Annotated in this window: 110 protein-coding genes and 1 pseudogene (2 of these 111 running past the window's edge); 52 read left to right on the top strand and 59 right to left on the bottom strand. The window is 58.8% G+C overall.

What is annotated here, in order from left to right:
• On the bottom strand, positions 1–851 hold the 5' portion of the coding sequence (locus KW403_RS06995) for an NAD(P)H-quinone oxidoreductase (RefSeq protein WP_223022002.1). The gene continues 160 nt to the left of window position 1, outside the view; 851 of the gene's 1,011 nt are visible here — the first part of the coding sequence; it begins with the start codon at positions 849–851; its stop codon lies beyond the left edge, outside the window.
• A gap of 155 nt (positions 852–1,006) precedes the next feature.
• On the opposite strand from KW403_RS06995, the gene KW403_RS07000 reads away from it, so the two are divergent.
• Together KW403_RS07000 and KW403_RS07005 are read left to right on the top strand one after the other, a co-directional pair.
• Positions 1,007–1,201 carry a DUF1192 domain-containing protein gene (locus KW403_RS07000; protein ID WP_223022471.1) on the top strand — a complete coding sequence of 65 codons (195 nt, stop codon included), beginning with the start codon at positions 1,007–1,009 and terminating at the stop codon, positions 1,199–1,201.
• 202 nt (positions 1,202–1,403) lie between these two features.
• On the top strand, positions 1,404–2,666 hold the full coding sequence (locus KW403_RS07005; protein WP_223022003.1) for an MFS transporter: 1,263 nt from the start codon (positions 1,404–1,406) through the stop codon (positions 2,664–2,666).
• Between the two features lie 326 nt (positions 2,667–2,992).
• Here KW403_RS07005 and KW403_RS07010 read toward each other — a convergent pair whose 3' ends face one another.
• On the bottom strand, positions 2,993–3,172 hold the full coding sequence (locus tag KW403_RS07010; protein WP_007008288.1) for a YdcH family protein: 180 nt from the start codon (positions 3,170–3,172) through the stop codon (positions 2,993–2,995).
• 256 nt (positions 3,173–3,428) lie between these two features.
• Here KW403_RS07010 and KW403_RS07015 point away from each other — a divergent pair, with 256 nt between their 5' ends.
• The 3 genes from KW403_RS07015 to KW403_RS07025 all read left to right on the top strand — a co-directional run bounded on the left by KW403_RS07015 (position 3,429) and on the right by KW403_RS07025 (position 5,299).
• Complete coding sequence (locus KW403_RS07015) at positions 3,429–3,638, top strand: YdcH family protein (RefSeq protein ID WP_223022472.1); 210 nt, start codon at positions 3,429–3,431, stop codon at positions 3,636–3,638.
• 90 nt (positions 3,639–3,728) lie between these two features.
• Positions 3,729–4,220: a 5-(carboxyamino)imidazole ribonucleotide mutase gene (gene purE, locus KW403_RS07020; RefSeq protein ID WP_223022004.1), complete on the top strand. Its 492-nt coding sequence runs from the start codon at positions 3,729–3,731 to the stop codon at positions 4,218–4,220.
• A 2-nt stretch (positions 4,221–4,222) separates the two neighbouring features.
• Positions 4,223–5,299, top strand: coding sequence for a 5-(carboxyamino)imidazole ribonucleotide synthase (locus KW403_RS07025; protein WP_223022005.1), 1,077 nt, complete (start codon positions 4,223–4,225; stop codon positions 5,297–5,299).
• Here KW403_RS07025 and KW403_RS07030 read toward each other — a convergent pair.
• The gene (locus tag KW403_RS07030; RefSeq protein ID WP_223022006.1) at positions 5,286–5,696 is read right to left on the bottom strand and encodes a lysozyme inhibitor LprI family protein; all 411 of its coding nucleotides are present in this window, start codon (positions 5,694–5,696) and stop codon (positions 5,286–5,288) included. The two genes, KW403_RS07025 and KW403_RS07030, sit on opposite strands and share 14 nt — an antisense overlap.
• A 196-nt stretch (positions 5,697–5,892) precedes the next feature.
• Between KW403_RS07030 and ykgO the strand changes: the two genes are divergently transcribed.
• Both ykgO and KW403_RS07040 read left to right on the top strand, forming a co-directional pair.
• Positions 5,893–6,018 (top strand): type B 50S ribosomal protein L36, encoded by a 126-nt coding sequence (gene ykgO / locus KW403_RS07035; RefSeq protein ID WP_007008283.1) that lies wholly within the window; start codon positions 5,893–5,895, stop codon positions 6,016–6,018.
• Positions 6,019–6,088: 70 nt separating this feature from the next.
• Positions 6,089–6,682, top strand: a complete 594-nt coding sequence (locus KW403_RS07040) for a tetratricopeptide repeat protein (RefSeq protein ID WP_223022007.1) — start codon at positions 6,089–6,091, stop codon at positions 6,680–6,682.
• Between the two features lie 78 nt (positions 6,683–6,760).
• Here KW403_RS07040 and pyk read toward each other — a convergent pair whose 3' ends face one another.
• Positions 6,761–8,197, bottom strand: a complete 1,437-nt coding sequence (gene pyk, locus KW403_RS07045) for a pyruvate kinase (RefSeq protein ID WP_223022008.1) — start codon at positions 8,195–8,197, stop codon at positions 6,761–6,763.
• Complete coding sequence (locus tag KW403_RS07050) at positions 8,194–8,676, bottom strand: DUF1036 domain-containing protein (RefSeq protein ID WP_246637914.1); 483 nt, start codon at positions 8,674–8,676, stop codon at positions 8,194–8,196. The genes pyk and KW403_RS07050 overlap by 4 nt, the downstream gene beginning before the upstream one ends.
• 194 nt (positions 8,677–8,870) lie before the next feature.
• Here KW403_RS07050 and KW403_RS07055 point away from each other — a divergent pair, with 194 nt between their 5' ends.
• The 3 genes from KW403_RS07055 to KW403_RS07065 all read left to right on the top strand — a co-directional run bounded on the left by KW403_RS07055 (position 8,871) and on the right by KW403_RS07065 (position 10,386).
• Positions 8,871–9,668, top strand: a complete 798-nt coding sequence (locus KW403_RS07055; RefSeq protein ID WP_223022010.1) for an N-formylglutamate amidohydrolase — start codon at positions 8,871–8,873, stop codon at positions 9,666–9,668.
• Positions 9,669–9,677: 9 nt separating this feature from the next.
• Positions 9,678–9,986: a DUF1244 domain-containing protein gene (locus KW403_RS07060; protein WP_223022011.1), complete on the top strand. Its 309-nt coding sequence runs from the start codon at positions 9,678–9,680 to the stop codon at positions 9,984–9,986.
• A gap of 136 nt (positions 9,987–10,122) precedes the next feature.
• Entirely contained in the window at positions 10,123–10,386 is a 264-nt protein-coding gene (locus tag KW403_RS07065; protein ID WP_007008278.1) for a DUF2312 domain-containing protein, read from the top strand.
• 67 nt (positions 10,387–10,453) lie between these two features.
• On the opposite strand, the gene KW403_RS07070 is transcribed toward KW403_RS07065, so the two are convergent.
• A complete protein-coding gene (locus KW403_RS07070) occupies positions 10,454–11,383 on the bottom strand; it encodes an AraC family transcriptional regulator (protein WP_223022012.1) in 930 nt (309 codons plus the stop codon).
• Between the two features lie 93 nt (positions 11,384–11,476).
• Between KW403_RS07070 and KW403_RS07075 the strand changes: the two genes are divergently transcribed.
• Positions 11,477–12,226: an SDR family oxidoreductase gene (locus tag KW403_RS07075; protein WP_223022013.1), complete on the top strand. Its 750-nt coding sequence runs from the start codon at positions 11,477–11,479 to the stop codon at positions 12,224–12,226.
• Positions 12,227–12,316: 90 nt separating this feature from the next.
• Here the strand turns inward: KW403_RS07075 and amaB are convergent, their stop codons facing one another.
• From amaB to KW403_RS07090, 3 genes are all read right to left on the bottom strand, one after another.
• The gene (amaB, locus tag KW403_RS07080) at positions 12,317–13,831 is read right to left on the bottom strand and encodes an L-piperidine-6-carboxylate dehydrogenase (protein ID WP_223022014.1); all 1,515 of its coding nucleotides are present in this window, start codon (positions 13,829–13,831) and stop codon (positions 12,317–12,319) included.
• 183 nt (positions 13,832–14,014) lie between these two features.
• A complete protein-coding gene (locus tag KW403_RS07085) occupies positions 14,015–14,908 on the bottom strand; it encodes a LysR substrate-binding domain-containing protein (RefSeq protein ID WP_223022015.1) in 894 nt (297 codons plus the stop codon).
• Between the two features lie 114 nt (positions 14,909–15,022).
• Positions 15,023–16,054 carry a sugar-binding transcriptional regulator gene (locus tag KW403_RS07090; RefSeq protein ID WP_223022016.1) on the bottom strand — a complete coding sequence of 344 codons (1,032 nt, stop codon included), beginning with the start codon at positions 16,052–16,054 and terminating at the stop codon, positions 15,023–15,025.
• 154 nt (positions 16,055–16,208) lie between these two features.
• Between KW403_RS07090 and KW403_RS07095 the strand changes: the two genes are divergently transcribed.
• Positions 16,209–16,946, top strand: coding sequence for a hypothetical protein (locus KW403_RS07095; protein WP_223022017.1), 738 nt, complete (start codon positions 16,209–16,211; stop codon positions 16,944–16,946).
• Positions 16,947–16,954: 8 nt separating this feature from the next.
• Here the strand turns inward: KW403_RS07095 and ptsP are convergent, their stop codons facing one another.
• The 5 genes from ptsP to KW403_RS07120 form a co-directional block, all read right to left on the bottom strand.
• Positions 16,955–18,943: a phosphoenolpyruvate--protein phosphotransferase gene (gene ptsP, locus KW403_RS07100; protein ID WP_223022018.1), complete on the bottom strand. Its 1,989-nt coding sequence runs from the start codon at positions 18,941–18,943 to the stop codon at positions 16,955–16,957.
• A 37-nt stretch (positions 18,944–18,980) separates the two neighbouring features.
• Positions 18,981–19,364, bottom strand: coding sequence for a PTS glucitol/sorbitol transporter subunit IIA (locus tag KW403_RS07105; RefSeq protein WP_223022019.1), 384 nt, complete (start codon positions 19,362–19,364; stop codon positions 18,981–18,983).
• 176 nt (positions 19,365–19,540) lie between these two features.
• Positions 19,541–20,551, bottom strand: a complete 1,011-nt coding sequence (gene srlE, locus KW403_RS07110; protein ID WP_223022020.1) for a PTS glucitol/sorbitol transporter subunit IIB — start codon at positions 20,549–20,551, stop codon at positions 19,541–19,543.
• A gap of 14 nt (positions 20,552–20,565) precedes the next feature.
• Complete coding sequence (gene srlA / locus KW403_RS07115) at positions 20,566–21,306, bottom strand: PTS glucitol/sorbitol transporter subunit IIC (RefSeq protein WP_378596956.1); 741 nt, start codon at positions 21,304–21,306, stop codon at positions 20,566–20,568.
• 82 nt (positions 21,307–21,388) lie between these two features.
• A complete protein-coding gene (locus tag KW403_RS07120) occupies positions 21,389–21,826 on the bottom strand; it encodes a transcriptional regulator GutM (protein ID WP_223022022.1) in 438 nt (145 codons plus the stop codon).
• A 180-nt stretch (positions 21,827–22,006) separates the two neighbouring features.
• On the opposite strand from KW403_RS07120, the gene KW403_RS07125 reads away from it, so the two are divergent.
• Positions 22,007–22,654, top strand: a complete 648-nt coding sequence (locus tag KW403_RS07125; protein WP_223022023.1) for a hypothetical protein — start codon at positions 22,007–22,009, stop codon at positions 22,652–22,654.
• A 57-nt stretch (positions 22,655–22,711) separates the two neighbouring features.
• Positions 22,712–23,398: an HAD family hydrolase gene (locus KW403_RS07130; protein WP_223022024.1), complete on the top strand. Its 687-nt coding sequence runs from the start codon at positions 22,712–22,714 to the stop codon at positions 23,396–23,398.
• Positions 23,399–23,670: 272 nt separating this feature from the next.
• Here KW403_RS07130 and KW403_RS07135 read toward each other — a convergent pair whose 3' ends face one another.
• The 4 genes from KW403_RS07135 to KW403_RS07150 all read right to left on the bottom strand — a co-directional run bounded on the left by KW403_RS07135 (position 23,671) and on the right by KW403_RS07150 (position 28,458).
• A complete protein-coding gene (locus tag KW403_RS07135) occupies positions 23,671–24,975 on the bottom strand; it encodes a pyruvate dehydrogenase complex dihydrolipoamide acetyltransferase (RefSeq protein ID WP_223022025.1) in 1,305 nt (434 codons plus the stop codon).
• A gap of 1 nt (position 24,976) precedes the next feature.
• Positions 24,977–25,987 carry an alpha-ketoacid dehydrogenase subunit beta gene (locus tag KW403_RS07140; protein ID WP_223022026.1) on the bottom strand — a complete coding sequence of 337 codons (1,011 nt, stop codon included), beginning with the start codon at positions 25,985–25,987 and terminating at the stop codon, positions 24,977–24,979.
• Entirely contained in the window at positions 25,987–27,021 is a 1,035-nt protein-coding gene (locus KW403_RS07145) for a thiamine pyrophosphate-dependent dehydrogenase E1 component subunit alpha (RefSeq protein ID WP_246637915.1), read from the bottom strand. The genes KW403_RS07140 and KW403_RS07145 overlap by 1 nt, the downstream gene beginning before the upstream one ends.
• A 120-nt stretch (positions 27,022–27,141) precedes the next feature.
• A complete protein-coding gene (locus tag KW403_RS07150; RefSeq protein WP_223022027.1) occupies positions 27,142–28,458 on the bottom strand; it encodes an NAD(P)H-dependent oxidoreductase in 1,317 nt (438 codons plus the stop codon).
• A 336-nt stretch (positions 28,459–28,794) separates the two neighbouring features.
• On the opposite strand from KW403_RS07150, the gene KW403_RS07155 reads away from it, so the two are divergent.
• Positions 28,795–29,040, top strand: a complete 246-nt coding sequence (locus KW403_RS07155; RefSeq protein ID WP_223022028.1) for a hypothetical protein — start codon at positions 28,795–28,797, stop codon at positions 29,038–29,040.
• Between the two features lie 99 nt (positions 29,041–29,139).
• On the opposite strand, the gene KW403_RS07160 is transcribed toward KW403_RS07155, so the two are convergent.
• On the bottom strand, positions 29,140–30,015 hold the full coding sequence (locus KW403_RS07160) for a lytic transglycosylase domain-containing protein (RefSeq protein WP_223022029.1): 876 nt from the start codon (positions 30,013–30,015) through the stop codon (positions 29,140–29,142).
• Positions 30,016–30,217: 202 nt separating this feature from the next.
• Here KW403_RS07160 and KW403_RS07165 point away from each other — a divergent pair, with 202 nt between their 5' ends.
• The gene (locus KW403_RS07165) at positions 30,218–31,159 is read left to right on the top strand and encodes a DUF3137 domain-containing protein (RefSeq protein WP_223022030.1); all 942 of its coding nucleotides are present in this window, start codon (positions 30,218–30,220) and stop codon (positions 31,157–31,159) included.
• Between the two features lie 23 nt (positions 31,160–31,182).
• On the opposite strand, the gene KW403_RS07170 is transcribed toward KW403_RS07165, so the two are convergent.
• Complete coding sequence (locus tag KW403_RS07170; protein ID WP_485020654.1) at positions 31,183–32,523, bottom strand: sodium:solute symporter family transporter; 1,341 nt, start codon at positions 32,521–32,523, stop codon at positions 31,183–31,185.
• Positions 32,524–32,706: 183 nt separating this feature from the next.
• Between KW403_RS07170 and KW403_RS07175 the strand changes: the two genes are divergently transcribed.
• From KW403_RS07175 to KW403_RS07185, 3 genes are all read left to right on the top strand, one after another.
• The gene (locus KW403_RS07175; RefSeq protein WP_223022032.1) at positions 32,707–33,282 is read left to right on the top strand and encodes a LemA family protein; all 576 of its coding nucleotides are present in this window, start codon (positions 32,707–32,709) and stop codon (positions 33,280–33,282) included.
• A complete protein-coding gene (locus KW403_RS07180; protein ID WP_223022033.1) occupies positions 33,279–34,304 on the top strand; it encodes a hypothetical protein in 1,026 nt (341 codons plus the stop codon). Before KW403_RS07175 ends, KW403_RS07180 begins: the two co-directional genes overlap by 4 nt.
• A 214-nt stretch (positions 34,305–34,518) precedes the next feature.
• Complete coding sequence (locus KW403_RS07185; protein ID WP_223022034.1) at positions 34,519–36,336, top strand: serine aminopeptidase domain-containing protein; 1,818 nt, start codon at positions 34,519–34,521, stop codon at positions 36,334–36,336.
• 28 nt (positions 36,337–36,364) lie between these two features.
• On the opposite strand, the gene KW403_RS07190 is transcribed toward KW403_RS07185, so the two are convergent.
• The 4 genes from KW403_RS07190 to KW403_RS07205 all read right to left on the bottom strand — a co-directional run bounded on the left by KW403_RS07190 (position 36,365) and on the right by KW403_RS07205 (position 41,475).
• Positions 36,365–37,393 (bottom strand): hypothetical protein, encoded by a 1,029-nt coding sequence (locus KW403_RS07190; RefSeq protein WP_223022035.1) that lies wholly within the window; start codon positions 37,391–37,393, stop codon positions 36,365–36,367.
• On the bottom strand, positions 37,390–39,348 hold the full coding sequence (locus tag KW403_RS07195) for a vWA domain-containing protein (protein ID WP_223022036.1): 1,959 nt from the start codon (positions 39,346–39,348) through the stop codon (positions 37,390–37,392). Before KW403_RS07195 ends, KW403_RS07190 begins: the two co-directional genes overlap by 4 nt.
• Before the next feature lie 29 nt (positions 39,349–39,377).
• On the bottom strand, positions 39,378–40,703 hold the full coding sequence (locus KW403_RS07200; protein ID WP_223022037.1) for a hypothetical protein: 1,326 nt from the start codon (positions 40,701–40,703) through the stop codon (positions 39,378–39,380).
• A 382-nt stretch (positions 40,704–41,085) separates the two neighbouring features.
• Complete coding sequence (locus tag KW403_RS07205) at positions 41,086–41,475, bottom strand: RidA family protein (protein ID WP_223022038.1); 390 nt, start codon at positions 41,473–41,475, stop codon at positions 41,086–41,088.
• Positions 41,476–41,558: 83 nt separating this feature from the next.
• Between KW403_RS07205 and KW403_RS07210 the strand changes: the two genes are divergently transcribed.
• The 8 genes from KW403_RS07210 (at position 41,559) to KW403_RS07245 (ending at position 49,597) form a co-directional block, all read left to right on the top strand.
• Positions 41,559–42,389 (top strand): ABC transporter ATP-binding protein, encoded by an 831-nt coding sequence (locus KW403_RS07210; RefSeq protein WP_223022039.1) that lies wholly within the window; start codon positions 41,559–41,561, stop codon positions 42,387–42,389.
• The gene (locus KW403_RS07215) at positions 42,386–43,114 is read left to right on the top strand and encodes an ABC transporter ATP-binding protein (RefSeq protein WP_223022040.1); all 729 of its coding nucleotides are present in this window, start codon (positions 42,386–42,388) and stop codon (positions 43,112–43,114) included. Before KW403_RS07210 ends, KW403_RS07215 begins: the two co-directional genes overlap by 4 nt.
• On the top strand, positions 43,114–44,022 hold the full coding sequence (locus KW403_RS07220; protein WP_246637916.1) for a branched-chain amino acid ABC transporter permease: 909 nt from the start codon (positions 43,114–43,116) through the stop codon (positions 44,020–44,022). The genes KW403_RS07215 and KW403_RS07220 overlap by 1 nt, the downstream gene beginning before the upstream one ends.
• Positions 44,019–44,963 carry a branched-chain amino acid ABC transporter permease gene (locus KW403_RS07225; protein WP_223022041.1) on the top strand — a complete coding sequence of 315 codons (945 nt, stop codon included), beginning with the start codon at positions 44,019–44,021 and terminating at the stop codon, positions 44,961–44,963. Before KW403_RS07220 ends, KW403_RS07225 begins: the two co-directional genes overlap by 4 nt.
• A 4-nt stretch (positions 44,964–44,967) precedes the next feature.
• Entirely contained in the window at positions 44,968–46,272 is a 1,305-nt protein-coding gene (locus tag KW403_RS07230) for an NAD(P)/FAD-dependent oxidoreductase (RefSeq protein ID WP_223022042.1), read from the top strand.
• 28 nt (positions 46,273–46,300) lie between these two features.
• The gene (locus KW403_RS07235; RefSeq protein WP_223022043.1) at positions 46,301–47,563 is read left to right on the top strand and encodes an ABC transporter substrate-binding protein; all 1,263 of its coding nucleotides are present in this window, start codon (positions 46,301–46,303) and stop codon (positions 47,561–47,563) included.
• A 75-nt stretch (positions 47,564–47,638) separates the two neighbouring features.
• Positions 47,639–48,808, top strand: a complete 1,170-nt coding sequence (locus KW403_RS07240) for a pyridoxal phosphate-dependent aminotransferase (protein ID WP_223022044.1) — start codon at positions 47,639–47,641, stop codon at positions 48,806–48,808.
• Between the two features lie 81 nt (positions 48,809–48,889).
• Entirely contained in the window at positions 48,890–49,597 is a 708-nt protein-coding gene (locus KW403_RS07245) for a GntR family transcriptional regulator (protein WP_223022045.1), read from the top strand.
• Positions 49,598–49,606: 9 nt separating this feature from the next.
• On the opposite strand, the gene KW403_RS07250 is transcribed toward KW403_RS07245, so the two are convergent.
• From KW403_RS07250 to KW403_RS07315, 14 genes are all read right to left on the bottom strand, one after another.
• Positions 49,607–50,044 carry an SRPBCC family protein gene (locus KW403_RS07250; RefSeq protein WP_223022046.1) on the bottom strand — a complete coding sequence of 146 codons (438 nt, stop codon included), beginning with the start codon at positions 50,042–50,044 and terminating at the stop codon, positions 49,607–49,609.
• The gene (locus KW403_RS07255) at positions 50,041–51,195 is read right to left on the bottom strand and encodes an aminotransferase class V-fold PLP-dependent enzyme (protein ID WP_223022047.1); all 1,155 of its coding nucleotides are present in this window, start codon (positions 51,193–51,195) and stop codon (positions 50,041–50,043) included. Before KW403_RS07255 ends, KW403_RS07250 begins: the two co-directional genes overlap by 4 nt.
• A gap of 11 nt (positions 51,196–51,206) precedes the next feature.
• Positions 51,207–52,499 (bottom strand): TRAP transporter large permease, encoded by a 1,293-nt coding sequence (locus tag KW403_RS07260; RefSeq protein ID WP_223022048.1) that lies wholly within the window; start codon positions 52,497–52,499, stop codon positions 51,207–51,209.
• Positions 52,496–52,936: a TRAP transporter small permease gene (locus tag KW403_RS07265; RefSeq protein WP_223022049.1), complete on the bottom strand. Its 441-nt coding sequence runs from the start codon at positions 52,934–52,936 to the stop codon at positions 52,496–52,498. Before KW403_RS07265 ends, KW403_RS07260 begins: the two co-directional genes overlap by 4 nt.
• A gap of 44 nt (positions 52,937–52,980) precedes the next feature.
• Complete coding sequence (locus tag KW403_RS07270; RefSeq protein ID WP_223022050.1) at positions 52,981–53,982, bottom strand: TRAP transporter substrate-binding protein; 1,002 nt, start codon at positions 53,980–53,982, stop codon at positions 52,981–52,983.
• Positions 53,983–54,487: 505 nt separating this feature from the next.
• The gene (locus KW403_RS07275; RefSeq protein WP_223022051.1) at positions 54,488–55,261 is read right to left on the bottom strand and encodes an SDR family NAD(P)-dependent oxidoreductase; all 774 of its coding nucleotides are present in this window, start codon (positions 55,259–55,261) and stop codon (positions 54,488–54,490) included.
• Positions 55,258–56,745 carry an FGGY-family carbohydrate kinase gene (locus KW403_RS07280; protein WP_223022052.1) on the bottom strand — a complete coding sequence of 496 codons (1,488 nt, stop codon included), beginning with the start codon at positions 56,743–56,745 and terminating at the stop codon, positions 55,258–55,260. The genes KW403_RS07275 and KW403_RS07280 overlap by 4 nt, the downstream gene beginning before the upstream one ends.
• Positions 56,746–56,867: 122 nt before the next feature.
• A complete protein-coding gene (locus KW403_RS07285; protein WP_223022053.1) occupies positions 56,868–57,206 on the bottom strand; it encodes a carboxymuconolactone decarboxylase family protein in 339 nt (112 codons plus the stop codon).
• Positions 57,199–58,455, bottom strand: coding sequence for an alpha/beta fold hydrolase (locus KW403_RS07290; RefSeq protein ID WP_223022054.1), 1,257 nt, complete (start codon positions 58,453–58,455; stop codon positions 57,199–57,201). Before KW403_RS07290 ends, KW403_RS07285 begins: the two co-directional genes overlap by 8 nt.
• Complete coding sequence (locus KW403_RS07295; RefSeq protein WP_223022055.1) at positions 58,452–59,441, bottom strand: alpha-ketoacid dehydrogenase subunit beta; 990 nt, start codon at positions 59,439–59,441, stop codon at positions 58,452–58,454. The genes KW403_RS07290 and KW403_RS07295 overlap by 4 nt, the downstream gene beginning before the upstream one ends.
• Before the next feature lie 4 nt (positions 59,442–59,445).
• Entirely contained in the window at positions 59,446–60,501 is a 1,056-nt protein-coding gene (locus tag KW403_RS07300; RefSeq protein ID WP_246637917.1) for a thiamine pyrophosphate-dependent dehydrogenase E1 component subunit alpha, read from the bottom strand.
• 10 nt (positions 60,502–60,511) lie between these two features.
• A complete protein-coding gene (locus KW403_RS07305; RefSeq protein WP_223022056.1) occupies positions 60,512–61,507 on the bottom strand; it encodes an ABC transporter permease in 996 nt (331 codons plus the stop codon).
• Entirely contained in the window at positions 61,504–63,030 is a 1,527-nt protein-coding gene (locus KW403_RS07310; RefSeq protein WP_223022057.1) for a sugar ABC transporter ATP-binding protein, read from the bottom strand. The genes KW403_RS07305 and KW403_RS07310 overlap by 4 nt, the downstream gene beginning before the upstream one ends.
• Positions 63,031–63,111: 81 nt before the next feature.
• Complete coding sequence (locus tag KW403_RS07315) at positions 63,112–64,068, bottom strand: sugar ABC transporter substrate-binding protein (RefSeq protein ID WP_223022058.1); 957 nt, start codon at positions 64,066–64,068, stop codon at positions 63,112–63,114.
• Positions 64,069–64,224: 156 nt separating this feature from the next.
• On the opposite strand from KW403_RS07315, the gene KW403_RS07320 reads away from it, so the two are divergent.
• Positions 64,225–65,211 carry a sugar-binding transcriptional regulator gene (locus tag KW403_RS07320; RefSeq protein WP_223022059.1) on the top strand — a complete coding sequence of 329 codons (987 nt, stop codon included), beginning with the start codon at positions 64,225–64,227 and terminating at the stop codon, positions 65,209–65,211.
• A gap of 48 nt (positions 65,212–65,259) precedes the next feature.
• On the opposite strand, the gene KW403_RS07325 is transcribed toward KW403_RS07320, so the two are convergent.
• From KW403_RS07325 to otnK, 3 genes are read right to left on the bottom strand one after another with little or no spacing between them, the layout of a single operon-like run.
• Positions 65,260–66,030, bottom strand: a complete 771-nt coding sequence (locus KW403_RS07325; RefSeq protein WP_223022060.1) for a hydroxypyruvate isomerase family protein — start codon at positions 66,028–66,030, stop codon at positions 65,260–65,262.
• Entirely contained in the window at positions 66,027–66,677 is a 651-nt protein-coding gene (gene otnC / locus KW403_RS07330) for a 3-oxo-tetronate 4-phosphate decarboxylase (protein WP_223022061.1), read from the bottom strand. The genes KW403_RS07325 and otnC overlap by 4 nt, the downstream gene beginning before the upstream one ends.
• A complete protein-coding gene (gene otnK, locus KW403_RS07335) occupies positions 66,674–67,945 on the bottom strand; it encodes a 3-oxo-tetronate kinase (protein ID WP_223022062.1) in 1,272 nt (423 codons plus the stop codon). The genes otnC and otnK overlap by 4 nt, the downstream gene beginning before the upstream one ends.
• A 158-nt stretch (positions 67,946–68,103) precedes the next feature.
• On the opposite strand from otnK, the gene KW403_RS07340 reads away from it, so the two are divergent.
• Together KW403_RS07340 and KW403_RS07345 are read left to right on the top strand one after the other, a co-directional pair.
• Entirely contained in the window at positions 68,104–69,897 is a 1,794-nt protein-coding gene (locus tag KW403_RS07340; protein WP_378597029.1) for a glycoside hydrolase family 140 protein, read from the top strand.
• A gap of 5 nt (positions 69,898–69,902) precedes the next feature.
• The gene (locus KW403_RS07345) at positions 69,903–70,850 is read left to right on the top strand and encodes an amidohydrolase family protein (protein ID WP_246637956.1); all 948 of its coding nucleotides are present in this window, start codon (positions 69,903–69,905) and stop codon (positions 70,848–70,850) included.
• Here the strand turns inward: KW403_RS07345 and KW403_RS07350 are convergent.
• The 6 genes from KW403_RS07350 to KW403_RS07375 form a co-directional block, all read right to left on the bottom strand.
• The gene (locus KW403_RS07350) at positions 70,836–71,540 is read right to left on the bottom strand and encodes a GntR family transcriptional regulator (protein ID WP_223022064.1); all 705 of its coding nucleotides are present in this window, start codon (positions 71,538–71,540) and stop codon (positions 70,836–70,838) included. The two genes, KW403_RS07345 and KW403_RS07350, sit on opposite strands and share 15 nt — an antisense overlap.
• Positions 71,541–71,613: 73 nt before the next feature.
• Positions 71,614–72,789: an ABC transporter ATP-binding protein gene (locus KW403_RS07355; RefSeq protein WP_223022065.1), complete on the bottom strand. Its 1,176-nt coding sequence runs from the start codon at positions 72,787–72,789 to the stop codon at positions 71,614–71,616.
• A gap of 19 nt (positions 72,790–72,808) precedes the next feature.
• Entirely contained in the window at positions 72,809–73,642 is an 834-nt protein-coding gene (locus KW403_RS07360; protein WP_223022066.1) for a carbohydrate ABC transporter permease, read from the bottom strand.
• Positions 73,639–74,574 (bottom strand): carbohydrate ABC transporter permease, encoded by a 936-nt coding sequence (locus KW403_RS07365; RefSeq protein ID WP_223022067.1) that lies wholly within the window; start codon positions 74,572–74,574, stop codon positions 73,639–73,641. Before KW403_RS07365 ends, KW403_RS07360 begins: the two co-directional genes overlap by 4 nt.
• A 58-nt stretch (positions 74,575–74,632) precedes the next feature.
• Positions 74,633–75,952, bottom strand: coding sequence for an ABC transporter substrate-binding protein (locus tag KW403_RS07370; RefSeq protein ID WP_223022068.1), 1,320 nt, complete (start codon positions 75,950–75,952; stop codon positions 74,633–74,635).
• 43 nt (positions 75,953–75,995) lie between these two features.
• Complete coding sequence (locus KW403_RS07375) at positions 75,996–76,991, bottom strand: PdxA family dehydrogenase (RefSeq protein ID WP_223022069.1); 996 nt, start codon at positions 76,989–76,991, stop codon at positions 75,996–75,998.
• 89 nt (positions 76,992–77,080) lie between these two features.
• Between KW403_RS07375 and KW403_RS07380 the strand changes: the two genes are divergently transcribed.
• Positions 77,081–77,959, top strand: coding sequence for an NAD(P)-dependent oxidoreductase (locus tag KW403_RS07380; protein ID WP_223022070.1), 879 nt, complete (start codon positions 77,081–77,083; stop codon positions 77,957–77,959).
• 154 nt (positions 77,960–78,113) lie between these two features.
• Here KW403_RS07380 and KW403_RS07385 read toward each other — a convergent pair whose 3' ends face one another.
• From KW403_RS07385 to KW403_RS07395, 3 genes are all read right to left on the bottom strand, one after another.
• A complete protein-coding gene (locus KW403_RS07385) occupies positions 78,114–78,935 on the bottom strand; it encodes an alpha/beta hydrolase (RefSeq protein ID WP_246637918.1) in 822 nt (273 codons plus the stop codon).
• A 445-nt stretch (positions 78,936–79,380) separates the two neighbouring features.
• On the bottom strand, positions 79,381–80,493 hold the full coding sequence (locus tag KW403_RS07390; RefSeq protein ID WP_223022072.1) for a transporter substrate-binding domain-containing protein: 1,113 nt from the start codon (positions 80,491–80,493) through the stop codon (positions 79,381–79,383).
• Positions 80,494–80,531: 38 nt separating this feature from the next.
• Positions 80,532–81,623, bottom strand: a complete 1,092-nt coding sequence (locus tag KW403_RS07395; protein WP_223022073.1) for a calcium:cation antiporter — start codon at positions 81,621–81,623, stop codon at positions 80,532–80,534.
• Positions 81,624–82,007: 384 nt separating this feature from the next.
• Here KW403_RS07395 and KW403_RS07400 point away from each other — a divergent pair, with 384 nt between their 5' ends.
• From KW403_RS07400 to KW403_RS07440, 9 genes are all read left to right on the top strand, one after another.
• Entirely contained in the window at positions 82,008–83,576 is a 1,569-nt protein-coding gene (locus KW403_RS07400; protein WP_223022074.1) for a TolC family protein, read from the top strand.
• Positions 83,577–83,625: 49 nt separating this feature from the next.
• A complete protein-coding gene (locus KW403_RS07405) occupies positions 83,626–85,083 on the top strand; it encodes a metal-dependent hydrolase family protein (RefSeq protein ID WP_223022075.1) in 1,458 nt (485 codons plus the stop codon).
• A 7-nt stretch (positions 85,084–85,090) separates the two neighbouring features.
• Entirely contained in the window at positions 85,091–85,900 is an 810-nt protein-coding gene (locus KW403_RS07410; protein WP_246637919.1) for a hypothetical protein, read from the top strand.
• Positions 85,901–85,911: 11 nt separating this feature from the next.
• A complete protein-coding gene (locus KW403_RS07415; RefSeq protein WP_246637920.1) occupies positions 85,912–86,280 on the top strand; it encodes a YtcA family lipoprotein in 369 nt (122 codons plus the stop codon).
• A gap of 4 nt (positions 86,281–86,284) precedes the next feature.
• Positions 86,285–87,334: a multidrug transporter subunit MdtN gene (mdtN, locus tag KW403_RS07420; RefSeq protein WP_223022076.1), complete on the top strand. Its 1,050-nt coding sequence runs from the start codon at positions 86,285–86,287 to the stop codon at positions 87,332–87,334.
• Between the two features lie 115 nt (positions 87,335–87,449).
• Positions 87,450–89,066 carry an FUSC family protein gene (locus KW403_RS07425; protein WP_223022077.1) on the top strand — a complete coding sequence of 539 codons (1,617 nt, stop codon included), beginning with the start codon at positions 87,450–87,452 and terminating at the stop codon, positions 89,064–89,066.
• A 129-nt stretch (positions 89,067–89,195) separates the two neighbouring features.
• Positions 89,196–90,311, top strand: coding sequence for a linear amide C-N hydrolase (locus KW403_RS07430; protein ID WP_223022078.1), 1,116 nt, complete (start codon positions 89,196–89,198; stop codon positions 90,309–90,311).
• 78 nt (positions 90,312–90,389) lie between these two features.
• The gene (gene gad / locus KW403_RS07435; RefSeq protein ID WP_223022079.1) at positions 90,390–91,769 is read left to right on the top strand and encodes a glutamate decarboxylase; all 1,380 of its coding nucleotides are present in this window, start codon (positions 90,390–90,392) and stop codon (positions 91,767–91,769) included.
• A 225-nt stretch (positions 91,770–91,994) separates the two neighbouring features.
• Positions 91,995–92,633: a hypothetical protein gene (locus KW403_RS07440; RefSeq protein ID WP_246637921.1), complete on the top strand. Its 639-nt coding sequence runs from the start codon at positions 91,995–91,997 to the stop codon at positions 92,631–92,633.
• 100 nt (positions 92,634–92,733) lie between these two features.
• Here the strand turns inward: KW403_RS07440 and KW403_RS07445 are convergent, their stop codons facing one another.
• The 3 genes from KW403_RS07445 to KW403_RS07455 all read right to left on the bottom strand — a co-directional run bounded on the left by KW403_RS07445 (position 92,734) and on the right by KW403_RS07455 (position 96,008).
• The gene (locus KW403_RS07445) at positions 92,734–93,555 is read right to left on the bottom strand and encodes an LssY C-terminal domain-containing protein (RefSeq protein ID WP_223022081.1); all 822 of its coding nucleotides are present in this window, start codon (positions 93,553–93,555) and stop codon (positions 92,734–92,736) included.
• Between the two features lie 259 nt (positions 93,556–93,814).
• Positions 93,815–94,978, bottom strand: coding sequence for a mandelate racemase/muconate lactonizing enzyme family protein (locus tag KW403_RS07450; protein ID WP_223022082.1), 1,164 nt, complete (start codon positions 94,976–94,978; stop codon positions 93,815–93,817).
• A 109-nt stretch (positions 94,979–95,087) separates the two neighbouring features.
• Positions 95,088–96,008, bottom strand: a complete 921-nt coding sequence (locus KW403_RS07455; protein WP_223022083.1) for a LysR family transcriptional regulator — start codon at positions 96,006–96,008, stop codon at positions 95,088–95,090.
• A gap of 188 nt (positions 96,009–96,196) precedes the next feature.
• On the opposite strand from KW403_RS07455, the gene KW403_RS07460 reads away from it, so the two are divergent.
• From KW403_RS07460 to KW403_RS07510, 11 genes are all read left to right on the top strand, one after another.
• Entirely contained in the window at positions 96,197–97,423 is a 1,227-nt protein-coding gene (locus KW403_RS07460; RefSeq protein WP_223022084.1) for an aminotransferase class V-fold PLP-dependent enzyme, read from the top strand.
• Positions 97,424–97,470: 47 nt separating this feature from the next.
• Positions 97,471–98,571 carry an ABC transporter substrate-binding protein gene (locus tag KW403_RS07465; protein WP_223022085.1) on the top strand — a complete coding sequence of 367 codons (1,101 nt, stop codon included), beginning with the start codon at positions 97,471–97,473 and terminating at the stop codon, positions 98,569–98,571.
• A 63-nt stretch (positions 98,572–98,634) separates the two neighbouring features.
• Positions 98,635–99,561 (top strand): ABC transporter permease, encoded by a 927-nt coding sequence (locus KW403_RS07470; RefSeq protein WP_223022086.1) that lies wholly within the window; start codon positions 98,635–98,637, stop codon positions 99,559–99,561.
• A gap of 2 nt (positions 99,562–99,563) precedes the next feature.
• Positions 99,564–100,379 carry an ABC transporter permease gene (locus KW403_RS07475; RefSeq protein ID WP_246637922.1) on the top strand — a complete coding sequence of 272 codons (816 nt, stop codon included), beginning with the start codon at positions 99,564–99,566 and terminating at the stop codon, positions 100,377–100,379.
• Positions 100,372–101,463, top strand: coding sequence for an ABC transporter ATP-binding protein (locus KW403_RS07480; protein WP_223022088.1), 1,092 nt, complete (start codon positions 100,372–100,374; stop codon positions 101,461–101,463). The genes KW403_RS07475 and KW403_RS07480 overlap by 8 nt, the downstream gene beginning before the upstream one ends.
• Positions 101,464–101,500: 37 nt before the next feature.
• Entirely contained in the window at positions 101,501–102,475 is a 975-nt protein-coding gene (locus KW403_RS07485) for an ornithine cyclodeaminase family protein (protein WP_223022089.1), read from the top strand.
• 72 nt (positions 102,476–102,547) lie between these two features.
• Positions 102,548–103,468, top strand: a complete 921-nt coding sequence (locus KW403_RS07490; protein ID WP_223022090.1) for a LysR substrate-binding domain-containing protein — start codon at positions 102,548–102,550, stop codon at positions 103,466–103,468.
• 167 nt (positions 103,469–103,635) lie between these two features.
• Positions 103,636–104,898 (top strand): ABC transporter substrate-binding protein, encoded by a 1,263-nt coding sequence (locus KW403_RS07495; RefSeq protein ID WP_223022091.1) that lies wholly within the window; start codon positions 103,636–103,638, stop codon positions 104,896–104,898.
• An 18-nt stretch (positions 104,899–104,916) separates the two neighbouring features.
• Positions 104,917–105,876, top strand: a complete 960-nt coding sequence (locus KW403_RS07500) for a carbohydrate ABC transporter permease (protein WP_246637923.1) — start codon at positions 104,917–104,919, stop codon at positions 105,874–105,876.
• A 2-nt stretch (positions 105,877–105,878) separates the two neighbouring features.
• Entirely contained in the window at positions 105,879–106,715 is an 837-nt protein-coding gene (locus tag KW403_RS07505) for a carbohydrate ABC transporter permease (RefSeq protein WP_223022092.1), read from the top strand.
• A 24-nt stretch (positions 106,716–106,739) separates the two neighbouring features.
• A complete protein-coding gene (locus KW403_RS07510) occupies positions 106,740–107,855 on the top strand; it encodes an ABC transporter ATP-binding protein (protein WP_223022093.1) in 1,116 nt (371 codons plus the stop codon).
• A 192-nt stretch (positions 107,856–108,047) separates the two neighbouring features.
• On the opposite strand, the pseudogene KW403_RS07515 reads toward KW403_RS07510, so the two are convergent.
• Positions 108,048–108,188 (bottom strand): annotated as a pseudogene (locus tag KW403_RS07515) (transposase); the annotation flags it as partial.
• A 441-nt stretch (positions 108,189–108,629) separates the two neighbouring features.
• On the opposite strand from KW403_RS07515, the gene KW403_RS07520 reads away from it, so the two are divergent.
• The gene (locus KW403_RS07520; RefSeq protein WP_223022094.1) at positions 108,630–109,655 is read left to right on the top strand and encodes a LacI family DNA-binding transcriptional regulator; all 1,026 of its coding nucleotides are present in this window, start codon (positions 108,630–108,632) and stop codon (positions 109,653–109,655) included.
• Here the strand turns inward: KW403_RS07520 and KW403_RS07525 are convergent.
• From KW403_RS07525 to KW403_RS07545, 5 genes are all read right to left on the bottom strand, one after another.
• Positions 109,652–111,034, bottom strand: coding sequence for an FAD-dependent oxidoreductase (locus KW403_RS07525; RefSeq protein ID WP_223022095.1), 1,383 nt, complete (start codon positions 111,032–111,034; stop codon positions 109,652–109,654). The two genes, KW403_RS07520 and KW403_RS07525, sit on opposite strands and share 4 nt — an antisense overlap.
• 29 nt (positions 111,035–111,063) lie before the next feature.
• Complete coding sequence (locus tag KW403_RS07530) at positions 111,064–112,299, bottom strand: LVIVD repeat-containing protein (protein ID WP_223022479.1); 1,236 nt, start codon at positions 112,297–112,299, stop codon at positions 111,064–111,066.
• Positions 112,300–112,402: 103 nt separating this feature from the next.
• A complete protein-coding gene (locus tag KW403_RS07535; protein WP_223022096.1) occupies positions 112,403–113,398 on the bottom strand; it encodes a sugar ABC transporter substrate-binding protein in 996 nt (331 codons plus the stop codon).
• A gap of 181 nt (positions 113,399–113,579) precedes the next feature.
• Positions 113,580–114,626, bottom strand: a complete 1,047-nt coding sequence (locus KW403_RS07540) for an ABC transporter permease (RefSeq protein WP_223022097.1) — start codon at positions 114,624–114,626, stop codon at positions 113,580–113,582.
• Positions 114,627–114,660: 34 nt separating this feature from the next.
• Positions 114,661–115,343 carry the 3' end of a sugar ABC transporter ATP-binding protein gene (locus KW403_RS07545; RefSeq protein ID WP_223022098.1) on the bottom strand. 838 nt of this gene lie beyond the right edge of the window, so the window shows 683 of its 1,521 coding nt (coding positions 839–1,521); its start codon lies off the right edge, out of view; the stop codon is at positions 114,661–114,663.

A 115,343-nucleotide genomic window follows, 5' to 3' on the forward strand; every position in this document is an offset into this window, starting at 1 on the left:
CGCGCCTTGAATGCCACAGACCGGGGTCTGAGTGTGGATCCCGTATGGGTGAGCCGCTTGCGCATGATCAACGAGAAATCCACCGTGGCGCGGGGTCCTTTTAAGAAGGCGATCTGCACGATGCGTCCATCCATAGCGGCCGCCTCGTAATTGCGTTCGATGTAATCACCGCCGATCATATCGAGAATGACATCGGCCCCATGACCGTCCGTCTCTTCCTTCACGGCCTCAACGAAATCCTCATCGCAATAATTGACCGAGCGCACCGCGCCCAGCAAGGTACAGGCAGCGCACTTTTTGGCAGAGCCCGCTGTTGCAATCACCTTCGACCCCAGAGCTTTAGCCAGTTGGATCGCAGTCGTGCCTATCCCTGAGGAACCGCCATGAACCAGCAGTGTCTCTCCCTCCTTGAGGCCGCCACGCTGATATACGTTGTGCCACACTGTGAAGAAGGTTTCAGGGATCGCGGCCGCTTCAAGAAAGGTGAGATCGCGTGGAATCGGCAGAGCATTCGTCTCATGAGTCAAGCAATATTCGGCATAGCCGCCGCCTGGTGTGAGAGCGGCGACGCGGTCGCCAACCTGCCAGCGCTTTACGTTTTCACCCACGGCTGCCACCTCGCCGGCAACCTCCAGACCGGGTAGATCAGAAGCGCCGGGCGGCGCCGGATACAAGCCCTTCCTCTGAAAAACATCAGGTCGATTGATGCCGGCGGCGCGTACCCTGATCAGGATTTCCCCATCGCCCGGCTTCGGCACCACCCGCTGCTCTGGCTTCAAAACACTTGGTTCACCCGGTTCGCTGATGGCGATCACCGTCATCTTTTCTGGAAGTGCTGTGTTGTTCATCATGCCCCTGTTGATTTGAAGAACGTCTGACAACACAATCGGCTAGCGATGCATTTGGATCAAGGTCAATCCCGGCCACTGCCAACCTGGCACGACCGAGAGGCTGCAAGGCTCACGGGCATCCAAGGACAGCTATCCAGATGACGGAAGGATGAATGATGGCCATTTTCGACGAGGAAGAGAGGAAGCCGATAGCCAGCCACCAGATTGGGCAAGATCTATCCCTACTATCGGTGGACGAGCTCAAGTACCGGATCACGCAATTGCAGGAAGAAATATTGCGGATCGAACGAGAGGTCGAAAGCAAGGGCGCAACCAAAACTGCGGCCGAGGCATTGTTTCATCGCAGCTGACCCGTTTCAAACTGCGCAATCATGGCCTTGAGCGGCGGTTTTGCGATGCAATTGACGGACTTATTCGCACATACTGTCAATCGCATGTCTCGAAGACGCCATCAAAGAGTCTGCGGCCTTGCTCGCGCCATGTTTCAATGGCGACGGCATCAGTCGACAGACGCCGGCCTGTTCGAACCCATATTCTCCTCGGAACCCTTTCATGCTGTCACCTCTCGGCTCCATAATTGCTCTTCTTCTTGGCACTGCCTTCCTATTGACGGGGTCGGGTCTTCACGGGCTTCTCCTACCGCTACGCGGGCAGATGGAAGGGTTTCCCACGGCCTCTCTGGGCGCTTTGGGTGCTGCCTGGGCGGTAGGCTTCGTGGCGGGTTGCTTCATAGCACCCCGCATCGTGCGCCGAGCCGGCCATGTCCGCGCCTTTGGCGCTTTTGCGGCTGCGGGCGCGATTATCGCATTGCTGACCGGCATGTGGGTGGATCCAACCGGTTGGGTGGTCCTTCGCATATTCACCGGCTTCACCATGGCGGGCGCGTTCATGGTGATCGAGAGCTGGTTGAACGAAAAGTCGACGAATGAAAATCGCGGCACCGTTTTCGGCATCTACATGATGCTGACCTATGGATCGCTGACCGCGGGTCAGATGACGGTTGCCTTCGGCAACGTTTCCAACACGATCCTTTTTATGACCACAGGCATATTGTTCTGCATGGCGCTCATTCCGACAGCGGTATCGAAGGCTGTGAGCCCGGAGCCGCTGGCGCAGGTTTCGCTTGATTTGAAAGGACTTTACCACAACTCGCCGGTCTCTTTTCTTGGCTGTGTGCTCGTCGGGATTGCAAACGGCGCCTGGGGCACACTTGGAGCTGTCTATGGGGGTCTCATAGGCATTTCGACATTGCAGATCGCCACAATGATGAGCATTGCCGTTCTTGCGGGGGCGGCACTGCAGCTTCCTGCAGGACGCCTCTCTGATCGAATCGATCGTCGCCTCGTCATAGCGGGCGCGTCTTTCGGCTCGGGCCTGTTAGGGCTGCTCATTTTTCTGAGCGCCCCGCGCGACGGCACCTATGTGATCGCGATGACCGCCATCTATGGCGCTTTCGCCTATACGCTTTATTCGATCATCGTGGCGCATGCCAACGACCACGCGACCCCGGAGGATTTTGTTAAAGTCGCAAGCGGACTGCTCTTCCTTTATGGCTTCGGCACCATGCTTGGACCATTGATCGGAGGCGTGCTTATGGAAATCATGCGGCCGGAAAGCCTCTTCCTCATTACCGCGCTCGCGCATTTCAGCCTTGGCGCCTACGCCCTGCTTCGAATCTCGCAGCGCGCACCGGTTCCCGTGGACGAGCGCGAGGCCTTCAAAACGCTGCCGTCCGAACGCGCCGTCACGCCTCAGGCAGCCGTTCTTGATCCGCGCAGTGACACGGACGAAAATTTGGCTGAGACTGTCGAATAAGCTTCACAAAACAAGTCTATCAAACTCACGGTCGCTGTTTCCGCGCGATACCAAAAACAAGGCCCCCGCACCGAAAAAATTCGAGGCGGAGGCCGACGGTCCTGCGCGGACCACATGTCAAAAGGGAATCCGTCAGTCACGAGCACATCAATAGTGTTCCGGCTGACATTCATAGCAGAAGACGAAATCTCTCTAATCGATTTCGCTTCGCAAAGTGCCCTTGCAACAAGGGCCGGAACGGGGTTCCGGCTTTCAGTCAACAGGACGTTCCCTCAATGCGCGTGATTGTTTCACATGCATCCAAAAGAAAGCATGTGGGCAACGACCTAGTGACGGGTAACCGCCGATTTGAGCTTTTCCATCTCGTCCTTGATGGCCAACTTGCGTCGCTTGAGTTGAGCCACATCGAGTTCGTCGACCGATGGATGGAGCTTCGCATCGTCGATTTCACGCTCCAGTTCACCGTGTTTGCGCTTCAACTCTGCAAGATGGGATTCAAGAGACATGATTGGGCTCTCCTTTGCTTCCTCGAGAACTCACCGGCCCCAATGCCCGCCCGCAGGAACCGGCGATCTAGACAGTGTGCCACCACAAATGTGGCTTGTCGAACACCTGCTGGTAGCATTTCCTGAAACACTGAAATGTGGTATAAGCGCCGCCGCTGCCGGGATGAACTCGACGGCATCGCCGGGTTGCTCATTCAACAGTGGATATCTCACTTGTGTTTGCAGCCAAACTTTCGCGCATGTGGGTCAACTGACTGTGGTGACATCTGAACAGGAACAGGCGGAGATTCGTCTTGAATTCGCCCGCCTCAAGCAGGATCACGCGGATTTCGATGCCGCAATCAACGCGATGATCGCTACAGGCAGCGATCCACTTCGCATCCAGCGCATGAAGAAAAAGAAACTGGCTCTGAAAGACAGACTCCAAGAACTGGAAGACAATATTATCCCGGACATCATCGCCTGAACCTCCTGTTTTGGAGAACTTGCCGCCTGGCGAGCTTGCGGTGACGGTCGGTTTTGACTACAGCCTCATTTTTGATTGCGAGGGGATCTGATGGCTGAGCGGTCCGCCCGTGTGGCGATTATCATGGGAAGCCAATCCGACTGGGCAACGATGCGGCATGCCGCTGACACGCTCGACCAACTGGGAGTCGAGTATGAGGCGCGAATTGTCTCTGCACACCGCACACCGGAGCGCCTTTACGACTTCGCCAGAAACGCCCGCAACGAGGGTTTCCAGACGATCATCGCAGGTGCCGGCGGCGCTGCTCACCTGCCAGGCATGACGGCAGCACTGACACCGCTTCCCGTTTTTGGCGTACCGGTCGAATCCAAAGCGCTCTCTGGACAGGATTCACTTCTCTCCATCGTGCAGATGCCGGCTGGCATTCCAGTTGGTACACTCGCCATCGGCCGTGCTGGCGCCATCAACGCAGCACTCTTGTCCGCGGCTGTGTTGGCGCTCCACGACGCGAATCTGTCAGAACGGCTCGATGCCTGGCGCCTAGAACAAACGGCAGGCGTTGCCGATTATCCGGTCGATTGAGCATGAATACCCCTCTCCCTCAAGGCGCGACGATCGGCATTCTCGGCGGCGGTCAACTTGGGCGCATGCTGGCAATGGCGGCAGCTAAGCTGGGCTATCGCACCGTGGTGCTGGACCCGGCCGCCGACAGCCCGGCAGCGCAGGTTGCCAATACCTTCATTCACGCCGCTTATGATGACACCGCCGCTCTCAAGGCGCTTCTCCGGCAGAGCGATGTAATTACCTACGAGTTTGAGAATGTACCCGTAGCGACGGCCTTGTCCCTTTCCGAGGAAGCTTCGGTCTTTCCCCCGCCGGAAGCACTTGAGGCCGCACAAGACAGGCTGGCGGAGAAAATCTTCTTGAACGCGGCTGGAATATCCACAGCCCCATTCGTCTCTGTGGACAATGATGCCGACCTTGCGCGAGGACTGGAGCGTTTTTCAGGTGGTGTGCTCAAGACTCGCCGTATGGGCTATGACGGCAAGGGCCAACGTGTCTTTCGCAATGTCGACCCAACCACACACCAAGGTGTCTTCTCGGATATGGGGAGCGTGCCGCTCATTCTGGAAGCTTTGGTTCCGTTTCGGCGGGAAATCTCGGTTATCGCTGCACGATCAATTGATGGAAGCATCGCCATTTACGACCCTGCTGAGAACGAACATAGGGACGGCATACTGCACCGTTCGATCGTCCCCGCACGCGTCGGTCCCGGCACTCTCAGCGCGGCAAAACAGGCTGCAACTGAAATCCTGGGGTCACTTCACTATGTGGGTGTGCTTGGCGTGGAGTTCTTTGTGCTCGATAGCGGCAAGGTGCTCGTCAACGAAATCGCTCCCCGCGTCCACAACTCCGGGCACTGGACCGAAGCGGCCTGCACGGTGTCCCAGTTCGAACAGCACATTCGCGCTGTGGCTGGCCTCCCGCTGGGCGACACACGCCGCCACTCAGACTGCCTGATGGAAAACCTGATCGGCGATGAGGTTCTGCGCGCATCCGAACTGCTCGAAGAACCTGATCTGATGCTCCATCTCTACGGCAAAACCGAAAGCAGGCCTGGCCGCAAGATGGGCCACTTCACCCGCCTTACAAACAACTGAGATCGCCTTCTTCGCATTCAGCGAGCGCTGCCAGCTCCTCTGTACGCTTCTCGGTGAGTTTCTGAAGACATTGAGCGCGCATCATAGGTTCGATGGAGCCACCACGCACAGCCAGCGTCTCAAGATCGCAGTGTGCATCACGAAAGCCGATCCATGCCCGCTGCGCGTCGCGCAACAAGGTGCGTGCATCTTCATTGCCTGAATAGCGCGTCCTGACGGCATCATACTGCGCATTAAGAGCTGTATCGGCAGCCTCATAATCTCGGGCTGCGCATTGTGTCATGTCGATCTGAGTCTGGGCATCGTCACAATTCAGTTCCTCGGCCTGCGCTGCGAAATCGAAAGGGGCAAGCATCAACAGGATGGCGACCGAACAAAAATAGTTGCGAAAAAACATATCAAACTCCTCTGATCTGCATGTTCGATGCAGAACCGACATTGTCTGCCGTCTGAATCACGTGATTCATCCTGCAGCGGCCCGGTGAAAGGTTGACACAGACAAGCATCCTCGTCTATGAGCCCATCGACTTGTGGCGCGCCATGGATGCGCGCCTTCTCATTTCGGGCCGCAAGGCCAACCACGGACAAGAACGATGAAGATCAAAAACTCGCTCAAGGCGCTGAAGACCCGTCACCGGGAAAACCGCATGGTCCGTCGCAAGGGCCGCATCTACATCATCAACAAGTCCAACCCGCGCTTCAAGGCACGGCAGGGCTGATCCGCCAGTTTTGGCGGACTTCACGCGAAATTCAGTTTCTCTTTGACCATGCCGCGCCTATGATTGCGGCATGGCACGATTCATGATCGCATTCTTCGCTGCTGTTCTCATGGGCCTGCCAACGACGCAGGCAGCGGAAGGTAGCAAGACCCTTTCCGGCATCGAAACCCTGGTGCCCGACCGACAGGCGCGCCTCGACGCGCTCTTCCTTGATCTCAAGAAAGAAACCAACGAACGTGCAGCACGTCGCATTGCGCTGCGGATTGGCGAAACCTGGGCCAACTCAGGTAGCGATACGGCGAATCTGCTGATCGGCTGGGCGAACGATGCGATGAAGGCGGAGAAGTTTTCCGTCGCGCTCGATTTTCTCGACCAAGTGGTCATGCTCTTTCCCGACTATGCCGAGGGCTGGAACCGACGGGCCACGGTTCATTTCATGATGAACGACTACTCCCGTTCGATGGCTGACATATCCCGAACGCTCGAACTGGAGCCACGCCATTTCGGTGCGCTGGCAGGTATGGCCCGTATCCTGCAGGCCACAGGTCGGCAGGAACAGGCTCTCACAGCCTATGAGCAGGTTTTGAACATCTATCCGATGCTGCGCAGTGCGCAGAACGCTGTCGCCGAGATATCTGACGAGCTGGCCGGTCAGGGCATCTAAACAGGCTCAGGGAAAATGCCTGTTTGCCTTTGAACGCCGGCGGAAACGCCCGCCGGCGTAGCAACCTTCAAGAGTGGTTCAGATTCCGCCGAGACCGTCGGAACCGATATAGGCAATGCGCAGCATATTGGTAGCACCGGGCGTACCGAGGGGTACACCGGCCGTGACGATCACGCGATTGCCTGGCTTGGCAAAGCCCTCTTCATACGCAATGCGGCAGGCTCGGTTGACCATGTCATCGAGGTCAGCCGCATCCTCCGTAACGACACAATGCGTTCCCCAAACAAGTGACAGCCGCCGCGCAGTCTCCACCACCGGCGACAACGCAATGATCGGCACCTGCGGCCGCTCACGGGCTGCGCGCAACCCGGTGGTGCCTGAGGAGGTGTAGGAGATGATCGCCGACAGGTTGAGCGTTTCGGCAATTTGACGCGCGGCCATGGAAATTGCATCCGCGCCGGTTGGCTCCGGCTCGGTCCGCTGACCATAAATGATGGTCGGGTAGGTCGGATCCTGCTCCACCTTGGTGGCGATCGAGTTCATTGTCGCGACCGCCTCGACCGGATAGTCGCCGGCTGCGGACTCCGCCGACAGCATAACCGCGTCCGCCCCCTCGAAAACGGCGGTCGCTACGTCAGATACTTCCGCACGGGTCGGCACAGGAGCGGAAATCATCGATTCCAGCATCTGTGTGGCGACCACAACCGGCTTGCCGGCACGCCGGCACGCACGGGTGATCTGCTTCTGGATGCCGGGGACAGCCTCGAGCGGCATTTCCACACCGAGATCCCCACGCGCCACCATCAATGCGTCGGAAAGCTCGATAATCTCGGCAAGACGCTTAACCGCCTGCGGCTTCTCGATCTTGGCGAGAAGCGCTGCCCGACCGCGCGCCACCTTGCGCACCTCGGCCATATCCTCGGGCCTCTGGATGAAGGAAAGCGCGATCCAATCGACATCGGAAGAGAGCACCGCATCAAGATCCTTGCGATCCTTGTCGGTGAGAGCGCCCATGGGAAGATCCGTGTCCGGCAGGCTGACACCCTTGCGGTCGGAGATCTTGTTGCCGGCCACCACCTCACAGGTGATCGCCTTGCCGTCACTCTTCACGGCCTTGAGCTGCAATCGCCCGTCATCTATGAGCAGGCGGTGTCCCGGCTCGACCGATTTCAGAATCTCGGGATGCGGCAAATGAACCCGCCTGTCATTGCCCGGCTCGGGATTATCGTCGAGCGTGAAGGTTTGCCCGACAGTGAGGTCAACACTCTTTTCGGCAAACGTGCCCACTCGGAGCTTAGGTCCCTGCAGATCGGCGAGAATGCCGATAGGGTGGCCAACTTTTTTCTCAACCGCTCGAATGCGGCTTACCAAGGTTCGCATCAGATCGTGGCTGGCGTGGCTCATGTTGATGCGGAACACATCGGCCCCAGCCTCAAACAGGCGCTGGATGCTCTCTTCTTCTGAAGACGCGGGCCCGAGCGTGGCGAGAATCTTTACCTTGCGATTGCGCCTCATTGGGAGGCATCCGAATTCGTCAGCGTGCTGCTGTCAGCCGGTCCGTCAGTCAAATCCACCATCCAGTTTTCCTGCTCGCGCGTGTCATATTCCTGGAATCCGGCACGCTGGAAGCCCCGCGCAAAACAATCATTGGTACCGGCAATCTTGAACTCAGTCAGTGCAACACACATCTGCACCTTACCCTCCCACCGGCCGCCGCTGGCGGCGTCCTCTGCATAGAGGTAGTAATAGCGCGATTCCAGCGGCCCCTCGATCAGGGTCTTGCAGCTCGATTTCTCGATCCGCCACCAGCCTTCGCTCACCCAGCCCGAAGCCGTGCGATAGCCAATGGCAACACCAACGAGATTCTGTGTGGAGTTACAGACGCGGAAATCTGCAAACGCCGTTGTGGGCGCAAACACGACGCCTCCCAGTCCGGTCGCTACAGCCAGCAGAAAAGCCCGCCGGCGTTTCGCGTGCGACGCCCGTCGAAGCATTTTTGAGAACCTTGAATCCGACCTGAGCATATTTTCCTTTTCGGCAATGTCCGGCCCCCTGTCAACGCGCCATTGCCTACCAGCGCGTGTTTTCCATCACAGCCTTGCAGAACGGTGCGCAACATGAAAGGACGAGATTACGCTGTGATAGGCGCACATTTATGACCCCACCAGTTTTCCCCGGAACCTGCTCGATGAACGCCCTCCGTTTTACATCACCGTTCGAATTGATTCCCGGTGATCCCGCCACGGGGGTCGTCCTGATTGCAGATCACGCAAAGCGCGCGCTGCCTGAAGCATATGGTGCGCTGGGTCTGCCGGCGTCAGAATTTGAACGACACATCGCCTACGACATCGGCGTGGAGATGGTCACTCGCACCCTCTCTGCAAAGCTCGGGGTGCCCGCGGTCCTGGGCGGTTTCTCAAGATTGCTCATCGATCCCAATCGCGGCATCAATGACCCGACTCTGATCCGGCAGATCTACGACGGCACGATCATTCCTGGAAATTACCCCCTGAGCCCAGAAGAACGGCAAAACCGGATCGATCAATTTTATCGCCCTTTTCATGACGCCGTCGCCGCGGCCGTGGACGGAGTCGAAAAAGCAATTGGCGGAGCGCCGTTGATCATCGCAATCCACTCATTCACGCCGTCTCTGCTCGGTCGAAAACGTCCCTGGGAGGTCGGTATCCTTTGGGACATCGACAATCGCGCGGCCAGCCCTCTGATCGAAACACTCAGAGCCGATGGTGAACTGACCGTGGGCGACAACGAGCCATATGACGGCGCCTATCCCGGCGACACCATGCATCAGCACGCCACCACGCGGGGATTCCCCTATGCACTTGTCGAGATTCGCCAGGATTTAATTGCCGGCCAAGACGGCGCGATCGGCTGGGCAGAAAGGTTGAGCCTCATGGTTGAAGCAATCAATGCGCGGCCCGATATCCATCAGGTGAAGCACTTTGGGTCCCGAACAGAGCACATGTGAGGAAATGCCATGACACCGCTGAGTGAAGAAAAGAAGCGCGACCTGGAAGCAGCCGCGTTTCGCCGCCTGATCGATCATCTGCGCTCTCGGACCGATGTCCAAAACATCGATATGATGAACCTGGCCGGCTTTTGCCGCAATTGCCTGTCGAACTGGTACAGGGACGCTGCCGAAGCTGAAGGGATCGCGCTTTCCAAGGAGGAATCACGTGAGATCGTCTACGGCATGCCCTATGAGGAATGGCGCGAGAAATATCAGACCGAGGCAAATGCGGAACAGAAGGCGGCTTTCGAGACCAATCGTCCGGAAGAGATCTGACCAATCCTCCATCTGGCGGGAACAGCCTCATTGAGCGCAGCAAATCCCTTGACCGATGGGGCTCTCTGGGGCATCGAACCTGCCACGCCTCAACGCCCGACTCGCGGGCTTTCAAAACAATCGACCGGAGTTTTGCATGGCCGACGACATCACGACCGAGACCGCCGACACAGTGGCCGCTGGCCAGCTTCGCGCTTTCATAGAGCGCGTGGAACGACTTGAAGAAGACAAGAAGACCATTTCGGAAGACATCAAGGAAGTCTATGCCGAAATGAAAGCCAACGGCTTCGACACCAAGGCCGTGCGTTCCATCGTACGATTGCGCAAGAAGGACCAGGCCGAACGCCAGGAAGAAGAAGCCATGATCGACCTCTACAAGGCCGCACTTGGCATGGAATAACGCATGGATTGGTTGGGCGCTGATTTGAAGGCGCCCGGCACTTCGGTCCACGCCCCGGTGCACGATTCTACATTTTCACGAGAGCTGGGTTTCTCTCGCCATCTTCCTTGCGGGAATACCTTGCGGGGGAAACTCCAGTGGACCGGGAAAATGCGGTGCTGAATGCGCTGGTCGAGCCATAGCCGACCTTTGTCGCGATTTCTGAAATGCTGTGCGCCTTCGAATTCAGCATGCTCCTCGCGAGCGTCATTCTCCAGCGTTGCAAATATTCCATCGGCGGCATTCCGACCACCCGATTGAATCGCGTGAAAAAGCTCGAACGGGACAAGCCCGCCGTCCGCGCGAGCTCTGCCACGGACCATGCCCGGGCTGGCTTCGCGTGGATAGCGCGCAAGGGACCGGCCAGCCGTTCGTCACCCAGGCCCCTCAAAAGCCCCGGCATATCTCCCGCATCCGTTGCCGAACGCAGCGCTTCGATGAGCAGCACCTGGAGGAGATGCTCGAGAACAACATCTTTGGCCGGACGCTCAGCGCGCGCCTCTTCTCTCACCAACCGCGCCAGTTCGCCTAGTCGTGCTTCACCACGAACCACTGCGATATCCGGCAACAGCGACACAAGCAACTCGGCATCGGGCGCACCGAAGCTGCAATATCCGACAAGTGCTTGAACATTGACCGGTGCCTCTTCCGGACCGACCCGCGCCGTCCCGTCCAACCGGATCCGTGGACTGCTTTTCTGCCCGGCGGGAAGTGCCGGCTGAATGCTGGACATGGAAAACCCGGGCGCCGCTGGCACCAGAACGAAATCCCCCCGGCGAAGATCCACCGGCGGCTTCCCATCCACTTCGAGGCATGCCTGTCCGTCCAGCATGAGGCAATAGTAGGCCTTCTCCACCTCCTCACGCCGTATCCGCCAGGCACCGGAGGCTTTCACCAGCTTGGAGAACGGAGCACGGGGACGCAGAAGGGAAATCGCCTGTGAGAGAGGGTCTGCCATTTGGATCTTTGATAAAGAAATACGGATGACTGATTATAGAAAATATTGAGCGCGCGGTCGATATCAGGAGTTCCAGAAACAGGAGAAGCCAATATGAAGACCTTGATGATCACTGGGTGCTCTTCCGGGTTCGGACAGGAGACCGCGCGCCATTTCATCTCGCAGGGTTGGTCTGTTGTCGCCACAATGAGAAAACCGGAACAAGGCGCACTCCCCGCCTCTGTACGGCTCCGCATCCTGCCGCTGGACGTGACAGATCCTGTCTCGATCCGTCGCGCCGTTGAAGACGCAGGCCCAATCGATGCGCTCGTCAACAATGCGGGGATCGGATGGATGGGCCCTCTGGAAGGCATCCCTGAAGACATGATCCGGGAAATATTCGACACCAACACGTTTGGAACAATGGAGATGACCCGCGCAGTGCTGCCGCAGTTTCGCCAACGCAAAGCGGGCGTGATCGTGAATGTTTCCTCCAGCACGACCCTCAAGGCCCTACCACTTCTCCCGGTCTACACAGCAAGCAAGGCGGCAGTGAACGCCTTCACCGAATGCCTTGCACTGGAGGTTGAACCATTCGGCATTCGCGCCCGGCTCGTTCTGCCCGGCCGCGCGCCAGCAACGCGTTTCGGTGCGAATGCAAGGATCCTGATGAGTGCCTCAGGAAGCACTCCCGATGCCTATGAGATGATCACGAAGAGGGTCTTTGACGGCATGAAGGCAGCCGCGGACGAACCGGTCACAGAACCGGCGGATGTTGTCGCTGCGATCTGGAGGGCTGTGACCGAACCCAACTGCCCGCTACGGCAGGCTGCAGGCGCGGACGCCTTGGCTCTGGCTGCCTGAAATATGATCTGAAATGAGCTGCGGCGTGACATCCTTCAAACACAAAAAGGGCGGCCCGAAGCCGCCCTTTCGCATCTCTGGTTCAGACGCCTATTCGATGTCGAAGGAGACGCCCTGTGCGAGCGGCAGCTCCTTTGAGTAGTTCACCGTGTTCGTCGCACGGCGCATATAAGCTTTCCATGCGTCAGAGCCCGATTCGCGGCCACCACCCGTTTCCTTTTCACCACCGAACGCACCGCCGATCTCGGCGCCGGAGGTACCAATGTTCACATTGGCAATGCCGCAATCGGAACCACGTGCGCTGAGAAATTCCTCGGCTTCGCGCATATCGGTCGTGAACACGCAGGAAGAAAGGCCTGCGCCCACGGCGTTGTGAAGTTCAAGCGCCTCGTCGAAATCGCTGTACTTCATCACGTAGAGTATCGGGGCAAAGGTCTCTTCGAGGACGACACCCGCCTGCTCCGGCATTTCGACCAGAGCCGGGTGTGCGTAAAAGGCATCCGCATCGCCACTATCGAAGCGAGTGCCACCCACCACTTTGCCGCCAAGCTTTTTCGCCTCTTGAAGCGCTTTCTGCATGTTGTCGAAGGCACCCTTGTCGATCAGGGGACCAACCAAAGCATCGGTCGTAAGCGGACTGCCGACGGACACCGATTCATAGGCCTTGCGCAGGCGCGGCAGAAGCGCGTCATAGACGGATTCGTGTACAAAGAGCCGGCGCAGCGTCGTGCAGCGTTGACCAGCAGTGCCCATGGCGCCAAAGGCGATGGCGCGCAGCGCCATATCCAGGTCAGCCGAAGGACAGACGATGCCGGCATTGTTGCCGCCAAGTTCCAGCACCGCACGAGCGAACCGCTTTGCCAGGCGCGGCCCGACTTCGCGGCCCATCCGCGTGGAACCGGTGGCCGAGACCAGCGGCACCTTCGGATGATCAACCATGGCTTCACCCACGGCGCGATCACCAATGAGGACGGTGAGAAGATCCGCGGGCGCATCCCCCCCAAAGCGCTTGACCGCACGGTTGAAGATCGCCTCGCAGGCGAGCGCCGTCAGCGGCGTCTTTTCAGAGGGCTTCCACACGACACTATCGCCACATACAAGTGCCAGAGCGGCATTCCACGACCAGACAGCGACCGGGAAATTGAAAGCGGAAATAACACCAACCACACCCAGCGGATGCCAAGTTTCCATCATGCGGTGGCCGGGGCGCTCGGTGGCAATGGTCAAGCCATAGAGCTGCCGCGACAAGCCAACAGCAAAGTCGCAAATGTCGATCATCTCCTGGACCTCGCCAAGGCCCTCCGAGCGGATCTTACCCACCTCGATCGACACCAGACGCCCAAGATCATCCTTCGAGGCGCGCAGCTCCTCGCCGAGTAGCCTCACAAGTTCGCCGCGGCGCGGCCCGGGGACATTGCGCCAGGTTTTGAAAGCTTCATACGCACGCTCGATGGCAGCGCCGGCATCGTTTGCCGAGATAGAAGGGACCGCAGCAATTTCCTCACCGGTGACCGGCGTGCGTACCGACAGGTCGCCACCGCTAAAAGCCTTTTCGTCAACGCCGAGGCGTTTCAGAAGCTCGCTTGTTTCATTCTTGACGTTCATGGGTGCTTCGCTCCCTGGATAATCTTTTCTCGAGACGCGGGCGAATGCCGCGCGGCCGAACCGGCCCCTGCCGGGAATGTAGGGAGGGCCGCGCAGGATTGGAAATGGAAAATCGGACTGTATTCATGATGTAGGATCATGCAAACCGGCCTGAACGGTGGCAAAACGACACAATCTATGACGCTAAACCTGCGCGAGAATCCATGAAACGAACGCGTCCGCAGTGGGATTCTCAACACCGAGCGGCCGCACGATGAAGTAGCTGTTCTGCGTCTTGAGAGCCGTATTTCCCACCTGAACCAGAACGCCGGAACGCAGTTCCTCTTCGATCAGGTATGCAGGCACAAGCCCGGCCCCAAGTCCGGCAACGGCGCCGGCGATCACCATGGTGAACTGATCGAATTGCTTGCCGGGAAGTGCAGGGACGTCTTCCAACCCGGCCTCATGCATCCAGTCTCCCCAAGCTCCCGGCCTGCTCTGGAGATGAAGCAACGGCGCTTCGAGAAGATCTTCCGGGCCCCGCACCCCGTTGGTTTCTATAAATTGCGGTGATGCAACCGCAATCATCTCCTCATCGCAGAATTTGGTGAGCTGCGCATCCGGCCAGTTATCGCGCCCGAAATGAATGGCAACGTCGAAGCGTTCGTGCGCCATATCGAAAGGATTGATGCGTGCTGTAAGATTGATCCCGATTCCCGGATGCGCCTTTTCAAATCCCGGCAATCGCGGAATAAGCCATCGGCTGGCGAAAGTCGGCAGGCTCGCCACATTGAGTGCCGCCCCCGACATCCCGGCTGCAATGGCTCGATGAAGAGTCTGGGTAATGCGGCTGAGATCGTCTTCCAGTGCATCGGCGAGATTCTTGCCGGCTGGCGTCAGAACCACACGCCGTCCGACGCGTCGGAACAGACTGAACCCGAGCGCCGTTTCCATGTCGCGAATATGGCGGCTGACGGCGCTCTGCGTCAGATTGAGTTCCTCGGCAGCCAAGGTGAAGCTCTGATGTCGCGCGGCTGATGCGAAACTGCGCAGAACGGAGAAGGACGGCAGAAAGCGCCGCGCAAACCTGTCCACCATCGTCGAATAAAGCTCCCCTATGCGACCCGCCGCAGACCTGAATGCCTTTGAACCTTATAGCCTCGCAGAGAGCGAATTCACACATCCGGCACGAAATTCATCGGCGAGCGCCGATCAGGCGTGAGCGAGGATGCTGCGAGCACTCTCTTCGTCCGTAATGAACACTGTCGGCTCAACCAGTTTCATCGCTCCGACGAGCGCCTCGATCTTGTCATCGCCACCAGAGGTCAGGATTCGCATCGGCGCCCGGCGCAGTCGGTCGACATCGACAGACATCACACGATCGTTGATCGGGTGATCCACCAATTGTCCCTCAATGTCATAGAAATGGTAAAGTATGTCTCCGACCGCGCCCTTCTCCTCCAAGGCTGCCCGAACGGCCTCGGTGAGGTAACCGCCTCGATAAAACGTGGTTGCCGAAGCCAGGCCGCCAATGGAAACGATGACCGCATCAAGCGTATCAGCCAAGGCCAGGATCTCATGCAAACCGCACCGCTCTATAAGCGCCGTTTTCGTTTCGACGCTGTCGACGACTGCAGGTGCGGGAATGAGATAACCATCCCCTTGGAAGGCTCGTGCAAAACGCCAGGCAAATTCGGCCGGATTGAAACGTCGCGCGACACCAACGCCGCCCAGCAGCGAGATCACTCTGAAATCCGCCAGTGGCCGAGCGCGAATGAACGGCAAGGAGCCGAACAGCGTTCGACCCCAGCCGACACCAACCGACATGCCAGCCGCCATCACATCCGAGACAAAGCTTCCTGTTGCGGCACTGATGGCGGGAATCGGGTCTGCATCGGGGTCTGAGAGCGGCGCGACAACAGCACGCTCCAGACCAAAGCGCGTTTCAAGCGCCCTCTCTATACGCGTTATCTCTGCAAGATCACCTTCGATGGTGATCTTCACCTCGTTGCGGGCGCGCGCATCGGCAAGCATGCGCACCACGCTGACCCGTCCTATGCCGAGGATTTCCGCGATTTCGTTTTGGGTCTTCTGCTCAACGAAATACATCCATGCGGCGCGCACACGCAGTCGATCCGTCTTGCTGGTGACGCCTCCCCTGCCTGGTACGATCGCAAGCTCTCCAGAACTGGTCGTACCGGCAGGCTGCCCAGCGGACTGTTTGTGCGCCTTCGCCTTGCTCATATAGTCTTCCTGCGTTGTCCCCGGGACGGATACAAGCATCTCGCTTGATTTCCGGGAAGACCAAAACAATGATGTCGCCATCGGGTCAATGCCCGTTAGCGGAAAACTGATTGCTCGAGGATACTACTTTATGCTCCGGGACGCCTCGCATGAGATGGCTATTCAATTAAAGGACCGCATGCGGGACATTCGTGATTTCCTGCGTTCGCACCGGCACGAGCGGCAGGCAACAACCGCTGCGGGCAGGCATTTTGGCGACATGGAGAGTGTTCTCGGGCGCGCTGCCAGCATGATAGATGATACACTCAACCTGGCCGAAACAGCATCTCGATCCGTACTTTCCGCTACGCAGAAACACGAACTGGTCCTATGGCCGCTCAGCGATTATTTCGGCGATCAAGAGTCAGGTGAACGCGCTTTCAGGCGCCACATGTACCGCGCAGCAAGAACTCTGGCGAGAACCTTGGAGGCCGACGCCGAACCACCGGTGATTCGCGAAGCCGGCTTCACTGCAGCCCATGAAGCGCTACGCCGTCGGCAAGGCTCCATGGTGCTGGCTCTGAAGAATGCTGCCGAACCTGAAAAGAAGCATGCACTGATCGCCGGAATGCTCGCACATCTCATTCAGGAGATCTGCCACAGCGCATTGAGCGATCAGGCAGCGCCGCCTTCCAGACAGGCTTCGAAAGCATGCATACTTGTCTTTGCACCGGGGCTCCTCACCTCGGCGCTGATGGCTTTCGGTGAGAGTCTCCCGGTTTCGGACTTATTCGACATCGCCACGCTGGCCATTTCAGCACGCCAGGATCGGATGGCCCACAGCCTCGGGGCAGACCAACCGATCTCCGACTTGGCAGCGATCTTCGAAGCCCTGCTCATCCACCTCCCATAGAGGTGCGATCAGGCCGCTTTTTCAAGAAGCTCCGAAAGCTGCTTCTTGGTTGCCTGAATGGAAGCCGGGCTCATGCTGAGTTCCGTCAATCCCATGCGGATAAACTCGGGAATGAGATCGGAGCGCGCGGCCGCCTCGCCACACATGCCGATCTCGATACCCGCGTCCACCGCAGCCTTCGCGGCCTGCTCGACAGCAGCCATCACGGCCGGATGAGCGGCATCGTTGAGGTTGGCTACCGAGGGATTGAGGCGATCCGCGGCCATCACATACTGGGTGAGGTCGTTGGTGCCGATCGAGAAGAACGAAACTTCCTTTGCCAGAGCTGCGGCCCCAAAGACAGCAGCGGGCGTTTCGATCATGACGCCGAGCGGGAAGTCGCCATAAGCAACACCATCGGCCTTCAGCTCGGCTGCGCATTCTTCGATGAGGGCGCGCGTGCGGCGCACTTCCTCAACATCCGACACCATCGGCAGCATCACTCGCAGATTCCCGTGAACGGCGGCACGGAGAAGCGCCCGCAGCTGCACCTTGAAGATATCCGGTCTATCCAGACACATGCGGATGCCGCGCCAGCCAAGGAAGGGGTTCTCTTCTTCCGGAAACTCCACGCCGGAGATCGGCTTGTCACCGCCGATATCAAGCGTACGCACGATCACCGGATGATCCGGAAAGGCGCGGGCGAGTTCCGCATAGGTTTCCGCCTGCATGTCCTCGGAAGGCAGATGCATGTGACGCATGAAGAGAAGCTCGGTGCGGAACAGGCCAACACCCATTGCACCAGCCTCCTGGGCGGCTTCGATCTCTTCGAGCGAACCAAGATTGGCCGCAACCTGAATAACCGTACCGTCCGCCCGCCGCGGTACCACATCCTTGTAAGCCTTGAGAGCTTCCCTTTCACGTGCGGCAGCACCGATCATCTCGCCATAACGCGCACGAGTGTCCGCATCCGGATCGACAACAACCTGTCCCGTGTGGCCGTCGATTGCCGCCTCCTTGGCTTCACGCAACTGGTTCACCGCCTCACCAAGACCGAGCACCGCCGGAATACCATGGGTACGGGCTATGATCGCCACATGCGAGGTGGCGCCGCCATGGCCGCACACCACACCACCAAGGCGCTTGAGTGGCGCACGTGCCAGATCCCACGCACCGATGTCCTCAGCGACCAGAATTGCACCCTCGGGAATGTCGTCAAGGCGGGCGTCTTCCTGCCCGAGCAACGCCAGACATATTTGTCGCGCAATGGAATCCATGTCTTCCGCACGGGCCGCCATATAGGCATCGTCCAGCTTCCGAAACTCATCTGCCAGATTTGACGAAGCGGCGATAACGGCGGAAACCGCGTCGAGGCCGCCATCTATGGCGGAAAGCGTCTCATCGCGCAGCGCATCATCGGAGGCTATATCACGCAGGGCTGCGACAATTCCGCGGTCACTTTCCTGCATGCCATCGGAGGCGAGCGACCGATCGAGCTTTTCCTGAAGCCGTTCCACGGCATCTTCAAAGCGTTTCTTCTCCGGGCCTATTTCCTCGGCTGAGAGCGTTTTGTTGGCAGGCACGATCTGTTGCGGAAAATGTGCAAAGACCGGACCAAGTCCAAGGCCGGCGCTGGCAGCAACACCATGCAGCCCAGCCTCATCCGCCGGGGCTTCGACATCGGTCGTCGCTTTCCGAGGAGCAGCGTCGTTCTGAGGCTCAGACTGTTGCGCCGTGCTCTCACCGGCACCCTCTTCAATTCCTGAAAGCGGGTTCTCCAGATAGGCAATGAGGGCATCGACGGCTTCTATGGCATCCGCACCCTCGGCACGAATGGAAACTTCATCGTTCTCCTTCACGCCAAGCAGCATCAGCTTGACCGAACTCTTGGCACTGACTGCCTTCTCTCCCTTGACGATCTCCACTTCACTCTCGAACCCCTTGGCAAGGCGCACAAAGCGGGTGGCGGGGCGGGCGTGCAGGCCATCCTGCACTCGGACGATGGTCGAGCGTTCCATACCGGTCTCGTGTCTTTTCTTCGATTTCGTAACGGCGTCAGGCGCCGATGGTGATCACAGCATCCGCCTGCAATGCCGCGATGAGCTTGTCCGGCTCTACAACAGATGCGCAAATCTCGCCAGGGCGCTCCACGGCAGTGGCACCGTTGAAATTCACCACAACGTGCCCGATCTCGCGCACCTTGTTCCAGGCAGCATCGCCCATGGCGGTGATTTCGGCGGAGACGCTCTCACCGACGCTGACACGCGTGCCGGGCACCGGCGCGTCGGTGGATGGTCCATCCTGAACCGCATGAAGAACAGAAACCTCGGCAAGTTCCTCCGGTGCACCATCAGCGAACAGAATCAGGACACCACCTTCCGCAAGATCCGCAACTTCCGGACCGACTGCGGTTATGCGCGTTTTGAGAAACACCGACATTCAAGAAAACTCCATGCAACCTAGAGCATCGGGCCGAAAAGTGGAATCCGGTTTTCGGATTGTTCCGATACTCGTTCAATTTGTTTAGTTCGTCCTTTGTGCGCCCAGATGGACGTAAGGCGATCTAGTATTCTGGAAGCGGCAGCCACCTGAAGGGTGGCTGCCGGCTCCGATGGTTATAGCACCACGAGACTCACAGCCCAGGCGAGTGCCACGGAAACAGGTCCCATGATTTGACGGCTGATCAACACAGCCGGGACGCCGATCTCGATCGTCTTGGGCTTTGCTTCACCGAGCGCGAGGCCCACTGGCACGAAGTCACAGCCCACCTGCGTGTTGTAAGCAAACAGCGCCGGCAACGCCATTGCGGGCGAAATCGTGCCATTGGCGATCTGCGGACCGATGATCGCCACGCCGATCACCTGCGCAATGACCGCACCCGGCCCGAGAATGGGCGAAAGGAACGGGAGACCGCAGATGGCCGAGATAATGAGCAGGCCGATAATGTTGTTAGCCAGCGGCCCCATAGGCTGGGCGAGTACATCGCCGATGCCCGTGTAGAGGATCAGACCGATCAGCATGGTTACGAAGGCCATGAAGGGCAACACGTTGCGGACCACCTGGTCGATGGTGCGACGGCCGGCATTGAAGAAGATGCCAACAACGCGGCCCATGACACGGCCGACACTGCTGATCAATCCTACGAGGCCACCTTCGCTGGTCGGCGCAGGTGCTGCGGCAGAGGCCGTCGCCTCTTCGCCCGCTTCCGCTCCGCTTCCGGCGCCACCGGCAACGGTTGCGGCAGCACTTCCGTCAGCCATCTCAATGTTCTCCGGCTTCACACCGGACACATAGATGTCTTCGGTGATGAACTGGGCGAGCGGACCTGCCTGCCCAACCGGGGTGAGGTTGACGGTTGGAATGCGTTTGCGCGGATAGACACCGCAGCGCGCGGTGCCACCACAGTCAACCACGACCACGGCCATCTCGCTCTCGATCGGCGGGCTCTTGAAGCCATCAACCACTTCGGCGCCGGTCATGTCCGCGATGCGCTGTGCAACCGGATGGATGCCACCACCGGTGACGGAGACCACCTTGTTGCGCTGAGCCGTCGGCTCGATCACGAGCGGGCCGCCCCAGCCGGAGGAGCCTTTCGAGATCTTTACTGCTTTGTATGTTTTAGCCATATCCTGCCCCTCCCCTAGAGCTCAACGCCCTGGCGGCGTGCCATGATGGCGGTGATCTTCTCGGTCAGCATGCCCTTGAGCAGAATGACGACGAGGCCGACCAGCGCGTACCAGATGGCCACGGTGATGTGGTAACCACCGGGAACAACGCCCTGGCTCTCAAGCTCGAGAAGCGCGACGAGGATGCCGCCCCAAACGAAATATTCGCCCGGATTGATATGTGGGAACAGGCCAAGCGGCGGATGCACATAGGACACTGCAGCATCATAGAATGCCGGCTTGTGCTTTTCTTCCAGGAATGAACCGAACGTGTAAGCCATTGGATTGGTGAGGAAGAACACGGCCAGCACCGGCAAGACGGTGTAGCGTGTCAAAGCGATGCGACCGGCACTCTGGGCCAGGCCATGGACGCGTTTCTCGCCGACCAGTTCGGTGATTGCGTAGAACGCAGTCATCAGAACGACCAGAGTCGGGATGATCCCCGTGACGAAGCCAGCGAAAACCTCGCCGCCCTTCTGGAAGATGCCGATGAAGTATTTGCCGGCGGCTGTCAGCCAACCAAGCTGCTCTTCCTGTGCGACCGAATCCAGCTTCTGCCGGAATTCCTCGACCGAAATGTCGCTGCCAGCTTGCGCCAGCACGACGAGATCATTGGCTGCCGCTTTGGCGGCAAGCTTGCCGGTGAGTGCGGCATCACCAGCCACAGCACCAGCCAAGTGAAGCCCCTGCATGGCCGTATCGGCATGCTGAGCCATTAGTGAAATGACAGACATAGTCCTCCCTCTCTCTTCTGCTCACCCCGGTGATTGAGCCCCGGTGAGCGTGCAGTCCCGTATGTCATGCGTTCGCTGCGGCCAGGGATTCCCGAAGTGGCGGTTCATCGCCCGCGCACGTACGGTCTATCTGTGCCACCGCTTGGGTAATCGCCGCAGTGAGCCCCGGCTTGTCTTCACCGAATAGCGCTGGCTCGGCCCGCAGCTGATCGAGGGACATGCCCTCGAACTCCTGATGTCGCTTGAACTTCGCGAAAACGGAGCGCCCGCTCATCGTCAGAATGCGACGAACGGAAAGATCTGGCGCGATTACCACGATGGCAATAGCGCCACGCTTCAGAAAGCGCCCATGAAAGGCGCCGGTTCCGACAAACCCGTCGGTGTATTTCTGCGTAATACCTTTGAAGACTTCAGAGTAGTGCCGCATCTGCAGCCACACGCCGTAGGACTGCAATGCCCATACGACCGCGAGGAGCAAAAGCCCCCATTGCCATATTGCCATCAGGCCATTCCTCCCGAAACGCTCATCCCAAGCGTACGCACTGCAAACACCGTAATCCGGAAACTAAGAACATTTGTTTTTTAAAATGTCAAATTGTATATTCCCTCCCACCTGAATGCGCAGCTTATTTGATTGGAACCCGCCTGCCGCATGCTATTGTCCAGGCTAAGGAGTTCACCGTTGGATCTGGATTTCAAGAACGAACTTGCCGTCATGCCCGATCTGCGTCACCGGCTGCGCCAGTTGCGCTGGTTTCGAACGACCTTCCGCGGCAATGCCAAAGCCGTAACGCAACACTACGGTATCGAGTTTGAGGTGAACGAGGAGAAGCTCACCCGCGTCTTTCTCGACTGGGTGGAGATGGTCGACGCTCACAAAACCTATGCCCAGCTCGATCGGGCCGATTTCATCATTTATTCGGCGGGCCTCGCTCTAAAGGAGTTGATTCGTCACGCACCTGTAACCGTCGTGGACGGAAGCGCCGTGTCGTGCGATGCCGACAACGCCGAGATCGTGGCATTCTGGCCGGAGGGCTTTCTCTATACAAACTATTGCGTCTGCGCGATCGCCGCCATTTTCGAGCAGGAGTTCACTGAGGCACCCGATCTTGATCACTGCGCCGACGATCTGCGGACATGGTGGTCTTATCGCGAAAACACGCGCGAGATGCCTGCCACGGCAGTCGCCTTTCTCGACCGCTTCCTCGGTGCGGAGCCCAACTGGGTCGCCCCCGACCTCGTGGAAGGGAGACTTGCCATGCGCTCCGCCATCGAGGCCGGACGGAAAACGATAGACGCGCCCTCCATCGTCCCTGGCCCGGTCCGCTAGATACTGGCGCCGGCTTTCCCCTCTCCACACCAGCTCTACGTCAATTCCGGAGTTCCCATGAGCAAGCCCCTGATCATATTCGATTGCGACGGTGTCCTCGTCGATAGCGAACCACTGGCCGCAATCGCCTACGAACGCGTCTACAACAAACACGGTCTGGCACTTGGCCGCGAAACGGTGACCCAGTGCATTGGAATGAAACAGGCCGATATCATCGTCCGCATCGAAGAACTGACCGGTCTCGCTTTCCCGCCGCACGCAGCAGACGACATCTGGCCCGAAACCAGAGCGCTCCTCGAAACGGAACTGGAACCGACGCGCGGCATTCTGCCGTTCCTGCGCAATCTGGAAACCGCGCGCTGCGTTGCTTCGTCATCGTCAATGGAGCGTATTGCGCTCAGCCTCGAGGTGACCGGCCTTGCCGAGTTCTTCGCCGACAATGTGTTCAGCACATCGATGGTCAGGAACGGCAAGCCGGCACCCGACATCTTTCTTTTTGCGGCGGAGAAACTGGGCAGCGAGCCTGCCTCTTCGGTAGTGATTGAGGATTCGCCCTTCGGGGTTCAGGGTGCGGTCGCCGCCGGCATGACCGCGATCGGTTTCACCGGCGGAAGCCACACATTCGACGGTCACGCGGAGAAGCTCAGATCGGCCGGTGCTCACGCCATTTGCTCCTGCTGGAGCGAGGTGGAGCCCGAACTGGTGAAACGCGGATTCATCCACGAGTCGGTTGGCGAATTTTAAGTGAGAAAGCCCGATCAAAAGAAAAGGCGCTGCCCGTGATGATCCAGGCAGCGCCAAGTTACGCGGTCAAAGTTTGAGATCGCAACAGGTAGCCTCAAACCCTTTTGCTCAAGACCACCCGCTCTGGCGTATTGTCTTTCAGATTTCCAGCATCGACCGATCCGGGAAATCTGAATTGCCCCACTCCCCAAAAGCGTGCGCCATCTTCGAAGACAACGTTGCGCTCCCCTGCTTTCCCGGCAACGAGCCCCTCAGCCAGCCGGGAATGCCTATTACACCAGCATCGTCAGCGGGTTCTCGATGACCTTCTTGAAGGCAGCGAGGAGTTCGGCGCCGAGCGCACCATCCACCGCGCGGTGATCGGTCGACAGCGTCACCGACATCACCGTTGCCACCTTCACCTCGCCATCCTTCACCACGGCCCGCTGCTCGCCAGCGCCCACCGCAAGGATCGTCGCATGCGGCGGGTTGATGACGGCGGCAAAGTCCTTGATGCCGAACATGCCGAGATTGGAGACGGCCGTGTTGCCGCCCTGATACTCTTCCGCCTTCAGCTTGCGCGAACGCGCCCGTGCGGCAAGATCCTTCATCTCGTTGGAGATGGCAGACAGCGTCTTCTCGTCGGCGCGGCGGATGATCGGCGTGATCAGGCCGCCGGGGATCGACACGGCAACGCCCACATCGGCGTTTTTGTGCTTCACCATGGCGCTCTCGGTCCAGGAGACATTCGCCTCCGGCACCATGGCAAGCGCTTTGGCGTGGGCCTTGATGACCATGTCGTTGACCGAAAGCTTGTAAGCCGGCTTCTCGCCATCCTCACCCTTCACCATCGGCGCGGCTTCGTTCAACTGCTTGCGCAACGCCAGAAGCGCGTCGATCTCGCAGTCGAGCGTCAGGTAGAAATGCGGGACGGTGGATTTCGCCTCGACCAGACGGCGCGCGATGGTCTTGCGCATGCTGTCATGCGGGATCAGCTCGTAGGAGCCTTCCTCGAACAGTTTCATGACCTGATCGTCGGACATGGCCGGGGCGGCGGGCGCTGCAGCAGGTGCTGCATCGGCGGCTTTCGCGCCACCATCCTGTCCAGCCGCTTCCACATCCGCCTTGACGATCCGCCCCTTCGGACCGGAGCCCGAAATGGCCGAAAGATCGAGCCCGGCTTCCTTCGCCAGACGGCGGGCAAGCGGGGAGGCGCGAACGCCTGCGGAAGAGGCAGTGTCTTCGGCTGCGGGCGCGACAGGCGCGGCAGCCTCGACGGGAGCCGGCGCTTCAGCCTTTGCAGGTTCCTCGGCCACGGCTTCTGCCGGTGCGGCAGCCGGCGCATCGGCCACAGCCTCGCCTTCGTCATAAATCCAGGCAACAACCTCACCAACAGCGATGTCGATGCCTTCTTTACCGGTGATGTTGCGAACGATGCCGGCGGCAGGAGAATCGATCTCCATGGCCGCCTTGTCGGTCTCGATCTCGAACAGGAGATCGCCCTTCTTCACGGTCGCACCTTCCTCCACATGCCAGGAGGAAATGCGGCCGGTTGCCATGTCCATGTCGACCTTGGGCAGGATGACTTCAACGGCCATGTCAGCGTGCTCCCGTGACGAGATCGCGGGCGGCCTTCACGATGCCGTCGACCTGCGGGACCGTCGCCTTCTCCAGTTCGGGATTGTAAGGGATCGGCGTCTCCGCGCCGCCCAGACGAACAACCGGTGCATCGAGATAGTCGAAGGCCTCGCTCTCAGCGATCATCGCGGAGATTTCCGCACCGACGCCGAGCGTCTTCACGCCCTCATAGACGCACATCAGGCGGGAGGTCTTGCACACGCTCTCGATGATCGTCTGGCGATCCATCGGGCGGATCGTGCGCAGGTCGATCACCTCGACGTCAATGCCCTCTTCGGCGAGCTGCTTTGCGGCATCCAGCGCCTTGTGCACCATGATCGATGTAGCGACAATCGTGAGATCGGCGCCCTCGCGCCGGACCTCGGCCTTGCCGATCGGCACGGTGTAATAGCCTTCCGGCACCTCGCCCTTCATTTTATAGAGGAGCTTGTGCTCGTAGATCATCACCGGATCGGGATCCTCAATGGCCGCAAGCAGCATGCCCTTCACATCATGCGGGGTTGCCGGCTGGATGACCTTCAGGCCGGGAACATGACCAAGCCACGCCTCAAGGCTCTGGCTGTGCTGCGCGGCTGCACCCGTGCCGGAACCGGCCGGAAAGCGCATGACGACCGGCACCGAAACGGCACCGCCCAGCATGTAGCGCATCTTTGCCGCCTGGTTGACGATCTGCTCCATGGCGAGCGTTGCGAAATCGGAGAACTGGAATTCGAAGATAGGCCGCATGCCGGTGACAGCGGCACCCACCGCAACACCTGCGCCGCCGAGTTCCGAGATCGGCGTGTCCATCACGCGGTCGGTTCCGAAGCGTTCCACCAGATCACCGGTGACCTGGAACGCGCCGCCATAAACGCCAATGTCTTCACCCATCAGGAACACACGTTCATCGCGCTCCATGGCAATCGCCATGGCTTCCTGGATGGCCTGCGCGTAGCTCAGTTCACGCGTTGCTGTCTCGACTTGCGCGTCCATCAGGCCTGCTCCGTGTAGACGTATTTCTCAAGATTGGCGACTTCAGGCATCGGGCTTTCCTTGGCAAACTCAATGCCGGCCTCGATCTCCTTGCGAACCGATTCGCGGATGTCCTCGATACCTTTCTGGTCAATGACACCGAATTCCATCAGCTGCGACTCGAAAGCCTCGATCGGATCGCGCTCGGTCATCCACTCCTCGATCTCTTCCTTGGTGCGATAGCGGTTGCGATCGCTCTTGGAATGGCCACGATAACGGTAGGTCTTGCACTCGATGAGCGTCGGTCCCTCGCCATTGCGCGCGCGCTCGGTCGCCTCGTGCATGGCTTCGGCCACATCCGAGACGACGTTGCCGTCGACGATCACACCAGGCATCGCATAGGCGGAAGCACGGTCTGCGATGTTGGGAACCGCCGTTGCGCGGGCGACGGAAGTCGACATGCCGTAGCCATTGTTCTCGCACACGAAGACCACCGGGAGCTTCCAGATGGCCGCCATGTTGAGCGCCTCATGAAACGCGCCTTCGTTGTTTGCACCGTCTCCGAAGAAGCAGACCACAACATTGCCGGTCTTCATCTTCTTGGCGGTGAGCGCAGCACCCACGGCAATCGGCAGGCCACCGCCGACAATGCCGTTCGCACCGAGATTGCCCGTCGACACATCAGCGATGTGCATGGAGCCGCCACGACCACGGCAATAGCCCGTGGTCTTGCCGAAGAACTCGGCAAACATGCGCGAGACATCCGCACCCTTGGCAATGCAGTGACCATGGCCACGGTGCGTGGAGGTGATCTGGTCTTCATCGGAAAGACCGAGGCAGATACCAACGGCACTGGCTTCCTGCCCGATCGACAGATGCATCGTGCCGTGGATCAGGCCGCGCATATAGCTTTCTTCCGCGCCTTCCTCGAACTGGCGGATCAGATACATTTTGCGCAGCGCATCGCGCAACTTTTCCTGATCATAATGCCTGTAAATGAAAGGCTGGTTGGCGCCATCATTTTTCGCGGCACCCTTCTTGGCAGTGGCCGACATATTCTTGCTCCTATCTAGAGCATCGGACCGAAAAAGTGGACGTAGGCTTTCGGTTGTTCCGACGCTCCTTCAGTAAAACGGATCGTCCTTTTGAGCGTCCCAAGGGACGCAGGGCGTGATCTAGCCGTAAACGAGCTTGTCCTGGCGCGCCCGCAGCTCGGCAATCTTGGAGCCGGCCGGCGGCGCAGCGTTCTCAGACGTGATGAGCTCACCCTTCTTGATGGGCTTGGTGACCGTGCCGCCCTGAAGCAGACCGCAGGGAATCGCCTTGGAGGCGCGAGCTTCCGGAACCGTCATGACCCACGCGCGGTAGCAATATTCTCCGATCGCATCGAGCGTGTCGCCCGGCTGCATGTCCTTCTTGGCCACGGCGCAGACTTCAGCGACCGGTTTGTCCAGAGGCACCATGTCAGCCTTGCCGTACAGGACAACGCGGGCGCAGGTGAGCGGCACCTCGAGCGAGGTCAGGTGATAGGGGCGGTGAAAAGTGAAGTAAGGCCCCTTGCCCATCTTCAGATCTTCCATGCGCTCCGAAATACGCGGATGCGACATGTCGGCAACGACGAAAACGCCGGGCGCGACACCCTTGCCGATGGAGTAGTCCACCACACCGACACGCGAGAGAACGCCACCATCCTTTTCCGGCACCAGCACGGAAGAAAGTTGATCGAGCGTCGCCTTGGGGCCATGCATTCCCGGCTTGTCCGGCACGAGACCGGTGGCGTTGGCGATAGCCGCCATTTCCACCATGGTCTTCGAACCGTCAACGAATTCGACCAACATGCGCACATTCATATTGCGGCGCGCAGCTTCCTCGGCGTAGTCGTCGGGGATAGCATCGATGTTGAGCGGATTGTTCTTGCCCTTGCCGGCAGCGACGATGGGATGCCCCATGGCTGACACGAACTCGATCAGTTCCATACAGGATGACGGTTCATCACCGGCGCCAAGCGAATAGGTCACACCCAGACGATCTGCCTCGCTCTTCAGATAGGCACCGATCGTGACGTCCGCCTCGACATTCATCATGACAAGATGCTTGCCGTGCTCCATGGCCTTGAGACCGATCTCGGCTCCAACCGCAGGCACACCCGTCGCGTCGATAACGACGTCGATCAGGTCATTTTCCAGCAGAAGATCGGCGTCATTGGTCACAGCGACCTTTCCGCCTTCCATCGCCGACGTCATGGCAGACTGGCTGTCCACCTCCTTCGCGTGGCCTTCTTCCTGATAAGCGATATCCACGGCACGGCTTGCCGCAGGCAGATTCAGCTCCGAGATGGCTCCGATTTCGATACCCGGCATGTGAGCCACGCGGGTGACGATATCGGTGCCCATTTCGCCAGAGCCCACAAGACCGATACGAATCGGCTTGCCGGACTTGGCCCGATCCTCGAGATCCCGGGCAAGACCGGTAAGCGCAACATTGGCAGACATTTCTGACCACTCTCCCAGATGGACGTTTCCTCGACCCGAGGCTTATTGAACATATGTTTTGGTGTCAATACGAATGTCCATTCATTCGGTGTTCTACAACAGCGCCATCGCATTTGATGACCGCTGCCGTGGATCTCGAGCGCGCACATCCACGCAAACCCAGAACGTAACATTCCAAGATTTGTGAACGCTCTGTTTCAAAATTGCGATCTGACAAAACGAACAACCACTCCCTAGATGAGGAACCAGCAGGGGATGACCCCATGCTGAAAGTAAAACATGTTTCCCTAACGGGAATTTGGATGGCTTGTTGAAAGCTATTAGGAGTATTTAAAAATGAAAACTGTTCTTTCCGCCCTCGTTATTTCTTCTTTCATCGCAGCTCCCGCATTTGCAATTGAGCCAATCAAGGGGAGCATCAATTTTGATGGTCCTTCCCAGGAATCTCTCAGCAAGACCCCGGTTGGCTCAGTTCTTAAGCACCAATTTACTTCGAACGGAAATGATTACGTCGAGATCTATGTGGTTGGCGCGGATGGTCATCCGGAACTCGTGAGCCGCACAGCTTCGAACAACAGCTAATACTCACCAAAACAATTTTAAAAAAGGCCCGGCAATAATCCGGGCCTTTTTTCTATTCCGCCTGTACCTAAGCCACCCTTCGGATTGCTTTTCAATAATCTATTTGTTCCGCAATACCACGCACGGCAGGCCCCCACTGCGGAACCGACTACAGACCTTGATTGCTTCGGCGCGGCTGTCCGCACCAATACGTACGGCATAAATGCCACGTGACCCTCGCGAGGATCGCACTCTCGTGATGACCGGCTCATAACCTCTGAGAACCGTCGCATGACGGCGCAGCACCATCTGCCACAACCTGATCGCCACATCACGGCGAAAATGTCCTGCAACCTGCACACCCCAAGGCTGTGTATGAGCGCTGTTCATGGCAATGACGGCTCGCGCCGAGACAGGTAGCTCGCGGCAAGCCGCCTCAAAAGACTTTTCAGGGTGAAGAGGTTCGACGTCGATGACAACCTCACGATTGGAAAAGGTATCAGCCGGGGCGCCCAATATCGCCATAACGTAGTTTTCGGTTTCCAGCGGCAAGAACCCGCCTTTCTCAAGCCAGCGGGACACACGCCCTTCACCGGCATTGTATGCCGCAGCTGCGAGGCCGAGATTTCCAAACTTTTTCTCCAACTCAGCCAGATACATGGCCGAGGCAGGAATAGCCTTCTCGATGTCGAACGCATCATCCAGACCGCGCAGAGCTGCCGTGCCCGGCATGAACTGCGCCACGCCTTCAGCCCCCTTCGGACTAACAGCATTGGGGTTGAAACGGCTCTCCTTCCAGAGAAGCCGCGCCAGGAACGCAGGATCCAGCAAATTTTCTCGGGCATTGACCTCCACCAGTTGACAGATCGAGGCGACCAGTCTGGCCTTATCGGTTTCACCTGATGCTTCTTCAGCATTCACAAAAGAAACCCGCAGCAGAAACAGCCCGAGAAAGGCGCAAAACGCGAACTGTCTGCAAGGATGCGGATATCGCATCGGCCACCCCTTCTGTTCGGAAAAACCTATTCCGCGCGATGCCGTCAGACAAGCTCGCGGAAACCAGCAGGTCTGCGGCTCTACCATTTGGGAGAGGCGGGGGATTCTCGACTGGGAAACTGTCTGGGAAGCCGCTGTCATCTGCCAGCCGGCGTCTGAAACTCTGTGACGAAGCCGGGACCCCATGAACATCTCCTCACCGATGACCGCCACCGATCAGGATTTCAACAGCTATTACGTGTCTGAAATCGAGCCCGCGCTTGCACGCGCGAACCGGCGTCGGACTATCCGAATGCGGATAGTGGTTGGCCTTGCCGCTCTCGGCACAATCGGATTCTGTGCAATCGCTGCCCTTGCGTTGGTGGGCATGACCAACCATCCGGGCGCGTTGGCCGCCTTTGCCCTGGGGTTCGGCGGCTTGCTGGGGGCGGGAGTTCTATATCAGGGCCTTACCAACGAGTATAAGCGGGTTTTGACAGGAGGCGTCTGCTCCTATCTGGGTTTTGACTACAAACTTGGTGGCTTCGATTTTCCGCTGGCTCGCTTCCATCCGCTTCTCCCACGCTTTACAGGCGCCAAATTGGAAGACCGTATACGCGGCCGCGTAGGAGACGTGGATTTCGAGCTGTGCGAGGGCAAGCTCTCCAGGAAGGACGCCAAATGGCGCACCATCATGCTTGCCTACAGCTTCTCGAAACCGTTCAAGGGCGAGACCTGCGTGGTCGCGGATACCGACTGGATCGGTAACGCAATCGAGCGTTTGCGTCAGGCGGGGGAGCGGGTGCGACTTGAAAGCTCGCAATTCGAGGAGCGCTTTGAGGTCTTCTCCACCGATCAACTCGAAGCCCGGTATTTGCTCACGCCACGTTTCATGGAGCAGATTCTTGAGCTCACCCAACGTTTCAACAACAAGCGCGGTGTGGCATTGGCCTTTCACGAGAGCCAATTACTGATAGCCATACGGATTGGTTCGATGGCCCGCCGTTTCGAGATCGGAAATGTGTTCGGCGAAGTCAGGGATGGTAAAGAGCGAGCCTACAAAATCCTGACCGAGCTCAATTTAGTGACTGACATAGTCAGCGTTCTGGGTTTGGCCGGTTCCAGACCAGCAGAGGCTATTCAGGGCAAGGGCGTGGCCGGTTGACCGCGCATTACGCAAAGCCTCTTTTATCGGCTATCGGCGCTGAATGAACTCTCGAGATCTGCCGGTGGCCGACTGTCTTTGCGGAGCGGCCATATCCAGGCAACACCATATGCCACAAGCGCAACTCCAAAACCTAGAAAAGCAGTATAATTCAAATCGATGCCGACTAGGACAAAACTGACCACCACGCCAAGATTCAATGATAGAGTTGCCGATGCAGAGCGCAGATTCCGCAAAAGCAATGCGGCAAGAACAGCAGGCAGGAACACGACGAGTGAGCTGAAAGCTGCGATAATGGAGTTGAGGAGAGGCCCAAGCGCGTACGCGACAACAGTAAGCAGGACAAACAACATCAGCACCATCAACTGGAGCTGCCTCAACGTATAGCGTGTCCGCTCCAGACTGGTAAGCAACGGCATGACGAATGTGTCCATCGTCGACATAAGAACCGCTATGAGCATGACATCGGCTAACCAGGCCCAATGAGCCGGCATGGTTTCACGCAGCACTGTGAGAACCTCTTCACCGGCATGGCCTTTGAGGCCCAACCAGACGATACCCAGGTAGCAGAACAGGCACAGCGGCGCGGCAAGCAGAAATGCTCTCCGCGCGACCTCCGGGGCTCTGGCCGTGGCCATTCTTTGCCAATTGTCGATCGCAAGGACGGCACTGACTGGAATGAAAAGCCAAACACCCACAAGCAGCGGAAATTTATAGGGACCCAGGTCGAAGGGGTTTTCGATGTGAGGTGCACCGCCGGCATTTGTGAGCGTGAGCACTCCTACCCCTAGGAGGATGATGGCAGCCTGAAAGACATCCGTTTCCGTTGCGACACGATACCCGCCAATGGCGGTATAAATCCCAGTGAAAGCGCTCGCCAGAAGCAGCGCGCCCAAGCTCGAAACGGGCATAATCGCCGATAAAATGGCGGCCAGCGCCAAAAGCTGCACCGCCGTGCGCAACAGGAAGACGAAAGCGATCGGAATCCACACTGCTAGCGGATGACGAACCCGGTGCGTTGCGACGATCAAATCGACAAGCCCGTGAACGCCAAAATGCTGCGATTGGCGGTGAACGAGTGGAGCAATGGCGCCACAGATTGCGAGTCCGAGTGCATACGCAAACGCAAGGGATACGCCGAGTATCGGGCTTGCGTCCGAGAATAACAGCAGCGCTACAAACGTGCCTGCACCGATGTTTCCACACACGATTCCGGCGATGGTCGCAAGCAACCCGGTGCGTCCAGAATTAAAGATGAAGTCATCTCGTGTCGCGTTGCGTGCGCGCATGAGCGCATAGACGAGAGGCGCAAACAGGACAAAGACAATCGGGACAAGTTCAAGAACGTCTAAAGGCAAATGCATCTGAGAAGGGTATCACTCATCACTACGAGCTAGCCGATTGTACTGCAGCTTAAACATGGTTCCCACCCACTCCTGACAGTTTTGCAAGCTCCCTCATTTGGGGGACGCGGTCGCGCCCGCGCGGGGCTAGGTCCAGACTGCAGAATACCAGGCACCGTGGCTGGAAAGGCATTCGGAACAGGCATGATCACAACCATTCTTATAATAGCAGCGGCTATACTCTTGTTCATTTACCTGCAGAACCGTCTGGCAGCAGCGAAGAACGCAGTGGCCAATGGCTACTCAGGCATCGATGTTCAGCTCAAGCGCCGTCACGACCTCATTCCTGCTCTGGTTGACGCGGTGCGGGGCGCGATCTCGCAGGAAAATCGTGTATTCGATGCACTGCTGGAAGCCCGACAAACCGCGATGCATGCGCGTTTGAGCGACATCGAAACCGTCCAAAAAGCTGAAAACGGCTTGTCCGCCGCGCTCCATGCCTTCCTTGCATATTCGGAAGACACGCCGGAGATCAGCTCAACGGAAAATGTGCGGGAACTGCAGAGGCAACTAGAGGAGACAGAAGACCAGATCAGCGCGTCAAGGCGGCTCTACAATGCAAATGTCGAGCGCTACAACACGCTTCTCGACGCCATTCCATCGAATTGGGTCGGACGCGCAATGGGGCTTGATCACGCAAAGCCTTTTTCTCTCACCCCTGCGGAAACTGAAGCCGTGCGTACGATGCCGGAGATCAGTCTGCCCGGTACCCGTCAATGAGCGCACGACGACATTGGGATCCGTTCGAAGGAGATATTTCGGTCTCGACGCCGGATACTGCGAGCACCCGGCAGGGCATAGCGCTTCCAATTTGGTTGAAGCGTCTCCCCCTGCCGCTTGCGCTTGTGGGTTTGGTCTGGACAATGGCTGCGGGCGTCATGGCCAACAGCTTTCCCTTTGTGCCCATCGCCGCCACCACGCTGGCCTTCGGCTCGATCTTTCTGGTGGAGATCCTCGAAAATGCGGACGGCCGCCGGCTCGTGCGTCGTGTGAACATCGCAAGGAAAAAGGGTTGGTCCTATACGGGAAAGTTTCTCGAATGGCAGATGGCCCGAACCCCTGTTCGCGACTCCGAGGGCAATTACGAACGCCGTTCGCAACGGGTAAAGCCGCCGCGGCTGGAGAAGATCGAGGCGCGCATACCCGAACTGACCAAGGTGCAGGCAGGATCCTTCATGGGAGTGCGGCTCGATGGTGAGTTCTGGGGCGAGAGCGAACAGGATCATCTGCCTTTGTGGGTCGCGGTGGGCGCCATGCAGATGGAGGCCGGGCTCGGCACGCCCGAAATGCGAAGGGATGCGAAGGGCGGCAGAGGCGGCTTCGGTCAGTTCTTCTCGCTGTTGGGGGCTTACCGGATTGATCGGAACACCGGGATTCGTGCGGTGATCCGCCCGGAGAACATTGTCAACAAAGGACCGCTGGATCGCGACATCAAGACGGAATCCATCCAGTTCAACGAGAGATTTCATATCTCGGGCCGACCGCTATCATCCGGCAATGGCCACGACATTGCACAGGATGTCTTGCGCATTCTCACACCGGCAACCCAGGCTGCAATGCTTGATCTGGGCGTTCGTTTTCACAATGTGGGTTTCATCGTGGACGATGATGTGCTGTTTTTCATGGCACAGGATACCCTGGTTGGAGAGAATGCCTCTGAAGGTGGCATCGACCGCCTGTTGCCTGGCATGTTGGAAGAATTTGAAGCAGCCAAGCTTTCAATCAAGCGCTATGTTGAATGACCACCAGACTGCGGCAAGCGGTCCCTTCGATGAAGCAGAAGATCCAACTGCACCTTCGTGGTTCGCTTCACTCCCCAGCGGACCTTTTCTATAGTCCTCCCCAAATGACAAAAAGACTGACAGCGCCATTCAGGTAAAGTTCACACGAACACGGGTAAACAACCTTGGAGTTGTTTCAGGTGTTGCAGACGCTGAGTGGCTTGGGGGATGACACATGAATGCCGCCTTCCTGGTTGGAGAAGACAACCAGCCATTGCTATTGCGCAAGTGGACGGTCGACCCGGGGCATAGGCCAACGGGCGGCGTCAAAGCCGTTTTTCTCGGCCATAGCCAGCCCACGCATTCAGACATGCTCTCTGATCTGGGATCAGCCTTCCAGAGACTGGGGTGGAACGCATATTCAGGGGATGTGCGCGGCCATGGCAAGTCCACCAGCCGCCTCAACCCGCTGGGCCACCTTGACTACAAAGACGGGTGGCAGCGCGCTGTCGCCGACATGCGGCTCTTCTACCAAACGAGCTTCGCCGATATCCCATGGGAGCATCGCCTCGTCGTCGTCCCCAACATCACCGCCCTTCTGACACTCGAAGTGCTCAAAACCTGGCCGGACCTTGCTCGCCACATCGTTTTGATATCTCCGCCACCGAACCAGCGTGCCATCGCCATGTTCGGCAAAACCTTCTCCCAGACACGTTGCAAACTCGGTTCTGCGGATACGCCGGACGAGCAGTCACTACATCATCTCTACGCATTCCTTGGCTCACACCTCAAGGAGCGCCGACACCCCGCAGATGTAATGAGCGCGGATCGCGCCGTGATCGATTCCGTGATCAGCGACCCTTTGGGTTGGCCGACGCCCACGCCTGCGTATTGGTACAACATTTTTTCGGGCATGTTGTCGGCCTGGAAGTGGCCAAAAGGCGCGTCTGTTGTTCCTGGCACACGTGGGCTGATCTTGTTTGGTGGCGAAGATGCCATGTTGCGAGACGGTGGCTTTCTGCCACCTGTTGAACGCTTCCTCGAACGGGTGGGCTTTGACGATATCGCCTCAGCGCGCATCGAAGGAGCTCGTTCGGCCCTTTTTCTGGAAGAAAAACGCTTCGGGATTGCGGAACGCATCATCCGATGGGTCGGCGAGGAGTGGCACCCGGAAGAGGGGAGCGACGAGATCGGTGTCGCAGAACTCACTTCCGAATTGCTTGCCATGACCGGGAGCCTGGGATCAGCCTCAGACATGAACCCCGGCGAGCTCGTTGAACTTTGCTACAATGCAATAGACGATGAAAGCCGCTGGAATGAGATCATCTATCGCATGATTTACGAGGCCGAACGTTCCGGCGACTTGGCCGAGGCTGCCTTGCACAAGCGCATACTCTCGTTGATGCCGCACTGGGAGCGTTCATTCAATCTCAACCGCCAGGTCATGATGAATGCCACGCTCGGCGTGCTGCTCCAATCGGTCATTGAACGGCTTCAGATCGGTGTCGCAATACTCGACAGCGAAGGAGGCTTGCTTCATTCCAATCGAACCTATTTCGAGGCACTGTCCCGATTGTTTCCCCGCAACAGGCTGTCGGACACTGATCAACGCAGCCTGAATCCGCTCACCCGGGAGCTATTGACCGGTGAGCTGATCGATAGAGCCAGCCGAAAGGGCAACCGCGAGACGCTTATCGTTCACGATGATGTCCCGGTTGGTTTCCGCTTTCATCCGGACGCCCTGAAGCAAACGAGTCTCCAGCGGCAGGGGCCCGCTTCCGTTCTGGTGCTTCGCACAAGCGAAGAGCGAAAACTCGCTGCGGATTCGCGCCTTGCGCTGGTCGAGCTTGCCTATGGTTTGACGGGCAAGGAAGCCGAAATCGTGCTTCTGATCGCCGGTGGAAAATCCCCCGAAGAAGCCGCCGAAACCCTTGGCATCCTGGTAAGCACCGTGCGTGGACATTTGAAAAAGGCATTTTCGAAAATGAACGTCCACACCCAGTCGGAGCTGACCTCTCGGATATTGTCCGGACCGGTCGGCTGGCTTGGTTAGAGCCGGTTAACAGGCGGCAGCTCGACATTCACCGGTTGGGGTTGGCCAGATGCGACATGATCCGAAGCGCATCGTTCAGTGAGATCCCCATTTCATCACAGGCGCCGGGCGCATTGGTGGCGCATGCCGCCAGCGGCCATTCATAGGAGTATTCGGGCAGACCCAGACGATGCAGCGCCTCGTGCGGGGTGAGGCCCGAGGCAGCCCCCTTGCAACCAAACGCCGCAGCGCATGCCCACAGTTCATCCTGCTCTCGCGTGAAAGCGGCGATCTCCGCATTGGTGAATTTCTCGCCGGACAGTCCGCTCTCTTCATCGCTGCCGACCTCTTCCTCGGTGAACGACATAGCCCCACCGCCGTCGGTAGCCTCTTCCTCGGTGAATGACATGCCCCCGTCCTCCACATCTACCGAGAGATCCTGTCTCGACCCCTCCTCTTTGGATTCGGCCTCTGGATTTCCGTATTCCTCCTGATAGGCTTCACGGGCACCTTGTGCAGTATTGTGACCCGTCAGGACAAGCGCGTCATCCTGCGAAACCGCCAAACCCTCGCACCCGAGGCCCGCCGCGCACGCCAGAGCATCGTGTTCCGCCACAGAAGCCTCGTCAAACTCCACTGCCTTTGTGCCGCTTTCGGAACTCTCCACCCGCTCGAACAGGCTGTCTTTACCCTGGGGCTCATCGCTGGCGCTATCAGCCCCCCCTTCGCCTGTCTCATTCGAAGGTTCCGGCTCCAGAGCCTCCGGGTCTCCGTATTGCTCTATATAAGCCTCACGTGCGCCTTCGGCGTCATTGTGCCCCGTCAGGACAAGCGCGTCATCTTGCGAAACAGCCAATCCCTCGCACCCGAGGCCCGCCGCACAGGCCAGAGCGTCGTGTTCCGCCACAGAAGCCTCGTCGAACTCCATTTTGCCGCTTTCGGAACGCTCCACCCGCTCGAACAGGCTGCCTTCCCCTTCAGCAGACGGAGCACCCCCCTGCGCCTGGACCGGAGACATCGCCACCGCCCAGCAGGTGAGCATCATGCATGCGTGAACGAGGGCATGACGGAGCCTCATGATTTTGGAACCTCTATGGCGAACCGATCAAACTCAAAATGGCTCTCCCCGGGCACGGCCTTGTGCCCATGGCCACCCAGCACACTGGCTGCTCCCGACAAACGAAGCATGGTGATGGATTCGGTGGTGTAGCCCAGCGATTCCCCAGTGGCAGGGTCGCGCATCTCCAGAGAAGCAGTGATTTCCCGGCCGCGACGTTTCAGGAGCAACCGCGCCCCATCCTGCCCCAGAGCTTCCACGATGGCGTCCCCGCGCGCCCGTCCCTCCGCATCGCAAACACCGTCGACCCAGGGGCCACCAAAGAGGTTGGTGTCGAAAGACGTTTTCTCGGGGTCTTCCTCAGTTCCCGAAATCCGGAAAAGCGAAAGGTTCAGCAGAATGCCGCAGCCCTTTGGGTCCAGCCACATATGTGCGCCTACCTGATCATGGGCGGCGTTGAACAGCGACAACGTGACCCCCTCACGCATGGTCTGCACATTCAGCTTGAAATCGAGAACAAGATCGAAATCACCCTCAGGCAAAGGATGGTCCAGAACGAAACGGTTGGTTGCCTCGGCCTTCTGGAAATGCGGCGCCTCTCCAATTGCAGCGACGAAAAGGGAGCCAGGAGGCGTGAACGCCGTGAGCTCCGGAATGGGGTTTTCCACCCGCCATTCCGCCTTCAGCGCCGGGCCATCAAACGTTTCTTCAAATACGGTTTCGACCGATGGCTGCGGCACAGGTGCCGGCGCGGGTGCGGCAGTCTCGGATTCCCGAACAGCCTCCTTGACCGCCGCGACGAAGCTCTGGGCGTCATTTGCGGGATAGTAGGTCCCGTTGCCTTTCTCGGCGATGCACTGCAGCGCCGAATGTTCTTCCTCATTCAGGTCGAAGCCCACCACATGAACCCGCGTATCGATTCCAGATTCTGCCAGCCGGGCAGCCGCAGCACAGGGATCGCCCCCACAGGTTTCCAACCCGTCCGAAATCAAAAGAACACTTGAGGACCGGCCGGATTTCGGCATCACGGATGCCGCCTGCTCCAATGCGTTGGCGATCGGGGTTTTCCCGAGCGGTGAAATTCCTTCTATGGCGGGAATGAGCCGGCCCGCCGCATAATTGGCGACTGGATAGAGAACCTCCGTATCCGAACAATCCCCTTCACGCCGATGGCCATAGGCCATGAGCCCGACATTTGCCGACGGATCGAGATCGCCCACTATGCCAGCCAAGGCCTGGCGGGCTGTCGTGATCTTGGCAACGCCTTCCATCTGACCCCACATCGAACCCGACGCATCGAGAATGAGCAGGAGGTTGCGTCCATCGGGATTGATGCCATTCCCGGGCAGGTCGCCTTCTTCCATTCCGGGGACGATGACCGCTTCCTGGCCCTCCTCAGCGTCGGCGGCCGTAGGGTTCCCGCATGCGAAAGCGCACGGAATGGGGAAGCCTGCATTCTGGAGCGTGACCTCTCTTCCTGTATCGCGCCTGAGGTCTATCCCGAGACCGGAAGCCATATCGGCCAGCGACCAGTCATTATTTTCCGAGTAAATGTCGGAAATCTGCCAGACATTGTCGGGCTGTACCGGAACCAGCGCGTACAGGAATTTCTGGCGCTGCCCGAAATTAACGAGTTCGACCCACACCTGGGCCGCCCCGCGCAGGATAGGTGCATCGGCGTCTGCAAAGACCTCGATACTGGAAATATCGTAGTCCTGAGCATTGTATATCGGGTCGAAGCCAAGGCGGCCCTGCAGCCCGTCGACCGCCAGCACATCCACCACATAAGGTGCCGCCGCCCGTGCATCGTTGAGCAGCGGACCTTGCATGCTGTCAAGATGCGTCTTGTGTGCGGTGATGAATTGCTCGACAAGAGCAACCGCTGCATTGACGTCCTGAGCGTGGGTATTTCCCCCAAGGACAACCGCCAGGGTGGTGGTCAGTCCGCAGAGAGCGATTCTTGATTGTCGAAACATGGCCGGAATTCCCATCATGATGGCCGCGGTCAATTGACTGGCGCCGATATCGAGAAGCTGTCGAATTGTGCGACCGATTCCCCGTTTCGGGCGCGCTGAAGCTGACCCAACATGAATGCCGGGCTACCGGCGCTGGTTGTGCGGGCGACCTCGCGTGTCTTGAAACTCACGGGTCCGCCCGGATTGTCACCGAATGCCGGCAGATCGATTTCGGCTGTCGCGAAATAGTGCAGCCCCCGCCGGGAAAGGGTCAGGGAGAAACCGCTCTCGTTGAGACGCTGCAGTATGGCGTCGCCGATGTCCCGGTTGCCGGCACTGCAGTAGTCGGAGAGAATGGGGCCCTTGTCGAAAAGATTATCGTAAAACTCACTAGTCAGGGGTTCCTCGACCCCCGCGACATGCTGCCGATTGACGATTCTCAAGGTCAGGTAGGGACCGCACCCACTCGTATAGACGTGGAGAGTACCTGCAAGGAAGCTGGTGGAATCTTCATAAAGACCCAACCAGACGCCCTCCCTCCCCGTCTTGGCTTCGAGAAGGCCTTTCAAGGACATATCAAAGTCCCCTTCCGGCACCTTGCCCAGCCGGAAGATGTTTTCGCTCTTCGCGTTGCGGAAACTGTCGTCGCCACCCGTGGCGATCTGATAGACGACCCCATTTTCCAACACGAACTTGTCGGGGGCTTCCCCGATGACACTCCAGTGTGGCCCCAGCGTTTTTCCGTCGAACTCATCCTGAAACGGGAGGTCCAGCGTTGTGTCGGGACCTGGAGAAGCGCCTGCTCCGCTGGCGTTTTCATCCGCCGCCGCAAGAGCTTTCTGTTGTTCTTCGCTCGGAGACTGCTTGCCCGAGGGTGCGCGCGCGGCGCTCCCGCCACCCTTGCCAAGAGACCAACCGTCCCCCCAGATCCGAACGATCAGCGGATGACCGCTCGTGCTTGCAAGCGCAAACGAAACCAATCGGACTTTGCCACCAGACTCGACCGCTGCCTCCACAACGGTTCCCTCTGCTGACTGATCCGTCGCCATCCGCAGTTCATAGTTCTCGACAGTGCCGTCCTGCGTCCCGACCAGAGGACGAAGTCCTTCGCTTCCCGTCGCAATCTCCTCAATGAGTCCCGGTGCCAGAAAAGCGCGGAAGGATGTCATGACTTGCTTTCCCACCTCGAGCCCCGCGCCTTGCTGCTCAAGCATGGAATTGATGGTGTAGAGAGACAGAACCACACTTCTGGCGGCAATTTCGTCTGAGGCTTTGCCTTGCGCACTCGCCCCCACCATCGACACCACAACAAGCACCACGCTCGTCACCAGTGAGAAAATCAGGCAGGTCGCCCTGCGTACAAACTGCCGGATCATCTAGCGTCTTCTCCATCCATCGCATCCGTCGGTAACTGGCAGATACATTGCCTCGCCGCGGCTGCCGTCCCTCATTTGGGGGAGGTTTCTTCGACGGATGGTTTTCAAGAGACCTTGAGAGGAATCAGGCTGATGGCCCTGCCACGTTCCCACGATTTCACCGCTGGATGAAGAACGCGACTTCGTTTGCCGAAGAGGAAAGATGGATTTCTTACACAGGCACCGAAGGCGCGTGCGTGTCGCGAGGCGATACAGTGCTCGAATACAGGCAAACACGCCTCGGCAGGGTCGGTCGCCGGACATCCTGCCCCGCCTGTGACGGGCGCAAGCAGTCGCGAAGACTTTGCCGACCGCGCTCTTTCTCGAGACGGGCGGCAAAAACTCACTGTTTCAGGGCAGTCACTTCCAATTCCACCTTCATCACTTCCTCGGCAAAACCGCAAATGATGGTTGTATTGGTGGGGCGTGGATCAGAGAACGTTTTTCCGAGCACTTTCGAGACTGGCACCACATCCTCGCGATTGGCCAGATAAACCCGGACACGAACAATGTCCGAGATGGACGCACCGGCTTTTTCAAGCGTCGCTTCGATGGTGCGCAATGCCTGCCTGGCCTGCTCAGCCGCAACATCGGAGATCGAGCCATCCTCGAAATTGAAGCCCGCCGTGCCGGAAACAAATATCCAGTTTCCCTCGATCACCGCACGGGAATAGCCGGCCAGTTCCTCGAAGCGGGAGCCGGAGTTGATCGTCCACCTTTTCGTGTCGCTCATAAATTTTAACCTCGAAATGTCTTGACGTGATCACGTGATCACAAATAGGCTCCTAGGTCAAGAAGCAACAAAAAGGGGAACCCATGAGCGAAAGCCTACCCCCAGGGGATAGCGCGACCGGACCGTCGATCCGTTCTGAGGGCGCACGACGTGGCCGGCTGGAAGCGGCCGGCGTGGTGAAGACATTCGGCGCGAACCGCGCGGTCGACGGTGTTAGCTTCACCGCCGAGGCCGGTCGCATCACCGGTCTCATCGGACCGAACGGAGCAGGCAAGACAACGCTGTTCAACGCCATTGCCGGCGAATATGCGCTGGATGGCGGCTCCGTACAGCTTGATGGCACAGAGATTGGCTCGCTTCCGCCCTACCGCGTGTTCTCGCACGGGCTCGCCCGCACCTTTCAGATCCCGCGTCCCTTTGCCGGCATGACGGTGCTGGAAAACGTGATGTTCGTGCCCGAGCGCCAGGCCGGCGAGCGTTTCTGGAACAGCTGGATTCGCCCCGGCACCGTGGCACGCGAGGAACGGCAGAACCGGGAGCGTGCCCGCGAAATCATTGAATTCTGCGGTCTCTCCCCTGTGGAGCGGCAATTGGCGGGCTCCATCTCCGGTGGACAGCAAAAGCTGGTGGAGCTTGCACGCGCTCTGATGGCGGACCCGAAAGTGCTCCTGCTCGACGAGCCGGGCGCGGGCGTGAACCCCGCTTTGCTCGACACAATCGTCGACCGCATCGTCGAACTGAACAAGCGCGGTCTCACCTTCCTCATCATCGAGCACAATATGGATTTCATCATGTCGCTCTGCGACCACATCGTGGTCATGGCCACGGGCCGGGTGATCGCCGAAGGCACACCGAAAGAAGTGATCGCGCAGCCGCAGGTGATCGAGGCCTATCTCGGCGGAGCCGTGGCATGAGCGCGCTCCTCGACGTCAGGGACGTGGTCGCTGGCTACAAGCCGGACCTGCCGATCATTCACGGGCTTTCGCTCACCGTCGCGCCGCAGGAAATGGTCACCATCATCGGGCCGAACGGTGCTGGCAAGTCCACCCTCATCAAGGCGCTGGCTGGTGTGTTGACGGTCTCGTCCGGCACGGTGCGACTCGATGGCCGCGACATCACCAACCTGCCGACCCACCGCATGGCGGAGGCCTCCATGGCCTATGTGCCGCAGGTGGCCAATGTCTTCACCACGCTCACCATCAACGAAAATCTGCTGGTCGGCGCTTCCGCCCTGTCAAAGGCGGAGGCCAAGACCCGCATCGAACGCGGCTATGAAGCCTTCCCGGATCTGAAGCGCTATCGCGACAAGAAGGCCGGTGTGCTCTCCGGTGGCCAGCGGCAGATGCTGGCAGTCGCCCGTGCGCTTCTTACAGGACCTCGCCTTTTGATGCTCGATGAGCCAAGCGCTGGCCTTTCGCCGCTCATGGTGAGCGAGGTTTTTGAGCGGCTGAAAGCGCTGGTCGAAGACGGCGTGGCGATCCTGATGGTCGAGCAGAATGCCAAGGCGGCGCTCGCCATCTCCCACCGCACCTATGTCTTCGCCGAGGGGCGCAATCGTATCGACGGACCATCCGCCGCACTGGCCGAGGATCCCGAAGTGACTTCCATCTATCTGGGCGCCGGGGGGCGCAAACGCTGATGCTGCAAGCCATTGCCGACGGCATATTGAGCGGGTCCATCATCGCGCTTGGCGCGATCGGGCTCACCTTGACCATGGGGATATTGCGCTTTGCCAATTTCGCCCATGCCGAACTCGTCACCTGGGGCGCTTACATGGCGCTGGGCGTTCTCTCGCTCACCGGGGCCTTCATGGGGCCGCTTGCGCCCTTCTCCTTCGGTGTGCCGCTTCTCATGGCAACGCTGGTCGCCATGGTGGCAACGGCGCTTCTGGCGCTCGCCATCGACTGGCTGGTCTACCACCCCCTGCGTGGCCGGGCCAACCATCTGACGCTGGTATTCGGCTCCTTCGGCGTGTCGCTTCTGGTGCGCATGGTTATCCTGCTGCTTTTTGGCGGCGCGGCGCAGTATTATTCCAACACGCTGCAGATCGCCATGAAGGTCGCGCCGGGTCTGCGCATCATGCCCGACCAGATCTTCACTCTTGGCCTGACGGCGGTGATCGTCGTGGCGCTGCATCTCTTCCTGCAGAAGACACGGCTTGGCCTCTCGATGCGCGCGCTTGCCGAAAACCCGGAGCTTGCCCGCGTCAATGGCATCGACACGCGTCATGTGGTGCGCTGGACCTGGATCATCGGCGCCTCCCTCGCATCCATTGCCGGCGTGCTTTACGGCCTCACCGTGCAGCTTCGGCCCGAGATCGGCTTCCATCTTCTTTTGCCGCTCTTTGCTGCGGCGATCCTTGGCGGTGTCGGCAATGTCTTCGGCGCGGTAATCGGCGGGCTGATCGTCGGCCTTGCCGAATCCATATCCGTCCTCTTCATTCCCGCAGGATACAAGCTGGCCGTGCCCTTCATGATCCTGCTTCTCGTTCTCTACATCAGGCCCACCGGCATCTTCGCCGGCACGGTCGGGGGAGGCAAATCATGACCGGCTTTGCTGCCTATCTCGTCTTCTTCCTCATTGTTGCGCTCACCTATTCCATCGTGGTGATGGGGCTCAACATCCAGTGGGGCTATACGGGCCTGTTCAACGCCGGCGTGGTGGGCTTCTTCGCCATCGGCGCCTACGGCACGGCAATCCTCGTCGGCCCAGATCGCGCCCATCTCATTGGCGGGTTCGGCCTGCCGTTCCCGATTGCCGTTCTTGGCGGCATGGCGCTCTGCGCGCTCGCGGCGCTGATCGTCGGGCTCGCCACGCTGCGCTTGCGCGAGGAGTATCTCGCCATCGCCACTTTCGGCATCGCCATCTCGATCCAGCTCGTCGCGCTCAACTTCGAGAGCCTGACGGGCGGGGCGCAAGGGCTCGTCGGCCTGCCGCGTCCACTCTTTGGCCTGTTCGATAGCCCCGCAAGCTACAACCTTTTCTATCTGGGAGTCGTCGCCGTTATGGCCGGTCTCGTATACTGGGCACTGGAAACGGCGGTGCGCTCGCCCTGGGGCCGGCTTCTCAAAGCCGTGCGCGAGGATGAAACGGCTGCCCGCTCTCTGGGACGCAACCCTGCACGAGTGCGGCTGGAAGTCTTCGTGCTTGGCTGCGTTCTGATGGGCCTTGCCGGAGGTCTCTATGTCGGCTTCATTGGCTATGTCAGCCCGCTCGATTTCCTGCCAATCCTCACCTTCCAGATCTGGGCCATGCTCATCGTGGGCGGCAGCGGCAACAATCGCGGCGCGATTGTCGGCGCGGTGGGCGTGTGGGCGCTGTGGGCCATGAGCGGGCTCGCCATCAGCCGTCTGCTGCCCGTCGCCTATCAATCGCAGGGCGGGGCAATCCAGGTGATCCTGATCGGCCTCCTGATCGTGCTGACGCTGATCTTCCGCCCACGCGGGCTGATCGGCGAAGCCGAATCCGTGTCGAAACACGCGGACTAAGCCGATGAGAATCGCTCACCCCGACACTTTGTGGCGCAACACAGCCGGACCCAAGCCGGTTTTCCCGGCTGCCACAGGTGCGCGCAGGGCAGATGTTGCCGTGATCGGCGGTGGCATTGCCGGCCTGACAACGGCAATGCGGCTTGCAGAGCGCGGGGTGAGCACCGTTCTCCTCGAAGCCGAGCAAATCGGCTTCGGTGCCAGCGGGCGCAATGCGGGTTTCGTGGTGCCCAATTTCTCCAAGGCCGACCCCGAAACGGTGGTTCGACGCCTCGGTGATGAGAAAGGCAGGGCCCTGCTGGATCTCGTCGGCAAGGGTGGCGAGCGCGTCTTCTCCCTGGCAAACGCCATGGGGCTTGGCAAACAGGCAGAGCAGACCGGCTGGCTGCAACCGGCGCATTCAGAAGCAGCAGCAAAAGATTTGCAAAAGCGGGTTGCCGCCTGGCAGGCGCTTGGCCGCCCTGTCACATGGCTGAACGCCGAAGAAACAGCCGCCCGCACCGGCATGTCGATCTACCACGGCGCGTTGCATGACGCGTCCGGCGGCGTGATCAATCCGTTGGCCTATGTTCATGGTCTCGCCCATCTGGCCAGCACCGCCGGCGCAACCATCGTGGAAACGGCACCAGTGACCGGCATAACCGAGCGCGATGGTGGATGGGTTGTGCAAACACCCCATCTGGAGATCGCTGCCCGGCGGGTGGTCTTGTGTACCAATGCCTCGGAGAAAGGCATCGCCCCGCGCCTCGGACATGCCGTCCTCCCGCTCACCGTGTTCCAGATGGCGACCGAGCCCTTGCCGGATGATGCCGTCCGACGCTTTTCACCGAACCGCGAACCCGTTTCAGACACCCGTGCCAATATCTTCACCTACAGGCTCGATGCCGCCAACCGGCTGATCTCGGGAGGCATGGCGCTCAGCCCCTTTACCGGCGAGCGCCGCATGGGTGAGAAGATCCTCGACCGCCTGGTGAGCGAATTGGGGCTCGACCATCGACCCCTGCTCGCCCATGCCTGGCGGGGCACGGCAGCGGTCACCACCGATTTTCTGCCGCATCTCTACCGGCTTGGACCAGGTTTCATCGGAGCGATCGGCTGCAATGGCCGCGGTGTCGCCTTCACCACCATGCTGGGAGATGTGCTCGCTGACACCGCCACCGGCAAGGATCTCGACACTCTGCCCGTGCCACTCGCTCCGGCGCGCCCACTACCCTTCCGCCGCCTCGCCGGCCTTGCCCCGCGCTTTTATCTCGCGAAGGGCATTTTGAACGACCGACGGACGACGAAAAGCGGCCCAAAGATCAAGTGACAACCAAAATGAAGAAAGGGGAACTGACATGAAATCAATAATCGCTTCCGGCCTGATGGGGGCCGGGCTAATCCTCGCGGGAGCAGGAACGGCACAGGCGCAGGATTGCAAGATCGCCGTCGGCTCGGTGCTCTCCATCACCGGTTCCATGGCGGCCATCGGTTCGGCCATCGGCGATGCCGGCAAGCTCGCCATCGACCATTTCAACGAGGCCGGCGGTGTGAATGGCTGCGAGGTCAACTACATCCTTCGCGATGACCAGGGCTCGCCCAATGTCGGTGTCGATGCCGCCAAGACCCTCGTCGAGATCGAGAAGGTGCCGGTGCTGCTGGGCGCCATCCAGTCCGGCGTCTCGCTGCCGATCCTCACCTCTGTCACGGTGCCGGCCAAGGTCACCCAAATTTCCTGCTGCTCCAGCGCGCCAAGCTTTACCGAACTCGCCAAGGAAGGCGGGACAGAAGGCTATTGGTTCCGCACCCTGCCGACCGATCGCCCGCAGGCGGCCGTGCTTGCCACCATCGCTGCCGATAAGGGCTACAAGAAGATCGCCGTCATTCACGTCAATTCGGACTATGGCGTCAGCCTAGCCTCCCGTTTCAGAGACGATGCCGAGAAGCTGGGCATCGAGATAACTGGCGTCACGCCCTACAATCAGGAACAGGCCTCCTATCGCGCCGAGGTGAATGCTGCACTTCAGGCCGAGCCCGATGCTCTTTTTCTCGTCGCCTTCCCGGCAGACGGTGCCACCGTTGCCCGTGAATGGATTTCATTTGGCGGCAGCCAGAACCTGATCTTGAGCAATGCGCTTCGCGCGGATGAATTCGTGGAGTCGGTCGGTGCCCAGTATCTGGAAAACGCCTATGGCATCGACAACGCACAGGTCGAGGGTGACTCGGTGGAGGCCTTCGATGCAAGTTGGAAAGAAGCGAAGGGCTCCGATCCCAACGGCCCCGGTCTCCATGTCATGTACGACGCAGCCGCTGTCGCTCTGCTTGCGATGGAACAGGCGGGTGAAGCCAATGGAACTGCCATTCGCGACAACATCCGCAAGGTGACCGGCGGCGAGGGCGAGGCGATTTATCCCGGCGTAGAGGGCTTCAAGAAGGCCAAGGCCCTGATCGCTGAAGGCAAGCCCATTCGCTATGTCGGCGCGACCGGCCCCATCACCTTCGATGAAAATGGCGATGTGACAGGCCCGTACCTCATCTACGGCGTCAAGGATGGCGAGCTGGCAACACTCGACCGTTGGGACAAGGCCCGCGTCGAGGCCGCTCTCGAAAAACTGCAATAGCAGGCAAGGGCTGGCCGCTCCTGAAACTCGGCCAGCCCCTTTGTTTCAAAGCCCCAATCACAGGACAGAAATTCCATGCCGAGTTTCGCGAAACGCATCACCCACACGTCCAAGAAGAGCTACGGCATGGTTGCCAAGGCAGCCGCGCTCCCCACCGAGGGGCGGGACATCATTCATCTCGAACTCGGCCAGCCCATTCACGATACGCCGCATCACATCAAGGAAGCCGCCATTCAGGCGCTTAAGGATGGGCATGTTCACTACAGTGATTTGCAGGGCATCCTGCCGCTGCGCGAAGCCATGGCGGAGAAGGTCCGGAGCTACAATGGCATCGATGTCTCACCGTCTGAGATTGTCGTTACCAACGGACTGACCCAGGCCTCCTTCGCGGCCTTCTTGGCGCTGCTCGACCACGATCAGGAATGCATTCTTCTCGAACCCTATTACCCGCAGCATGTCGGCAAGATCGAAATGGCGGGCGGCAAGCCGGTGATGGCCCCGCTCGACCGGGAAAACGGTTTTGCCATAAGGCGCGACCTGATCGAGAAGCACATCACGCCGAAGACGCGCATGATCGCCATCGTCAACCCATGCAACCCGACCGGCCGTGTCTACACGCGCGAGGAGTTGCAAGTGGTGGCCGACCTTGCCATCGAGCATGATCTCTGGGTGATTGCCGATGAAGTCTATGAGCAGATCATTTTCGACAATGCAGAACATGTCAGCATCGCTTCGCTGCCGGGCATGAAGGAGCGGACCGTCACCATGTTCGCCTTCACGAAGGCCTATGCAATGGATGGATGGCGGCTCGGCTATATCGCCGCCGATGAAAGCATGATCCCCGCACTGATGAAAATCACCACCACGGAGGTGACCCACGTCAACACGTTTGTTCAGTATGCAGCGATAGCCGCGCTTCAGGGGCCGGCCTCCGCGCTTCAGGACATGGTCGATGACGACTGTCAAAAGCGCGATATGGTGGTCAGTCGCCTGAACCAGATGCCCGGCGTGACATGCGCCCGTCCCGAGGGCACGATCTATGCCTTTCCCGACATCAGCGCGACAGGTCTCACCGCACAGGCCGCCGCCGATGCCATTCTGGAAAAGGTCGACGTGGTCGTCGAGGCAGGCAGTTTTTATGGCGCTGCTGGCGAGCACCATCTGCGCGTGTGCTTTGGCTCACAAAGCCACGCCCGTCTCGAAGAAGCCATGGATCGCCTTGGCCGGTTCTTCAACGATCTGTAGAGCCAAACGTGTCGCAGATATGGACCCTCGCTCACTGTGCGGGTATCAAGGGGTCGTGCGGCACAATACGAGGAAACGGCGATGAGCGAATTGCAACTGGGGGAAGGCCTGCAGCCTGTCTCCACTCGGATCACCATCGGTGACGGGGTCTACCATCAGTTGCGCAATGCGTTGATCGTCGGCCGGTTTGATCCCGGCCAGGTCATGACGATCAAGGCCCTCGCCGCGACTTTCGGGACAAGCCCCATGCCGGTGCGTGAAGCTCTGCGGCGGCTCGGTGCGGAAAACGCGCTGGAGATCGCGGCCAATGGCTCTGCCCATGTGCCGCCGGTTTCCGCCCAAAGGCTGGATGACATCTGCCAGGCGCGGGTGGCGCTGGAAGGGCTGGCGACAGAGCAGGCCGCCCATCGAATTACCGATGTAGAAGTTTCCAATCTGGAACAGCTTGTCGAGGCGCATGAGTCCATTCACGACGCCGGCGAAGTCTATGAAATGCTTCTCAAGAACCGTGATTTCCATTTCGCCATCTATGCCGCGTCGCGCTCCGATGTGCTGATGCAGCTGATCGATTCCTTATGGCTGCGTTACGGGCCCTATATGCGGATGCTGTCCTCCTATATCGCGCCGAGGCTCGGCACCGGCCTGCACGAGCCGTTCTCGAAACATCATCACGCCATTGTTGCAGCGCTCAAGGAGCGCAATGCGCAAGAAGCCCGCACCCACATGATCGCCGACATCACCGGCACGCAGTCCCTCTTGCGCAAATTGTGCGAGGGCGAAGCGGCATAAACCTGCGGATCAGCCGAAATGCTGTTCGCACTGGCTCTTGATGAGCAGGATCTCCGCTTCATGGGCCCGGCAAAGCCTCTCCCATCGCGCCTCGTCCATTCCAGCTGAACGCCACGCATCAAGCGTCAGATAGCAGGTGCCTTCTTCAAGGCCGCAGACCTCTGATGAGATGATGCGCGCCGAGATGCGCGGCTGGCGCTGTTTGAGATCCCCCAGCCGGTAATCCACGATCAGCCTCTTTTCATCGGCATCGATCTCGAAGAAGCCGGTGCCGCCGTCAAACAGCGATGTGCCGCTATAGACCCCTTCCACTTCGCTCGGCTTGGTATCCATGCAGCCAAGCGACCAGCGCCCCAGAAGCAGCGGGTCTTTCATGAAGGCGAAGGCTTGTTCTGCCGGCACCTCGATCAGGGCCGTGACGGAATGGCCAAGGGCAGCGCTTTTCATCGCCCAAGCCCTTCCGTATCGCGCAAATGCCGGAACAGCGCGTCGATCCCTTCCGGTGTTGTGACGATACCCGGCGAAAGCCGCATGATCGGCCCGCGGCAATCGGTGAAGACGCCGATCGTGCGCAGCCGGTCGATCAGCCCAGCGCCATCGATAGTCTCCGGCAGGCGAACCATCAGGCTGCCGCCGCGCCTGTCATCCTCGCGCGGGGTCACCAGATCGAGCCCCAGCTTGTCGGTTTCCGCAATTATCATTGCGCCAAGTTTGCGGTTCTGGGCAAGCAGTGCCGTCTGGTCCTGCCCTGCATGCCATTCCAACGCGGGCACGGACCCTGCGCAGGCGAGAACCGATGGCGTGCCATGGTCGAAGCGCCGCGCATCGCTCGCATACTGAAACGCATCAAGATCCCAGGAGAAAATGTTTTCCTGGCTGAACCAGCCGCGCAGCTCCGGACTGCACGCGGCAATCAGTTCTGGCTGCATGTGTAATATGCCCGCTCCTGGCGTGCCGCACAGCCATTTGAGCGTGGTGGAAACGGTGAAATCCGCGTACGTCTCCTTCACGGAGTAAGGAACAAGCCCCGCACCCTGCGTGATGTCGACGCCCACCAGACTGCCCATCTTGCGCCCATGGGCGATGAGCCGCGCGACATCGCTGCGATGGGAAGAGGTGGAGGTGACGAAGGTCAAAAGCGCAACGCCGACGCTCTCGTCCCATGCTTCGAGCATGTCCTCGTCGCGCACCCAGCTTTCGCCCACGCGCAACGGCACGGTCTTCAGCGTGAAGCCAAGGCGCGGCGCAAGCCCGGCAAGGAGGAAATGCAGGCTTGGGAAACAGTCGCCGGCCACCAGCAGCGTTTTGCCCTTCAGGCGCTTCTCCGGCAGGCTGCCGACAACGCTGTAAAGCGCGGTGGTCACATTCTCCGCCGATGTCAGCGTGCCGGGTTCGGCATCGATCAGGTCGCGCCACAGATCGATGAAGCGGGCGCGCAGGGTGAGCGCCTGCATCCACTGCCCGTCATCCAGAGCCGCCCAGAGGTGTGAGAAATCGGCAAAGGCTTTTGCCATCGCCTCTCTCTTGCCCGGATACATGCCGATGGAGTGATAGAGCAGATAGCCCGACCCATCCGTGGGAAGCGGTGTCGCAGTCATGAAACCATCCTTCAAAAGCCGAGAATGCGCGGCAGCCACAGGCTGAGCCCGGGAAAGGCCACGATGATCGTCAGCGCAATGAGATTGACAAGGAGAAAGGGAGCCGTGGCCCGCAGCAGTGCCGCAAAGCCGCAATTGGCAATGCGTTCGGCTGCAAAGAGGCACACGCCAAGCGGCGGCGTTAAAAGCCCGATATTGAGATTGAGGATCGCGACGACGCCGAAATGCAACGGGTCGATGCCCGCGTGGACGGCCGCCGCCGAAAGCAGCGGCCCGAACAGGATGATCACGGTGGTCGGATCGATGAACATGCCAAGCACGAGCAGGATGAGGTTGAACACCAGCATCGTGCCGATCAGGCCGAGATCCCAGGTCGAGATCATCTCACCCACCATGCGCGGAACATTCTCCATGCCCATCACCCAGGAAAAGGCAGCACCGCAGCCAACAATGATGAGAAGCTGACCGGAAAAGAGCGCTGAGCGGTTGAACACAGCAGCCAGCGAAGAGAATGTCACGCTGCGATAGAGCACCAGCGAGACCACCAGAGCATAGACTGCCGCCACGCCGCCGGCTTCCGTGGGCGTCATGATGCCGCCAAGCATGCCGGCAAGGATGATCACCGGGATCATCAGCGGCACGATGGCATGGCCCGTGGCCGAGGCGACGGCCGCCGGCTTCCGATCCATCTCGATGCGCTGAAAATTGTTGAGCCTCGCCTGAATGGCAACAAGGATCATCTGCGCCAGGCCGATCAGCAGGCCGGGAATGAGCGTGGCCGCCATGAGCGCACCAATGGACACGCCCGTCATCGACCCATAGATCACCGCCACCAGCGAGGGAGGCACCATGGGGCCGATTATCGACGATGAGGCGGTAACGGCCGCTGCATAGGCGCTGGAATAGCCCTGTTTCACCATGGCGGGAATGAAGACGCGCCCCAGCGAGGCAATATCGCCTAGCGCCACGCCGGTGATGCCGGCAAACAGGATCGATGCACCGATATTCACCTGCGCCAGCCCGCCGCGCATCCAGCCAAACAGCACATTGGCGAAATGGATCAGCCGGTCGGTGATCTTGCCCTCATTGACGAGTTCACCGGCAAGGATGAACAGCGGAATCGCCATCAGCACGAAGGAATCCATGCCCTGATAAAGCCGCTCCGGCACGATGGGCAAAAAAGCCCATTGGCCGGTAAAGGCCATCCACGCGATCACCGCCGCGATCATGCCCCAGGCAATGGGAAGCCCTGCAATGATCAACCCTAGAAAGGTGACAAGAAGAACGGAGAGAGAGGCGCTCATGAAGGGCTGAGGCGCTCCTTGAGGCGCAGAAAAGCAAAGAGTGCCGCAAAGACGAAACTCACCGGCACCGCCAGATAGGGATAGGAAAGCGGCAGGCGCAGCCCTTCGCTGGTCTGGCCGGCGGCAAACATCAGCATGTCCACGCCATACCAGATGAGCACCAGAAAAGCGGTGAGCGAAACAAGATCGAGTACCGCCTCGAGCACCAGATTGAGGCGCGGCGCGACACTTGCCAACAACCCCGGCACGAAGTCGATGCGGACATGGCTTGCCTCGCGCACACCCACGGCAGCGGCCAGTAGCGCCATCCAGATCATGGCGTAACGCGCCACTTCCTCGGTAAAGATCGGAACCGAACCGATGCCGTAGCGCGCCACCACCTGGAAGGTGACAAGCAGCGTCAGGCCGGCAAGGCAGAGCGCGGCGACGACGCGCAACGCCGTCTCCACACCCCTGACCAGTCTTGAGGCGAGCCCCAATCTCACTGGCTTGCGGCAGCCTTGACGGCAGCTTCCGCAGCGTTGATCAGGTCTGGATTGTCAACATTCTCTTCGAGCCATGCCCGTGCCGGCGGCTGCATGACACCCTTGAAGGCCGCACTTGCCTCATCGTCGAGTTCGATGATCTCCACACCCTGCTCCCTGGCAAAGGCGATGGCATTGGCCTCGATCTCACGCGACTTCTGGCGATTGAAGGCAATGGCCTTTTCCGCCGCATCGGTGATCACCTTCTGCTTGTCCTCAGAAAGACCGGAGAAGAAGGCATCGTTCATGCCGAGCGGCCCAAAAGCATAAGTGTGTGCGGTCAGCGCGAGATGGGACTGGACCTCATAGAGCTTGACGAGATTGAATACCGAAACGGAATTGTCCTGCCCATCGACAACGCCGGTTTTGAGCGAGGTGTAAAGCTCGCCAAAAGCAATGGGGGCCGCCGATCCGCCGAGCGCTTCCACCGGAATGGTGGCAAGCGGGCCGAGCACCCGCATTTTCAGCCCCTTCATGTCATCGGGGCCATTGATCGCGCGGCTTGCGCTGAAATGCTTGAAACCGCCCGATTCCCACCAGCCGAGCACGCGCACGCCGGTTTTCTCGCGGATGGATTCGGCAAGGTCATCGCCAAAGGGCCCATCGAACACGGCCCACGCCGTCTCCTCATCGGGAAACAGGTAAGGCATGTTGAGGATCTGAACATCGCTGTGAACCGTCGCGAAATTGCCGTCTGCCGCATCGCTCATCTGGATGACTCCGCGCCGCATCTGGGCAAGCCGCTCATTGGGCGCGCCCAGTGCACCGGCATAGACCAGGTCGACCGTCATGTCGGAATTGGCTTCCACCTCGGTCTTGAAGGTCTCGTACATGCCGTTAACGAAATCGAACCCGGGCAGATCCTGCGGCAGCGAAAGGCCGACCTTGATCTCCTGAGCCTGCGCGCTGCCAAGCGCGGAAAAGCCGACGAGCGCTAAAGTTGCGATGAGCTTTTTCAAAATTTTCTCCCTGATTGTCGCGATCAGCGTTGATCTCAACGAGTGCAGAGTTTCGATGGATTCATCATAGGCGGATGACCAACGGGCCCGTAAGCCGGCTTTTTGTCAACGTGACCATGACGAGCGCACTTCACTACATCTCGGCGAAGAGTTCCCTACATTCGATGATCATATGATCACAGAACAAACTATCGATCAACAATGTCTTTCAAACTTGAAATACTGCGGTTCGCCTGACGCACCAACACTGCACGTCCCACCCTCAGGGCTTGCGCACCCGGCGGCAAGTCGTTGGAACCGATGTATGAGAGACTTTCCTCGAGTGAGCATCCAAGCAGCTCCGTGGGAGCGAGCCCCGGGCTTCAATGCATTCGCCTCTATTGGCGCCAATGGGAGCTAGCTTAAACAGGGCACTTCAGAACGGATCATCGTCCGCCAATGCGAACGGTTGGCACCGCTGCGGGGCGCCAGACGCGGCCCTGCCAGCGCTGCCTACTCTATGAAATCACGAGAAAACGATACCGCCATCCACATTGAGCGTTTGTCCGGTAACGAAACCCGCATCGTCGGACGCAAAGAACGCAACAGGACCGACCACATCTTCGGGGGCGCCTATGCGGGCCATCGCCGTTTTGGATTTCCAGGCGTCACGCACAAGCGGATCATCCAGATTCACTCGTCCCATATCGGTCAGGATGATCCCCGGACATACGCAGTTGACCGTGATCCCCAACGGCCCGACCTCCTGAGCGAGAACCCGAGAGAAGCCCATTACGGCAGCCTTGGACGCAGAGTAGTGCGCCTGCTCCGGTGCACCATGCTTTCCGCCAATAGAAGCAATGTTCACGATACGCCCATAGCCGCGTTTCTTCATCGAGGGCAGAAGCGCCTGGATCACCATGAACGCGCCCTTCGCATTCACATCCATCACCGCATCCCAGGTCTCCTCGGGAAGGCCGTCGACCTCACCGGCAATGAGGATGCCGGCATTGTTGACGATGACATCGATCTTGCCGAACGCCTCCAGCGCCTTCTGGGCCATGGTCTCGACATCGGCCTTGCTGCTGACATCCGCATAGAGCGGCTCCGCGCGTTGACCCAGAGCCCGAATGTCTATTGCCACCCCCTCGAGATCGTTTTTTTGCCGCTCAATATCATTGAGCACGACATCATACCCACGCTTCGCTAATCCCGTTGCGATCGCCGCTCCGATGCCACGGCTTGCTCCTGTTACGAGAGCCGTTCTGCCCGCTGAGCCGGAATGTTCATGTGTCCTCATGACATAACCTCCTTCAAGGCCGGATAAAGCGCGGCGTATTTTTCGTAAATATCATCGTATCTCGCGACACTTTCGGCACGGGGCTCAATCAATCGGCCCGCATGCACCATCGCTTCAATGCCCTCATCGATGGTAGCGAAGTGCCCGGCCCCCACGCCGGCAAGCACCGCCGAGCCGGTCGACGGCGCATCTGGTGAAGCCGGCACCCGCACCGGAATGCCGGCCGTATCCGCGTGGATTTGCAGCCAAAGATCCGAACCGGTGGCTCCGCCTCCCACGGTCATCTCCTCCCCGACATACCCGGCCGACCGGAAAGCATCGAGAATGGCGCGGGTACCGAAGCCAATACCCTCCATGATGGCGCGGAAGATGTGATGAACCTCATGGCCGAGGGTCAGTCCAACAATCGCACCACGTGAAAGCGGATCGGTGTGTGGCGTGCGGTTGCCCTGAAAATGATCCTGAACAATGAGCCCGTCACAACCCGGCTCCAGCGCAGAGGCTCTTCGGTTTAGGTCATCGAAATCGAGTGGGGCACCCTTGAGGCGCGAGAGCCAATTGATAATGGAGCCGGTGGAAGTCTGACCGCCTTCCACTATCCAACGGCCGGGATACACAATGTCGGCGTAGCTGCCCCACACGCCGGGCGCATGTATGGGGCTTTCCGTCACCCCGAATTGGAGATGGGAGGAACCCGTGATCATGGCCAGTTGCCCGGGCTTGTGTACCCCCAGACCGATCATGCCGATGAGCGCGTCCGCGCCACCCTGAACCACTTTCACATTGCCTGACAGACCCAGCTCGTTCGCTGCAGCCGAGGTGAGCGTACCGATCACCTCGCCCGGCGCAACCACCCTCTCAGGCCATTTTTGTTCAAGCTCCGAAAGGTCCAATGCGGCGAGCAGGCTTGAAGCCCATCCTCCCGAGCGCGACCGGTAGTGCCAGCGCAGTCCGGCATTGTCGAGGCTCGCCGCCCATGTGCCTGTAAGGCGATAGGTGAGAAAGTCCTGATACTCGCAAATCCTGTGGGCCTTCGCGAAGGTCTGCGGTTCGTTTCGCTTCAACCACAGGGCCTTCGGGATCATCCACTCTGCGGAGACCGGACCCTGCCCAGCCCCGTTCAACAGCAGGGCTTCATCGCCCGTGGCCAACACCTCCTGAGCCTCCTGATGCGCCCGCACATCCATCCACATGATGGCGGGGCGCAAGGCGCGGCCATTTTCGTCGAGAGCGACAACGGTACAGCATGTCGTGGCATAGCAAATGGCCTCGATGCCACTTGAGTCTACCTCTGCCTCGCGGATCGCCTCGCGCGCGGCACGAACGAAATTTGCCCACCAATCTTCCGGATTTTGCTCCACGCGCCCGGGCTTGAAATCAGTCTGATAAGGAACTGCGCTGGTTCCAAGGCAGTTTCCCTTCATGTCATAGACACGCGCTCGTATGCTCTCGGTCCCGCCGTCAGCCGTCAGGAAATAAGCCACGGATTCCTCCTCCCATCTGACCCGCCTCAACGATCCATAGGCTCGGCAAGGCGGCTAAATTTCTTTGGTTCGAAAATTCCAAAAGCAATCTTTACTTCTGTCGAACTGCCTCCGGTGCTGTTCTATAGCTCCCGAAACGCCTCCATCGCCTTGCCGGCATACATGACGGCGGGCCCACCACCCATTTCCACCGCCACCTCCAGTGCCTCGACAAGAGCCGCCTCTTCCGCGCCATGCCGCTTCGCAGCATCCACATGGTAGAGGATGCAATCCTCGCAGCCACTGGCCACGGCAATGGCTGTCGCCAGCAATTCGCGGTCGGAAGCGGAGAAATGACCTTGCCGTGTCGCCACAGCCGAAATCGCAGCGAATCCTTTCATCAGGTCCGGTGCCGATTTCGCAAAGCCCCCCATCCGCGCTTTTGCAGCCTTCAACTTCGAACGGACATCTACCTCAGTCATCGGGCACCCCCTTTTTGATGATCGCCGCCGCCTCGGCTGGTGCATCCCAGTGGGGCATGTGACCAGCGCCTGGAAAAACATGGAGTGCGATGGCTGGCGAGACATCGAGCGTATCGCGCCAGTTCAGAATTCGATCCTCCGTACCCACAAGGATACGCACCGGAATTTGATTGGCGAGCGATGCAAGGGCGCTGCGCACATTGACCAACTGTCTACCCTCGCGGCAAATATCGTCCGCCAAGCGTAGCAAACGGCCACGCGAGAGGGCGGCGTGGATCTGCGTTACCAGCGCCGGAGAGAATGCATCGGCGCGGCTTGAGAGTCTTCTCAGTAGATGCCCCACCGCGCCCACACTGTCGGCTTGGGCCATCCCGGCAATGAACTCCGCATCGATATGCAATCCGAGACCGGCCGGCGCGATGAGAGTAAGCGAGGAGACACCGCCCCGACGGTCGGCCGCAGCAATGGCCGCCGCCGCCCCGAGTGAATGGCCGACCAATGCGACCGGTCGAGACGGGTTCAGCTCACCGCACAATGCGTCGACAAGATCATCGAACGTCTGTGCGTCCGCGTCCGTTTCTCCATGAGACGGAAGATCAATCGCCCGCACTGAAAGCTGCGCGCGCCCAAGCGCCCTGCCCAGCTGATCGAAGGTCTGACGATCTCCCGCAAAACCGTGAACGAGGAGCACGGGCGAGCCAGTCTCCGAACCCCAGCTTTCCGCTGCAAGTGCGGAGACGACCGAGCCGGAGATAGAACGCTCGACGTCAGAGAGCTCCACACGTCCCCTGCGACCTGTCCCAGGAACAGCTTCAATGCTGATCCCAGCACGGCTCGCCGCACGGCGGGCCAAGGGAGTGGCGCGCACGCGCCCCTCCTGGCCGGACGAAATCATTGGAGGCTTGGCATGCTTCTGTGCATCCGTAACCTCTTCAATGCCGGCATCTTCCGGCTCATCGCTGGCCGTAGACTGATTCTCCTGCCCACCCGAAACCCAATCCTCGCCTCCCATGAGGTCGATCTCGGCAATCGGATCCCCCACCTGAACCAGATTACCCTGCGTGACCAGTGTGCGAACCAACCGGCCGGACCCGAGCGCGGGATATTCGACAGCAGTCTTGTCGGTTTCAAACTCCACCAGAGGCGTCCCGCGCTCGAAGGATTGCCCTTCGGGCACCAGCCATTCAGAGACGGTACCTTCTTCCATTGTCTCGCCCAGGCGAGGCATGGTGAGCGTCACCGTGCTCATGCCGCACTCCTCAAACCCACAAGCTTCTCACCGGCCGACTGGATAAAGGCCACCGTGGGCACGGAGTTCTTCTCGAGTTCGACGGAAACCGAAATCGGAATGTCTTCACCACAGACGCGGATCACGGGCTCGGCCAGAAAGTCGAAGCACTCCTCGTGGATACGAGCCGAGAGCTCCGCGCCGACACCTGCGGTCATCACGCCTTCGGAGACGACCATCACCCGGCCCACGCGCTCAACATGTTCCCGCACGGTATCGAAATCCAGCGGATTCAGAGAGCGGAGATCGATCACCGTCGCTTCCACGCCCTTTCCCGCCATCGCCTCCGCGGCTGCAAGCGCATGGTGCAGTTGGCGGGAATAGGTCACGATCACCAGATCATCTCCCGTGCGGTGGACCCGGGCCTTTCCCCATTCCGGCGCCGGGGCGGCCAGATCCACATCTTCCTTCATCGTGTAGAGCGCCTTGTGCTCGATGAAGACGACCGGGTCAGGCTGCTTCAGCGACTGCCGCAGAAGATGATAGGCATCGGAAACTGTGGCTGGCATGACAAGCCGAAGACCGGGCGTGTGCATCACATAGGCTTCGAGGGACTGTGAGTGCTGGGCGCCAGCCGAACGGCCTGTTCCCCCCTGGGTCCGTAGCACCATGGGCACACCCACCTGACCACCGAACATATAGCGGATTTTCGCTGCCTGGTTTCCGAGCTGATCCATCGTCATCCCGATGAAATCCACATACATGAGCTCGGCCACGGGCCTCAAGCCAGACATGGCGGCACCCACTGCAGCGCCAACGATGGCCGGTTCGGAAATCGGCGTGTCGATCATGCGGTCAGCACCGAACTCCTCGTACAGGCCTTTGGTAACACCGTAGGCGCCACCGTAGCGGCCGACCTCTTCACCGATCACCATCACGGTATCGTCCTCGGCCATACCATCGCGCAGAGCCTGTTTGAGCGCGTCTCTATAGGTCATCTCTGCCATAGTCTCAGTCCCCTGCCAGAATGCGGTCGATGCGGGCTGCCACGGATTCCGGCTCCGGCTCACCAGGCGCATAAACGTCGCGGAACATCGTCTGAAGTGCCGGCTCACGCGCGGCGACCGTGAAGTCGATGGTCGCGTCCATTTCCTGCGCGATCTCGGCGTCGAGAGCCTCGAGGTCAGCCTCGCTACTCTCTCCGCTTTCAACCAGAGCTTTGCGGGCAAACCCAACCGGGTCTTTCGCGCGTCCCTCTTCCTCATCCTCAGGCGTACGGTAGGGGCTCTTGTCCATGCGGGCATGACCAAAGAAACGGTAGCATTCGACCGCAAGAAACCCGGGGGTGCCACCGCGAGCGCCATCGAGAATTCGGCCCGCTGCCGCACGCACGTCGCGCACATCCAGACCGTCCACGGTCTCTGAATTCAGCCCGAACGCCAGCCCGCGCTCATGAAGCGCGCGGCCTTTTGTTGCCTGCTCGATGCGTGTCCCCATACCGTATTGGTTGTTGATGCACACGAAGATCACGGGCAGATCCCACAGTGCAGCCATGTTCATGCTCTCATAGAGGATGCCCTGCTGCATCGCGCCATCACCGAAGAACGCGATGGAGACCGCGCCCTTGCCCTCGCGTTTCGATGCAAGTCCGGCACCGACAACAGCAGGGATGCCACCGCCCACAATGGCGTTGGCGCCGAGGTGGCCAAGCCCCATGTCGGCAATGTGCATGGAGCCGCCTTTACCGTGACAATAGCCCTCTTCCTTGCCGCCGATCTCCGCCATCATGCGTTTGGGATCCGCACCGCGGGCAAGGAATAATCCATGTCCGCGGTGGTGAGTGGTGAATGTGTCTCCATCCCTCATCAGGGAGGCGACGCCCACCGCCGCCGACTCTTCGCCAATGGACAAATGCAGCATGGAGCCCGCCGATTGCCCGCGAACAAAGAGCTCGCCAACCCGCTCCTCGAATGTGCGCACCCGGCGCATCTGCCGGTAGAGCGCAAGAAGCTCGGTGTTCGAGCGCGGCACTTTTTCCGCAACTGCCGTGTCGATGGGTGCAGTCATATTGCCTTCCTTACAGGAGATTGAGTTTGGTGGTGCGCGATACGATGGCGACCGCGACGAGAATGATCACACCCTTCACGATGTTCTGGATGTAAGTGTCCATTCCAATGAGGTTCAGGCCATTGTTGATCACGCCGATGAAGAGTGCACCGCAGAGTGTTCCGAGCACCGTCGCAGTGCCGGGTCGAAACATGGTCATGCCGATGAATACGGTGGCGAGCCCATCGAGCAGATAGCGTTCGCCTGCATTGGGTTGCCCGGATCCCAGCCTCGCGGCCAGCAGAGCGCCGGCGATAACAGCGAAGACGGAGACCAGCACCAGTGCCGCCATCCGGTAGAGCGTGATATGCACACCCGAAAGCTCCGCCGCCTTCTGGTTCCCGCCAACGGCGTAGACATAGCGGCCGAACACCGTCCGCTCCATCACGAACCAGGCAATCGCCACAGCGATGATCATGAAATAAGCCAGATTGGGAATTCCAAAAATCCGCCCCTGACCGAGCATGAGATAGGCATCAGGCAGACCGCCATATATCGCGCGGCCTCCGGTCATCAGAAAGTTGACACCGAAGAGGATGGATCCCACAGCCAGAGTGGCGATAAGCGATGGAATGCCGATTTTCGTGACCAGCAGGCCGTTGACGAGACCAACCCCGATGCCCGCTGCCAATCCCGCGCCAAGAGCGACCGCAAGTGGATACCCCATGGTCAGAAGCAGCGGCACTAAGATGCCCGAAAGGCCCACCGTATAGCCCACTGAAAGATCGATTTCCCTGGCCGCGAAGCCAAATGTCAGTCCGGAACCGACGATCGTCAGAATCGCGATCTGCTGGAAAATGTTCGTCAGATTGAAAGGCGTCAGAAAGCGATCAACGAAGAGCGAGAACCCGAGGAACATGAGGATGAGAACCCCGAGCGTCGAATAACGCTGGATGAAGTCTGAGCGGACAGATTTGCTTTCGGCGGCAGCGGGGGCTTTGCCGAGGGAGCCGGCTTGGGGTGTCATGCGGCATCTCCAGTGATGGCTTGGATGAAACGGCTTTCGGAGAATTCGGAGGCCGGTATGTCATCGCCTGGCCTGCCATGAACAAAGGGGACCGCGCGATGGCACAGTTGCGCTATCTCACCGAGATCCGACGAGGCGATAAGGATTGCCGCCCCCCGCTCTGCGAGCCGGCTTAAATGAGCGTAGATTTCCATCTTCGCCCCGATATCGACGCCTTCGGTCGGTTCAACGAAGATCAGGACGCTGTATTTGTCGTCGGCACCATAGAGCCATTTGCCTATGGAGACTTTCTGCTTGTTTCCGCCTGAAAGATTGCGGATCAGCTGACGCTGGCTCGGTGTCTTGACGTTCAAAAGGTCGATGATGCGGGCCGCTTCTTGGCTTTCCCTGCGGCGGCTCAACACACCACCCCGCGCAGCAAACTGCGAATGAACCATTGTCAGGTTCTCGACAACGCTCCCCTCGCCCGCGAGCGCGTTCTCCATGCGCTGGTCCGGAACCAGCGCTACGCCGGCTCTTTGCATGGCGCGGATTCCCCCAGCACGAACCTCGCTGCCGTTAACGGAAATCGTCCCGCGCAATTTGCCGTGGCGCGTGTAGAGCGAGCGCGCAAAGCCGAAATGTCCGGCCCCCGTCAGCCCGATCAACCCGACAATTTCGCCCCGCCGCAACACGAAGCGGTCCACTTCCACTGCTCCGGTCTTCCAGCCTTCAACGGACAACACCACCGGTCCTGTCACCGCCGGCGATGGCCGATCATTGCGCGTGCGCGTTTCGGGCATATCCAAACAGGCGTCCTGTTCCCGCCTCAACATGAGATTTGTGAGATCGGCTTCTGTGGCGTTCCCCTTGTCCAGTGTGCCGACATGCCTGCCGTCGCGCAAAACGGTGATCCGGTCGCAAAGCGTCACGACCTCGCTCAGGAAATGGGAGATCAACACCACACCCACGCCCTTCTGAGGCAGTGAACGAATGATGTCCCAAAGCCGCTTTTTCTCCCGCGCTTCCAAAGTCGCTGTGGGCTCATCGAGTATGAGAAGCCGAATATCCCCCCTCAGTGCGCGCACGATCTCGATGACTTTCTGATCAGCCATTGCAAGGTCTTTGACCGGCCGGTGAAGATCCATATCCAAACCCGGAAACCATGTGGACATGTGCCGTTCGGCTTCGCTTCGCAGAGTGCGCCGGCGCACGATACCGAGAGGACGGCGCGGTTCTGCCCCGAGCATGATGTTTTCCGCACCGGTCAGCGAGGGTACGAGGCTCCCCTCTTGGCTTACATGCGCAATGCCATGGCCAAGCGCGACCCGCGGACTGGAAAGAACCACCGCGCTGTCATTCACGGTGATGGTCCCGCGCGTGGGCTGGAGTGAGCCACCTAGAATATTGACGAATGTGCTTTTCCCGGCACCGTTCTCGCCGACAAGGCCGTGCACTTCGTTATAGCGGAATGTCACATCGACGCGATCCAGTGCTCGCGTGCCCGGAAACTCCATAAGGATATCGGCAAGATGCACCGACATGCACGGTCTCCTGTGGAGATTGGTTAAGTGGGGAATACGGGACGGGCCGCAAAGCGCGCCCCGTCCGAAAGGTCGTCAGGACTACATGAAGTCCTTGCAGTTTTGCTTCGTCACGAGAGGGGCGTCCATGTAGACGATGTCGCTCGGAATCACCTCGTCGCGCGACTTGCCGTCCACCACGATCGACTTGATCCACTCGCCAACTTGCGCCCCCATGCCCTCGAAAGGCTGGCTCACAGTTGCAATCATCATGCTGTCCGGCTTGCAGACCTCCGCGACCGCCTGCGGATGACCGTCAATGCCAATGACTTTCACATCGGTCAGCCCGGCAGCTTTCATGACGTTGATGGTGGCCTGTGCCGGTTCATCCCAGGGCGCCCAGACTGCATCAATCTCATCGCCGAAGCGTGCCACATAGTCCTGCATCGAAGAGGTCGTGTCTTCAAAGAAGGCCGTGTAATCGATGTTGTGCTCTGCCAACACTTTCACATCGCCGTATTCCTGAAGAACCTTCTCCATCACATCACCGCGTTTGCGGGTCCCATGGTGCTCGGCCATGCGGAAGAAGACGAGATTGCCCTCGCCGCCAATCTGATCGAGAAGGTACGGAGAGACATCGGCGGACATCGCCCAGTTGTTGGTGGTGACATCCACCTGAATGCCCTCCACGAAGCCGCTGTCGACCGAGAAGACAGGAACCCCTGCCTCAATGGCCACGTCAATTGCAGCCTTGGATGCGCGGAGATCGGACATGGTGATGATGATGGCGTCCACACCACGCGAAACAGCATCCTGAAGATTTGACGCGGTGGCCTCGCCCGAGCCCTGGCTATCGAGGAAACTGACATTCCAGGAGTTTCCGCTCTCACCCAGCCATTCCTCGAACCCGGCTTTCACCCGCTGCTCGGACTGCGCCGCAGCATTTGAGTGAACCCACGCAATTTCGAGCGCGTCCTGCGTAAAACCGACAGCAGTTGTGGCTGCGAGAACGGCGCCTGCGGCCACACAGCGCGCCAGGCTCTTTGCAAACTTGTTCATGATTTCCTCCCTGAACTGAAGATGCCCACGGCCCTCCCGACGGCATCCACAGGCCAAACGTGACGCCGCTTGATACATTTGTCAAGCATCAATACATTTGTAATTCAATGCCGATAATCGATTGTCAGTGCAAGCGCCACCGTTTAGGAGATCATCATGATCGAGAGTGACGACCACGAACTGATGAGCCGTGCGGCATGGATCTACTATGTCGGGGGGCTCAACCAGGAAGAGACCGCAAATCGCCTGGGCACCACCCGAGCGCGCGTGAACAAATTGCTGCAGAGCGCCAAGGACGCCGGCATCGTATCGATCTCGATCGATTCACGGAGCAACGGTCTTCTGGAGGTGGAGGACGAGCTGCGCCAACGCTTCAATCTCGAACGTTGCATCTGCTCCCCGGCTCTGGGTCTCGGTAGAGAAGTTCAATTACCCGGTACTCTTTCCGAATATCCACGCCGCGCGGTTGGATCGCTGGCGGCAACGCTGGTCAGAGAATTGATCACACGCAAGGGTGACGCGGTGATCGGCACGGGCTGGGGTCGGACCCTCGACCACATTACACGCAACATGGCCGGCGTCAGCGCACCTGGCGCGCGCTTTGTCAGTCTTATGGGCTCGCTCACCGCCAACAGTGCGTTCAACCCTTTCGAGGTGGTTCAGGCTCTTGCGAGAGCAACCGGGGCCGAGGGCTATTTCCTGCCGGTACCGTTCATTGCCAATAGTCCGGATGACCGCGACATACTGTTGTCGCAGACCACCGTACGGTCGGTTCTCGAAATGGCGAGGCAACCGGACATGGCGATCATCTCCGTGGGAGAACTCACGGAGCATTCATTGCTCCGTCGTTCAGGCATGATCTCGCAACTCGAGCTGGACGAGCTTCACGAGGCTGGCGCGATCGGCGACACAAATGGCATTTTCTTTGATGCCCACGGAGCGCCTGTCCAGCATGTGCTCAATCAGCGGACGCTGGCCGTGGATTTCAAAGCATTGCGTACCACTCATACGGTGTTGCTCTCGGGTGGCATCGAGAAAGCGCAAGCCACCTGCGCCCTGCTCGAAAGCGGTATCGTCAAAACGCTTGTGGTGGATGGTGACACGGCGCGTGCAATTCACAGGATCGCCGGGGGCAAGAGTTAGGTCGCGGCTTCGCTCCGGTTTTTGCCTGAAGCATAGGCGGACGGGCGGCTATAGCTCTCGTTTTATGTCAGCGAGCCAACCGAGTGTGCTCTCTGTATCGTCGACGGGTTTGTATTCAGCCCCAAGAGGGGCTGCATAGCCAAGTTCGGCAATCAGATTGAAGAGATGTGTGTAACGCACCTCCCCGTGATCCGGTGGTCCGCGATCGGGAACGGAGGCAAACTGTATGTGGCCGATGCGAGGAAGCAGGCGCCTGATGCGATTGGACAGATCGCCCTCCACCAGCTGCACGTGATAGCAGTCGAACATCAGTTTCAGGTTCGCGGAACCAACCATGTCGATGATCCTCAGCGCCTGGTCGGTCGTGCGCAGAAAATATCCAGGCGCATCATAGCTGTTGAGCGGCTCAATCAGGATGGTGATCCCGTGAGACTTTGCCTCCGCGCAGGCATATCGCAGGTTCTCAACAAACACGTCTTCTGCCGCGCCACCGGATGCAAAACCCGCCATCACATGCACATTGGCCGCGTTGACGGCTATGGCATAGGCGAGTGCCTCATCAATGGCGGCGCGCGCCTCGGCACAGCGTCCAGGAAGAGCGGCCAAGCCGTTGTCGCCGTCTTCCACATTCCCGCGTCGGGTATTGAGACCAAGCATCGGAAGACCGGTTTCCTGCAGCGCATCTCGCACTTCAACATCCGGTACATCATAAGGCCAGTGACATTCGACGGCATCGAAGCCGGCTGTTTTTGCCGCATGGATCGCAGATGGCAATGATCGATCGGCCCAGAGAAAGCCGAGGTTTGCAGAAAACTTCATCGATCCCACTCGATGTCGAATTTGGTCACCAGAGCGCTCACCTGATCGTCGGTCAAACAACGGGGTCCCAAGCCGCGTGTCATCATGGCGAGACGGGCAGTATCCTCAAGCTCCTCTATGGCGTTGCAGGCAGCTTCCACGTCCTTGCCGGCCACGACCGGCCCGTGATTGGCCAGCATCACCGCCGATCGCTTTCCCGCCAGACCACGCACCGCTTCACCCATAGCCGGATCACCCGGCAGGAAAAAGGGAAGCAGTTTCACCTTTCCAAGTTTCATGATCCCGTAGGGTGTCAGCGGCGGAAGAAAATTATCTGCGTCGATATCAGGCATCATTGAAAGCGCCACGGAATGACAGGAGTGCAGATGCACGACCGCGCCCGCGGTGGAGCGTGTTTGATAAAACGCATTGTGAAGCGGCATTTCCTTCGTCGGCACCTTGCCCGATATCTGCGCGCCATTGGCGTCAAACCGGCTGAGTGTGGCAGGGTCGAGGCGGCCGAAACTGGTCCCCGTAGGGCTGACCAGCAGGCCACCGTCATCCGTTCGGGCGGAAATATTGCCCGTGCTACCCCCGGTCAGCCCGCGATCGAACATCGATTTCGCAAGAAGGCAAATCTGCTCCCGCAACTGGTTTTCCGTATTCATTTCCCCTCCAGAACTGTTTGGGCATCGGTGAAGAACCCTTCGGCACCGAAATTGCCCGACTTCAAGGCCAATGCGATGGGGTATCTTGCCGACCGGCAGTAGGTCCATGGGACGCCCGGCGCGATTTCCGCTCCGACATCCAGTTGCGATGCGCCCAGAGCCTGGGTAACCGCCCCCGATGTCTCCCCGCCCGCAACGATAAAGCGCCGTGCGCCGGCCTCACGCGCGGCAACGGCACAAGACGCCAGTGTTTCCTCAATCAGGGCTCCGGCCCGGACCGCGCCCATTTTTGATTGCACATGTTTGACTTCGGCCGGTTCGGCCGTGGCGTAAATGATGGGTGCCTTGTTCAACTCCTGTTCCGCCAGCCATCGAAATACCGCGTCCGGCCCATTCGCCGCTACCTCAAGAGGATCAATTCGATACGAAGGCGCGCCCTGGCGAATGTATCGCTCGACCTGTCGGTTCGTCATGTCCGAGCAGCTTCCCGAGAGCACCACCGTCGCGCGGGCCAGAGGTGGCGCACTGGGCGGTGCGGCATCCCCGGAGATCAGACCTTCCGAACGATAAAGCGCGGGCAACGCCATCGCCAGGGCGGATCCGCCGGTCACCAACGGCATGTCACGGCAGGCTCCTGCAATTCGTTCAAGATCCGCGTTGTCGATCGCATCCATCACCACATGAGCGATGTTTTGTGTCGCCAGTGCTTCCAGCGCCTTTCGAATTGCTTGCTCCCCCTGGGCAACCGTGATGCGGTCGACAAGCCCCACCGCGCCCTGCACCTGGGGTTTCAGGAGACGCATGAGGTTGCTGTCTCGCATGGGTGTCAAGGGATGGTCCCGCATGGGGCTCTCCGCCAGCGGCTGCTGCCCGACAAAGAGGTTTCCCATGTAAACGGATCGTCCATTCTCGGGAAAGGCCGGGCAGTACACCGTCTGTTCGATGCCGAGGTCGGACATCAACGCTTCCGCGGCCGGCCCGATATTACCTCCAGCGGTGCTGTCGAAGGTGGAACAGTATTTAAGGAAATACCGTTGGGCGCCTGCCGCTTTCAACCACCTGAGAGCCGCCCGCGTCTGCTCGATAGCCTCGGGGAGCGGAGCCGCCCGAGATTTCAACGCAATTACCTCAAGCGGAGCCGTATCCCTGGGTGGCTCGGACGGCACTCCAATCCTGAGCGAGACACGCATGCCGCTGCGGCCCAGCAAGCCCGCCAGGTCTGTTGCACCGGTAAAATCATCGGCAATGCATCCCAAAATGGCTGCCATACCTACACCCCCTCGCGCTTTCACGTGCCTGCCACTCTGGAGCGAGAGTATGCACCCACAAGCAAGCCGCCTTTGATCACTTCAAGAAAGCCCGTACGTTGACAGAGGTCAAGTCTATAATTAGTAATTACAGAAATCGTATTACATGAGGCCTTTTTGTGACTGCATCCATCGACCTTTCTTCGACCCCGAGGATCCCTGTTTGGGAACCCCATGAGCTGGTGTTCCAGATGGCGTCTCCACCCGCTGATCCCTATCGCGATGCAGAAGTGTGGGTTGACCTGACAGGGCCGGGGTTCTCGCGCAGGGTCTATGGCTTCTGGAATGGTGGCGTCGAATTCGTCGTCCGCCTGTGCGCCCCGCGGCCGGGCACCTGGTCATGGCGAGCAGGGTCCTCGACCGGAGACAGGGCAATTGAGGGTCTGAAAGGCACATTCATCGCCAATGGCCAAAGCGCCGAGGCCCTGGCCGAGAACCCCAACCGGCGCGGCATGATCCGCGCCACAACGGACAAAAGGGGCCTGGAATATGCCGATGGCACGCCCTTTTTCATGATCGCCGACACCTGGTGGGCTGTTCCAAGCTTTCGATTTCCGCTGCCGAAGGACAACACGCCGCGAGATCTCGGACCCGGCGCTTCGATCGTGGATTACATCCGTTTTCGCAAGGAGCAGGGGTTCAACGCCGTCGGACTGATTGCTGCCCAGCCATGCTGGAACGAGGATGGCAAACCCCACAACCTCTTTGATGCGGATGGCGATTGCGTGCGGCACACTTGGCCCACCCCGGAAGGGTTCGCCAAGTCCATGCACGACGACAATGGAGAGCGGCCATTTCTGTTTCCCGGTAAAGTCCCTGGGTTCGAGGATGTGGTGCCCGATTATGACCGGGTGAACCCGGAATACTTCAAGACCCTCGACAAGAAGATGGATATCCTGTTCGAGATGGGAATCGTGCCCTTCATCGAGGTGGCGCGCCGCGACACGGGTCCCATGTGGAAGAAGCATCACGACTTTCCAGAAAGCTATGCCCGCTTCATCCACTATGTGTTCTGCCGCTATCAGGCGCACAATGCGATCTTCAGCCCGATCCACTACGACCTGTACGAGAACACCATTCCCAGCCGTGAATACAACGCGCCTTGCAATCTGGTGATTGACCGGTGGGGCAAGCCTCCCTTCGGCACGATCCTGTCAGCAAATTCGCGCCCGTCCTCATTGGTGAATTTTGGCGGAGCGGACGAGTGTCGCTGGATCGACATGCATCAAAGTGGAAACTCGAGAGAGCACTATACCTATTGGTACCTGACCGAGATCTATCACCACGAGCCTACGCTTCCCGCCTTGAACGGCGAGCCATATTATTCGGGCCTTGAGGGCCTGAGCCTGCCCTATCCCTATGGCAAGCCCGGCAACACCCCCGAAGACGACATGTATGTCCGCTCGGGCATGTATGGCAGCCTTCTATCCGGCGGCTATGCCGGATATTTCTACGGGTGCGAGGGGATCTGGCAGGCTTCCGTCGAACCGGGAACCAAGGTCATGATGTGGGAAGGGTTTAGATTCTCATCCGCCGAGACGGTCAGGCACCTCAAGACCTTCGCCATGGTCAAGGGAACGGCCTATCGCGAGCTCTTGCCGGAGGCCGAACACATCATTCCCAACAGGACAGCCAACCCCATGGGCTATGAAGGGTGGAGTTATTGCGCCGGTGCAAAAGACAGATCATGGTTCCTTCTGTATTTTGAAGCGAACTGCGCGACCGAAACCTATATGCGCGGGCTGACCAAACAGTTCGACCGCTACCGCGCCACCTGGTTCGATCCAAGGTCCGGGGAGTGGTTGCCCGACCCCATCGAGCTGATCGTGGAGAAAAGCGCCCTGATCCAACTGCCCGAGAGCCCTGATCCCGCGCTCGACTGGGGAATGATGCTGGAACTGGTCCCGTCTTGACCCGTGTGATCGATCCCCAAACGGTACGTTTCCTGGATGATCTGGCGATAGTCGACGCCCATCATCACTACTGGGACCTGAGCGGTCCGGTGACCTATCCGTGGCTGCAATCACCGCCCTGGCTGGCATTCCGATATGGCGATTATGGTGCGATCCGAAAAAGCTATCTGCCGGAGGATTACCGGCGCGATCATGGCGCCCATCGGATCGTCGCGGATATCCACATGGAGGCCGAACCGCGACATGGCATGGCCTGCGCGGAAATCGACTGGCTTGCCTCTCTGGGGGAAGTGGCGCCCCGGGCAGCGGCAGCGCAGATCTGGCTGGATGGCGACGACCTGGACGATCAGCTCAAAGAGCTTGCCCGGCGTCCTCTGGTGCGCTCTGTTCGCCACAAGCCAAAGGCCCTTCCAAGAGAGGAAGCTCGGCGAGGAGCGGCCGGCTCCATGGACGACCCGAAGTGGCGCGATGGATATGCCAGACTGGCAGCCACATCGCTGCATTTCGAATTGCAGACCCCGTGGTGGCACCTGGACGCTGCAGCCGATCTGGCGCGCGACTTTCCTGAAACCAGAATCATCCTGAACCATTGCGGATTGCCCGCTCAGCGCAGCGACGAAGATCTGGCGGCCTGGCGCGCGGCAATCGTCCGTTTTGCGGACCTTGAGAACACGGTCGTGAAGCTCTCAGGCATAGGGCTGGCTCCCGGCATCTGGCCAGAAGAGCAGAACATCCACATCCTGCGCGAACTGATCACGATCTTCGGCCCCGGTCGCGCCATGTTTGCGAGCAACTTCCCGGTTGATCGGCTGTGCATCACTTTCGAGGCGATGTTTTCTGCCTACAAGCGCGCGGTCCACGACTTGCCGCGTGAGGACGTCATCAGCCTTTTTTCAGGCTGCGCTGCATCCACATATGGTCTGAACATCGGAGAGGCATCACTCGAGCGCTGACGATCCGACTGCCGAATTCTGCGATTGCTCGTATTCGTCGCGGACAAAATCTCGTACCCGCTGCCAGCCTTTTTCCATATGGTGATCCAGCTGGGATGCCAACTGATCGGCGTTTTTATCCTTCAGCGCCTTCAGCATGTCGGCGTGTTCCTCGATGGCGAGGTCCCAGTCCTCCGCCCGGTTCGTACAGGCAAATCTCACGCGCCGCATGCGCATCAGCAGACCCGCATGAAGCTCCGACAGCACGTCGTTTCCGGCGGCCCCGACAATCGCCATGTGAATGCGCTGGTTGAGATCGAAGTAATCGGCCCGCCTGCCTTTCTCGTACGCCACGAGCATTTTCCGGTGCAATTCCTCAATCCTGGCAATCTGCGCAGGAGTGGCCCGATCGACGGCGAGCCGGGCCGATGAGGATTCAATCATGCCAGCGGCTTCAAACAGGGCGCGCGTCTCCTCGGGCGAAAGCACACGGATTTGCGCCCCGGACCTTGGCCGCACCTCCAGCAGACCTTCGGCAGACAAGACCTTGAGCGCCTCACGCAGCGGCGTTCTGGACACACCCAGCTCTTCGGTCAGCTGCATCTCAGGCAGGATCTCGCGAGGCCCCCATCGCCCCTCGACAATCATCTCTCGAATCTGCTCGAGAATTTCTTCATGCAGGGAACGGCGAACGATTTTGCGCGCTTTCAAGTTGGAGACCCCGATGCTGATTTCGGCCCAGATATCCAGAGTAGCACTGATTTACAAGCTTTTACGCCGGAATTCACGCATCGCCCCAGATTGCTTCGCCGGTCGCCGCGTCGAAGAAATGCAGTGCGGAAACGTCCACCGCAATCGTCCGTCTGCCGGGTACAGTCACATCACTGCGCGGGTCGAAGCGTGCAATGCAGGTGGCGCGCATTTGCGAATTGTCATCAGGCAGCGATTCCAAAGTATCGGGCGATACGACCGGAGCCGCCTCTCCATCGATCTGAAAATGCACCATGATGTCCGACCCGAGGGATTCACGCAAAAACACATCTCCCTCGATGGTTTGCGCCGCAGTCGACATCGCCGGATCTCCCATGTGTTCGGGACGAATGCCAATGATCAATCGACGGCCGTCATAACCTTGCAGATCCGGACGCTTTTCCAATATCTGCCCATCGATGCGCAGCTCCTGATTGCCGATCCTGAGCATTGCACCCGCACCTTCCAGAGCAAAATCGGCGAAGAGCAGCGCCATCGCGGGCGACCCCATGAAAGTCGCGACAAAAGTGTTGGCCGGACGGTTGTAGATTTCATCAGGTGATCCGATCTGCTGCAGCTCACCATCCTTCATGACCGCGACTCGATCCCCCATGGTCATGGCTTCGATCTGATCATGCGTGACATATATCGTGGTAACGCCCAGCCGATCCTGGAGAGCGGCAATCTCGGCGCGCATCTGCACCCGCAATTTAGCATCGAGATTGGAAAGCGGCTCATCCATGAGGAAGACGGCGGGACGGCGTACAATCGCCCGCCCCATCGCCACGCGCTGGCGCTGGCCGCCCGAGAGCTGACCGGGCCGCCTTTTCAGGTGATCCTCCAGCTGCAGAACGCGCGCGGCATCCTTCACACGCCGATCGGTCTCGGCCTTGTCGTATTTCTGAATCTGCAACGAAAATGCGATGTTATCGTACACGGTCATATGGGGATAGAGCGCGTAGTTCTGGAATACCATCGCTATGTCGCGGTCCTTCGAACGCACCTCATTCATCACCTCGCCGCCGATGCGAAGCGTGCCACTGGTGATGTCTTCCAGCCCCGCGATCATGCGTAGCGCTGTTGACTTGCCACAGCCTGAAGGTCCGACAAGTACGAGAAACTCACCGTCGGCTACGTCAATGCTCAGGTCCTTCACCGCATGAAACGTGCCGTAGGCCTTACCCAGTCTTTCAAGTTTCAGATCGCCCATTGGCCCTGCTTTCCGAATGTTATTTCAAACCCTGCGTGGCGATGCCCCGCGTGAGAAACCGTTGTGATGCAAGGAAGAATCCCAGAACCGGCCCTATCGAGAGCACCGACATCGACATCAGCCCGCCGAATGAAGACGACCCGCCGCCCGCATCCAGAAACAATGCGAGACCAAGAGGCACGGTCTTGTGCTTCAACTCTTGCAGATAGATCAGCTGCGAGAGAAAATCGTTGTAGGTGAAGATGAACGTGAACACGGCCGTCGTCACGAGCGCGGGCAGCGACAGGGGCAGAACAATGCGCCAGTAGCGTTGCCAGAATGTCGCCCCGTCAATCTCTGCTGCCTGCTCCAGTTCGGCCGGAAGTGTGCGCATGAACTGCACCATGAGGAACACGAAAAACGCGTCGGTCGCCAAAAATTTGGGAACGATCAGCGGCAGGTAGGTGTTCACCCAGCCCAGTTTCAGAAACAGCAGATATTGCGGCACGAGTTGCGCGTGGATCGGCAGCATGATCGATCCGAGCATGATCGCGAACCAGAGCCGTTTCAGCGGAAACTTCAGCCGGGCAAATGCATAGCCGGCCAAAGATGCGCCAAACAGGTTCCCGATGATGGCAAATCCGCACACGATGAACGAGTTTGCCAGAAACAGGCCGAAGGTCGCATCACGCTGCGAGAACCAGCCATTCCTGTAGTTCTCGAGGCTGACGGCTTCTGGGATCAAACCCGGCGAGGAGAATATCATTGCCTCCGGTTTGAACGAGGAGGAAATCATCCAGGCCACGGGGTAAAGCATCGCGCACAGAGCCACGACAAGGCCCATATGCATGGCAAGGCGTCTGACTTGGCTCATTGTTTGTCATCTCCATAGAAGACCCAATACCTGGCCGACCAGAACAAGGCCCCGGTGATCAGTGCGATGACCAGCAAGAGCAACCAGGCCATGGCGGTTGCAGCACCCATGTTGAGCTGTTCGAACGCCTGCTTGTAGAGGTAGACGGTGTAAAGCATCAGGGAGTTCGCAGGGCCTCCTGTGCCGCGCGAAAGGATCCATGCCTGCGTGAAACCCTGGAAGGACTGGATGGTGAGCAGGATCAGATTGAAAAAGATGATCGGCGATAACAAGGGCAAGGTGATGCGGCGGAAGATCGCGATGCTGCTGGCCCCGTCCATCTTCGCTGCTTCGTAGTAAGATGCAGGAATTTGCCGCAACCCTGCAAGGAAGATCACCATCGAGGCTCCGAAGGTCCAGACATTCAGCGCAACCAGTGTCGCTGGCGCCGTGGATGGATCGGAGACCCAACTCTTGCCGGCAATGCCGAACCAGCCCAGAAAATCGTTGAAGATACCTTCGTCACCGAAAACCTGAAGCCACAGAAAACCAATGGCCACGCTGCTGCCGATCAGGGAAGGGATGTAGAAGAGCGAGCGATAGATCGCCAAGCCCGACAGCCCCTGATTGAGTACGGCCGCCACAAGGAGCGACGCGATCAGGATCAGGGGCACGGAGCAAAGAACATATATCGCGGTGGCGATCACGGAATCGTGGAACACCTGATCCCAGAACAGAAGATCGATGTAATTCTCAAATCCCACCCATTGCGGGGCCGAAAACAGATTGTACCGGGTAAACGACAGATAAAGCGATGCGATGACCGGTCCAATCGTTATAAGGACCAGACCGATGAACCAGGGCATCAGAAACATGTAAGCCGCACGGCTTTCGCTTTGTTGTGGCGTCAGCCTGTGGCGCTTGCGCCGGGATCTGGCGTGCTGATCCTTCATGCTTACCTCGAGCGTCGGGAAGGGGTATCGGGCACGCCGTGGCGCGCCCGAACCGGTCTCACTTCATGTTGCGATTGATTTCGTTGATCATGTTCGCAGCAGCTTCCTCGGGGGTCGAACGCCCGAAAGCGACACGCTCATAGGCGGACTGCAGAGAATCCTTCAAAGCCTGATAGGCGCCGGTGGGGTAGAAGACACCCTTGGCCCGCTTCGACACAACACGTAGTGCCTCGATCTGCTCTTTCTGACCATCGGTCGCATCGGGCATCTTGTATTGGGCTTCCTGGAAACGATCGACGGCAACGACGCCATTGTCCGAAGAATAGATATTGGCGGCGCGTTCGTCCTGCAGGAAGAAGTTCGTATAGGCGACCGCGATGTCGCGTGCGCCCGCTTCGCAGCCAGCCGCAATCGAGATGCCGTTGATACCGACATCCTCGCCGGCGCCATCCGGGCCAAGAGGGTAAAGGGCGATATCAAGATTGCTGCCGGGCGCGGCGGTGTCGAGCACAGCCTGGTGTGCGTCGAGGCGGTTCGCCGGACGCGGCTGCACCACGAGGCGGCCATTGGCGATGCCGGACTCTTCGATCAGATCGCTGCGTTCTTCAACGAGGCGATCAGCGTCCTGAGCAGCGCCTGCCTTGCGCAGTTCTTCCCAATAGTTGAACCAATCGGTCACGATGGCTTCGTCAAATCCGACACCGCCCTCGCTAAAGACCTTCTGCCCATGGGACTGGACATAGGCAATAAATGCCTCCGGCGAGACGGGCATTCCACCGGCGGCATCCACCCCGTCAGGCAGCTTCTCGTTCACCGCCAAGAGCCATGTCTTGAACTCCTCCCACGTCACGCTGTCAGAGTCAAAGGGCGTAATGCCGGTTGATTCTGCAAGAGATTGGTTCATCAACATCACGTAGAAGAACACGCCCGTCGGCACCATATAAAGCTTCCCGTCCTCACCACGGCCGGAATCGATCAGTGGTTTGGGAATACCGGTGAGATCCAGTTTGCCGGAAGCGACGAGGTCGTCCAGCGGAAGCAGGATTGAGGGATCGTCGTAATTTGCGAGCCAGCGGTTCTGCATCTGAATGATACAGGGTAGGTTGCTGCCTGCGGCCTGAACATTCACTTTCTGCCAATATCCGCTCCAGTCCGAAGGCTCCCGCACGATGCTGACGCCCGGATTCTCGCTCTCGAACAGCTCAATCACATCGTAGGTTTTCTCATTTCGAGACGGACCGCCCCACCAACTGTACCGCGCTTCCCCGGAAAGGCCGCTCTGTGCCTCGGCGGTCGCCACAGGCGTGGCGACCATTCCCGTCAAGCTCAAAGCCAAAACAGATGTCAGCGTCTTCAAACCATTCAGTTTTGCGTTCATTCTTGCTTCCTCCCTTATGTGTTCCCCGGAACGCGCCTGACTATCAGGTCACATTGCGGGAGATCTTGCGACACAGGGCAAGCGCCTCGCGCAGGCCGTCCAGCCGCGCCACCCCCTGTCCCACAATATCGAAAGCCGTTCCGTGGCCCGGTGTGGCGAACGGTACGGCCAGCCCGCCTATGAGGGTCACGGATCGGCCAAGCCCAATCAATTTCAGGGCGATCTGCCCCTGGTCGTGATACATGGTCAAAATGCCATTGGCGCCCTGCGCCCTGGCCTGGGCGAATACGGTGTCCGCCGGAATTGGTCCGATGATATCGAAGCCATCCTCCCGCATGGCGGCGATCGCTGGTGCGATCACGTCAATCTCCTCGCGTCCGAACACGCCCTGCTCCCCGGCATGTGGATTGAGACCGGCGGCACAGATTTTCGGTGCCTGAATACCAGCCGCGATCATCGTGTTGGCCAGCAACTTCGCAGCACGGCGGATACCATCGGCTGAGATTGCATCGGCCACGTCGCGCAGCGGAATGTGACTGGTCACGCGTGCCGTCCACATCCCTTCCAGTGCGTTGATTTCCCCGGCATCCGCGCATTGGGGCATGTTCTTCATGATGTATTCGAGCTCATCACCACTTGGATGGCCCGCATCGCGCATCGCCTGCTTGTTCAGCGGGCCGTAAACCGCGCCAGCAATCTCTCGCTTGCGCGCAGCTTCGGTCAGCCAGTCCAGAACAGCCAGTGATTCCGCTCCGGCTTCCCGTGACACTTTCCCCAACGGTCCGACCGGTGCATCGAACGGTAGATCCAGAAACCGCACGCCATCTGCGCAACACTCCGACAAGCGAGAGATGCGCGGGAGTTCGCGGCTTCCGCCACACCGGGCCGCGGCATCACGAAACACGTCCCAATCCCCCAGGATGACAATTCCTCCCTCCACCGGAGCGCCCTTGTCTGTAAATGTACGTGCCACGATCTCGGGTCCGATGCCGTATCGGTCACCGAGGGTCACGATCATGGGGCGAATGGATTGATTCATGGGGCAAAACTTACACTTCGAGGTGATTGATGTGATCACTATAATCTGTAATTATAAATTATCCAGAAAATTCTGAGGGAGGATGCCAGATGGCTGGGCGGCAGGAAAAAGCGCTGATCGGATTTGTGGGTCTGGGGATGATGGGCCTGCCCATGGTGCAGAAGCTCCAGCAGGCCGGACATCGCCTGGTGGTGTGGAACCGTGAACCCGAAGCGTATGATCAGTTGAGCGATGTCTTGATCGCCGAGAATCCCCGCGCGGTTGCGGAACAGGCCGGCATCATATTTCTGTGCGTGCTCGATGACCGTGCGGTGGATGATGTGGTCTTTGGACAGGGTGGCATTGCCGAAGCGGCGAACCCATCACATCTCATCGTGGATCATTCCACCGGTCTGCCTGTGCCGACACAGGCGCGCGCCGAGAAACTGAAAAGCACCTGTGGCGCAGATTGGGTCGACGCTCCGGTGTCCGGAGGACCCGGTTATGCCCGCGAAGGCAAGCTGACCATCATGGCGGGCGGCGAGCCGGACGCGCTGGCGCGCGCGGCGCCCTTCATGGATGCCTATGCAGGTCGCACCACATTGATGGGACCGGTGGGCGCGGGCCAGACCGCCAAGGTTATCAATCAGGCGATCTGTGGCGTCGGATATGTTCTCATGGCGGAAGTGCACAGACTGGCCACTCAGAGCGGGCTCGCCGCGGACAGGCTTCCGCAGTGCCTAGCAGGCGGACATGCAGACAGCGCTCTGCTGCGATATGCCTATCCGAAGATTGACGCGCAGGACTTTGTGCCTGTCGCGAGCAAAGCCTCGCAAATGGCCAAAGACCTCAAGAATGTGGAAGCGGAAATCAAACGTCTCGGCCTCGCGCTGCCAATCGTCCAGCTCGCCAAGGAGAGATACGCAGACTATGTGGCTGCGGGCCATGGAGACAATGAAACCGCTTCAATCAGCGAACTCTATAAATGAGCCACCCGCTCCATTGAATGGATCATCAGCGCGTGAAGTGCATTTCTTCATGCGCTCTCTCTCCTCGTCCAGCCTTACCGCGGGTCTCCAAACGACACGGGCCGGCAAAACGCGATGGGCCGCAGGCACTCTTCCGGGAGCTTCACAGGTTCCGTCACTTTCCAGCAACCAGATCGACAACGGTGAGCGGGGTTGTGATGATGATCTCGGCCGCAGTTCCAACAGTACTGCCGAGATTCTGCACCAGATCTTCCAATCGGCTGGAAAGCTCGCCCTGAGTGACTCCGTCCAATTTGCCTTCGAATGAAAGACGCTCACCCAACAGGCGGACGAGAAGCGGGTTCTCCGCAAACTTCGTGTGGTTGAGCCAGCCCCCTGCCTTGACTTTGCTGACGTCAACCACTGTTACCCCCAATGCCGTGAGGGAACTGACTTCGTTATAGGCACCCAGGCGAGTTTGATTGCCGGCGATGAAACCAGAAAGATTGAGAGCCCGGTCGTTGCTGGCCGTCAAGACGAGGAAGGTCTTGCTTGGCACCCCATAGCGCCTCATCTGTGTCTTGAACACATCAACATCGAGATCAGGCGACGCCAGAATGACATCGGCCAGCTTGCCCCCGAGGTCACGGTCCCCTGAGATGGCCAGTTGGCGAAGCGCTTCCATGGCGATCCAGCTACCCATTGAGTGAGCGACAATGTCAATTCGCTTTGCCCCAGCGCGTGAGATCAATCGCAACGTGTCCTCAAGCGCATCACGGGCCGCAGTCGCACTGTTATAGTCATAGACATAGTCAAGTGTTCGCTCCGCAGACGGCCAGGAGAAAAGGATCGGTGTGCCGTTGTACCCGGCATCATGGAAGATCTGAGCTGAGCGATACACCGCACCGGTGAAACCGGTGTTGTAACCGTGGACAAACACCAGCGCCCGTCCGTTGTTGCTCTGAATTCTCGCCCGAAGGGCATTCTCGAAATCCATGGGCTGCGCGTATAAATCCGCACGCTGTACCGAAAAATGCCGCCTTGCATCAGCAGCTTTCTGGCTGGAGACACGTTCCACTCGTCCTGATCGGTGTGCTTTGGGAACGGAAACGTCTACACGGGCAAAGGATACATTCTCGCCCCGCCGGTTCAGGCTTCGTCTTCCAGAGAAAATCTCGCCAGGTTCAGCACTCTTCGCCCGCGTGGTTGCGAGGAAAATTTTATGGGTGGCGAGAGCTTCTACCGCGTCTGCCGAGCCGTTCGATTCCTGGCTTGAAAGCAATGCATCGTGATTGGCGCACGCCGAAAAGGCGAAGGACATTAACAGGACAGCAAGGCAACGAAGACCTTGAGAAAACGAACAACAAGCCATTCTTCAATCGCAAAATAGGATCAATTATATCTAATTTAGAAAGAAAACATGGAATGTTCTCTGTCTAAGGCTAATTATCTCCCCCAAAGTATTTGATGTAGAGCCGATGGATCATTCCATCTTCATGAGCGCCAACGACTTCAACTGTCAGCGGTTTCCTCAAGGGACTTTGAGGCGGCAATCCGAACCCATACTTGTCTGGATTGAACAATGGTCCGACGACCGAGAATGCCTTTTCGGGATTCTTGTAGGCGAAGTATTCCAGAACGGGCTTGTCGCCGACAACCGCATCGATCCGGCCAGCCAGGAGAGCGTCAGCCGATTTGCGGATATTGGGGAATGGAACGACTGCCAGCCGGGCTGCGCGCGCAACGTCCTCTGCAGTGCTTCCCTCGGTGACACCGACAATCCGTCCTGACAGATCACCGACATTGTGTATGTCTCCTCGAAGCGAAAGTGTCGTCATGACACTGGTAACCGATGATGTCACGAAAGCCACCACAAGCACCCCGAAAACCAACCAGACACCCTGCCAAACACGCCCATACCAGCCGAAGAGATTTCGACGTGGGGCAGGCTTTCCGGAAGTTGCAATGGTCATCACCGAGTAGAAGCTCTCGGCCAGACCATCTCTCCACCGTTTGGGAAAATCCCTGTCGAAATGCCTGTCGAACATCGTATAGCCGACCGTTGCCAACAGTATGACAAAACCCAACCAGGCATAGGCTCCCAGAAAACCCGAGTCCCGCAAACCGCGCAGCAAATCCCAGAAACTTCCCGAAGAATCGTCATGAACCATGATGCGCAGACCGGAATCGAACCAGGGCTGCGTGAATTCAATTCTCTGAGCGCGTGCCTCGGTGATGGTTAGATTGGTGACAGCAACGTCGACCTCACCCTTCGCGGTGGCATCGACCATCTCGCGCACTGTCTCATAGGGTAAATAATTGAATTTCAGACCCAATTCCTTGGCGAACATCTCCCAAAGCTCAATCGCCATTCCGGAATAGTGCCCCTTCTCCTCGACCACGAAGGGAGGGTTCTCGTGCACTGCCACTCTCAGCGGCGGTTGCTGCGCAAAAGCTGGGGCCGCACCGCTGCAGACGATGAATGCGCAGATCAGAGCCGCGACGATACGGCGCCAAATTCTTTTGCTGGCGAGCGGGAGTATACATCCAGCCATACCGTTCTCCTCAGACATCAAAGTATGTTTGCTGCCGATCAGGGCAGGATCGAAATCGCTATGAAGGCAGCGAAGATCACGAGATGAATTCCCCCCTGCATCATTGTGGTGCGCCCCGTGGCAAGGGACAACGTGCTCATGAACAATGTCAGGAGCAGAAGAACCATATGCTCTGCCGCGAGCCCCAAGATCAGGGTTTTGCCCTGCATCACCGAGATCACTGCAACCGTGGGGATCGTGAGGCAGAGACTGGCGAGCGCCGAACCGAGAGCAAGATTGAGGCTGGTTTGAATATGGTTTTGCATGGCGGCACGAATCGACGCAACGCCCTCCGGCAACAACACCATCAACGCAATCACCACACCCAGCAGCGCATCCGGAAGACCCGCCGCTTCAATCTTGGCGTCGACCGGGGCTGCCAGAGTTTCAGCCAGCATCACCACAGCCACAAGCGCTACCGGGAGCATAATGGCAGATAAGGCCACCGTTCTGGCAGGCACCGGTTCAGCATGGCCTGCGTGTTCCTGAGAGCTGGCGCTTGAAGCATCAAGGAAGTCGTCCTTGTGCTTGAACATCTGAACGAACAAAAACAGCGCATAAAGACTGAGCGAAACGATCGCGACAAATACCAGCTGCGCCGGCGCGTAAACGGGCCCGGGCCTTTCAACGGTGAAATTCGGCAGGACCAGACCGAGCACGGCCAGCGTCCCCAGCACACCCAGAGCTGCGGTGGCGCCTCTCCCTTGAAACCCTTGTTCATGATACCGGATGCCACCCACCAAAAGGCAGAGACCTACAATTCCGTTCAGCACGATCATGATCGCAGCAAATACGGTGTCACGTGCGACGGGGCTATCCCCGCTCGGGTCCGCGATCAGCACGGATACGATCAATGAAACTTCAATGACCGTGACCGCCAAAGCCAGAAGAATTGAGCCGAACGGCTGGCCGATCTTGTGGGAAACGAGTTCTGCATGGTGCACGGCCGAGAACACAGCCAACAACAGAAGCGGCGCAGCCAACATTAACAGGACGCCAGACACCGCGTCGTGTTCCAGATGCTCGATGAACAGGGCGAATCCGAGTGCCACGACAGGAGCTAGAAAGGTCCAAATTTGATTTCGCGTCATTTCCTTATTCTTCCACCCACCGCAGGTCCGAGCAGCCTCTCAAGGGTTCTGCCATTTGGTTATCAACGCTGACAATATCTCGATGGAAGCATTGCTGCGATGTGGTGGAAACCGTCTCGACGTAGTTTGCCGACCTTTTCACAGAAATTGCGCGAATGATCTCCAGCAAATCCAGCCCATACATACCGCCTGAGATTTGATCGTTAATGACACTGTCGATGCAGGCAATACGTTGTTTAGCCAAAGACACAAAGCCCTCTTGACGCCGACTAATGTTCGCGAAACAACAGCAATAGGCTCAGATGCGCATCATCCGTTCCAACTTCGCACTTTTTTGTTTTATTGGCGTTGGAATTGTCGTGTAACTTTGGATGGTGTTTTTGAGTGAAAGTCTGCCTTGCGGCTGGAATGGGGTTTGGTTTGTCGCTTTCTCGGAAGAATATTGGTTCCAGAATTTTCACTCTAACTCTGATCCATACCATCTGCATCCTGACATCGGCATGCGTGTCGGAATACATTGAGCCGGAAGCCGATACACCCGAACAATCTTACAGTGTTGGCGGCAAAAACGGCGATTATTCTATACCTCCCGATCAGGAGGCCGCGAGCTCTGTGTCAGAGCTTACCGAGAAAGCCACAGCCTTTTCGACGGACCATATCAAACACGGCTATGCCTACAGCCTGCCTGAATTAATCGACATCGGTCAGCGCTTAAACCCCGCGACTCGCGTTGCATGGGAACAGGCACGCCAGGCCGCAGCTGCCGTGGGCATGGTAGAGGCAACCTTTCTTCCCGTAATCACAGCCAACATCATTGCCGGTCAACAGAGGGTTGTCACACCTGTCCCCAAACTGACAGGCGGAACCGACCATGTCGGCACAACCATCAATGGTGTCGTGCCAAACATTGCGCTGCAGTGGCTGATATTCGATTTTGGCGAGCGTCAGGCGTGGCGCACCGCCGCCGAACAGAATGCTCATGCGGCCAACATAAATTTCAACGGCTCGCACCAGGTCCTTATCTACAATATCAGTCGCGCCTACTATCAGTATGGCGCAACGAAGAACAATCTCGCCATCGCACAGCAGACACTTGCAAACAGTCGTCGCCTGATGGACGTCGCCAACACTCGATACAAAAACGGTGTAGGCACCTCGATTGAAACAGCCCAGGCCAAACAGCTCGTCGCCCAGTCGCGCTTTCGGTTGGTGCAGGCGGAGGATGCGTTGCGGGACGCCTATCACGATTTGATTGGTTCGGTTGGTCTTCCCGCAACCACCAACATAAAGATATCGGACGAGTCGGCGCGACGATTGCCGCGGCCTCGTGCTCTGCCAACAGAAGAACTTGTTAAGGCCGCTCTTGCTCAACGTCCAGACGTATTGGCCAGCTACGCAGCGATCAAGGCCAGCGAAGCGAATGTGAGGGCGACAGATGCCGCCTTCATGCCCAAGGTATATCTGGGCGCTATGGCTTCCGCCAACAGCGGGAGCATCCAGACCGGCAATCTGCCTGGCCTTGGCTTGCAGAACACTTCAACTGGCATATTGGTTGGAGCCACGGTGCCGATTTATGATGGTGGCCTTAGAACAAATCAGCGCCGTCAAGCCGAAGCGGGCGTGCGCGCTGCGGAAGCCGCGCACGAACAAACCCGCAGCGCTGCAATACGAGAGATCGTCATCGCCTCCGATACACTCCGCTCAGCGCTCGCATCGTACAGCGCAGCCAATGAATTGGTCGAGGCTGCAGGTGTTACCTATGACGCCTCTTTTGACGCGTTCAAAAACGGGGTGGTGCCAATCACGGATGTGATTGCCGCGGACAGTGGTCTTCTCGATGCAAAACAGGCAAAGGCAGAGGCCCATGCTGCTTCCCTTATCGCGGCCTCCACGCTTGCGTTCTCACTTGGAAACATGACATCCAGAAACTCTCCTCAAACGGCAATCCGTTAATTTTTCATCGAACCCGGCAGCGCCGTTCAGATCCAATGGAGCATTATCAATGCGATTTCGTATCGGGAAAAAGTATCAGCACCTCGTTCACGGGCTGAACTGCGCATGCCACAGCCCCGAAGCGCTGAATTTGCTCGATCGGATGGAAAAAGGACTTTCTCGCCGGTCAGTGTTGCGCGGTATTGCTGCATCCCTGGCTGCGCCGGCCCTCGGGATGGTTTCGCCCGCTTTCGCTCAGGAGCCTCCGAGACCAATTCTTCTGAAGAATGTGCGAATCTTTGATGGCAGATCGGCGAAGCTGATCGATGGGAAGAGCGTACTGATTATCGGCGACCGGATTGCGGGACTGCCTGGAGAAAGTGAAACCGTAGGCGACGCCGAGATCATCGACTGCGGCGGACGCACATTGATGCCCGGAATGATCGATGCGCATTGGCACACAATCCTGGCAGGCATTTCACAAATGACTGCACTGACAGCACAGGTTCCGTATGTTCATCTGGTTGCAGCTGAGGAAGCCGAGCGCACCGTGCTTCGCGGCTTCACCACGGTCCGTGACACGGGCGGCCCATCGTTTTCAATCAAGCGCGCCATCGATGAGAATCGAATTCCCGGCCCGAGGATCTATCCTAGCGGTGCCATGGTCTCGCAGACGTCCGGGCATGGGGACTTCCGTCCCCTCTACGAATTGCCCCGTTCGGCGCAAACCAACCTGAGCCATGCTGAAGAGGCGGGCATTTCAGCGATTGCCGACGGCGTTCCGGAAGTCCTGCGGAGGGTTCGAGAACAGCTTATGCTAGGGGCGAGCCAGATCAAGATAATGACTGGAGGCGGCGTCGCGTCCTCCTACGATCCGATCGATGGTCTGCAGTTCACCGAAGAAGAGATCCGCATGGCGGTGGCAGCCGCTACAGACTGGGGCACCTATGTCTGCGCGCATGTCTATACGGCCAAGGGAATAAAGCGGGCTCTGGCCGGCGGTGTGCGATCGATCGAGCATGGGCAACTGGCTGATGAAGAGGCCGCAAGGCAGATGGCCGATACCGGCGCCTGGTGGTCGATTCAACCTTTCCTCGCCGACGAGGACGCGAACGTCTATCCGAGCGCCGAGCAGCGTGAGCAGCAAAAGATGATTGCAGAGGGCACGGTTCGAGCCGTCGAACTAGGCAAGAAGTTCAACATCAAGATGGCGCTGGGAACCGACATACTGTTCAATCCCAAGGCCACAGCAACGCAAGGCAAACAGCTGGCCAAGTTTGCGCGCTGGTATGACAACGTAGATGTGCTGCGAATGTTGACCAGCGGCAATGCGGAGTTGCTGGAAATGTCAGGCCCTCGCAACCCTTATGCAGGCAAACTTGGGGTGATCGAGACTGAAGCATACGCAGATGTCCTTCTTATCGACGGAAATCCGCTCGACGACATCAATCTCATCGCTGACCCGGCCACATACATAAAGCTTGTTCTTAAAAGCGGGCGCATTCACAAGAATACATTGGGGGCATAAAATGCACATGCGATTGACCATCCTCGCGTTGGCTTGTGGCATTGCAACAACCACCGGGGTCTCTGCCTCGGATATTTCCACCACGCCTGAACTTGGGCCCGAGCAGGATCGGCCATGGGCGCTTCAGATTTCTCCCTATGTATGGGCGACCGGCCTTGACGGTCACATATCTCCGTTCCGCCACGGTCCGACCATAGGAATCAAAAAGTCGTTCTCAGACGTCATCGACGATCTCGACTTCGCCGGGTTTGTAAATCTTTGGGGGCGCTACGAGCGTTTCGTGTTTTCGGCAGACATGATGTACGTGTCGACAACCGACAGCAAAGTCGTTCAGGGCTCAATCCCTCGCCCTCCGCTATCTGTCCGGCTTGGCGCGTCGATCGACACGAAACAGTTCACTTCCACATTGCAGGCAGGCTACCGCGTCATCGAGACGCCCGAATTCACGCTCGATATGCTTGGTGGTGTGCGTTTCTGGCATATTTCGAACGATGTTGATTTGGACGTTCAGGTCGGTGGTCTAAGGCGTACGTTACGCTACGGCGAAAGCTTCAACTGGGTCGACCCCATTGTTGGCGCGCGCGCGTTTCTGAACCTTACCGACAAACTGTCTGTCCAGGCACAGGCTGATATCGGGGGTTTCGGCGCTGGCGCAAAGTCCACTTGGTCGGTTCTGGCCACAGCCAACTATACGTTGACGGATCACCTGTCCCTATCAGCAGGCTACAAGCACCTCGAAGTCGACTACGAGGATGACGGGCATGTTTTTGACGCGACTATGAGCGGCCCGGTTCTGGGCATCACCTATCGATTCTAAGCAACCGAGAGGTGCTCACCGGCACTGCGCCATTTCTAGCAATCCGTTCTCTCGAAAACGTCGAGTCGCAAAAAGGGGTTAACGTGCCAAAACCATCCGACTTTCAGATCACCAGACGTGTGACTTGGAAGAGTGCAGTAGCCGCAATCATCGCGGGTACCTCCCCTGCTCTGGCGGCAGCGCCTTCGGTCCCCTTGTTTGGGAGCTTCTTCCCGTTTTGGCTGCTCAGCCTTTTTGTGGGTGTCGTTCTCACTGTCTTGCTGCGTCTGGTCTTTGTGTTGATTGGCCTCGACGACATTCTGCGATGGCGCGTGCCGGTTTATATGAGCATGGCGCTCGGCATTACGTATCTGGTTTCTCTTCTGGTATTTGGGCGGTAAGACAATGAAATCCCTCCCGTATCGTCGCCTTATCCCTGTGGTTGGAGCCATTGTGAGTCTGGCAATCATTGCTGGCGCTGGAGCATTGGCCCTCCGGAGCCATTCGGAGAGTACGAAGAACCCGCTATCCGACGACGCCTCTCTGGATGCGGAAACCGTTTCAGTTGCGGCCGGTGTTGCAGGCCGCATCAAGGCCCTGCATGTTCGCGAGAACTCCCTGGTCTCGAAGGGGGATCTGTTGGTGGAACTCGATGACGCCGCTTACCGGCTTGCCGTCGAGCAGACACGAGCGGATCTAGAAATCGCCATGGCCGCCGCGAATGATCAAACACGCAACATCCAGGCTGAACGCGCCAACGCGCAGATTGCGGCGGAACAGGTCGAACGCGCCAAAGCAAACCTGGAATTGGCCACACAAACACTAGACCGCTTATTGCCGATGCAGTCCAAGGGCTATGTGTCAGCGCAGCAGATCGACGACGCCAGAACCATCAAACGCGATGCAGAGGTCAGTCTCAATGAAGCCTTGCGTCAGGTTGAGGCAGCAAATGCATTGATTGGAGATGAGGAAGGCACTGAAGCTCTTATCCGGGCGCGACGCGCCGCGCTTAACATTGCCGAACACGAACTGAAAAATACGGTTATCCGCGCACCGAGCGACGGTCGCATCGTCGATCTTACAGTTGGGCCGGGTGCGTATGTGCTGCCTGCACAGACCATGTTTACGCTGATCAAGACCGATCAGTGGTTTGCCACTGCCAACTACACGGAAACCACGCTACCAGCGATCACTGTCGGCGATTGCGCCACCGTTTATGCTCTGGCGGACCGCAAACGCCCCCTCAAAGGCAAGGTCGAAAGCATCGGCTGGGGTGTATCTTCGAAGGATTTCATCAAACTTCCAGCCGGGCTCCCCATCGTTCCTAAGTCTCTTGACTGGGTACGGGTCCAGCAGCGATTCCCGGTTCGCATTCAGATATCAGAGCCTCCTGCAGACCTGATGAGAGTGGGAGCATCGGCGGTCTCGATAGTTCACACCGATGGCGACTGTTAGTTCACCGGCAGGGCGCCTTTTCTCTCAGGCATGGGCTGATCTCGGCCCGGTCGCGGGCAGATTCGGGCTGACTTGGCGCGTCGCGTTGTTGTGTGCGTTCGTCACGGCCGCGTCGATGATGTTCAAGATCCCGGAAGCAGCCATCAGCTGCTATCTGATCATCTTCCTCATGAAAGAGGATGCCGTTCAAAATTGTCTCATGGGGTTCGGACTTATCCTCCTCGCCACACTGGTGGTCGTCCTCATGATCCCTGTGATCAATGCCAGCATCGATAGTCCTGCCTTGCGCCTGGCCATCATGTTTCTGGCTTCATATGTTTTTCTGTTTCTCAGTTCGACAACACCACTGGGAGAACAGGCAGCTATCGTCGGCCTCATCATTGCTTTCATAATGACATTGGTGACGGATATTCCGGTCGGCCAGATCGGGAACGAGGGACTTCTTGCAGCATGGAAGATGGCGTGCATGCCGATGCTTCTCATGATCCTCTTCAATCTGGTTCTCGGTTTGCCGGCGCACCAGCTGGTTCGCAGAAAAATCGTAGAGAGGCTGCGCACCAGCGCTGCGGTGCTTGAAGGCCGGGAATGCGATGCCCGGTTGCAGAAGCTGTTGGCCGAAGGAAACGACGTATCCCTGCAGCAAATGATGACGGTGAAGTTGCTTCACCTGGTGCCTCGTGCCCAGTCGGTCTGGCTCAACGGAGCGCTTGAGACAAGCTACAGTATCATGCTGGCAACGATTGGATCGTCCGACAGCCACACGGCAGTACAGGATCGCGATATACCGAAGGCGCTGTGCGAGTTGGCGGAGGAAGTCGCCGCTGGCAATATTCCAACTGTCGACCTGGCCTTCATCGAACACCACTCCAGTTCGGGTGCGAAGGGCGACTTGGTGAACGCGCTCGCTGCATTGTCGCGGGCCGACGGTGGCGCATCGCCGAAGATCGCACCTCAGCGCCTTCTGGCTTCAGACGCTTTCACCAATGTGGATCATCAGCGGTACGCACTAAAGACATCGCTCGCAGCAATCGTCTGCTATCTGATTTACACCGGCATCGACTGGGACGGCATCCACACCGCATTGATCACCTGCTACGTGGCAGCTCTTGGGACAACCGGTGAAACCGTCCGGAAGCTCACTCTGAGGATTGTGGGTTGCCTTGTGGGAGCAGCGATGGGTGCCGCGGCACTCATCTTTGTCATGCCCCACCTCACTTCGGTTGGTGGATTGATGGCGCTGGTTTTTATTGGAATCCTGCCCGCAGCCTGGGTCTCATCAGGCAGTGAACGAATCTCTTATGCGGGCGTGCAGATCGCACTGGCGTTTCTTCTGACCACATTGAACGGATTCGGCCCCAGCTTCGAATTTTCCCAGGCGAGCGACCGGATTGTCGGAATACTCGTGGGGATCTTTGTGATCTATCTGATCTTTACGCAGTTCTGGCCGAAAAGTGTGGTCAACGAAGTTCGCGTTCTGATTGATCGGGCCCGCTCAAGCGTGAGCAACTTGCATGATCCCGCTTCAAACCAAAACGGTAAGCTAAGCGCGAGTATGACCGCTTATCAGGATCTGGAACGAGCTGAGGACATGCTCGAAATGGCCTATTTCGAGCCCCGCCGCCAACGTGCTTCAAATGCGGAGCTCGAACAATACCGAACAAGTATTGAGAGCCTGCGGGAGAGGCTCCGCTCGCTCAAACCAAGATTAAATCAACCAAAGGTTGCGAATTGAGCCGAAGCTTGATGGAAAAAGGAGCGGCACGATTGATTTTTTTTTCGCAGGCTACAATCAATCGTCACATTAACATACAATTATCCTAGCCGATTTATCGTTCCACCAGATTGTAATGGAAGGTAATATATGTGTACGTCCCTTGCTTATCACGATGCCTCAGAGAATGTGTATTTTGGCAGAACATTGGAACTCACATCCGATCTGCCGTATCAAATCGTTTATTTTCCGAAAGACATACCCTTTTCTTCGGATAGTGATGGTCATCCGACCCTGAAATATACTGGGAAGAACGGCTTTATAGCAGTAACGATGCCCGGCCGAATGCCTACAAAGGAAGCGCCTCTGGGATACAAGGACCTGAAACCACTTGAAGGCATGAATGAGAAAGGGCTCACCTTCAGCCTGCTTTCCTATCCTGCCGCCGGCGGCAAACACGAAGCGGTTGCCGCGACGAAAGCCGTCCTTTCCGCCTCCGATCTGGGTTCGTGGGCTCTGTCTCAGTTTGCCACGGTTGCCGAAGTCAAGGACGCACTGGAGGCTCAGCCGGTATTGCTGGAACCTCTGGCACTTTTGGGAGGTGTTGAGTCGCCATTCCATTATGTGGTTCATGACTCGACGGGCGACTGCCTCGTCATTGAATTTAATCAGGGCGAAATGAAGCTCCACGACAACCCCGTCGGAGTGATGACAAATGGCCCCGAGTTCAGTTGGCACCTGACCAATCTGGACAATTACACCTTCCTTTCGAATGTCGACAAATCAAGCGCCACGTTTGGAAATTACAAGGCCGTCCAGCCGGATTCAGGCATTGCTACCGCTGGCCTACCGGCATCAAACACCTCCGTCGGCCGCTTCGTGCGCGCCGCCTACTATGCTCAGTTCACTGAGAAGGCAAAAACGCCCGATATGGCGGTCAAAACGCTTGCCCACGTGATGAACAATTTTGATCGTCCGCGAGGAATAACCATCGACTACCCGAGTGAAGATGGCGGGCACCTTGAAGTTGCTGGCCTCTCGAGCGCTGCTAATGAGGACTACGCGACGGAGTTCACCTGCTGGACAAACCTGTCGGACCTAGCGCGGCGAAGATTTTATCTCCGGACCTATCGGAGCTTGAACTACACCTACATTGATGTGGGCGCTTTGACCGGATCAACCGATCTTCTGATACTTCCGATCGAAAAACTAGATGAATTGCCCCTGGAAGGAACCGGCGCCCTACAGCAAGCCAAGGCGGGTTGAGCAGTCTCGGCGAATTTCATTCTCCACCCCGAAACCACCGGACCAGCAGTGCCCCCCTGCTGCGAGATAGAGAGAGACATGAGCAAGAATCGAAACGATACTCTGGACGCAATCTACGGTGCCCGTGATCTGGCACAGGCCCTCCCCAAGCGGGACTTTCCCAAGATCGAACGCGAACCGCGCCATGTGTATTCGGCACTCCGCGATGAGTTGATGCTCGACGGCAATGCACGCCAGAACCTGGCCACCTTCTGCCAGACCTGGGAAGAGCCGGAAATCCATCAGCTGATGGATGACTGCATCGACAAGAACATGATCGACAAGGACGAATATCCGCAGACCGCGGAGATTGAAATGCGCTGCGTGCGCATGCTTGCCGATCTCTGGAACGCCCCGGAAGGAGAAGCGACCGGTTGTTCGACGACGGGCTCGAGTGAAGCGGCCATGCTGGGTGGCTTGGCCATGAAGCGCCGGTGGGAAGCAGAACGCAAGGCCAAGGGTCTTCCCACGGACAAGCCCAACATCATCACTGGGCCTGTCCAGATTTGCTGGCACAAGTTTACGCGATATTGGGACATCGAGCATCGCGAGATACCGATGGAGAACGGGCGCCTGCTCATGACGCCTGAAGAGGTTCTCGAACGCTGTGACGAAAATACCATTGGGGTGGTCCCCACACTCGGCGTCACGTTCACCGGCGAGTATGAGCCGGTCAAAGCCGTCAGTGATGCCCTGGACAAATTGCAGGCTGAGAAAGGTCTCGATATTCCGATCCATGTCGACGGAGCCAGCGGCGGCTTTCTTGCGCCGTTCTGCGCACCGCAGCTGGAATGGGATTTTCGCCTGCCGCGCGTCCGCTCCATCAATGCCTCGGGCCATAAATTCGGACTGTCCCCACTCGGCGTTGGCTGGGTGATGTGGCGCGAGGAAAAGGATCTGCCCGAAGAAATGATCTTCTGGGTGAATTATCTGGGCGGCAACATGCGCGATATCGCCTTGAACTTTTCGCGCCCCGGCGGTCAGATTATCTGTCAGTACTACAATTTCCTGCGCCTAGGCCGAGAAGGCTACACCAAGGTGCATGGCGCCTGCTACAACAGCGCCACTTACCTGGCCCAAGAGATCGGAAAAATGGGTCCGTTCGAGATTGTGTTCGACGGCGATCCAACCAGGGGCATTCCGGCGGTCTCTTGGAAAATCAAGGAGGGAGTAGATCCCGGGTTTACGCTGTTCGACCTCGCTGACAGGCTTCGTGTGCGCGGTTGGCAGGTCCCGGCCTATACACTTCCCGCTGATTGCCAGGATCAGGCAATCCAGCGCATTCTGGTTCGAAACGGTGTAAGCCTCGACCTGTGTTCCCTTCTGATTCAGGACATGAAGTCGGCTATCGAACATCTCGAAGCGCACCCCAGGAAAACACCGCTTGGAAGTGAGAAGTTTTCAGGGTTTCATCATTAGTAGACCAGGCAGAACGCGGCACCGCCGCCAGGATGAGCCATGAACAACTCATCAGATGAAGCGATCTCAGGGGGCACGCATTGCCGTGGCCCCTGGCCTTTCGTGACGTGGAGAAGCATCATCCTCCACGGACACCGTGTTGTTCTGAAATCGCGCCAGCTCCGAAAAGGGCTTGTGCACTTCTCCATCGTGCCATTTTGGAGAAAGCCAGCCTACAATTGGTGGATGGGGCTGGTGTTTGCCTGCGGCGCGGCGCTCTTCATTCTGGGAGCGCTTTTGTCTCTGGTGCCGAATCCGCTTGCTGCCTGGCAGGTGGGGGTCGTGTTTTTTTTGGGTTCGATTCCTTTCACCACCGCCGCGTTCATGCAGAATTTCCAGGCTGCAAACGCGCCCGACGTGGACGATCCTCTGGACGGGACCGTTCGGGGAAGAGTTCGCATTATCGGTTGGCGACCAGTGAACCTCGGCTGGCTGAGCACGATCACACAGCTAGCCGGGACAATTGCGTTCAACGTCAACACGTTTGATGCCATTCATCCCTTGCCCGGATGGTACTCGCAGGATCTGACGATTTGGCTTCCTGGGGTGATTGGCTCCGTTCTTTTCCTGATTTCGGGCTATCTTGCTTTCATGGAAATCAGTCACGGTTACTTTTCCTACAGTCCGCGCAACACTGATTGGTGGATTGCTTTCTCGAATCTGCTGGGCTGCGTCTTCTTCCTTACCGCTGGGGTGATAGCCTTTGTGCCAAGAGGCCCAGAACCTGGTTGGATCGCGGTTACCGCCAATGTCCATCTCCTCCTCGGCGCGACGGGGTTTTTCATAGGAGCGGTTCTTATGATGATTGAGAGCCGGAAACGATAACACGGGGGCTACACTTCAGACGCGCTCCCGACGAGGGCGTCAAACCTGCGTTTTCCGCACCGGCTTCCTTGTCTTCAATCCACGACTGTGGGGCTCGCTGCTACTCTCTCAATTCGATGTCCGACAGTTGCGCGTGAAAAATACGTCCGTCGGTTGTGAAGTGCGTGGCGACGTGGCCGCCTGCCTCGATGAAATGATGTTCTTCAATGCAACCTGACCTCAGAAGCTGGGCTACGATATGCTCTCGCTCAGCATCGGCATCCCGATCCACCTTGTGAGAAATCTGCCATGTCATGGATTGCAGACCAAAGCCGGTATCGTTGGTGCCGGCTCCAACCCATATATGCGAAGTTGAAGGGTCGATCCGCGGTCCGCGTGTCCAGAATGCGACGTCATCTGGACCGAATTCCGGGTCTGCATTTGCAGCCCAGAAACGAACGTGGTGTCTTTTTCGCGGACTGTTTCCCAAACACTGTTGGAAGCCGACATCCTGCCTGCGCCCGAAAAGAAATAGGGAACTGAAAGGGGCAGTTGGGTAAGGTCGGTCCAGAACAAAGCACGTCGCCATCTGGATGGCAGAACGAAGGCTGAGCCTGTCGGCAGGACTCCAGCCGATCGTCGAGAACGCTTTCAACAACTGCTCCTTGGAACCAATGAGCACAATGTTGACCGGATCTGCGGGGAGCCCGTCAGACGCACGCGTCACTCTCGGGATTCGATTACTTCGAAGAAGTGCGGCACTCACACGAACAATGATTGGAAGTATAACGTAGGCTGCAGCGACGTACGTGATCAGCAATGCGATGAAAAGCGGCACGCGCTGATCAATTCGCTCGAACACCTGAGTTGCAATCAGCCACATCGTCGCTGAAGCGATCAAGAAAACGAATGCACGCTGAATCCATCTGATAATAGGGCTCATAAAAGCGTCTTAACTGAAGAATGGTACGATGCATACCAGCGCTCGTGGACAATGAATCCCCGGAGACTCACTACCGCCTTGCTATTATTACCTCGCGCCCCTTCCAGAGACTTCCGAGCTTCTCTTTCGCGCAAAAGAGCGGCCTCACGCCTCAACGGATATGTTTATTAGTCGACTAATAAAATCCGCAAAAATGAACACCCAGCATTGCTTCGGCAGCAACACGTGAGCAGGCCGATGTCGACCTTTTTGGCAAACTTCATTCAAGCGTGACGCGTTTCCAGAGGTGGTTCTTTACCGACGCCTTGTCCAGAACGGCCCCCAAGCCTGGAAGGGCGTCGAGGATCATGCGACCATTCCGTACATTGTCTTCCCACGGATTCTCGAGGATTGGCCGGTAATCCGGCTCCCTGGCGTAGTCAGGAAAACACTCGAGAACCATGAAGTTGGGAATACAAGCCGCCAGCTGTGCTGAGATCGCCGTGGCAAGCGTGCTTCCGTAATTGTGGGGGGCAACGCGGACATTATGGATCTCTGCGAGTGCCGCGATCTTCCTGCCCTCCATCAACCCTCCGGTGTTACAGAGGTCTGGCTGGATGATGGAAACGGCTCCAGTTTCCAGCAATGAGTGAAACCCGTAGCGCGTGTAAACACGTTCGCCTGCCGCAAGGGGGATCGACGTCTGACGGCCCACTCTTTTCAAAGCACCCGGCAGCGCTGGATCCACCGGCTCTTCCACAAAACAGACGCCGAAAGGCTCCAGCCGGCGCAGCAGCGGCAGCAACTGATCGGATGAAAGTCCCCCACCAAAATCGAGCATGATGGCAATGTCATCACCCACCGCGGCACGAAGCTTTTCAACACGGTCAATGACCAGCGCCAATTCCCCTTCGCGAAGACTGCGGCGCGCCGGATGGCGGATCACCGTAACCGGATCGGCCATGCCGAGCGGGTAGAGCTTCAGCCCGCGATAGCCACGGTCAACCGTACGTAACCCCGCCTCCGCAAATTCGCTGCCATTGTCACAACCAAGCCACCAGCCATTGGCGTACACATCAAGCTCTGTCTCGATCGGACCTCCAAGAAGCGAATAGACCGGAACGCCAAGTGTCTTGCCCTTGATGTCCCAAAGCGCATGGTCGATGGCGCTGAGCCCGGCTATGGAAATCGCACCGCCGCCCTTGGTCCAGAAACCCTGATCGTAAATGTCATTCCAGATCAACTCGACGGGGGACGGATCCCGGCCAATAACCAGGCGCTCAAGCATTGCCGCCAGCATCTCGGCCGCCGCCGTCGTCCCCAGGCCATATGCGATGCCGGCCTCGCCCAAACCCGTTATCCCTTCATCGGTTTCAAGCTCAAGGATGACGGCCCGGCGGAAGCCCGTTGGTACGACGTAGATGTTCGCGGCGGTGATTTTCATGGGATATCCAGATCCGTTTCTTCGGCGCCCGACTGTCCGCCGCCGAAGCGGGCATCTCAATGGAAATGTGGTCAAGGGCCTGTGCGCGAAAGGAATAGCCCCTTCGAAGTCAACCGAGCATCTTTGCGAGTGCGCGCTCTTCCTTTTCCATCTCAGCAATCAGCCAGTCCCGGACGAGTTCGACAACAGGGCGGATCGCTCGCTGGCTTGAGGAAACCAGATGATAGCTACGGTCCGTGAGAATAACCTTGTCGCTGGCGCTGACCAGCATTCCATCAATGATGAGCCGCGAAACGACCGAGGTCCAGCCGAGCGCCAATCCCTGACCGCTGAGCGCTGCCTGCAGCACCACCGAGTAATCCGAAAAGGACAGATGGTTCCATGAGGTCGGTATGCGTTTGCCGGCTTCCGAAGCGAATTCGCTCCAGCCGAACCAGTGATCCGGAAGATTGATCAGGGTGTGCGGCGATACAGGCGCATCGAAGGTTCCGCGATCGCGGACATATGCCGGGGCGCCAATCGCCAGAACACGCTCGGGGGCGAACCAACCGCCAAGCTTACGGGCATCATCGCCCACAGCCACCCGCAGCCCGAGATCGCAGTTGGCCAAGGGCCCACCGACACTGCCCGGCAGAAGCTGGAACTGCAGGTCCGTGTTGGGGAATTGTTCGCGGAAACTGCTATAGCGCGGCATCAGCCAATGGGTTGCCATGCCCGACGAAATCGACAGCATCACCACTTCGCGTGTGCCATCGCGTCCCTCGATCTCATCAAGAACATCCTCGATCGAATGGAATGCGCGGGTGGTCACGCGGCTGAGCTTCTTACCGGCCTCCGTCAATGCGAGGTTTGGCCCGGACCTGATGAAGAGTTTCTCGCCCAGATGCTTCTCAAGCGTCGCCACCGCATGGCTGACGGCTGGCTGCGTGATGTTCAACTCATCCGCGGCCTTGGAGAAATTTGAATGGCGGGCAGCCACCTCGAAGACGAACAGTGTGCTGGGAGAAGGAAGGTGGCGACGCAGTACCATAAACACAGCTTATATTGAGGATGAATCTTTTCAACCTGTTTCATCCCCATTCTGCATGGCACCCTCGGACCAATCTTTACGATATTCGTTCGCAAGAGCGGCAGATAACAATAAACGGAACGCTATGCTTGCGCACTATGGGGACGTTGCCGGGCTTTCATTCCAAGCACAGAGCAGAAAGTCCGGCCATGGCAGTGGACGCACGACAGCTGCGGGCTGACACGCCGGGCTGCACAACAGAACTGGTTCATTTCAACAATGCGGGCGCCAGCCTCATGCCGCAGCCGGTCATCGAGGCGGTTGAGCGCCATTGGGCCGAGGAGATCATGTCAGGAGGCTATGAAGCGGCAGAAAGGCGGGCCCGTGAACTGCAGGCGACCTATGAGGTCACCGCGCGGCTTGTCGGCGGCGCAGCGGACGAGATCGCCTTCTTCGACAATGCCACCCGCGCATGGCAGGCAGCCTTCCATGCCATTGGCTGGAGTCCGGGCGACGAGCTGATCACCGGGCAATCCGAATACAACTCCAACATGATTGCCTTCCGTCATGCCGAGGCAAGTTTGGGAATCAGTGTGTTGCTGGTACCGGACACGCTGGATGGGATCGTCGACGTCGATGCCCTCGAGTCGATGATCTCCAGCCGCACCCGGCTCATCGCCATTTCCCATATGCCAACCAATGACGGCCTCATCAACCCGGCCCGGGAGATTGGAATGGCGGCACGCAGGCACAAAGTCCCGTTTCTTCTGGATGCCTGTCAGTCTGTCGGCCAGATGCCGATCGACGTCAAAGCCCTCGGCTGCACCATGCTTTCCGCAACCGGCAGAAAGTATCTTCGCGGTCCACGCGGAACTGGGTTCCTCTGGGTCGATCGCAGCGCGCTCGACGCACTGCGGCCGCATGCACTCGACATTCAATCGGCGCGATGGACCGAAGTGGACCGGTTCGAGTTAGCCGCCGGCGCCCAGCGCTTCGAACTATGGGAACGCAATGTCGCAGCCCAGCTGGGCCTCGGCGCAGCCTGCCGCTATGCCCTGGAGATCGGCCTGGAGAACATCTGGGACCGTGTCAGCGATCTGGCCACGCAGATGCGCGGAATGTTGGGCGAACTCCCTGGGATCACGGTTCAGGACCGGGGTCTCGAGAAGAGTGGCATCGTGACCTTCTTTCACGACAGCGTGCCTGCAGAAACGCTTGTTCGGGACCTCCGGCAGCGTTTCGGTATCAACACATCGCTCTCCAACACCCAGCTGACCCGCAGGGCATTGCGCAAACAAGGCGTCAAGACACTGGTGAGGGCTTCAGTGCATGCCTACAACACGGCGGACGAGATCAATCGCCTGAGGAAAGCCCTCGCTGTTTTGACAGCGGGACAAGAGAACAACACAAAATTGAACGCAGGTCAGATCGCCTGATCCGGCTTCGTTCGGGGAACCAAAAAACATCAAAAAGGAGAACGGCCATGACTTTCAAGCCGACAAGACGGACAGTGTTGACGGGAATGGGGATAGCCGGCCTTGCCGGGCTGAGCGCACCCGGCCTCATCAGGCCGGCAAGTGCCGCCGATGGTGAACTCAACATCTGGGCTTATGACGGATTCATTACCGACGCGTTCCGGCAGCGCTTCGAGGAGGAGACCGGGATCCGCCTCAACATCCGCACGGTCACGGACCAGGGCGAGCAGTTCAACCTGATGGCAGCGGAGAACGGCAAATTCAGCGCCGATATCGTGACCTGCGCCGGCCACCGGTTCTACCAGTTCATCGATGCCGGCTTTCTTGCGCCCATCGACCGCGCAAAGCTTGGCAACTGGAACCATATCGAAGACGAATATGCGAGTGCGTCTTGGGTCTCGCGCTCGGGTGAGCAGTGGGGTGTGCCGCTCGTCGTCGTTTCCACCGGCCTTCTCTACAACACCGAGGAGATTGAAGCGCCGGAAAGCTGGGACGTGATGTTCAGCGAGGCCAATGCCGGGCGCACGGCCTACCAGATTCAGGATTTCTTCCAGATCGTCATGAATTATCTGGGCTATGACGGCTCAGCCGCCTCCTACATGAATACGCCGGATGTGGCGCAGCGCGCGGTGGATGCGACGCGGGATTTCCTGATCGAGCACAAGCATATGGTGCGGCGCTATTATGAAGCCGCGACCGAAATCCAGCAAATGATGGTGACGGGCGATGTGGCGCTGGCGCAGGCGGGTTCTGGCCCTTCCTCTCAGCTGATCATCGACGGTTTCCCTGCAGGCTATACAATTCCGAAGGAAGGTGGCCTCGCCTATGCCTATGGCTTCAACATCACGAAGGATGCGGCGAACATGGAGAATGCCTATACCTTCCTGAACGCGCTTCTGGCAGATCCGGAGAACGGGGCCGAGATCGTCCGCTCCACCGGCCTCTCCTCCACCATCAAGGGCACGGAGGCGCTGCTGACGGACCAGGAGAAGGAAGCGCTGGCACTGACTGCCGAAGAGCGCAGCCGCCTTTCCTGGGTGGATGTGGAAACAGCACCCTTCATCTTCGATCTCATCGACAAGGCGGCGGAAGAAATCCGCGCCGCCTGATCGAGGAACAAGTAAGCCGGCTGCCAGTACGGTAGCCGGCATCGAAGCCCAAAACGAGTATCGATGACCCGCCTGCTCATTCATTTGCGACGGTATTCCGTCTATCGCGGCCTGACCGACCTTTATGCCCGCTCGCCGCTGGCACGGGTGCTGATCGTCAGCATCGTGCCGCTTCTGTGGATTCTCGGCACAACGGCTGCACCGCTGACGCAGATGGTGCTTGTGAGCTTCCATGAAAGCTTTCCTGTACGCGAGGGTGAAACCGTCCATTGGACACTGGCAAATTATGCGAGCTTCTTAGAACGCCCCCTCTACCTGACGGCGTTTGTGCGCTCCTTCGTGTTCGCAACTGTGGTCACCTTCCTGACGCTACTCGTCGTCTTTCCGATTGCCTATTACATCGCCAAGGTGGCACCGCGCAGCCGCCGCACGAGGCTTCTGCTTCTGGTCGTCGCACCCTTCTGGGTAAGCGAGATCATTCGCAGCTTTGCGTGGATCGTGATGCTGGCCAATCGCGGAGCGGTGAACTCGTTTCTCTCCTTCATCGGCATGCCCGGTACGCCGGTGGAGCTGCTTTACAACAATGTTTCACTGACCATCGGCATCATCTACCTGACCTCGCTCTATATGCTCCTACCGCTCTACGCGGCGCTGGAGAAAATCGACGACAATGTGCTGGAGGCGGCGGCCAATCTGGGCGCACCGGGCTGGCAGCGCTTCCTGCGCATCGTCCTGCCGCTGTCGCGTGACGGTGTTGTGGCCGGGTGCTCGCTCGTGTTCCTGCTGGTCATCGGCCTTTATGCGATGCCGCAGCTTCTGGGCGGACCGGGCAACACGCTGTTCGCCACAACAATCGGCCAGATCTTCGCGAAGGCCGGCGCGTCATGGCCGCAGGGCAGTGCCTTCAGCATCATCCTGACAGGAACCGCGCTCGCCTATGTAGGCCTCTTCGTGGCAATCTTTCAGCGGCGTGGCCGCGGGAGGGCATGAGAATGAAACTGCGCAATCTCGCCCTGCCCGGCCTTTTCTGGCTGTTCGTCGCCTATCTCTTCCTGCCACTGTTCGTGATGGCGGCGATGGGTTTCCGCGATTCCAACTTCGTTGCCTTCCCAATCCATAGCTGGACTACAAAATGGTACAGCGAGGTGCTCCTTGATCGCGACGTCATGGAAGCGCTGTGGCTTTCAGCCCGGGTGGCTATCTTCTCCACGGTGCTGTCGGTGGCTGTCGGCCTGCCAATCGCCTTCGCTGTTGCCCGCACCTCCGGCATCGCCCGCGGACTCCTCATCGCGCTCATCCTTCTGCCAGCTTTCCTGCCGGTGGTCGTCTCGGCGATTTCGCTGCGCATCTTCATTGGCCGCATCGGCCTTGAAACGGGGACCGCCGCGATCGCCTTCGGCCACGCGGTCGGCTCCGTACCCTTCGTCGTGATCATGGTTCTGACCCGTCTGAACACGATGGGCCGCAACATGGCTGATGCGGCCCGCAATCTCGGTGCGGACGACGTCATCATACTCGTGCGCATCGTCTTGCCATATCTGTCGCCGGCGCTGCTGGGCGCATTCATGTTCTGCCTTTTGCTGTCGTTCGAGGATTTCGTGCGCTCGTTCTTCCTCGGCGGGTTCGAGCAGACCTTCCCGGTTCTCCTGTTCGCCCGGCTGCGCTTCGGCTTCGATCCGGGCCTTGCCGCCATCTCGACGCTCGTCCTCATCGCCACGACCGGCTTTGGCCTCTATGCCGAACGCTTTGTGCGCAAGCGCAGCCTGCGCAGCGAATCCTCCCTGACTTCCGGTGCCAAGAATGACTGATCCCGTACCCGCCATCGAACTGAAGAACATCTGCAAGGCCTATGGCGCGCTGCGGGTCATCGACGATGTCTCGCTCACCATCGACCGCGGCGTGTTCATCACGCTTCTGGGTCCGTCGGGCTGCGGGAAGTCTACGTTGCTGCGCTCCATTGTTGGCCTGGCCGAACCGGACAGCGGTACGATTCTGGTTGACGGAAAGGACATCACCAACGCGGCTGCCCACAACCGCCCGGTAAAGATGGTGTTTCAGGATTACGCGCTCTTTCCGCACATGACCGTAGCCCAGAACATCGGCTTCGGCTGCGAGATGCAGGGCATGGAGAAGAGCGCCATCGCGCGCCGCTCTACCGAGCTTCTGGAACTTATCCGCCTGCCCGACATCGCCAATCGCTATCCCGACGCGCTTTCCGGTGGTCAGCGGCAGCGTGTTGCGCTCGCCCGTGCACTGGCACCCGATCCGGCCGCCCTGTTGCTTGATGAGCCGCTTGGCGCGCTTGATCTGAAACTGCGGCAGGACATGCAGCGTGAGCTGAAGGCCATCCAGCGGCGCACGGGCAAGACCTTCGTATTTGTTACGCACGACCAGCAGGAAGCCATGTCCATGTCGGATCTTGTGGCGGTGATGAATAAGGGGCGGATCGAACAGCTCGACAGCCCCGAGAACATCTATGCCAATCCGGCAACCCTGTTCATCGCCGATTTCGTCGGCGCCACCAATCTTTTTGAAGCGAAGGTCGAGGCGAAGGACGGGGATCACCTGACCCTTTCCGTCGGAGATGCGCGCTGGCGCGTGCCGGCTGCCCGCGTGACTTCGCAGAGAAAGCCGGAAGAGGGCGAGGCGGTCTCGGTGGTGATCCGCCCGGAGGCGTTCGACATTGGCGCTGGCCGCCGGAAGAACGGCATCGAGCTATCCGGCCGCGTGACCGACCAGACCTATCTCGGCGACCGCGTGCATCTGAATGTCGACACGGCGGACGGAAGATCATTGCTGGTCGATGTCCGGCCGCCGGTCGCGATTGGAGAAGGCGCGGAAATCAAACTGCACTGCCGAGCAGACAATCTCGCGATTATCGCTGATCGATGAGCGCGCAACAAACAGACTGTGAAATGGAGACGCCCTGATGGAAATGATCGATGCCAAACGCGTGCACGAACTGCTGGATTATGAAGGCCTGTTCGCCGCACTTGAGGCTGCGCACAAGGGCGGCATGCCCAAACAGTCCGATCGCCTGATCTATCAGGAGCCGAACCCGCAGGGCCAGCCGGACATCTTCATCATCCTGCCGGCGTGGGAACCGCAGGAAGGTATCCTGGCGAAGCTGGTTACCTCCTTCCCAAACAACAAGGCGCGGCACAATCTGCCGACCGTGAACTCTATCTATGTTTTCATCAATGCCGACACGGGCGTTGCCGAGGCGGTGATTGACGGCGAGGCGGTGATCTTCCGCAAGACCTCATCGGATTCGGCTTTCGGTTCGAAGCTTCTCTCGCGTGAGGATGCCGAAAACTTCCTGATGATCGGTGCTGGCGGGCTGGCACCCTATTTGGTCAAGGCGCATCTTGCCGCCCGGCCCAGCCTCAAGCGCGTCATGCTTTGGAACCGCACCGGGGCCAATGCCGAAGGACTGGCAAAAACGCTGGCCGCGGAAGGGATCGAAGCGGACGTGGTTTCCGATCTCGACAAGGCGGTGAGCGAGGCCGACATCATCTCAAGCGCCACCATGGCCAACGAGCCGCATCTCAAGGGCAGGCTCCTGAAGCCGGGTGCCCATGTGGATCTTGTCGGCTCCTTCACGCCGGAAATGCGCGAAGCCGACGACGATGTTCTCAAACGCGCATCCATCTTCGTCGATCATCGCCAGACCACCACGCGCTCCGGTGAGTTCCTCGGTCCGTACGAGCGTGGCATCATCACGCCGGACGATGTGCACGGCGATCTCTTCGAACTTTGCCAGGGCAAGGTGAAGGGTCGTCAGTCTGCTGACGAAATCACAATGATGAAGAATGGCGGCGGCAGCCATATCGACTACTACGTCGCCAAATATCTGATGGACCGGCATCACGGCCGGCCGTTCTCGACACGTTGTTCGAACTGATCCCGTGGCGGCGGCTATGCGCCGCCGCCGCATTTTGACTGATGATCGTGAGGTGAAGACAAGGGGAGTGTCATGGAACTGCCGCGACGTTTGATCCCTTCCGTTTCGGGCCTGATCGCCTTCGAGGCGACGGCCCGACATCTGAGCTTTTCGCAGGCCGCCAAGGATCTCTCGCTTTCGCAAGGGGCCGTTTCCAAACGGGTGCGCCAGTTGGAACAGATGCTTGGTGTTGCCCTTCTCGCCCGCAACAATCATCAGGTCCACCTGACGGAGATGGGGCAGCGCTATCTTCCGCAGGTGCGCACCCTTCTAGGACAGCTGGAAAGTTCCACCCGGGCGCTGATGCAGGGAGCGGATGGCAAAACCACTATCACGATGGCGGCGCCCGTCGGGTTTTCGGCTTGCTGGTTGATTTCCCGTCTCGGCGACTTCCAAAAACGCCATGCCAACCTCAGCATCAATCTGATCACCTCAAAGACGTTGCTCGAAACCGATGACGAAACGGTGGACTGCGCCATCGTGCAGGGCACGCCGCAATGGGGCGCCCTCGCCTGCACACCGCTTTTCGAGGAAGAGCTTGTGCCGGTGGCAAGTCCACACTTCATGCGCAGCCGGCGTCCGAATTCTCCCGACAAACTGCATGAATGCACGCTGCTTCATCTGTCGGGGCAACCCGATCTTTGGGCTGAATGGTTTGAACAGGCAGGATGCCCTCGATCGGCGTTTCCCGGTGGGCCGCAATTCGATCAGTTTCCCCTCCTGATCATGGCCACCGTGCAGGGTCAGGGAACCGCGATCATTCCCCGCTTCATGGTCGAAAGGGAGCTCGCATCGGGTGAACTTGAAGTGGTGTTCGATGTGCCGCTGCGCAGCCGAAAAGCCTATCATTTCGTGATGCCGGCCCGGTCGGCAAGCGACCGAAACATTCTCGCCCTGCGTAGCTGGATCATGGACTGCGTGGCAGGAGACGCGGGTTGCAGCAGAGCGGCATGAAATCGTTCGTTCGCCTTGCCTGATCGGCACTGCCCTATTCCAAAAAGCGATTTGAGCCCATCCAGCCTCAAAGGCAGACTTTCCTCGGGAAGCGCGGCGTTCCGGATACCTGTCCAGTGAAGACAGGAGCGGATCATCAGCCGGGCGACAACCAGAGGAGAACACGAATGCCCGGAAGAACACGCAACTTGCTTTATGCCACCGCCCTGGCCGCGACGGCCCTTGCTGCGGGGTCGACGACTTCGATGGCGGAAGATGAGATCAGCTTCCTTGTGGTTGATTTCGAGGCGCCCGGAATGGGTGACTGGTGGCAGCTTCTGGTTTCAACCTATGAAGAAAAGACCGGCAACAAGGTGGTGCCGCGAAACACGCCGGCGAGCGAATATTACGAGCAATTGCTCATTCAGGCCGCCAGCGGCACCGGTGCCGATATTCTCACCGTCAATCCGAACAATATCGGCGAGCTTCTGGCCGCCGGTCAGTTGATGCCTCTGACAGAGTTTTTCGAAAGCTCGGGCGTGAAAGAGCAGATCGTCGAGGGCGGCTTCGATGCGCTGACGGCGGACGGCGAAATCTACGCTCTGCCGATCACTGGTCGCACCCTCGAGCTTATCTATAATGCCTGCTATCTGAAGGATGCCGGATTCGACCGTCCTCCCCAGACGCCGCAGGAGTTTCTCGACTACGCGACAAAGCTGACGGTCAAGGACGGTTCGGGCCGCGTGACCCGCTATGGCGCAAACATGGTCAACGCCAATGAAGACCCCACCTATGAGATGCTGCTCATGTGGAGCATCGCCAATGGCGGCTCGTTTGCTGATGCGGATGGCAATTTCACGCTTGATTCCGAACCTGTGATCGCCGGCCTGAAGCAGATGAAGGCGCTCTATGATGCAGGTGTCGTTCCCAAGGGAATGACGGAGACAGACCAGCGCTCGCTCTTTGCCACCGGCGGCACCGCCATGACAATTGACGGACAGTGGCAGTTTCCCTTCATCGAGAAGAACAATTCCGAGAATTTCGACTGCTACAAGTCGGCGCTACACCCATGGGATGGGCCGGGCACGGGCGGCGTGAACATGGCGCTGGCCATCAATGCCGCAACATCAAGCCCGGATGCGGCCAAAGCCTTCATCGAGACGGCGGCGAGCGCCGAAATGCAGTCCACCTTCTCCGATCACAGCCCCTATATTCCTTATGGGGTGAACGCGTTGACCGATGCGCAGAAAGAGGCGCGTCCCTATCTGGAACCCTGGATCAAAAGCAGCGGAAATGCCCACCCGGTGGCGATTCCCGGCCATGCCGACCAGTTTAACGAGATCTGGCCGATCGTTGTCGACGCGGTTCTGCTGACGCTCAGAGACGGAAAGCCGGCCGAGGAAAGCCTCGCCGAAGCACAAGCCAAGCTGGAAGACTGCTGCGCCAAGTAGGCGTGGCGGATTGCCGGAATGCAGACTGCCGAAAACAACAAGAGAGAGGGTGACCGACGAGCCGGAAAAGGTGCCCGGATCACCACTTTCCTGACAGAAGGAGGGGGCTTCCTTCTGATCATGCTGCTGCCCGCCCTGCTGGTTCTGGGGTTTGTGATCGGCTTGCCAATGCTTAAAGCGCTCGCGCTCAGCCTTGACTCGATCAACTTCCGCAGACCTGCAGCGGCGGGCACTTTTGGTCTGCACAATTACGAAAAGCTCATATTCGATGCCCAGGTCTGGAACGCGGTCTGGCGATCGGCGCTCTATATGGGGGGCACCGTCATCGGATCGATCGTGCTTGCGCTTTCGGCGGCGCTCCTGACGCGGCGCATCGTGCATTTCCGTGCATTGGCACGCCTTACGTTTCTCATTCCATGGACGGTTCCAGCCGTGGTTACGGCCCTGGTCTGGGGCGTGATGTATGAGGGCAATTTTGGGGTGATCAATCGGCTGATCGAACCCCTGCCCTTCATCAACGGGACAGATTGGCTCATCAACCGGGAGACGGCTCTTCCCGCTCTCATCCTGGCGCAGGTCTGGAACGAATTCCCGGTGGCCTACATCTTCTTTCTGGCAGGACTTCACTCCATTCCCGAAGAACTCTACGAGGCCGCGCGAATCGACCGGGCGAGCGCCTTCAATCAGTTTCGCTACATCACCCTTCCGCAGCTCAGCTCGATTACGGCCGTGATCGTGATCCTTCTCATGATCATGGGCTTCAAGTCCTTTCCCATCATCTTCATTTTGACCGGAGGCGGGCCGGCCGGGGCGACCGAGACCATGACGGTGCTCACCTACAACACCGCGTTTCGAAAACTCGATTTTTCCTATGCTGCTACACTCGGCATTCTCGCCGTGTTCATCTCGCTTGCAATGGTGCTCGTGTATCTTCGGGTCATGAAGCGGGCGGAACGTGGTGCCGGGGGAGCGGTTTGACCTTGGCGCGCCCTGTCGGAAATTCCATTGGCGGCGAGATCATGCACGTGTGCGCGTTGGTGCTCCTGGGAATACTGGTGTTGTTTCCGGTGTATTGGATGGCGGTCATTGCGCTGACACCCACCGGTTTCAGCCGAAGTCTCGCGGGAATTGTTCCCGAACGGATTACCTTTGAGAATTTCGTGATGTTGTTCAGCGAGCGCCCCATGCTGCGCTGGATCGGCAATAGCATCTTTGTTGCAGCCACATCATCTTTCCTGTCGCTCGCCTTCGGCGCTTCCTGCGGCTACGTTCTCAGCCGGATCAAGTTCCGTGGCTCAGGGCTCGTTCTTATACTGGTTCTCGCCACACAGATGATGCCGGCTACCAGCATCGTTGTCCCGCTTTACATTCTGTTCCGCGACTTCGGCCTTCTCGACACCATGCAAGGCATGGTGCTGGGCCACATTTCGCTGGTCGCACCACTGGCCATATGGATGAGCAAAGGGTTCTTCGACAGCATCCCCGCGGATCTTGAAGGTGCGGCGCGCATCGACGGCTGTTCCCGCCTTTCGGCCTATTGGCATGTGACGCTTCCCCTGGCGCTGCCGGGACTTGCGGCGATTTTCATCTACGGGTTCGTCACGAGCTGGCACGATTTCCTTTTCGCGAAAACGCTCATCAATTCACAATCGCTCTGGACGGCAGCCACCGGCATCTCATCCTTTCGCGGGGAGTATTTCACCCTCCACGAATTGCAGATGGCAGCAGCCCTCGTGTTTGCGCTTCCCGTCATCATCGTCTTCCTCATCATGCAGCGGCGTATCGTCTCTGGCGCGCTCGCCGGCAGTGTCCGCTGATCGCAAACAAGAACTGGAACAGCCATGGCAACCGTCTCGTTCTCGAAGATCGTCAAATCCTTTGGGCAGACCGAGGTCATCCATGGCGCCGATATCGATATAGAAGACGGCGAATTCGTTGTCTTCGTCGGGCCTTCAGGCTGCGGAAAGTCGACACTGTTGCGCATGTTGGCGGGACTGGAGAGTGTCAGCGATGGCGAGATCCGCATCGGGGAGACCGTGGTCACCGAGCTTGCACCAAAGGACAGGGATGTGGCCATGGTGTTTCAAAACTATGCGCTCTATCCGCATATGACCGTGGCCGACAACATCGGCTTTCCCCTCAAAATGACCGGCGTCCAGAAGACCGCGCGCACAAAAAACGTAAATGAGGTCGCAAAGCTTCTCGGCCTCGATGGTCTGTTGGACCGCTATCCGCGCGAGCTTTCGGGCGGTCAGCGTCAGCGCGTCGCCATGGGCCGCGCCATTATACGTCGGCCTTCGGTTTTCCTGTTTGATGAACCTCTGTCCAATCTGGACGCGGCATTGCGCGTTCAGATGCGTCGCGAGATCAAGCTCCTGCACAAGCGTCTGGAATCCACAATGATCTTCGTCACTCATGATCAGGTGGAAGCGATGACGATGGCCGACCGGATCGTGGTTCTGCGCGGCGGCCGCGTGGAGCAGATCGGCACACCCGATGAGATCTATCGACAGCCGGCGAACACATTTGTTGCCAGCTTCATCGGCGCGCCCCCGATGAATGTGATCGAAGGCACAGTCGCCCTGTTGCAGCAAGGTCCGGTCTTCATGCCTAAGGCCGAGCCGAAACTTGCAATTGAACTCCCTGCCGATGCAAAATCGAAGCCCAATGCAGCCTTTCTGGGCATTCGACCGGAGGATTGCATTCTGCAGCGTCCGAACGGTTCACTCCATCCAAACGGGTGCGTCAGGTTCATCGAGCGAAGCGGGCCCGAAACCCAGTTGACCGTCACGCTAGGAGCGACGGGGAAGCTTTCGATCATGACGCTGAGCTTTGATGGAAGCAAACATGTGATAGGTGACCCGGTAAATGTTGTTTTTCCTCCGGAGCGGCTTTGCCTCTTTGATCAAGAGGGTAACTTGTTGCGCCAGGATGGATCGTCCGTGTTCTTCTCATAACCCGTCAGCTCTCAGCTCCCGCTGCCGTTGGGATCATGACTTGTAGGCTGAGTTTAACCAGCAGACGGTTGGTGGTGGTTCCAGTCCAAATCAAACCTGCCTCTGCAGCCAAATCCCCTGTTTGCCGTCAAAAAATACAGGGGACAATCGCCGTTTGCAAAGGGACTCCGTGAGTCTGCAAGCGGGTGACCTGCCACTGAATTTGACCTTCCAGTTTGAGATGGTGCCCTCTGACATGCCGTGCTTGCGGCACAGGTTTGCGTACTTTGCGCCTGCCTCGTACTCGGCCAGAATTCCGATGATTTGCTTGTCTGTGAAACCCGTTCGCTCCATGGTCCGTCTTCCAACGGGGCGGGACTCTGGTCGGCGATGGAGGAAAACCCCGTGGCAGGTCAACAACGAAGGGAGGAAACCGAAATCTTGACCCTTGGGTAACCGCCGTTCCATACATAAAAGGCGGGTCAACTCTCGGTCTGGACGATGTGTCGCCGCCTGCACATCCACACATGTCATCCGCGGGCGCGAGAGCAGCTCGGCCTGTTGAGGCTCCGTAGCGAGCCTTTTCGCTATGTTTGGATTGGTCTCAGTCTTCGATCCTCCGTACTTTATGTCACCACGGTGAAATAATTCAGATGGAGAGGAGCCCCCAGAAGGTATAAATTGTTAGCTTCCTGAGCATGAGTAGCTCAAATGTAGACTGCGGCTTCTGTCTTCTCGTGTGGAATGGCTGGATGAAGTCGACCAAATCCAAAGAATATTTAGGTTCCCAGTTCGATGGCCAAGATCAAGGATGTTGCCGCGAAGGCCGGCGTGTCGACCGCGACGGTTTCGCATGTCATCAACGGCTCGCGCACCGTCAGCCCGGCAACGACGAAGAAGGTCAGGGCGGCCATCAAGGCGCTGAAGTACCGGCCCCACGGCATCGCGCGCAGCCTGCGCGTCGCCCAGACCGGAACCATCGCGGTGCTGATCTCCGACATCTCCAATCCTTTCTTCGCCGACTTCGTGCGCGGCGTGGAGGATGCTGCCCACCAAAGCGGCGAACGCTACCATCTCCTTTTGTGCAACACCGAGGAAAGCACCGAGCGCGAACGTCGCGCGCTCGATCTGGTGCTTGAACGGCGCATCGACGGCATCATCATGGCCCCGGCGGGCGGCAACGAGGAGATTCTCATCGACCTCGCCGAAAGCGGCATGCCGCTGATCTTCGGCGACCGAGAACTCAAGGGCGTACCCGCCGACACGGTGGTCGCTGACAATGTCGCGGCTGCGGCCGAACTCACACGCCATCTCATCTCGCTCGGGCACGAGCGCATCGCGCTTCTGGAAGCCGATCTCAACGCGTCCGCCATCGACGAACGCACTGCCGGCTTCCGCCAGGCTCTTGCAAAGGCCGGGCTCAAACTCGACCCCCGTCATGTAGGCAGAAGCCCGTCCAACGTGGTTGACGCCGAGGCGGCGGGCAAGGCGCTTCTCGGCACCGAGCCGCGGCCAGACGCCGTGTTCTGTACCAACAACTTCATGACGCTCGGCATGATGCAGGCAGTGATGAGTGCCGGGCTGAGATGTCCGCAGGACATCGCCGTCGTCGGCTTCGACGACTTTCCTTGGGCGGCGGCCTTCAGCCCCCGCCTCACGGTCGTGGCGCAGCCTGCCCACGAGATCGGCCGCGAGGCCGCTGCGCTGCTGTTCGACCGCCTGTCTGGACGGCGAACCGGCGATCCCGTGCAACTGACGCTCGCCACCAGGTTGATCGTTCGCGATTCCTGTGGAGCGGGCCTGAAAAGCTCCCGTTCCTAGCCGTTCGCCTGCAACACCTCGGGAACGTCCTCGTCGGGCGTGCCGAGCCACACGCCGAGTTCGCGAAGCCGCGCCTGGACGTCCGCCGCCTCGATCTTCGAGATGGGCACGCCACGCGCCGCCGCAAGCGCCGCCGCGACGGCAGCCGCCTCGCCGGTCATCGTGCAGGCGGGAACGTTCCGCGTCGAACCGAAGGCAATCTCGTCGGACGAGATGCACCGACCGGCCATGATGATGTTGTCCAGTTCCAGCGGAACCATCGTTCGAAACGGAATGCCGTAACCGATACCTATATGGTCCATGATGGCGTTGCTTCCGCCGGGCTCGTGGACATCGACCGGTGAATTGCACAGGCCGATGGCATCGTCGAAGCGCTTGTTGCCGCGCACATCGTCCTCGGTCAGTACATAATGGCCGACCACGCGGCGGGTCTCGCGGATGCCGAGTTTCGGTGCGACCTCCAGGAAGATCGCGTTCTCGAAACCGCCGACGAAGCGCTGCAGGAAATCGTAAGCGCAGTATGCCTGCTTGCGGATCTCGATCTCGGCCTGGCTCAGGTCGCGGTCGTCAAGCCCGTTGCCTTGGAACCGGGTCACATTGACGGAAATCTCGCCGGGGATCAGGCCGGTCTTCATGGTGATGTGATCCTTTGGTACGATCCAATCGAAACCCTCGGCGACCTTGTCCTTGATGCGCTGCTGGAAACCCGTGAGCAGCACCGCCATGACGTAATCTTCGTTGTTGTCGCCGGCCTCCTTGGGATAGACGACCTCCCACATGTCGTCACGATGCTTCTCGCAATCGGCGATCAGCGCCGGCACATTGACATTGAGCAGCCTGAAATAGGAGGTGATCGGCTGGGTCAATCCGTCGCCCTGGCGCCCCAGCATGAACTTCGCACCCGCGAGCGCGGCCACGTCGCCGTCGCCAGAGGCGTCGACGAAGGCCTTTGCGAGCACGAGGCTCTCGCCTGACTTGGTGCGGATGACTAGGCCGTGAACGGCGTTGTCCTTGACGACGGTCTCGGTCACCGTCGCGCGCAGCAACACCTCCACGCCGGATTCCTCGACCATCTCGATGATGACGCGTTGCATCGTCTCGGCGTCGAACGTGCCTGTGTATTTACCCCAGTAGGATTCGCGCACGCGGCCATCGGCACCACGGTAGCCGACGCAGCGATCCAGCATTTCGTGGAAGATCGCCGAGTTGATCAAACCCGTCGGCTTCGTCAGACGGCCACCGGTGATCAGCCCTCCCAGAAAGCCCGTGCCTTCCAGAAGCAGCACTTTCGCGCCTTCCCGGGCAGCACGTATCGCCGCGACAATGCCAGAGGAGCCGGCACCCGTCACTACCACGTCATAGGAACCGAAGAGGTTCATGGGCAAGTCCTTTCCTGCGTCGGCTGAAATCAGCCGTCATATTCCATGATGTAAAGACCGGCGTTGTAGTCGGTCACGTAGATAAGCCCCGACGCTTCGACGAAGATATCGCAGGACTGGATGATCGGTTTCTTGCCAGGCCTCTGGTCCATCAGGCCCTGCGGAGCAGGCGGAACGAGCGCTCCGACCTCCTTAGGCCGATACTGATCGGATATGTCGAACACGCGCACGCCCGCATTCTGCCAGGTCGAAAAGATGATCGAGGAACTCTGGAACGTGCCGGGGCGGTTCTCATGGACGTTGTGCGGCCCGTAATGCGCGCCCTTGCGCGCATAGTCGGCATCCTGCGGAACGGGCATGGTCGCGACGGGGACCGGATTGGCGCGGTCTTTCACGTCGAACAACCAGATGTTTTTCAACCCGTCCTCGAAATCGTCGAGCACTGCCTCGTCGAGCACGACCAACAGGTCGCGGTCCGGGAGCGGCAGGCAATTGTGTGTTCCCCCCTGGAAGGGCGGCGACCAGTTGCGGTGGACGACGAGCTTCGGATCGGTCCGGTCGGCGACATCCATCACCACCAGTCCGGCATCGCGCCACGCACCCCAGGCGGTGTCGCCGTTCACGATGGCATGATGCAGACCGTATTTCGCCACCGGCGACCATGACGGCTTCTCACCCGCCTCGAGGTTCATGCCCGGGAGCCAGTAGCGGCCGGCCTCGCGCGGATTGGTAGGATCGGACATGTCAACAGTCATGAAAATGAAGTCGGTGAAGCCGTCGAGCAGCGCCGAAACATAGGCCCACTGCCCGCCAGTCCACCAGATACGGTGAATGCCGCCGGAAACCGGCATAAAGCCGATCCGCTTCGGTTGGCCCGGCGTCGAAATGTCGTAAACCGCGAGCCCGGCATCCCAGTCGCGCTCCGCCTTGGGCGCGGCAGTGCCGAGCGCCGTTCCGGCCGCGGCCTTGTAGTAGCTCGCCTCATCGGCGAATGCGCTGTCGGCAAAGACGTCCTTGCCATGAATAACAAGAAGAAGATTGTCCGCCACCTGCAAATGCACGTTCCAGGTATTGGGCGGGGCCTCGACATAACCGACCGGCTTCGTGTTCTTCGGATCGCGCACATCGACAACAGAGAACCCTTTACTGAACAGGTGCCCGACATAGGCGAAGCCGTTTTCGACCATCACCTGTATGCCGTCGCGGCGGCCACCCTGGTCGCTGTGGCCGACCAGGCGCATGTTGCGGGCATAATCGGGCTTCATGAGTTCGGTCACTTTTGGGTCTCTCCAGCTTGTGTTCGGGCCGATGCCGCCGTTAAAAAACGGAACACGCCGCCCGAGGCGGCGTGCTCGCCGTCGGTGCGTCCTACTTGACGCGGTTACCCCAGTTGTTCTCGCTGTCGACATTGTCCTTCCAGATCATCACCGGCTGGATCAGCGTCTCCTTTGCGACTTCCTTGCCGGCAAAGTGGTTCTCCATTTCACCGACGATGGATTCCGCCATCGAGAAAGGGTTCTGGCCGACATCGGCATCCTGGATGCCTTCGCGGATGCGTTCCAGTCCCAGCGGCGTGCCATCGAAACCGATGATCGGCACGTGGCCTTCCTCACCGACGAGCTTCAGACGATCGATCTGGCGAAGCGCGGAAACCACGCCGCGGATCATCTCGTCATTGTGTGCCCAGATGCCGGCGACGTTGGGATCGCGGGTGAAGGCGTCGAGCACGAGCGTATGCGCGTTGTCGGCGGTCCACTCGGCTTTCAGCGTTTCGATCTTGAAGCCGGGATACTTCTCTTCAGCGCGGTCATGAAAGCCTTTGTAGCGCTTCTCCGACTGGCCGGAGCCGATGGCACCGCGAACCTCGAGGACGAGCCCCTCATCGCCGATGAGCTTTGCCATCGCATCCGCTGCCGCGGAACCGCCGGCGACATCGTCGAAGGTGTTGTAGGCGACCCATTCACCTTCCGGGGGAAGGTTCTCCAGCATGAAGAGCGGGATGCCGGACTCGTTGGCCCTGCGCACACCGCCCTGCAACAGGGTGGCATCCACCGGATTGAGAAGAATGATGTCCGGCTGCTTGCTGACGATGTCGAGAAGCTGAGTGGTCTGGGTGGAAGGGTCGCCCTTTCCGTCATAGACCGAGATGCTCATGCCCTTTTCGGCGGCCAGTTCCTTCACCCGATTCACGAGCGTGACCTGGTACTCATACTGCAGCCCGAACGCGATATAAGCGAGATCCTTGCCTTTGAGTACGCTGTCGGCGGCGGATACCTTGGGTGCGAACCCCAAATTGACTGCTGCTATTGTTACGGCCCCGGCTGCCAATGCCAGGAATGTGCGGCGTGTTTTATTGGTTTCCATGGTAATACAGTTTCCTCCCTAATGGACTGTCTGTGAGACTTAGTTTTCCCAACCGAGTCACCGGTGGGTTTTCGCGGATCGCTTCAGAACGGCGATCCAACCTTCCCTTTTCTAGTCACACAATCCTCCTCCCGCCGGATCGCGGCTCGAGCCGCCGACCCGGTGTCTCGCGTTTTCGAGACTATTTTTGCTTCTCCGGCTTGCTTGTTTTCGTCGAGACCACCTTTTTGCGCATTCCGGATTCCAGATAGTTTCGGCGATAGACGTCGAGCGCCGCCGCAGCAGCAATCACCAAGCCGCTAACGACCGAGTCCCAGTTCGGCGGCACGTTGAGCAAATTGACCGCGTTCTGGACGAGGCCGAGCAGGATCACGCCCAGCAGCATACCGCCCATGTTGCCTTCGCCACCAAACAGGCTGACGCCGCCGATGACGACCGCCGCGATGACCGCAAGTTCCATGCCCTGCGCCGCGGTGGCAGCACCCGCCTCAAACCGGGCGGTGATGAGAAGCCCGGCGATTGCCGACATCATGCCCGATATGACGAAGCAGGTAATGATCACCCGCTCGGTATTGATGCCGGCGAGCCGCGCGGCGAGCGGATTGCCGCCTGTCGCGTAGACCGATCTGCCGAACTTGGTTCGCGACAGGACGATCTGAGCCACGATCGCCAGGAAAAGCGTCAGCAGAATAACCGACGGGATTCCGAGGATGCGGCTGTATTGCAGATCAACGAAAATCTTCGGCACCGGTGCGATGTTGGTTCCGCCCGAGAAGATAAACGCCAGGCCGCGTCCGATGGTCATGGCAGCGAGCGTTGCGATGAGCGGCGGAATCTTCAGCTTGGTGACGGCAAGCCCGTTGACGAGGCCGAACGCCATGCCGACGCAGATCGCCGCCAATATGCCGAGTTCGGGCGGCCAGTCATAGAAATTCACCAGCCCGACCGACAGCACCGACGACAGCACCAGTACGGACGCCACCGAGAGGTCGATGCCCGCGACGAGAATGACGAAGGTCTGGCCGATCGCGACCACAGCGATGATGGTCGCCGACTGCAGCACGTTTTCGATATTGCGCATGGTGGCGAAGACCGGGCTCATGAAGCTCATGATGAGCCCGCCGAACAGGATGACGGCCAGCAGGCCGGCGCTCTGGACAAGGTCGATGAAGGATATCTTGCCGCGCAGGGTCGAAAGCGTGGTCGATCCGGTAGCCTTGCCGTTCATAGAAGGGTTCTCAAATGCCATGGTCCAAATTTCCTCAACCCATCGTCGCGGCGGACATTATTGTTTCGCCGGTTGCCTGCTCCCTGGGCATGGATGCGGTGATGCGCCCAGACCGCATCACCAACACCCGGTCGCTCAGTGAGAGGATTTCCGGTAGTTCCGAACTGATGAGGAGTATCCCCATGCCGCTGCGGGCAAGCCGCAGGATCAGTTCGCTGATTTCCGACTTGGCGCCCACGTCGATGCCCTTTGTCGGCTCGTCGAGGATCAGCACCTTGGGATTGCGTGTCAGCCAGCGCGCCAGAACCACCTTCTGCTGATTGCCACCAGACAAGCTCGAGACACGCGTTTTCGAGGACGGCGTCTTGACCGCCAGCGCCCGGATTTCCCGGTCGGCGATCTCCTCCTCGAGGGCAGGAGATAGGAGCCCCCAGCGCTTGACGTGGTCCAGGAAGGACAACGTTATGTTCATGCGAACCGACAGGAGGCTTATCAGGGCCTGCTGCCTGCGGTCCTCGGGTACCAGGCCGATGCCGGCCTCGATCGCCGCGGCCGGATCGTTGCTCCTCACCCGCACGCCGGCGACCTCGACGCTGCCGCTGTCGTAGTCGTCGATGCCGAAGATGGCGGCCGCCAGTTCGCTGCGACCGGCACCGACCAGCCCGGACATGCCGACGATTTCGCCTGCCGCCACTTCGAACGATATGTCGGACAGCA

It is taken from the genome of Nitratireductor kimnyeongensis, assembly GCF_019891395.1.
GTDB classification, from domain to species: Bacteria; Pseudomonadota; Alphaproteobacteria; order Rhizobiales; family Rhizobiaceae; genus Nitratireductor; species Nitratireductor kimnyeongensis.

Coding starts and splice junctions, on each gene's coding strand:
- KW403_RS07000 (WP_223022471.1), top strand. CDS start 1,007: ATGGCCATTTTCGACGAGGAAGAGAGGAAGCCGATAGCCAGCCACCAG.
- KW403_RS07005 (WP_223022003.1), top strand. CDS start 1,404: ATGCTGTCACCTCTCGGCTCCATAATTGCTCTTCTTCTTGGCACTGCC.
- KW403_RS07010 (WP_007008288.1), bottom strand. CDS start 3,172: ATGTCTCTTGAATCCCATCTTGCAGAGTTGAAGCGCAAACACGGTGAA.
- purE (WP_223022004.1), top strand. CDS start 3,729: ATGGCTGAGCGGTCCGCCCGTGTGGCGATTATCATGGGAAGCCAATCC.
- KW403_RS07025 (WP_223022005.1), top strand. CDS start 4,223: ATGAATACCCCTCTCCCTCAAGGCGCGACGATCGGCATTCTCGGCGGC.
- KW403_RS07030 (WP_223022006.1), bottom strand. CDS start 5,696: ATGTTTTTTCGCAACTATTTTTGTTCGGTCGCCATCCTGTTGATGCTT.
- ykgO (WP_007008283.1), top strand. CDS start 5,893: ATGAAGATCAAAAACTCGCTCAAGGCGCTGAAGACCCGTCACCGGGAA.
- KW403_RS07040 (WP_223022007.1), top strand. CDS start 6,089: ATGGCACGATTCATGATCGCATTCTTCGCTGCTGTTCTCATGGGCCTG.
- pyk (WP_223022008.1), bottom strand. CDS start 8,197: ATGAGGCGCAATCGCAAGGTAAAGATTCTCGCCACGCTCGGGCCCGCG.
- KW403_RS07050 (WP_246637914.1), bottom strand. CDS start 8,676: ATGCTTCGACGGGCGTCGCACGCGAAACGCCGGCGGGCTTTTCTGCTG.
- KW403_RS07055 (WP_223022010.1), top strand. CDS start 8,871: ATGAACGCCCTCCGTTTTACATCACCGTTCGAATTGATTCCCGGTGAT.
- KW403_RS07060 (WP_223022011.1), top strand. CDS start 9,678: ATGACACCGCTGAGTGAAGAAAAGAAGCGCGACCTGGAAGCAGCCGCG.
- KW403_RS07065 (WP_007008278.1), top strand. CDS start 10,123: ATGGCCGACGACATCACGACCGAGACCGCCGACACAGTGGCCGCTGGC.
- KW403_RS07070 (WP_223022012.1), bottom strand. CDS start 11,383: ATGGCAGACCCTCTCTCACAGGCGATTTCCCTTCTGCGTCCCCGTGCT.
- KW403_RS07075 (WP_223022013.1), top strand. CDS start 11,477: ATGAAGACCTTGATGATCACTGGGTGCTCTTCCGGGTTCGGACAGGAG.
- amaB (WP_223022014.1), bottom strand. CDS start 13,831: ATGAACGTCAAGAATGAAACAAGCGAGCTTCTGAAACGCCTCGGCGTT.
- KW403_RS07085 (WP_223022015.1), bottom strand. CDS start 14,908: ATGGTGGACAGGTTTGCGCGGCGCTTTCTGCCGTCCTTCTCCGTTCTG.
- KW403_RS07090 (WP_223022016.1), bottom strand. CDS start 16,054: ATGAGCAAGGCGAAGGCGCACAAACAGTCCGCTGGGCAGCCTGCCGGT.
- KW403_RS07095 (WP_223022017.1), top strand. CDS start 16,209: ATGGCTATTCAATTAAAGGACCGCATGCGGGACATTCGTGATTTCCTG.
- ptsP (WP_223022018.1), bottom strand. CDS start 18,943: ATGGAACGCTCGACCATCGTCCGAGTGCAGGATGGCCTGCACGCCCGC.
- KW403_RS07105 (WP_223022019.1), bottom strand. CDS start 19,364: ATGTCGGTGTTTCTCAAAACGCGCATAACCGCAGTCGGTCCGGAAGTT.
- srlE (WP_223022020.1), bottom strand. CDS start 20,551: ATGGCTAAAACATACAAAGCAGTAAAGATCTCGAAAGGCTCCTCCGGC.
- srlA (WP_378596956.1), bottom strand. CDS start 21,306: ATGGCTCAGCATGCCGATACGGCCATGCAGGGGCTTCACTTGGCTGGT.
- KW403_RS07120 (WP_223022022.1), bottom strand. CDS start 21,826: ATGGCAATATGGCAATGGGGGCTTTTGCTCCTCGCGGTCGTATGGGCA.
- KW403_RS07130 (WP_223022024.1), top strand. CDS start 22,712: ATGAGCAAGCCCCTGATCATATTCGATTGCGACGGTGTCCTCGTCGAT.
- KW403_RS07135 (WP_223022025.1), bottom strand. CDS start 24,975: ATGGCCGTTGAAGTCATCCTGCCCAAGGTCGACATGGACATGGCAACC.
- KW403_RS07140 (WP_223022026.1), bottom strand. CDS start 25,987: ATGGACGCGCAAGTCGAGACAGCAACGCGTGAACTGAGCTACGCGCAG.
- KW403_RS07145 (WP_246637915.1), bottom strand. CDS start 27,021: ATGTCGGCCACTGCCAAGAAGGGTGCCGCGAAAAATGATGGCGCCAAC.
- KW403_RS07150 (WP_223022027.1), bottom strand. CDS start 28,458: ATGTCTGCCAATGTTGCGCTTACCGGTCTTGCCCGGGATCTCGAGGAT.
- KW403_RS07155 (WP_223022028.1), top strand. CDS start 28,795: ATGAAAACTGTTCTTTCCGCCCTCGTTATTTCTTCTTTCATCGCAGCT.
- KW403_RS07160 (WP_223022029.1), bottom strand. CDS start 30,015: ATGCGATATCCGCATCCTTGCAGACAGTTCGCGTTTTGCGCCTTTCTC.
- KW403_RS07165 (WP_223022030.1), top strand. CDS start 30,218: ATGACCGCCACCGATCAGGATTTCAACAGCTATTACGTGTCTGAAATC.
- KW403_RS07170 (WP_485020654.1), bottom strand. CDS start 32,523: ATGCATTTGCCTTTAGACGTTCTTGAACTTGTCCCGATTGTCTTTGTC.
- KW403_RS07175 (WP_223022032.1), top strand. CDS start 32,707: ATGATCACAACCATTCTTATAATAGCAGCGGCTATACTCTTGTTCATT.
- KW403_RS07180 (WP_223022033.1), top strand. CDS start 33,279: ATGAGCGCACGACGACATTGGGATCCGTTCGAAGGAGATATTTCGGTC.
- KW403_RS07185 (WP_223022034.1), top strand. CDS start 34,519: ATGAATGCCGCCTTCCTGGTTGGAGAAGACAACCAGCCATTGCTATTG.
- KW403_RS07190 (WP_223022035.1), bottom strand. CDS start 37,393: ATGAGGCTCCGTCATGCCCTCGTTCACGCATGCATGATGCTCACCTGC.
- KW403_RS07195 (WP_223022036.1), bottom strand. CDS start 39,348: ATGTTTCGACAATCAAGAATCGCTCTCTGCGGACTGACCACCACCCTG.
- KW403_RS07200 (WP_223022037.1), bottom strand. CDS start 40,703: ATGATCCGGCAGTTTGTACGCAGGGCGACCTGCCTGATTTTCTCACTG.
- KW403_RS07205 (WP_223022038.1), bottom strand. CDS start 41,475: ATGAGCGACACGAAAAGGTGGACGATCAACTCCGGCTCCCGCTTCGAG.
- KW403_RS07210 (WP_223022039.1), top strand. CDS start 41,559: ATGAGCGAAAGCCTACCCCCAGGGGATAGCGCGACCGGACCGTCGATC.
- KW403_RS07215 (WP_223022040.1), top strand. CDS start 42,386: ATGAGCGCGCTCCTCGACGTCAGGGACGTGGTCGCTGGCTACAAGCCG.
- KW403_RS07220 (WP_246637916.1), top strand. CDS start 43,114: ATGCTGCAAGCCATTGCCGACGGCATATTGAGCGGGTCCATCATCGCG.
- KW403_RS07225 (WP_223022041.1), top strand. CDS start 44,019: ATGACCGGCTTTGCTGCCTATCTCGTCTTCTTCCTCATTGTTGCGCTC.
- KW403_RS07230 (WP_223022042.1), top strand. CDS start 44,968: ATGAGAATCGCTCACCCCGACACTTTGTGGCGCAACACAGCCGGACCC.
- KW403_RS07235 (WP_223022043.1), top strand. CDS start 46,301: ATGAAATCAATAATCGCTTCCGGCCTGATGGGGGCCGGGCTAATCCTC.
- KW403_RS07240 (WP_223022044.1), top strand. CDS start 47,639: ATGCCGAGTTTCGCGAAACGCATCACCCACACGTCCAAGAAGAGCTAC.
- KW403_RS07245 (WP_223022045.1), top strand. CDS start 48,890: ATGAGCGAATTGCAACTGGGGGAAGGCCTGCAGCCTGTCTCCACTCGG.
- KW403_RS07250 (WP_223022046.1), bottom strand. CDS start 50,044: ATGAAAAGCGCTGCCCTTGGCCATTCCGTCACGGCCCTGATCGAGGTG.
- KW403_RS07255 (WP_223022047.1), bottom strand. CDS start 51,195: ATGACTGCGACACCGCTTCCCACGGATGGGTCGGGCTATCTGCTCTAT.
- KW403_RS07260 (WP_223022048.1), bottom strand. CDS start 52,499: ATGAGCGCCTCTCTCTCCGTTCTTCTTGTCACCTTTCTAGGGTTGATC.
- KW403_RS07275 (WP_223022051.1), bottom strand. CDS start 55,261: ATGAGGACACATGAACATTCCGGCTCAGCGGGCAGAACGGCTCTCGTA.
- KW403_RS07285 (WP_223022053.1), bottom strand. CDS start 57,206: ATGACTGAGGTAGATGTCCGTTCGAAGTTGAAGGCTGCAAAAGCGCGG.
- KW403_RS07290 (WP_223022054.1), bottom strand. CDS start 58,455: ATGAGCACGGTGACGCTCACCATGCCTCGCCTGGGCGAGACAATGGAA.
- KW403_RS07295 (WP_223022055.1), bottom strand. CDS start 59,441: ATGGCAGAGATGACCTATAGAGACGCGCTCAAACAGGCTCTGCGCGAT.
- KW403_RS07300 (WP_246637917.1), bottom strand. CDS start 60,501: ATGACTGCACCCATCGACACGGCAGTTGCGGAAAAAGTGCCGCGCTCG.
- KW403_RS07305 (WP_223022056.1), bottom strand. CDS start 61,507: ATGACACCCCAAGCCGGCTCCCTCGGCAAAGCCCCCGCTGCCGCCGAA.
- KW403_RS07310 (WP_223022057.1), bottom strand. CDS start 63,030: ATGTCGGTGCATCTTGCCGATATCCTTATGGAGTTTCCGGGCACGCGA.
- KW403_RS07315 (WP_223022058.1), bottom strand. CDS start 64,068: ATGAACAAGTTTGCAAAGAGCCTGGCGCGCTGTGTGGCCGCAGGCGCC.
- KW403_RS07320 (WP_223022059.1), top strand. CDS start 64,225: ATGATCGAGAGTGACGACCACGAACTGATGAGCCGTGCGGCATGGATC.
- KW403_RS07325 (WP_223022060.1), bottom strand. CDS start 66,030: ATGAAGTTTTCTGCAAACCTCGGCTTTCTCTGGGCCGATCGATCATTG.
- otnC (WP_223022061.1), bottom strand. CDS start 66,677: ATGAATACGGAAAACCAGTTGCGGGAGCAGATTTGCCTTCTTGCGAAA.
- otnK (WP_223022062.1), bottom strand. CDS start 67,945: ATGGCAGCCATTTTGGGATGCATTGCCGATGATTTTACCGGTGCAACA.
- KW403_RS07355 (WP_223022065.1), bottom strand. CDS start 72,789: ATGGGCGATCTGAAACTTGAAAGACTGGGTAAGGCCTACGGCACGTTT.
- KW403_RS07360 (WP_223022066.1), bottom strand. CDS start 73,642: ATGAGCCAAGTCAGACGCCTTGCCATGCATATGGGCCTTGTCGTGGCT.
- KW403_RS07365 (WP_223022067.1), bottom strand. CDS start 74,574: ATGAAGGATCAGCACGCCAGATCCCGGCGCAAGCGCCACAGGCTGACG.
- KW403_RS07370 (WP_223022068.1), bottom strand. CDS start 75,952: ATGAACGCAAAACTGAATGGTTTGAAGACGCTGACATCTGTTTTGGCT.
- KW403_RS07375 (WP_223022069.1), bottom strand. CDS start 76,991: ATGAATCAATCCATTCGCCCCATGATCGTGACCCTCGGTGACCGATAC.
- KW403_RS07380 (WP_223022070.1), top strand. CDS start 77,081: ATGGCTGGGCGGCAGGAAAAAGCGCTGATCGGATTTGTGGGTCTGGGG.
- KW403_RS07385 (WP_246637918.1), bottom strand. CDS start 78,935: ATGGATTTCGAGAATGCCCTTCGGGCGAGAATTCAGAGCAACAACGGA.
- KW403_RS07390 (WP_223022072.1), bottom strand. CDS start 80,493: ATGGCTGGATGTATACTCCCGCTCGCCAGCAAAAGAATTTGGCGCCGT.
- KW403_RS07395 (WP_223022073.1), bottom strand. CDS start 81,623: ATGACGCGAAATCAAATTTGGACCTTTCTAGCTCCTGTCGTGGCACTC.
- KW403_RS07405 (WP_223022075.1), top strand. CDS start 83,626: ATGCGATTTCGTATCGGGAAAAAGTATCAGCACCTCGTTCACGGGCTG.
- KW403_RS07410 (WP_246637919.1), top strand. CDS start 85,091: ATGCGATTGACCATCCTCGCGTTGGCTTGTGGCATTGCAACAACCACC.
- mdtN (WP_223022076.1), top strand. CDS start 86,285: ATGAAATCCCTCCCGTATCGTCGCCTTATCCCTGTGGTTGGAGCCATT.
- KW403_RS07425 (WP_223022077.1), top strand. CDS start 87,450: ATGATGTTCAAGATCCCGGAAGCAGCCATCAGCTGCTATCTGATCATC.
- KW403_RS07430 (WP_223022078.1), top strand. CDS start 89,196: ATGTGTACGTCCCTTGCTTATCACGATGCCTCAGAGAATGTGTATTTT.
- gad (WP_223022079.1), top strand. CDS start 90,390: ATGAGCAAGAATCGAAACGATACTCTGGACGCAATCTACGGTGCCCGT.
- KW403_RS07440 (WP_246637921.1), top strand. CDS start 91,995: ATGGGGCTGGTGTTTGCCTGCGGCGCGGCGCTCTTCATTCTGGGAGCG.
- KW403_RS07445 (WP_223022081.1), bottom strand. CDS start 93,555: ATGAGCCCTATTATCAGATGGATTCAGCGTGCATTCGTTTTCTTGATC.
- KW403_RS07450 (WP_223022082.1), bottom strand. CDS start 94,978: ATGAAAATCACCGCCGCGAACATCTACGTCGTACCAACGGGCTTCCGC.
- KW403_RS07455 (WP_223022083.1), bottom strand. CDS start 96,008: ATGGTACTGCGTCGCCACCTTCCTTCTCCCAGCACACTGTTCGTCTTC.
- KW403_RS07460 (WP_223022084.1), top strand. CDS start 96,197: ATGGCAGTGGACGCACGACAGCTGCGGGCTGACACGCCGGGCTGCACA.
- KW403_RS07465 (WP_223022085.1), top strand. CDS start 97,471: ATGACTTTCAAGCCGACAAGACGGACAGTGTTGACGGGAATGGGGATA.
- KW403_RS07470 (WP_223022086.1), top strand. CDS start 98,635: ATGACCCGCCTGCTCATTCATTTGCGACGGTATTCCGTCTATCGCGGC.
- KW403_RS07475 (WP_246637922.1), top strand. CDS start 99,564: ATGAAACTGCGCAATCTCGCCCTGCCCGGCCTTTTCTGGCTGTTCGTC.
- KW403_RS07480 (WP_223022088.1), top strand. CDS start 100,372: ATGACTGATCCCGTACCCGCCATCGAACTGAAGAACATCTGCAAGGCC.
- KW403_RS07485 (WP_223022089.1), top strand. CDS start 101,501: ATGGAAATGATCGATGCCAAACGCGTGCACGAACTGCTGGATTATGAA.
- KW403_RS07490 (WP_223022090.1), top strand. CDS start 102,548: ATGGAACTGCCGCGACGTTTGATCCCTTCCGTTTCGGGCCTGATCGCC.
- KW403_RS07495 (WP_223022091.1), top strand. CDS start 103,636: ATGCCCGGAAGAACACGCAACTTGCTTTATGCCACCGCCCTGGCCGCG.
- KW403_RS07500 (WP_246637923.1), top strand. CDS start 104,917: ATGCAGACTGCCGAAAACAACAAGAGAGAGGGTGACCGACGAGCCGGA.
- KW403_RS07510 (WP_223022093.1), top strand. CDS start 106,740: ATGGCAACCGTCTCGTTCTCGAAGATCGTCAAATCCTTTGGGCAGACC.
- KW403_RS07520 (WP_223022094.1), top strand. CDS start 108,630: ATGGCCAAGATCAAGGATGTTGCCGCGAAGGCCGGCGTGTCGACCGCG.
- KW403_RS07525 (WP_223022095.1), bottom strand. CDS start 111,034: ATGAACCTCTTCGGTTCCTATGACGTGGTAGTGACGGGTGCCGGCTCC.
- KW403_RS07530 (WP_223022479.1), bottom strand. CDS start 112,299: ATGAAGCCCGATTATGCCCGCAACATGCGCCTGGTCGGCCACAGCGAC.
- KW403_RS07535 (WP_223022096.1), bottom strand. CDS start 113,398: ATGGAAACCAATAAAACACGCCGCACATTCCTGGCATTGGCAGCCGGG.
- KW403_RS07540 (WP_223022097.1), bottom strand. CDS start 114,626: ATGAACGGCAAGGCTACCGGATCGACCACGCTTTCGACCCTGCGCGGC.